102 protein-coding genes, 7 tRNA genes, 6 rRNA genes, 1 other RNA gene, 1 riboswitch and 1 other annotated feature (1 of these 118 only partly in view) are annotated in these 115,343 nt (G+C 40.9%); of the genes, 59 read left to right on the forward strand and 57 right to left on the reverse strand.

All coding sequences use genetic code 11. The annotated features are described in order from the left end of the window. The 13 genes from glmU to metG form a co-directional block, all read right to left on the reverse strand. A protein-coding gene (glmU, locus tag RCG22_RS15340) for a bifunctional UDP-N-acetylglucosamine diphosphorylase/glucosamine-1-phosphate N-acetyltransferase GlmU (protein WP_308103646.1) crosses the window boundary here: on the reverse strand, positions 1-450 show its start. Its footprint begins 924 nt before the window's first position; the window shows 450 of its 1,374 coding nt (coding positions 1-450); it begins with the start codon at positions 448-450; its stop codon lies beyond the left edge, outside the window. 207 nt (positions 451-657) lie between these two features. Further along, positions 658-948, reverse strand: a complete 291-nt coding sequence (gene spoVG, locus RCG22_RS15345; RefSeq protein ID WP_003347151.1) for a septation regulator SpoVG — start codon at positions 946-948, stop codon at positions 658-660. Between the two features lie 151 nt (positions 949-1,099). Then, positions 1,100-1,474, reverse strand: coding sequence for a RidA family protein (locus tag RCG22_RS15350; RefSeq protein ID WP_308103647.1), 375 nt, complete (start codon positions 1,472-1,474; stop codon positions 1,100-1,102). A gap of 15 nt (positions 1,475-1,489) precedes the next feature. Beyond that, positions 1,490-2,308 (reverse strand): pur operon repressor, encoded by an 819-nt coding sequence (gene purR / locus RCG22_RS15355; RefSeq protein WP_098262731.1) that lies wholly within the window; start codon positions 2,306-2,308, stop codon positions 1,490-1,492. A 56-nt stretch (positions 2,309-2,364) separates the two neighbouring features. Further along, positions 2,365-3,234 carry a 4-(cytidine 5'-diphospho)-2-C-methyl-D-erythritol kinase gene (gene ispE / locus RCG22_RS15360; protein WP_308103648.1) on the reverse strand — a complete coding sequence of 290 codons (870 nt, stop codon included), beginning with the start codon at positions 3,232-3,234 and terminating at the stop codon, positions 2,365-2,367. A 239-nt stretch (positions 3,235-3,473) separates the two neighbouring features. Next, the gene (locus tag RCG22_RS15365; protein WP_098262749.1) at positions 3,474-3,638 is read right to left on the reverse strand and encodes a small, acid-soluble spore protein, alpha/beta type; all 165 of its coding nucleotides are present in this window, start codon (positions 3,636-3,638) and stop codon (positions 3,474-3,476) included. A 200-nt stretch (positions 3,639-3,838) separates the two neighbouring features. Further along, complete coding sequence (veg, locus tag RCG22_RS15370; RefSeq protein WP_066249244.1) at positions 3,839-4,102, reverse strand: biofilm formation stimulator Veg; 264 nt, start codon at positions 4,100-4,102, stop codon at positions 3,839-3,841. A 208-nt stretch (positions 4,103-4,310) separates the two neighbouring features. After that, positions 4,311-5,195 carry a sporulation peptidase YabG gene (gene yabG / locus RCG22_RS15375; RefSeq protein ID WP_308107171.1) on the reverse strand — a complete coding sequence of 295 codons (885 nt, stop codon included), beginning with the start codon at positions 5,193-5,195 and terminating at the stop codon, positions 4,311-4,313. 110 nt (positions 5,196-5,305) lie between these two features. Next, positions 5,306-6,184 carry a 16S rRNA (adenine(1518)-N(6)/adenine(1519)-N(6))-dimethyltransferase RsmA gene (rsmA, locus tag RCG22_RS15380; RefSeq protein WP_308103649.1) on the reverse strand — a complete coding sequence of 293 codons (879 nt, stop codon included), beginning with the start codon at positions 6,182-6,184 and terminating at the stop codon, positions 5,306-5,308. Beyond that, entirely contained in the window at positions 6,177-6,737 is a 561-nt protein-coding gene (gene rnmV / locus RCG22_RS15385) for a ribonuclease M5 (RefSeq protein WP_098262735.1), read from the reverse strand. The genes rsmA and rnmV overlap by 8 nt, the downstream gene beginning before the upstream one ends. Positions 6,738-7,131: 394 nt before the next feature. Beyond that, the gene (locus RCG22_RS15390) at positions 7,132-8,313 is read right to left on the reverse strand and encodes a ubiquitin-like domain-containing protein (RefSeq protein WP_308103650.1); all 1,182 of its coding nucleotides are present in this window, start codon (positions 8,311-8,313) and stop codon (positions 7,132-7,134) included. A gap of 235 nt (positions 8,314-8,548) precedes the next feature. Beyond that, positions 8,549-9,316, reverse strand: coding sequence for a TatD family hydrolase (locus RCG22_RS15395; RefSeq protein ID WP_098262737.1), 768 nt, complete (start codon positions 9,314-9,316; stop codon positions 8,549-8,551). Between the two features lie 185 nt (positions 9,317-9,501). Beyond that, the gene (gene metG, locus RCG22_RS15400) at positions 9,502-11,469 is read right to left on the reverse strand and encodes a methionine--tRNA ligase (RefSeq protein ID WP_308103651.1); all 1,968 of its coding nucleotides are present in this window, start codon (positions 11,467-11,469) and stop codon (positions 9,502-9,504) included. Between the two features lie 479 nt (positions 11,470-11,948). On the opposite strand from metG, the gene abrB reads away from it, so the two are divergent. Beyond that, a complete protein-coding gene (gene abrB / locus RCG22_RS15405; protein WP_176525588.1) occupies positions 11,949-12,239 on the forward strand; it encodes a transition state genes transcriptional regulator AbrB in 291 nt (96 codons plus the stop codon). 224 nt (positions 12,240-12,463) lie between these two features. Here abrB and rsmI read toward each other — a convergent pair whose 3' ends face one another. The 22 genes from rsmI to tadA form a co-directional block, all read right to left on the reverse strand. Beyond that, a complete protein-coding gene (rsmI, locus tag RCG22_RS15410; RefSeq protein WP_098262739.1) occupies positions 12,464-13,342 on the reverse strand; it encodes a 16S rRNA (cytidine(1402)-2'-O)-methyltransferase in 879 nt (292 codons plus the stop codon). Further along, a complete protein-coding gene (locus tag RCG22_RS15415; protein WP_308103653.1) occupies positions 13,320-13,607 on the reverse strand; it encodes a GIY-YIG nuclease family protein in 288 nt (95 codons plus the stop codon). Before RCG22_RS15415 ends, rsmI begins: the two co-directional genes overlap by 23 nt. Then, positions 13,594-14,337, reverse strand: coding sequence for a tRNA1(Val) (adenine(37)-N6)-methyltransferase (locus tag RCG22_RS15420; protein ID WP_308103654.1), 744 nt, complete (start codon positions 14,335-14,337; stop codon positions 13,594-13,596). The genes RCG22_RS15415 and RCG22_RS15420 overlap by 14 nt, the downstream gene beginning before the upstream one ends. Positions 14,338-14,396: 59 nt before the next feature. Then, the gene (yabA, locus tag RCG22_RS15425) at positions 14,397-14,768 is read right to left on the reverse strand and encodes a DNA replication initiation control protein YabA (RefSeq protein ID WP_166261377.1); all 372 of its coding nucleotides are present in this window, start codon (positions 14,766-14,768) and stop codon (positions 14,397-14,399) included. Between the two features lie 13 nt (positions 14,769-14,781). After that, entirely contained in the window at positions 14,782-15,609 is an 828-nt protein-coding gene (locus RCG22_RS15430) for a PSP1 domain-containing protein (RefSeq protein ID WP_098262743.1), read from the reverse strand. Continuing rightward, the gene (gene holB / locus RCG22_RS15435) at positions 15,602-16,609 is read right to left on the reverse strand and encodes a DNA polymerase III subunit delta' (protein WP_308107172.1); all 1,008 of its coding nucleotides are present in this window, start codon (positions 16,607-16,609) and stop codon (positions 15,602-15,604) included. The genes RCG22_RS15430 and holB overlap by 8 nt, the downstream gene beginning before the upstream one ends. Before the next feature lie 46 nt (positions 16,610-16,655). Continuing rightward, positions 16,656-16,985: a cyclic di-AMP receptor DarA gene (locus tag RCG22_RS15440; protein WP_066249205.1), complete on the reverse strand. Its 330-nt coding sequence runs from the start codon at positions 16,983-16,985 to the stop codon at positions 16,656-16,658. 125 nt (positions 16,986-17,110) lie between these two features. Next, positions 17,111-17,746, reverse strand: coding sequence for a dTMP kinase (gene tmk, locus RCG22_RS15445; RefSeq protein ID WP_308103656.1), 636 nt, complete (start codon positions 17,744-17,746; stop codon positions 17,111-17,113). A gap of 31 nt (positions 17,747-17,777) precedes the next feature. Then, a complete protein-coding gene (locus tag RCG22_RS15450; RefSeq protein ID WP_308103657.1) occupies positions 17,778-19,217 on the reverse strand; it encodes an aminotransferase class I/II-fold pyridoxal phosphate-dependent enzyme in 1,440 nt (479 codons plus the stop codon). A 149-nt stretch (positions 19,218-19,366) separates the two neighbouring features. Then, the gene (locus tag RCG22_RS15455) at positions 19,367-19,585 is read right to left on the reverse strand and encodes a sigma factor G inhibitor Gin (RefSeq protein ID WP_308103658.1); all 219 of its coding nucleotides are present in this window, start codon (positions 19,583-19,585) and stop codon (positions 19,367-19,369) included. 699 nt (positions 19,586-20,284) lie between these two features. Then, a 5S ribosomal RNA gene (gene rrf / locus RCG22_RS15460) occupies positions 20,285-20,401 on the reverse strand. 75 nt (positions 20,402-20,476) lie between these two features. Further along, positions 20,477-23,414: ribosomal RNA gene (locus RCG22_RS15465) — 23S ribosomal RNA — on the reverse strand. A gap of 141 nt (positions 23,415-23,555) precedes the next feature. Next, positions 23,556-23,631, reverse strand: a tRNA-Ala gene (locus RCG22_RS15470). Between the two features lie 10 nt (positions 23,632-23,641). Beyond that, a tRNA-Ile gene (locus RCG22_RS15475) sits at positions 23,642-23,718 on the reverse strand. Positions 23,719-23,826: 108 nt separating this feature from the next. Next, positions 23,827-25,364 (reverse strand): 16S ribosomal RNA (locus tag RCG22_RS15480). Together the 16S, 23S and 5S rRNA genes with 2 tRNA genes alongside form the textbook arrangement of a ribosomal RNA operon. Before the next feature lie 294 nt (positions 25,365-25,658). Then, entirely contained in the window at positions 25,659-25,922 is a 264-nt protein-coding gene (locus tag RCG22_RS15485; protein ID WP_098263266.1) for a pro-sigmaK processing inhibitor BofA family protein, read from the reverse strand. Between the two features lie 85 nt (positions 25,923-26,007). Continuing rightward, a complete protein-coding gene (locus tag RCG22_RS15490) occupies positions 26,008-26,229 on the reverse strand; it encodes a YaaL family protein (protein WP_088084903.1) in 222 nt (73 codons plus the stop codon). Between the two features lie 21 nt (positions 26,230-26,250). Then, on the reverse strand, positions 26,251-26,847 hold the full coding sequence (recR, locus tag RCG22_RS15495) for a recombination mediator RecR (RefSeq protein ID WP_098263265.1): 597 nt from the start codon (positions 26,845-26,847) through the stop codon (positions 26,251-26,253). 17 nt (positions 26,848-26,864) lie between these two features. After that, positions 26,865-27,185 carry a YbaB/EbfC family nucleoid-associated protein gene (locus RCG22_RS15500; protein ID WP_098263267.1) on the reverse strand — a complete coding sequence of 107 codons (321 nt, stop codon included), beginning with the start codon at positions 27,183-27,185 and terminating at the stop codon, positions 26,865-26,867. 30 nt (positions 27,186-27,215) lie between these two features. Further along, positions 27,216-28,904: a DNA polymerase III subunit gamma/tau gene (gene dnaX / locus RCG22_RS15505; RefSeq protein ID WP_308103660.1), complete on the reverse strand. Its 1,689-nt coding sequence runs from the start codon at positions 28,902-28,904 to the stop codon at positions 27,216-27,218. Between the two features lie 145 nt (positions 28,905-29,049). Next, positions 29,050-29,314, reverse strand: an RNA gene (gene ffs, locus RCG22_RS15510) — signal recognition particle sRNA large type. A gap of 76 nt (positions 29,315-29,390) precedes the next feature. Beyond that, positions 29,391-29,912: a tRNA adenosine(34) deaminase TadA gene (gene tadA / locus RCG22_RS15515; RefSeq protein ID WP_098263263.1), complete on the reverse strand. Its 522-nt coding sequence runs from the start codon at positions 29,910-29,912 to the stop codon at positions 29,391-29,393. Positions 29,913-29,993: 81 nt separating this feature from the next. On the opposite strand from tadA, the gene RCG22_RS15520 reads away from it, so the two are divergent. The 4 genes from RCG22_RS15520 (at position 29,994) to RCG22_RS15535 (ending at position 33,452) form a co-directional block, all read left to right on the forward strand. Further along, positions 29,994-30,569 (forward strand): cysteine hydrolase family protein, encoded by a 576-nt coding sequence (locus RCG22_RS15520; protein WP_098263262.1) that lies wholly within the window; start codon positions 29,994-29,996, stop codon positions 30,567-30,569. A 37-nt stretch (positions 30,570-30,606) separates the two neighbouring features. Then, positions 30,607-31,893 carry a glycosyl hydrolase family 18 protein gene (locus tag RCG22_RS15525; RefSeq protein WP_308103661.1) on the forward strand — a complete coding sequence of 429 codons (1,287 nt, stop codon included), beginning with the start codon at positions 30,607-30,609 and terminating at the stop codon, positions 31,891-31,893. 197 nt (positions 31,894-32,090) lie between these two features. Further along, a complete protein-coding gene (locus RCG22_RS15530) occupies positions 32,091-32,741 on the forward strand; it encodes a deoxynucleoside kinase (protein ID WP_308103662.1) in 651 nt (216 codons plus the stop codon). Between the two features lie 15 nt (positions 32,742-32,756). Then, positions 32,757-33,452 carry a deoxynucleoside kinase gene (locus RCG22_RS15535; RefSeq protein ID WP_374049366.1) on the forward strand — a complete coding sequence of 232 codons (696 nt, stop codon included), beginning with the start codon at positions 32,757-32,759 and terminating at the stop codon, positions 33,450-33,452. 97 nt (positions 33,453-33,549) lie between these two features. On the opposite strand, the gene RCG22_RS15540 is transcribed toward RCG22_RS15535, so the two are convergent. The 4 genes from RCG22_RS15540 to guaB form a co-directional block, all read right to left on the reverse strand. After that, positions 33,550-33,642 (reverse strand) — tRNA-Ser (locus tag RCG22_RS15540). 272 nt (positions 33,643-33,914) lie between these two features. Beyond that, positions 33,915-35,195, reverse strand: a complete 1,281-nt coding sequence (gene serS, locus RCG22_RS15545) for a serine--tRNA ligase (RefSeq protein ID WP_308103664.1) — start codon at positions 35,193-35,195, stop codon at positions 33,915-33,917. 77 nt (positions 35,196-35,272) lie between these two features. Next, positions 35,273-35,495: a binding site (T-box leader), on the reverse strand. A 73-nt stretch (positions 35,496-35,568) separates the two neighbouring features. Beyond that, on the reverse strand, positions 35,569-36,879 hold the full coding sequence (locus tag RCG22_RS15550; RefSeq protein WP_308107174.1) for a serine hydrolase: 1,311 nt from the start codon (positions 36,877-36,879) through the stop codon (positions 35,569-35,571). 220 nt (positions 36,880-37,099) lie between these two features. Then, positions 37,100-38,563, reverse strand: a complete 1,464-nt coding sequence (guaB, locus tag RCG22_RS15555; protein WP_308103666.1) for an IMP dehydrogenase — start codon at positions 38,561-38,563, stop codon at positions 37,100-37,102. A gap of 106 nt (positions 38,564-38,669) precedes the next feature. Between guaB and RCG22_RS15560 the strand changes: the two genes are divergently transcribed. Beyond that, positions 38,670-39,608, forward strand: coding sequence for a YaaC family protein (locus RCG22_RS15560; protein WP_098263255.1), 939 nt, complete (start codon positions 38,670-38,672; stop codon positions 39,606-39,608). A 317-nt stretch (positions 39,609-39,925) separates the two neighbouring features. Here RCG22_RS15560 and rrf (RCG22_RS15565) read toward each other — a convergent pair. The 10 genes from rrf (RCG22_RS15565) to dnaA form a co-directional block, all read right to left on the reverse strand. After that, positions 39,926-40,042: ribosomal RNA gene (gene rrf, locus RCG22_RS15565) — 5S ribosomal RNA — on the reverse strand. Between the two features lie 76 nt (positions 40,043-40,118). Beyond that, positions 40,119-43,054, reverse strand: a 23S ribosomal RNA gene (locus tag RCG22_RS15570). A 208-nt stretch (positions 43,055-43,262) separates the two neighbouring features. Beyond that, positions 43,263-44,800, reverse strand: a 16S ribosomal RNA gene (locus RCG22_RS15575). A gap of 281 nt (positions 44,801-45,081) precedes the next feature. Beyond that, positions 45,082-47,649, reverse strand: coding sequence for a DNA gyrase subunit A (gene gyrA / locus RCG22_RS15580; RefSeq protein WP_308103667.1), 2,568 nt, complete (start codon positions 47,647-47,649; stop codon positions 45,082-45,084). A 27-nt stretch (positions 47,650-47,676) separates the two neighbouring features. Then, the gene (gene gyrB / locus RCG22_RS15585; protein ID WP_098260347.1) at positions 47,677-49,596 is read right to left on the reverse strand and encodes a DNA topoisomerase (ATP-hydrolyzing) subunit B; all 1,920 of its coding nucleotides are present in this window, start codon (positions 49,594-49,596) and stop codon (positions 47,677-47,679) included. A gap of 69 nt (positions 49,597-49,665) precedes the next feature. Next, the gene (remB, locus tag RCG22_RS15590) at positions 49,666-49,914 is read right to left on the reverse strand and encodes an extracellular matrix regulator RemB (RefSeq protein WP_166251191.1); all 249 of its coding nucleotides are present in this window, start codon (positions 49,912-49,914) and stop codon (positions 49,666-49,668) included. Between the two features lie 8 nt (positions 49,915-49,922). Next, positions 49,923-51,041, reverse strand: a complete 1,119-nt coding sequence (gene recF / locus RCG22_RS15595) for a DNA replication/repair protein RecF (protein ID WP_098260334.1) — start codon at positions 51,039-51,041, stop codon at positions 49,923-49,925. Between the two features lie 43 nt (positions 51,042-51,084). After that, positions 51,085-51,300: a S4 domain-containing protein YaaA gene (gene yaaA / locus RCG22_RS15600; RefSeq protein ID WP_066249155.1), complete on the reverse strand. Its 216-nt coding sequence runs from the start codon at positions 51,298-51,300 to the stop codon at positions 51,085-51,087. A 122-nt stretch (positions 51,301-51,422) separates the two neighbouring features. Next, positions 51,423-52,559 (reverse strand): DNA polymerase III subunit beta, encoded by a 1,137-nt coding sequence (gene dnaN, locus RCG22_RS15605; RefSeq protein WP_308103668.1) that lies wholly within the window; start codon positions 52,557-52,559, stop codon positions 51,423-51,425. A 210-nt stretch (positions 52,560-52,769) separates the two neighbouring features. Then, complete coding sequence (gene dnaA / locus RCG22_RS15610) at positions 52,770-54,116, reverse strand: chromosomal replication initiator protein DnaA (RefSeq protein WP_098260332.1); 1,347 nt, start codon at positions 54,114-54,116, stop codon at positions 52,770-52,772. Positions 54,117-54,785: 669 nt separating this feature from the next. Between dnaA and rpmH the strand changes: the two genes are divergently transcribed. From rpmH to RCG22_RS15665, 11 genes are all read left to right on the forward strand, one after another. Continuing rightward, the gene (rpmH, locus tag RCG22_RS15615) at positions 54,786-54,920 is read left to right on the forward strand and encodes a 50S ribosomal protein L34 (protein ID WP_035446353.1); all 135 of its coding nucleotides are present in this window, start codon (positions 54,786-54,788) and stop codon (positions 54,918-54,920) included. A 51-nt stretch (positions 54,921-54,971) separates the two neighbouring features. Then, complete coding sequence (rnpA, locus tag RCG22_RS15620) at positions 54,972-55,313, forward strand: ribonuclease P protein component (protein ID WP_308103669.1); 342 nt, start codon at positions 54,972-54,974, stop codon at positions 55,311-55,313. Between the two features lie 161 nt (positions 55,314-55,474). Beyond that, complete coding sequence (gene spoIIIJ / locus RCG22_RS15625) at positions 55,475-56,251, forward strand: YidC family membrane integrase SpoIIIJ (RefSeq protein ID WP_308103670.1); 777 nt, start codon at positions 55,475-55,477, stop codon at positions 56,249-56,251. Next, positions 56,248-56,874: an RNA-binding cell elongation regulator Jag/EloR gene (gene jag / locus RCG22_RS15630; RefSeq protein ID WP_066249137.1), complete on the forward strand. Its 627-nt coding sequence runs from the start codon at positions 56,248-56,250 to the stop codon at positions 56,872-56,874. The genes spoIIIJ and jag overlap by 4 nt, the downstream gene beginning before the upstream one ends. Before the next feature lie 295 nt (positions 56,875-57,169). Next, a complete protein-coding gene (gene mnmE / locus RCG22_RS15635; RefSeq protein ID WP_308103672.1) occupies positions 57,170-58,555 on the forward strand; it encodes a tRNA uridine-5-carboxymethylaminomethyl(34) synthesis GTPase MnmE in 1,386 nt (461 codons plus the stop codon). Between the two features lie 16 nt (positions 58,556-58,571). Then, on the forward strand, positions 58,572-60,461 hold the full coding sequence (mnmG, locus tag RCG22_RS15640; protein ID WP_308103674.1) for a tRNA uridine-5-carboxymethylaminomethyl(34) synthesis enzyme MnmG: 1,890 nt from the start codon (positions 58,572-58,574) through the stop codon (positions 60,459-60,461). Between the two features lie 21 nt (positions 60,462-60,482). Beyond that, positions 60,483-61,199: a 16S rRNA (guanine(527)-N(7))-methyltransferase RsmG gene (rsmG, locus tag RCG22_RS15645; protein ID WP_308103675.1), complete on the forward strand. Its 717-nt coding sequence runs from the start codon at positions 60,483-60,485 to the stop codon at positions 61,197-61,199. Positions 61,200-61,346: 147 nt separating this feature from the next. Next, positions 61,347-62,210, forward strand: a complete 864-nt coding sequence (gene noc / locus RCG22_RS15650) for a nucleoid occlusion protein (protein WP_308103676.1) — start codon at positions 61,347-61,349, stop codon at positions 62,208-62,210. 306 nt (positions 62,211-62,516) lie between these two features. Continuing rightward, positions 62,517-63,278, forward strand: a complete 762-nt coding sequence (locus tag RCG22_RS15655; protein WP_098260325.1) for a ParA family protein — start codon at positions 62,517-62,519, stop codon at positions 63,276-63,278. After that, positions 63,271-64,122 (forward strand): ParB/RepB/Spo0J family partition protein, encoded by an 852-nt coding sequence (locus RCG22_RS15660; protein WP_308103678.1) that lies wholly within the window; start codon positions 63,271-63,273, stop codon positions 64,120-64,122. Before RCG22_RS15655 ends, RCG22_RS15660 begins: the two co-directional genes overlap by 8 nt. A gap of 85 nt (positions 64,123-64,207) precedes the next feature. Further along, positions 64,208-64,924: a DUF554 domain-containing protein gene (locus RCG22_RS15665; RefSeq protein WP_308103680.1), complete on the forward strand. Its 717-nt coding sequence runs from the start codon at positions 64,208-64,210 to the stop codon at positions 64,922-64,924. A gap of 41 nt (positions 64,925-64,965) precedes the next feature. Here RCG22_RS15665 and yyaC read toward each other — a convergent pair whose 3' ends face one another. Continuing rightward, positions 64,966-65,592, reverse strand: coding sequence for a spore protease YyaC (yyaC, locus tag RCG22_RS15670; protein ID WP_308103681.1), 627 nt, complete (start codon positions 65,590-65,592; stop codon positions 64,966-64,968). 161 nt (positions 65,593-65,753) lie between these two features. Between yyaC and RCG22_RS15675 the strand changes: the two genes are divergently transcribed. From RCG22_RS15675 to dnaB, 11 genes are all read left to right on the forward strand, one after another. After that, positions 65,754-66,620: a mechanosensitive ion channel family protein gene (locus RCG22_RS15675; RefSeq protein ID WP_308103682.1), complete on the forward strand. Its 867-nt coding sequence runs from the start codon at positions 65,754-65,756 to the stop codon at positions 66,618-66,620. Positions 66,621-66,634: 14 nt separating this feature from the next. Continuing rightward, positions 66,635-66,832, forward strand: coding sequence for a DUF951 domain-containing protein (locus tag RCG22_RS15680; protein WP_026568062.1), 198 nt, complete (start codon positions 66,635-66,637; stop codon positions 66,830-66,832). A gap of 82 nt (positions 66,833-66,914) precedes the next feature. Next, on the forward strand, positions 66,915-68,906 hold the full coding sequence (locus RCG22_RS15685; protein WP_308103683.1) for a molybdopterin-dependent oxidoreductase: 1,992 nt from the start codon (positions 66,915-66,917) through the stop codon (positions 68,904-68,906). 127 nt (positions 68,907-69,033) lie between these two features. Beyond that, positions 69,034-70,134 (forward strand): redox-regulated ATPase YchF, encoded by a 1,101-nt coding sequence (ychF, locus tag RCG22_RS15690; protein ID WP_308103685.1) that lies wholly within the window; start codon positions 69,034-69,036, stop codon positions 70,132-70,134. 171 nt (positions 70,135-70,305) lie between these two features. Next, positions 70,306-70,593, forward strand: coding sequence for a 30S ribosomal protein S6 (rpsF, locus tag RCG22_RS15695; RefSeq protein WP_066249104.1), 288 nt, complete (start codon positions 70,306-70,308; stop codon positions 70,591-70,593). 72 nt (positions 70,594-70,665) lie between these two features. Then, a complete protein-coding gene (gene ssb / locus RCG22_RS15700; protein ID WP_098260318.1) occupies positions 70,666-71,190 on the forward strand; it encodes a single-stranded DNA-binding protein in 525 nt (174 codons plus the stop codon). A 54-nt stretch (positions 71,191-71,244) separates the two neighbouring features. Beyond that, positions 71,245-71,484: a 30S ribosomal protein S18 gene (rpsR, locus tag RCG22_RS15705; RefSeq protein WP_066249100.1), complete on the forward strand. Its 240-nt coding sequence runs from the start codon at positions 71,245-71,247 to the stop codon at positions 71,482-71,484. A 121-nt stretch (positions 71,485-71,605) separates the two neighbouring features. Beyond that, positions 71,606-72,550 carry a YybS family protein gene (locus RCG22_RS15710; RefSeq protein ID WP_308103687.1) on the forward strand — a complete coding sequence of 315 codons (945 nt, stop codon included), beginning with the start codon at positions 71,606-71,608 and terminating at the stop codon, positions 72,548-72,550. Between the two features lie 25 nt (positions 72,551-72,575). Continuing rightward, positions 72,576-74,549, forward strand: a complete 1,974-nt coding sequence (locus RCG22_RS15715) for a DHH family phosphoesterase (protein WP_308103689.1) — start codon at positions 72,576-72,578, stop codon at positions 74,547-74,549. Further along, entirely contained in the window at positions 74,546-74,995 is a 450-nt protein-coding gene (gene rplI, locus RCG22_RS15720) for a 50S ribosomal protein L9 (RefSeq protein WP_308103691.1), read from the forward strand. Before RCG22_RS15715 ends, rplI begins: the two co-directional genes overlap by 4 nt. Positions 74,996-75,184: 189 nt before the next feature. Next, positions 75,185-76,540, forward strand: coding sequence for a replicative DNA helicase (gene dnaB, locus RCG22_RS15725; protein ID WP_308103692.1), 1,356 nt, complete (start codon positions 75,185-75,187; stop codon positions 76,538-76,540). Positions 76,541-76,904: 364 nt separating this feature from the next. On the opposite strand, the gene RCG22_RS15730 is transcribed toward dnaB, so the two are convergent. Beyond that, a complete protein-coding gene (locus tag RCG22_RS15730; RefSeq protein WP_308103693.1) occupies positions 76,905-77,828 on the reverse strand; it encodes a nuclease-related domain-containing protein in 924 nt (307 codons plus the stop codon). Positions 77,829-78,052: 224 nt separating this feature from the next. Here RCG22_RS15730 and RCG22_RS15735 point away from each other — a divergent pair, with 224 nt between their 5' ends. From RCG22_RS15735 to RCG22_RS15840, 22 genes are all read left to right on the forward strand, one after another. Continuing rightward, positions 78,053-79,345: an adenylosuccinate synthase gene (locus RCG22_RS15735; RefSeq protein WP_308103694.1), complete on the forward strand. Its 1,293-nt coding sequence runs from the start codon at positions 78,053-78,055 to the stop codon at positions 79,343-79,345. 274 nt (positions 79,346-79,619) lie between these two features. Then, positions 79,620-79,695, forward strand: a tRNA-Lys gene (locus RCG22_RS15740). A gap of 36 nt (positions 79,696-79,731) precedes the next feature. Continuing rightward, positions 79,732-79,803: transfer RNA gene (locus tag RCG22_RS15745), tRNA-Glu, on the forward strand. Between the two features lie 65 nt (positions 79,804-79,868). Further along, positions 79,869-79,945, forward strand: a tRNA-Asp gene (locus RCG22_RS15750). Positions 79,946-79,952: 7 nt separating this feature from the next. Further along, positions 79,953-80,025: transfer RNA gene (locus tag RCG22_RS15755), tRNA-Phe, on the forward strand. Between the two features lie 232 nt (positions 80,026-80,257). Continuing rightward, positions 80,258-81,679, forward strand: coding sequence for a peptidoglycan DD-metalloendopeptidase family protein (locus RCG22_RS15760; protein ID WP_308103695.1), 1,422 nt, complete (start codon positions 80,258-80,260; stop codon positions 81,677-81,679). A 384-nt stretch (positions 81,680-82,063) separates the two neighbouring features. Then, positions 82,064-82,774 carry a response regulator YycF gene (gene yycF / locus RCG22_RS15765; RefSeq protein WP_098260310.1) on the forward strand — a complete coding sequence of 237 codons (711 nt, stop codon included), beginning with the start codon at positions 82,064-82,066 and terminating at the stop codon, positions 82,772-82,774. Between the two features lie 5 nt (positions 82,775-82,779). Then, complete coding sequence (gene walK, locus RCG22_RS15770; protein ID WP_308103696.1) at positions 82,780-84,606, forward strand: cell wall metabolism sensor histidine kinase WalK; 1,827 nt, start codon at positions 82,780-82,782, stop codon at positions 84,604-84,606. Then, positions 84,603-85,925, forward strand: coding sequence for a YycH family regulatory protein (locus RCG22_RS15775; RefSeq protein WP_308103697.1), 1,323 nt, complete (start codon positions 84,603-84,605; stop codon positions 85,923-85,925). Before walK ends, RCG22_RS15775 begins: the two co-directional genes overlap by 4 nt. After that, positions 85,912-86,712, forward strand: coding sequence for a two-component system regulatory protein YycI (locus RCG22_RS15780; protein ID WP_308103699.1), 801 nt, complete (start codon positions 85,912-85,914; stop codon positions 86,710-86,712). Before RCG22_RS15775 ends, RCG22_RS15780 begins: the two co-directional genes overlap by 14 nt. Positions 86,713-86,718: 6 nt before the next feature. Then, positions 86,719-87,513 (forward strand): MBL fold metallo-hydrolase, encoded by a 795-nt coding sequence (locus RCG22_RS15785; RefSeq protein WP_308103700.1) that lies wholly within the window; start codon positions 86,719-86,721, stop codon positions 87,511-87,513. Between the two features lie 200 nt (positions 87,514-87,713). Beyond that, positions 87,714-88,955, forward strand: a complete 1,242-nt coding sequence (locus tag RCG22_RS15790) for a S1C family serine protease (RefSeq protein ID WP_308103701.1) — start codon at positions 87,714-87,716, stop codon at positions 88,953-88,955. A 149-nt stretch (positions 88,956-89,104) separates the two neighbouring features. Then, a complete protein-coding gene (locus tag RCG22_RS15795; protein WP_308103704.1) occupies positions 89,105-89,263 on the forward strand; it encodes a CxxH/CxxC protein in 159 nt (52 codons plus the stop codon). A 101-nt stretch (positions 89,264-89,364) separates the two neighbouring features. Next, positions 89,365-89,844 (forward strand): 23S rRNA (pseudouridine(1915)-N(3))-methyltransferase RlmH, encoded by a 480-nt coding sequence (gene rlmH, locus RCG22_RS15800; protein ID WP_308103705.1) that lies wholly within the window; start codon positions 89,365-89,367, stop codon positions 89,842-89,844. A gap of 136 nt (positions 89,845-89,980) precedes the next feature. After that, positions 89,981-90,085: riboswitch (SAM riboswitch) on the forward strand. 83 nt (positions 90,086-90,168) lie between these two features. Then, positions 90,169-91,578 (forward strand): S-methylmethionine permease, encoded by a 1,410-nt coding sequence (mmuP, locus tag RCG22_RS15805; protein WP_308107175.1) that lies wholly within the window; start codon positions 90,169-90,171, stop codon positions 91,576-91,578. Next, complete coding sequence (gene mmuM, locus RCG22_RS15810; RefSeq protein WP_308103706.1) at positions 91,553-92,500, forward strand: homocysteine S-methyltransferase; 948 nt, start codon at positions 91,553-91,555, stop codon at positions 92,498-92,500. The genes mmuP and mmuM overlap by 26 nt, the downstream gene beginning before the upstream one ends. A 94-nt stretch (positions 92,501-92,594) precedes the next feature. Then, positions 92,595-93,143 carry a biotin transporter BioY gene (locus RCG22_RS15815; protein WP_489685535.1) on the forward strand — a complete coding sequence of 183 codons (549 nt, stop codon included), beginning with the start codon at positions 92,595-92,597 and terminating at the stop codon, positions 93,141-93,143. 47 nt (positions 93,144-93,190) lie between these two features. Then, positions 93,191-94,657, forward strand: a complete 1,467-nt coding sequence (locus RCG22_RS15820) for an AMP-binding protein (protein ID WP_308103708.1) — start codon at positions 93,191-93,193, stop codon at positions 94,655-94,657. After that, positions 94,653-95,747, forward strand: a complete 1,095-nt coding sequence (locus RCG22_RS15825; protein WP_308107176.1) for an acetyl-CoA C-acyltransferase — start codon at positions 94,653-94,655, stop codon at positions 95,745-95,747. The genes RCG22_RS15820 and RCG22_RS15825 overlap by 5 nt, the downstream gene beginning before the upstream one ends. Then, complete coding sequence (locus RCG22_RS15830; protein ID WP_166251286.1) at positions 95,744-96,139, forward strand: MaoC family dehydratase; 396 nt, start codon at positions 95,744-95,746, stop codon at positions 96,137-96,139. Before RCG22_RS15825 ends, RCG22_RS15830 begins: the two co-directional genes overlap by 4 nt. After that, positions 96,136-96,495 carry a MaoC/PaaZ C-terminal domain-containing protein gene (locus tag RCG22_RS15835; RefSeq protein ID WP_051633558.1) on the forward strand — a complete coding sequence of 120 codons (360 nt, stop codon included), beginning with the start codon at positions 96,136-96,138 and terminating at the stop codon, positions 96,493-96,495. Before RCG22_RS15830 ends, RCG22_RS15835 begins: the two co-directional genes overlap by 4 nt. 180 nt (positions 96,496-96,675) lie before the next feature. Beyond that, positions 96,676-97,098 (forward strand): P-loop domain-containing protein, encoded by a 423-nt coding sequence (locus RCG22_RS15840; protein ID WP_308103709.1) that lies wholly within the window; start codon positions 96,676-96,678, stop codon positions 97,096-97,098. 64 nt (positions 97,099-97,162) lie between these two features. Here the strand turns inward: RCG22_RS15840 and RCG22_RS15845 are convergent, their stop codons facing one another. Next, the gene (locus RCG22_RS15845) at positions 97,163-98,206 is read right to left on the reverse strand and encodes a CdaR family transcriptional regulator (RefSeq protein WP_308103710.1); all 1,044 of its coding nucleotides are present in this window, start codon (positions 98,204-98,206) and stop codon (positions 97,163-97,165) included. Positions 98,207-98,781: 575 nt separating this feature from the next. On the opposite strand from RCG22_RS15845, the gene dapA reads away from it, so the two are divergent. From dapA to RCG22_RS15890, 9 genes are all read left to right on the forward strand, one after another. After that, the gene (gene dapA / locus RCG22_RS15850) at positions 98,782-99,678 is read left to right on the forward strand and encodes a 4-hydroxy-tetrahydrodipicolinate synthase (RefSeq protein ID WP_308103711.1); all 897 of its coding nucleotides are present in this window, start codon (positions 98,782-98,784) and stop codon (positions 99,676-99,678) included. Positions 99,679-99,703: 25 nt separating this feature from the next. Further along, positions 99,704-101,029 carry a gluconate:H+ symporter gene (locus RCG22_RS15855; RefSeq protein ID WP_098260292.1) on the forward strand — a complete coding sequence of 442 codons (1,326 nt, stop codon included), beginning with the start codon at positions 99,704-99,706 and terminating at the stop codon, positions 101,027-101,029. A gap of 125 nt (positions 101,030-101,154) precedes the next feature. Beyond that, positions 101,155-102,063, forward strand: coding sequence for a 2-hydroxy-3-oxopropionate reductase (gene garR, locus RCG22_RS15860; RefSeq protein WP_308107177.1), 909 nt, complete (start codon positions 101,155-101,157; stop codon positions 102,061-102,063). A gap of 162 nt (positions 102,064-102,225) precedes the next feature. After that, positions 102,226-103,578, forward strand: a complete 1,353-nt coding sequence (gene gudD / locus RCG22_RS15865) for a glucarate dehydratase (protein ID WP_308103712.1) — start codon at positions 102,226-102,228, stop codon at positions 103,576-103,578. A 78-nt stretch (positions 103,579-103,656) separates the two neighbouring features. Beyond that, positions 103,657-104,784, forward strand: a complete 1,128-nt coding sequence (locus tag RCG22_RS15870; protein WP_308103713.1) for a glycerate kinase — start codon at positions 103,657-103,659, stop codon at positions 104,782-104,784. A 109-nt stretch (positions 104,785-104,893) separates the two neighbouring features. After that, on the forward strand, positions 104,894-105,595 hold the full coding sequence (locus RCG22_RS15875) for a FadR/GntR family transcriptional regulator (RefSeq protein ID WP_308103714.1): 702 nt from the start codon (positions 104,894-104,896) through the stop codon (positions 105,593-105,595). Between the two features lie 348 nt (positions 105,596-105,943). Then, positions 105,944-107,470: a glutamate/gamma-aminobutyrate family transporter YjeM gene (gene yjeM, locus RCG22_RS15880; protein ID WP_308103715.1), complete on the forward strand. Its 1,527-nt coding sequence runs from the start codon at positions 105,944-105,946 to the stop codon at positions 107,468-107,470. Positions 107,471-107,593: 123 nt separating this feature from the next. Further along, positions 107,594-108,781 carry an amidohydrolase gene (locus tag RCG22_RS15885; RefSeq protein ID WP_308107178.1) on the forward strand — a complete coding sequence of 396 codons (1,188 nt, stop codon included), beginning with the start codon at positions 107,594-107,596 and terminating at the stop codon, positions 108,779-108,781. A 194-nt stretch (positions 108,782-108,975) separates the two neighbouring features. Then, complete coding sequence (locus RCG22_RS15890) at positions 108,976-110,577, forward strand: glucose PTS transporter subunit IIA (RefSeq protein ID WP_308103716.1); 1,602 nt, start codon at positions 108,976-108,978, stop codon at positions 110,575-110,577. A 146-nt stretch (positions 110,578-110,723) separates the two neighbouring features. On the opposite strand, the gene RCG22_RS15895 is transcribed toward RCG22_RS15890, so the two are convergent. From RCG22_RS15895 to RCG22_RS15915, 5 genes are all read right to left on the reverse strand, one after another. Continuing rightward, on the reverse strand, positions 110,724-112,172 hold the full coding sequence (locus RCG22_RS15895; RefSeq protein ID WP_308103717.1) for a L,D-transpeptidase family protein: 1,449 nt from the start codon (positions 112,170-112,172) through the stop codon (positions 110,724-110,726). Positions 112,173-112,485: 313 nt separating this feature from the next. Beyond that, a complete protein-coding gene (locus RCG22_RS15900) occupies positions 112,486-113,241 on the reverse strand; it encodes a LysM peptidoglycan-binding and 3D domain-containing protein (protein ID WP_308103718.1) in 756 nt (251 codons plus the stop codon). Positions 113,242-113,496: 255 nt separating this feature from the next. Next, a complete protein-coding gene (locus RCG22_RS15905; protein ID WP_308107179.1) occupies positions 113,497-113,679 on the reverse strand; it encodes a 3D domain-containing protein in 183 nt (60 codons plus the stop codon). Then, positions 113,631-114,119 (reverse strand): hypothetical protein, encoded by a 489-nt coding sequence (locus tag RCG22_RS15910; protein WP_308103719.1) that lies wholly within the window; start codon positions 114,117-114,119, stop codon positions 113,631-113,633. The genes RCG22_RS15905 and RCG22_RS15910 overlap by 49 nt, the downstream gene beginning before the upstream one ends. A 299-nt stretch (positions 114,120-114,418) precedes the next feature. Continuing rightward, positions 114,419-115,336: an aldo/keto reductase gene (locus tag RCG22_RS15915; RefSeq protein ID WP_308103720.1), complete on the reverse strand. Its 918-nt coding sequence runs from the start codon at positions 115,334-115,336 to the stop codon at positions 114,419-114,421. Between the last annotated feature and the right edge of the window lie 7 nt (positions 115,337-115,343).

Consider the following 115,343-nt stretch of genomic DNA (forward strand, 5'->3'; position numbering starts at 1 on the left):
TACTAAGCCGGCTGAGTTACGAACGATTCGGCCGTATCCCGTTGGGTCTGAAATTCTGGCTGTAAGAATGGTAGCCTTTGCATTCAACTCTTCATGATGTTTAAAAAGAGCTTCCATTGTTTCAGCTTTAATTAAAGGAGTATCCCCACAAACGACAATCGTCACTCCTGCTTTCCCATCTAGCATGCTTTGTGCCTGGTTAACAGCATGTGCAGTACCTAACTGCTGATCCTGAAGAGCATATTTACTGCTGTCACCTAATTGTGCTTGCACCATTTCTGCACCATGTCCAATAATTGTGACAATTTCCTGTATATTTAGCTTCATTACTTGGTTGACCACATGTTGAACCATCGGTTTTCCGCATACTGGGTGTAATACTTTATATAGCTTAGATTTCATCCGCGTTCCTTGCCCAGCGGCTAATATCACAGCATAACGATTATGCATGTTTAAGTCCTCCAATTAACCTTTTTATCCACTAAAAATATTAACGTAAATGGGCGCTCTTTTCAAGGCATGTTAGGGAAGTGTCTAATTTTGTAATAATGAGTTAATTTTCAGGGGATTGGGGCTCAAAAGGGGTTCGAGGAATGGTAACGTTTTCAAACAATAAAAAAGAGCCTTCTAGAAGAAAGGCCCTAGTTGTAAAAATCCTTAGGAAGCTCCGGCTTCTTCAAATTCTACTTCCAATTCACCTAAACGGTGGTACTCAGCCAGAACAGCCTCCTGAATTTTACCGCGTGTTCCAGAATTGATTGGATGCGCAATGTCACGAAACTCTCCATCCGGAGTACGCTTGCTTGGCATAGCTACAAATAAACCGTTGTTTCCGTCGATCACACGAATGTCATGAACAACAAATTCATTGTCCAATGTGATAGATGCGATTGCTCTCATCCGTCCATCCGTATTAACTCGGCGTAATCTTACGTCTGTTACTTCCATGTGCTCACACCCTTTTTTGATTGTTAAAAAGCTAAGTAATTAAATTCAACAACTTTTTCTGAAATCCTTCTTTATATTCAAAATATTTTAGAAAAATTAGGGCAAAATAGTGAACAGTAATAAATCTGGAAGTGAATTAAAATTTATTTAATTATTTAACGAGTGCAACCACTTCAATTTCAACTAAAACATCTTTTGGCAAGCGGGCAACCTCGATACATGAACGAGCAGGTTTATGAATCGAGAAGTATTCACCATAAACTTCGTTTAATGCAGCGAAGTCATCCATACTTTTAATAAATACGGTTGTCTTTACGACCGTTTCAAAAGATGCACCTGCAGCCGTTAAGACAGCCTGTAAGTTTTGAAAAACTTGATGAGCTTGTTCATTAATATCGCCGGTTACCAAGGACCCATCCGCAGTTAATGGAATTTGTCCTGAGCTATAGAACATATTATTTACAATAATTCCTTGTGAATAGGGGCCAATTGCAGCCGGTGCTTGACTTGTTTGAACTGTTTTCATCGTAATTCCCTCCATCTATTTATTAAAATAATTCCCAGCTTGAACATTAATCATTTTTCCTTTTACGTCCACATCAGATAACTGGACGAGTGAGATATATTCATCGACGAGCCGCTCTTGAATTTTTTCCGCCTCAACTAATACAGCAATCCCAGCCAAATGCCCATTAAATTCTTCGAGCATACTAATCATTCCCATGACCGTTCCGCCAGCTTTCATAAAATCATCGACAATCAAGACGCGTGAATCTTGTTTCATGCTGCGTTTTGAAAGGACCATCGTTTGGATTCGCTTAGCAGAACCGGACACATAATTAATACTAACTGTCGGCCCCTCCGTTACTTTACTATCCCTTCGGACGATAACAACGGGGACATTCAACTGACTTGCTACAGCGTAGGCAAGCGGAATTCCTTTAGTCGCAACTGTCATCACCACATCTATTTTCGCATCAGTATAGGCAGAGGCAATAATCCGCCCAGCCTGTTGCACGATGTTAGGATCACCTAAAATATCAGTTAAATATAAATATCCTCCCGGTAAAAGTCGATCAGGATTGGCAATCAGCTCACACAATTCATTGATAAAGGGTTCTGCTGCTTCTTGGCTTACCTTTACAAAGAATTTCACTCCGCCTGATGCCCCTGGCACTGTTTGGATGGTGCCAATTCCTCTTTTTTCAAATGTTTCTTTAATAATCGCCAAATCTTCGCTGATCGATGATTTCGCCGAGGAATAACGTTCAGCAAAAAAGGTAAGCGGTACGAGCTGTCGCGGGTGATCTAGTAAATAATTTGTCATATCAATCAAGCGTTCACTGCGCCGAAATTTCATAATACGCCCCCAAAAACACGAATATTCTAGTTATAGAATACCATTTTCGTACGTTTTTAATCAAGTGAGTGTCGTTCCCCTAACATCCGGACCGCAAATACTTGATCACAGAATCCTCTTAATCCATTATAAATTCGGTGCATTCTTGAATCATGCTGAACAATACCAAAAACCGTTGGACCACTGCCACTCATTAATACTGCATCTGCACCAAAACGTTTCATTTGTTCTTTTATTAGCGCAACTTCAGGGTGAAGGTTTAAGGTAACATCCTCTAAAACGTTCCCCACATTATTGCACACCTTTTTGTAATCATGTTCATTAATCGCATCAATCATGCCGGGAATGTTCGCATGGGTCATTTCATTGATATCCAGTCTTCGATATACTTCCGCAGTTGATACCCCTATAAATGGCTTTGCAAGGATGACCCAGCATGTCGGCGGAGCAGGCAATTCGGTAATCATTTCGCCTCGGCCCCTTGCCAAAGCCGTCCCGCCATAGACACAGAATGAAACATCCGATCCAATTTCACTTCCCAGCACAGCCAATTGATCCAATGTTAACCCAAGATCCCAGAGCTTATTTAAGCCTCTTAAAGTGGCGGCTGCATCACTGCTTCCCCCCGCAAGCCCCGCGGCAACAGGAATGGTTTTTTCAATTGAAATCAACACACCTTTTTTGACATGGAAGCGATCTTTCAAAAGCTGGGCTGCTTGAAAGGCTAAATTCCGCTGGTCATCAGGAACATAGCGATTGTGAGAATGAATATGTATTTTATCTTCGTTTAATAATGATAGTTCAACCCGGTCAGCCAAATCAATCGTTGTCATAATCATTTCCACTTCATGAAAGCCATCAGGGCGTTTGTGTAAAACATCTAAAGCTAAATTTATTTTGGCCGGTGCTTTTACTAAAAGCCTCACTACGTCCACCTACTTCTATATTGTCCGGTTCCGAAAATCCACATTTTGTCCTATTTTACCACAAAACGATAAAAGTAAGACGTGTGATATGAGAAATCCTATCAAATTTCATAATTTTTTATAAGTTTTATAAGAAATAAGTCATATTTTGAAAAAAGAAAGCCAGAGGAGCTTGTCCTCTGGCCTTGCTGTGGTATGTGATTGATTAATCTCATAAGCGGAAGTGCTTTATTCAGAAGTTAACCCATTGGACCCCGGCTAGCTAACTGCTCTTGTGCTAGTTCAACGGCACGCTTGACCATATTCCCTGCATCCTTTGCCTTTATGCCGCCCCATCCTTCTCTTTGGACGACATCATAAAAGCCAAGCTCTTTAGCAAGCTCTTCTTTAAAGTGACGGGACATAATCCCTCTTCTTCTTCTGCCCACCTAAACAACCCCTTTCATACCACGGCATTTTTAGTATGGGAGAAAAGTTAGGATTTCATGAAAGATTAATTGGTTCTCTGAATCCAGCTCCAGTCCATACGCAGCTAAACGGGCGCTTCCGCTTTATATAGCAAAAAGCAGTAAACGATTGTTTACTGCTGCGTATTGCTTATATACTAATTTAAGGCTAAGTGTCCTGATGCATCTTCGTAGAAAGTAATTTGAACAGTTTCTGTTAAAACATCGGCATAACTGTAAGAAACACGTTCAAATGAGTTTTCATCCTGATCTAATTCAATAACAAAAACAGATGGATAAGTTTCAGCTAAAACACCGGAACGTTCGATTGTTTTTCGACGACCTCCGTTGGCTTTAAGCAGTAATCTTTTCCCTAAATTTGTGTCTAGAGCCTTTTTGATATCGGCTAAGGTTTTTGGCATTCGGTCCACCTCACTGTGTAAAGTATAACACACTGACATAGTTATGTCAAACAAAAACATAAATTATATCAGTCAAACAAAAAGATTGTCAATATTTTTTATTCTTCTTTTTCTACTAAATTTCAACATTATTAGAGTTACCTTATATAAGTGGGAATATGTATCGGCTAAGAAAATAAAAAAATAAGCCTTATCGGACAGCAAAGGCTTATTCATCCTCTTCTTGGATCGGCCGAAAAGGCATTCCCGTTCGTAACACTCCCCTTGTATCAATACCTCCAAGTCCCTTTTCACCTGTTAATGTATTCCTTAATACGTCCCAGACATTAATTCTTTCCATAAAAGGTGTAAAGCTAATTTTGGCAACGATATAAACGGGGTCGAGGGCATGAATGTTAATCCGGTCAGGTGAGCTGGCAAAGTTTGCCCCCGCATGGATTAAAGATTCAAAGTGCGATTGGCAAGCACCAGCAAAGATCACCAACTGATCTAAGTGAGGGATCTTTTTGCGTGCTTCCTTAACCGTTTGGACAAAATGTTTAGAATGGCGATATGCATTAATATCCGTCATTTTTCCTTTTGCCTTTGAATACGCATCATGTCCGGTTATAACGAGAATATCGGGACGATACAGATCAATCAATCCCCCGATTCTTTCTGGCATTTCTTTTTCATTACAGTGTATACCTAAAACAGGGATTCCCACTTTTTCATACAGTGTCATACATTTCTTCAAGTAGGATGGATCCCCATCCATATGAAGAACCTTCCCCGGCATTTGAAAATAATTACTTGGTTTTACATATCCGCCAGTCGCTTCATATTCCTGACGATTCTTAATTAAGTCAACATCCTGTTTAAACAGCCTAAAAGACTGTTCCTCAAGCGTTCGGTACTCTTTCTCCAGCTTAACTCTTTGTAGATGGTCGACGACGACCAAATCCTCGTATGGTGCGTCAGCTACAAGGCGAAAATCTTCTCCGTAAAGAACTGCAAATTTTTGGCTATTTACTTTTCGAATATCAATTATGCGAAATAGAATATCACAGTTATACGAACGCCTGCCGACAATATCCATTAATTTTATATCCACTGCCGTCACTCCAATAAGACCAGCACAAGGGCCTTTAAATAAAGTTTCTCTCATAGGCTATGCAAACCCAGGCATCTATGTGAAAAAAATAGACCCTATAATAATAGGGTCTAATGGAAAAACGGATATAATGCTTCGCTTAAGCGGCCAAACTCCTCTAAGGAAAGTGTCTCCCCTCTTCTAGTTGGGTCAATTCCGCTCGCACTTAAGGCTTGCAGGATTTCTTCCTTCTTTTGCTTCCCTTCCGGCAGCTGGCTGGTAAGGTTATTCAGCAGGGTTTTCCTTCGTTGAGCAAAGCTCGCCCTCGTAACTTGGAAAAAGAACGATTCATCAGTAACTGTAACTGCGGGCTGCTCCCTCCGCGTTAACCTAATGACCGCGGAGTCCACATTCGGCTGCGGTACAAACACAGTTTTTGGGACAATCATGACGGTTTCTGCTTCCGTGTAGTATTGGACGGCGATAGAAAGTGAGCCATAGTCCTTCGTTCCTGGCTTAGCTGAAATTCGGTCTGCCACTTCCTTTTGAAGCATGCAAACAATCCCGCGAATCGGCAAATGCTCTTCAAGAAGCTTCATGATGATTGGCGTTGTCACATAATAGGGTAAATTCGCAACCACCATGACATTGGCCATATCATTAAATTCTTCTTTCATAACTTCGGCCACATCTGCCTCTAACACATCGTTATGAATAATCTTAACATTGGGATAGGGTGATAAGGTATCATTTAAGATAGGCAGTAACCGTTGATCAATCTCAAAAGCAACGACTTTTTTGCTTGTCCGGGCCAACTGCTCTGTAAGTGCACCAATACCCGGTCCAATTTCAATCGCTCCTGATTCTTGTGTTAAATCTGCAAAGCTGACAATCTTTTTTAAGATATTAGTATCAATTAAAAAGTTTTGACCTAGACTCTTTTTAAATGAAAAACCATATTTTTTTAAAATGTCTTTTGTCCTTACCGGGGTAGCAATATCTTTATTCATGTAGTTCCTCCTGACGTACAACCCTTAGTGCTTCTGAAAATTCTTTTCTTCCAATTTGGAACATCATTAAGCGCTTATGCAGTTGTTTTCCATTGGTATATCCAATTTTTAATATCTTACCAAGCATAATTCTTCTCTCTTTAGCCCCTTCGCCGCCGATCAGACCGGCTGTGATCAGGTCTTCTTGGGTTATTTCCTCTGCAAACGTTTCATGCATGATTTGGGCATCCTTAAGCGCTTCTTGGATGGCTTCAGGACTGGCATGTTCCACACCAAGGCTTTCCCCTACCTTGCCCATCGCCGCTTCCTTCGTCAAAAATGCGTGTTTACAACCTGGAACGGCCTCAGCGATCGTCTTGCGGATCTTTTCACCGGGAAAATCCGGATCCGTAAAAATAATAACGCCCCGGGACTGTTGAGCACGTCTTACCTTTTCAATCGTTGCCTCATTCACAGCTGAACCATTTGTTTCAATTGTATCTGCATCAAGTGCCCGTTTAATCGCTGTCGTATCGTCTTTTCCTTCTACAACAATAATTTCTTTAATCTTCATTTACTAATATTAGCCTCCGTAATAAAAATTAGAAAAGCGCAAGCGCCCGTTTAGCGGCGTATGGACTGGAGCGCTCCAACCGAGATAAAGGAAACACGAAGAGCGTTAGCGATTCGATGTTGACTTATCGTAGGGCGGAGAGCGAAGTCTACTAGCCGTTGGGCGCTGGAGCTAGACAGTAATCTAAGTTCAAACTTATAAACTTATTATTTTTAAACAAATTGCAAAAAAATTGAAACATTTTTGTAATGTCCATCGTCTATATTATTGAACACATTCATACAATAAAATAAGAAAAAGATGAAGTATATTACCGATATGTATTCGATGTTAGTATAAAGAAATTTATGAAAAAAGCAAAATGCAGAGGATAGGACCCTCTGCAAAATGGTAATTAATTTAAAATCTTAATTTTAACTTTTTTACGTCCCCAACGATAGCAATCTTGATTAGACGGCATAAATAAATCAATGATATATCCTTTAATTGCCCCACCTGTGTCAGCGGCTACAGCATAGCCGTAACCTTCAACATACACCTTCGTCCCCAGCGGGATAACCCTTGGGTCAACAGCAATAACCTTCATGTTCGGATTGGCACGGAGATTAAGTCCCGTTGCTGTTCTACCTGAACAGCCGTTACAATACGCTGTATAAGCAGTTGCAGTAACGTAAAACTCTTTTCCCGACTCGTCTGCACCGCGGGAAACTTGTAACGCTATATCCTTCGTTCCGACAGCCACAACTTTATCTTGCTTTTCTGCAATCTTCTGCTCACTTATTAATTTTCTAGAAACTTCTTTGCCATTTTCAAGCAGGACTTCATATTGTTTAGAAACACGACCCTTTTTTCCATTGGTAAGCGTCTTTTCTTTCCCTTTTTCTAAACGACCATCCTTTTTGGTTACTACAGCAAATTGAATAGGTTCTTCCACTACATCGGTGACTTTTTCTACTCGAATGACGTTAACAGCACCATACTTTGGGATGGCTTCTGTTAATGATGGTTCAACTCGGTCTAATGTATTTAACTTAATCCCCTGTTGTGATAAAAAGTCAGCGACCGTAGCCGAAGTGGACCAAACTTGTTGCTTTTTACCGCCATCAACATATGTAAGATGAAATGCTTTTTTTAATCCTATTTCCATCTTATCTTTTATAGCTGCTTGCGGTCTAGGTGAGATTTGATCATGTTTGCTCAAAACAATGTTCTGCTCTTTTAGGAGTTCAGCAACTGTTCCTGCTGTCGTCCAGATCGTTTTTTTCTCGTCGTCCTTGACAATGTGAACCATGTTCGCTTGCTTCCAAATGACTTTCAGGTGGTCCTTCACCTTTGTACTCGCTTTCGGTTGCAAATAATCTTGTGAGCGGGTAGATACATCGATTTCATCTAATAATTCCTGGATGGTATCTGCATGTGTTTTTACGACCTCTTGCTGATCGTTAAGAGTAATGGCAACAGTTTTCTTTGACCCTTCATAATAAAGAATTCCAAGAGTTGTCAGCAAAACTACGAAACTAGCAAAAGCAATGGTCAATGTCTTCCGGCTCAAAGACTTGGAAAACAGGTTTTTCATGTGTTTGAATACGATGAAAAACGCCTCCTTTTCTTAGAGAGATTAATGAACCATGCTGTCGGCTGTTAATCTTTGCGTACTGTTCGAAGGTATTTCTAATTATGCACAAAGTTCAAAAAATTGCAAAGAGAAACTTATCGACACGGTTATCCTATGTAGAAAAGGAGGCATGTAGAACTTTTTGTTTTCATTAAATTAAAAGACAAGCTTCCGCTAGCTTCGACAAATTACCCTATCATTTTATGGCGAATAATTTTTTAGCATTTCGTGTCGTTGCCTCTGCCACTTCTTCCATTGTCAACCCTTTTATTTCGGCAATTTGTTCAGCTACTAATTTTACATAACTCGGTTCATTTCTTTTCCCACGGTAAGGATGAGGTGCTAAATAGGGACAATCAGTTTCAATTAAAAGTTTGTCTAGTGGGACTTCCGCCGCTACTTCTTTTGGCTTTTTAGCATTTTTAAAGGTTACTGGCCCCCCTAGCGAAATATAAAAGTTCATCTTTACACATTCCTTCGCTACTTCAGGGCTGCCGCTAAAGCAGTGCATAATTCCACCCACTTCCTCTGCTCCTTCTTCCTTTAATATCTCCACTATATCAGCAGTCGCTTCGCGGTTATGGATCACTATTGGCAAGTTAACCTTTTTAGCCAGCCTGATTTGCTTCCGAAAAACTTCCTTCTGAATATCCTTTGGGGATTTATCCCAGTGATAATCCAAACCCATTTCACCGATCGCTACCACTTTTGGATGGGCAGCTAATTCCTCTATCCAGCGTAAATCCTCTTCGGTCATATCGATGGCATCAACCGGATGCCAGCCCACACAGGCAAAGATAAACTCATAGTTTTCGGCCAATTCCATTGCCCTTTGAATCGTCTTCCGATCGAATCCGACAACAACCATATTCGTGACTCCTTCACTTTGAGCCCTGGTAATCACTTCTTCTAAATCATCGTCATATTGGTCATCATTTAAATGTGCATGGGTATCAAATAGCATCGTTTTGCTCCTTCACCATTTTTTTCAAAAAGAATTTTATATTTCGCTAACATTTTTTAATTTGCTGTAAAAATGCCAAGATTCTACAATATCCAAGTCATAACTAGAAATATCACGAAAAATGTTCCACGTGTAACATTGAAAAGCGCCTTATGCAGGCGCTTTTCTTGTAAAGTTATGAAACTTTATTTTACCTTGGAACCATTCGGTAACGTTTGATCGACCGTCGCCAGTGATAATTGACCATCTTTTGAACCTGCCAGGATCATTCCCTGTGAAAGTTCACCGCGAAGTTTAACGGGCTTCAGATTGGTTATACAAATCACCTTTCGACCCACTAATTCTTCCGGCTTATAATATGGAGCAATTCCTGAAACTACTTGACGCTTTTCATAGCCTAGATCCAGTTGAAGCTTAAGTAATTTATCTGCCTTTTTAATTGGCTCTGCTTGAACCACTTCAGCTACACGTAAATCAATTTTCATAAAGTCATCGATAGCAATCTCGTCGATTTCTTCCGGCTTTTCTTCTATCTTTGTTTCTTCCTTTACTTCAACAACTGGAGCAGAACCCTGCATTTTCGTCTTAATAAACTCTACTTCCTCAGCAATATCAAGCCGAGGGAATATCGGAGCCGCTTTTTCAACCTTCGTTCCGCTTGGAATACAGCCAAAATCAGCCAGGCTTTCCCATACTGTAAGAGTCTCCTCGTGAATGCCTAACTGTGAAAAGATGGCATTTGGAGTACGTGTTAAGAAGGGTTGCAGTAATATGCCAATTCTTCGTAATGATTCAGCGAGATGAACCATTACGCTTGCAAGTTCCCCTTTATTCTCTTCAATCTTGGCCAATGCCCAAGGTTTGGTTTCATCAATATATTTATTAGTGCGGCTGACTAATTGCCAAATAGACGTTAAAGCAACAGAGAACTCCATTTTTTCCATGGCTTCCTCATATTTATTTACTGTATCCAGATTCACCTGTAAAAGCGATGCATCAAATTCACCAACAGACCCGGAATAATCAGGGATCACACCGTTAAAATACTTTTCGATCATGGCAACGGTACGATTTAAAAGATTTCCTAAGTCATTGGCTAAGTCAAAGTTGATTCTTTCAACAAATCCTTCAGGCGTAAAGACGCCATCTGCCCCAAACGGTACTTCTCTTAACAAATAATAACGTAGTGAATCGAGTCCGTACCGATCAATTAAAGTGACTGGGTCAACGACATTCCCTTTCGATTTGGACATTTTTCCATCCTTCATCAACAACCAGCCATGAGCAAATACCTTTTTAGGCAGCGGCAGGTCTAAGGCCATTAGCATGATTGGCCAATAAATCGTATGGAAACGGACAATCTCCTTTCCAACAAGATGAACATCTGCTGGCCAATAATTTAAGTATTTAGCATCATTTTCAGTTCCATACCCGAGTGCTGTGATATAGTTAGACAGTGCATCAATCCATACATAGATAACGTGTTTTGGATCTCCGGGCACTTTAACGCCCCAATCAAATGTTGTCCTTGATACAGCTAAATCCTCTAGGCCGGGTTTGATGAAGTTATTAATCATTTCATTTTTACGAGATTCAGGTTGGATGAAATCTGGATTTTCCTCGTAGTATTGCAATAAGCGGTCAACATATTTACTCATCTTAAAAAAGTACGATTCCTCTTTCACTTTTTCAACTGGACGACCACAATCCGGACAATTCCCCTCCACTAGCTGACGGTCAGTAAAGAAGGATTCACACGGTGTGCAATACCAACCTTCATACTGATCGAGATAAATATCTCCTTGCTTAAGAAGTCTTGCAAAGATTTTTTCAACAACTTGTTTATGCCGTTCCTGAGTTGTACGAATAAAATCATCATAGGAAATATCAAGTTTATTCCATAACTCTTGAATCCCATCAACAATTCCATCGACATACTGCTGCGGAGTAATCCCTGCCTCTTCCGCCTTCCGCTGGATCTTCTGCCCATGTTCATCCGTACCTGTTAAGTACATAACATCATAGCCGCGCATCCGCTTATAACGTGCCATTGCATCGCCGGCAACTGTTGTATAAGCATGTCCAATATGTAAATTACCGCTAGGATAGTAAATCGGTGTCGTTAGGTAAAAAGTCTTCAATTTTTTCTCCATCTAAATCCCTCCGCTAGTTTGCGAGTCCAAAGCTCTATTTATCCATTATTGCCTATTTTTTCTCGCTTCTATCCTCAAAATATACCGAAAAACCAACTTTTGTGCAAGAAGGCGCACTTTTACGTATTTCCTTTATTTTTAATTTTTTTCCTATTACACCCATAATGCCCCCTCCCCCTTCGAAAGATATATAGTTCATTGGAACCGGATTATGTTGAAATATGTCGAAAAAAGACCGAGTTGATTAAACGTAATATTAAAAATACAATAATATTTATGAGTGATAAATAATGATGATTTTTTATAAAAACATTGATAAATCAACAATCATCATAATAGAAAAAATTAACAAATATTTTTCAAAATAAAGTAATTGACGAATATGGGAATTTCTTGTATTATTAAGTTATGAAAATTTTGTCGAATAATGACGAATAAATAGATAGAAAAAAAAATAAGTGCAAATGTGAGAGGAGAAAATAAAAATGAAATCTACTGGTATTGTTCGTAAAGTTGATGAGTTAGGCCGTGTAGTTATTCCAATCGAATTAAGACGTACTCTTGGTATCGCTGAAAAGGATGCTCTAGAAATTTACGTTGATGATGAGCGTATTATCTTAAAGAAATACAAGCCAAATATGACTTGCCAAGTAACTGGAGAAGTATCTGATGATAATTTAACTCTTGCTGGCGGTAAATTAATTCTTAGCCGTGAAGGTGCAGAACAGTTATTACAAGAAATCCAAAACAACTTTGAATTAGTAAAATAATAAAATGCTCCAGCACTTAAAAAAAGTGCTGGAGCATTTTTTATTAGAAAAGCGGAAGCGCCCGTTTAGCGGCGTATGGACTGGAGCACTTTGACCAAGATAAAGGAAACACGAAGAGAGTTAGCGATTCGATGTTGACTTATCGTAGGGAAAAGGGCGAAGTACACTAGCCGCTGGGCGCTGGAGCTAGACAGTTTTCTAAGTTAAATTATTATACTATTTACTCAGCCCTTTTCAACATGGTAGGCCTGATACACGTCTCGTTTATTCATGTCACGGTCTTTTGCTGTAAGTTTGATTGCTTCCTTCGATGGGATGTTCTTTTCCGAAATGTAGTGATTGACATGTTCCTCAAGTGTTAAAGTGTGCCACCAGCTTGGAGTTTCCTCTTGCTCTTGGTCTGTCCCCTCAACAATCAAGCAAAACTCACCGCGGATTTCATCTTGATTGGTCCAAGCAATGACTTCTTCAATCGTTCCACGAATAAATTCCTCATATTTTTTTGTTAACTCCCGGCAAATAGCAATTTTCCGGTTACCGAGGACATCCAGCATAATCGCTAATGTTTCCTTTAGACGATGCGGTGATTCATAAAAGATTAACGTTGCCGACTGCCACTTGATTTCTTCCAGCTCCATCCGCTTCTCTTTCTTATTCCGATTTAAGAATCCAAAAAAGTAAAAAGGCTGACATGGCAACCCTGAAGCGATTAATGAGGTCAACGCAGCGTTTGCACCCGGCAAGGGAACAACTGTTACCTTTTCCCGCGTAGCGGCTAACACTAACTCATATCCAGGATCAGAAATTGCTGGCATTCCCGCATCACTTACAAGGGCAATTTTTAACCCTTCCTTTACTTTTTGAATCAATTTATCACCGCTTGTTTCTTTATTGTGTTCATGATAACTGACCACTGGCGTTCCAATTTCAAAGTAATTGCATAGTTTCTTTGTATTTCTTGTATCTTCAGCAGCAATTAGGTCTGCTTCCTTTAATAATCGAATGGCTCGGAAACTCATATCTTCCAAATTTCCTATGGGGGTAGGGATTAGATATAAAATCCCTTTTGTTGCTTCATTCTCAAAGCTCTTTTGCTGCCACATGGCTATCACCTGTTTCTCTTATTAAAAATTCATCTTTTTTCTTTCTAGTTAATTGTTTGAAATTGTATTCTGCCCTTAGTGCATCCCCTTTATTTTCATAACAACGATAGTATGTAAGCTTGACCGGGCCTCGGCCCCGTGTATACTTCGCCCCTTTTCCGTCATTATGCATCTTGATCCGCTTTTCTAGATTATTCGTGTATCCACCATACAAACTCCTGTCCTTACAGGTAAGCACATAAAAGAAGTGTTCATTTTTCTCCATATAGAATCTCTTTTATTTCTGAAGTATATTCATTCGTTTCATTATAAACAAATAACGGCGGGAGAATTTTTAAATCTGGGCTGCCATCCTTAATCGCCTCAATCAAAAGAGTATTTGCCTCTTTTCCCTTCTTCGGATAAACAAATTGAATCCGTTTCGGTTCCAACCGGTATTGCCTCATCAGCGTAATAATATCTAACAGTCGTCCAGGGCGGTGCACAAAAGCTACTTTACCACCTTGTTTAGCCAATTGGCTTGACGCTTTAACCGTATCCTCTAAGGTACAAAGGATTTCATGACGGGCAATCGCTAGATGTTCATTCGGATTTATTTCTTCCTTGGATGCCGTAGTAAAATATGGTGGGTTGCATGTGACGACATCAAATTTTCCATGTCCCAGCTGTTTTGGCATATCTTTGATATCGCCGTGAATCATTTGCAGTTGTTGTTCCAGTCGATTATATTCAATGCTTCTTACCGCCATATCGTAAAGCCGTGTTTGTATTTCAACACCGGTTATTTGTCCCTTCGTTCGCGCACTTAGAAATAAAGGAATCACACCATTCCCGCTGCAAAGGTCAATCAAGTTTCCCTTTTGAATCGGAACATAGACAAATCTTGCGAGTAATACGGCATCAAGCGAAAAGGCAAAAACAGATGGACTTTGAATGATCCGTAAGTTTTCTGCTAACAAATAATCCAATCGTTCATCTTCCTTTAAGTGGACCAAAGTATCACCTCCAGCTATATGTATGAAAATAGAGGCTGATCTTTGTCAGCCTCTTAAGGTTATTTCTTATTAAGAAATGAAAGACAGAATAAACAATCGCCTTCCTTACGTAAACTTCCAAAATGCAGGTTACAGATATGAAACCCTTCCTGATAGAGACGGGCGAGATTATCATAGCCTTCCCCTACATCAAATGGTTTTACACCGGGAGACTCAGACTGAATGGTCCCTTTTTTATTCTCTGTTATCTTTTTTTCCGCTTCAGTTGTTACATCTAAACGGCGTCTCAGATGTTCATTTTCAAGCTTTAAATAATGATTCTCTTCTAGTATTTCGGCTAAATGCTGCTTTAATTCCCCCAGCTGTTGGTAAAGATGGCCAATTTGTGTTTCCATATTACTTACTGATTCAAATATTTCTTTTTTATCCACGGCTTCCACCTCGTTAATCTGTGGATTGTATAGAAAAGGCACCTTCTTTATTGATTTCCTCCAAGGTATACTCCAGAACTCGATCCTGTTCCTTCAGTTCAACCTGCAGTACCCGCTCTAATATATTTAATCCTACTACTTTTCCTCTGCCTTGTGGTGTTTCAATAACTTCACCTAAATCAGGCAGCAATGCTTTAGCAGCTTCATATTCATCATTTTCATATTTTAAACAACACATCAGCCTGCCGCATAAACCGGATATTTTTGTAGGATTCAATGAGAGATTTTGATCCTTTGCCATTTTTATTGAAACCGGATCGAAATCCCCTAAAAAGGTAGAACAGCATAACATTCGTCCACAGGGGCCAATCCCGCCAAGCATCTTCGCTTCATCACGGACACCGATCTGGCGTAATTCAATTCTCGTCCGAAAAATAGCTGCTAAGTCCTTTACAAGCTCACGGAAATCAACTCTTCCATCCGCTGTAAAGTAGAAGATAACTTTATTGCGATCAAATGTATATTCAACATCGACTAGTTTCATATCTAACTGATGCTCATTCACTTTTTCATTACAAACTTCATAAGCTTCTTTTGCAGCCTGCTTATTTTCTTCCACAATCATTTTATCCTTCGGGTCAGCGATTCTAACCACTTTTTTTAACGGAAGGACAACATCGTGTTCCTCAACCTGTTTACGAGCGATGACTGCTTTCCCATACTCCACTCCACGAACTGTTTCAACAATCACAAACTCATCTTTTTCTATGGAGAGGTCCCCTGGATCAAAATAATAGATTTTCCCCGCTTTTTTAAAGCGTACTCCTACAACATCATACAAATGAAGATCCCTCCTGCAATTTTAACACAAGCTGTTCCATCATCAGCTGAGGGTTCATATTCCTCTCAAGCCTTCTTTTCGCATCAAGAATAGCTGACATTTGATCCGATATGCGCCGTCCAGATGTTTGCAATGCAAATTGCTGCAGCCGCCCGTTTTCCTCTCGAAAAACAATTTGCTCCTGCTTATCTAATTGTATATATAGTAAATCCTTAAAAATAAGAAGTAAAAGTTCTAATCCACGGTGAATCTGTTCTTTTTCTTTAAAGTGTGGAAACCATTCAGTCTGAAGCGTTACCATAGCCTCTAATGGATTTTTTTTCAACACCTCATATAATTTTACCACTATTTTTTGGGCTTGTGCAAACCATTCATCGACATTTAATTTAAGAGCTTCATCTAAACTATTGGTCAATTGAGCAAGTAACGGAGCCTTATGCGGTTCTACGCCGTTTTCCACCAATTGTTTAATCATAACTCGAGGCGATAATGGATGAAATGTTAGGATTTGGCATCTCGATAGAATGGTTGGGAGAATTTTCTGCGGTTGTTCCGTTAATAGAAAGGCAACGGTCCCGGGATTTGGCTCCTCTAAAAATTTCAGCAAACTATTAGATGCACTGACACTCATCTTATCAGAATGAACAAGTAAATATACTTTTTTTAAAGATTCTAATCCCTTTTTGGCAAACTCAACCTGCAGGCTTCTGATTTGCTCAACCTTAATCGATAACCCGTCAGGCTCAATCATATGAACATCAGGATGGTTGCCGTGATTGATTCGACGGCAATTATTACATTCTTCACAGGGTTTATATTGATCAATGATGGAATCGCAAAATAGGGACTTTGTCAACAGCAGTGCAATTTCCCTCTTACCTGTCCCTCTAATTCCTTCCAGAAGGTACGCATGGGCCACTCGATTTTTCACTAAACTGTTTTTTAGCATGTTTAACACAGTTGGCTGAAGCTCTTCTAGCTGTTCCCATGATTTGACCAAGCTCATCACTCACTTACTTTATAAAATTTACCCTTAGACACGATGCTTAAAAATGCATGTATTGCTCAATTGGAAGGACAAATACTGTAGCCCCGCCAACTTCGACTTCCACGGGATATGGGACATACGAATCTGCATTCCCGCCCATTGGTGAAACAGGGGCAACTAACTGTTCCCTGGACCTGCAGTTTTCCTTAATAATCTGGAGGGCTCGGTCAATTCGAATATCCTCAGTACCGATCATAAAGGTTGTGTTGCCTGACTTCAGAAATCCACCTGTACTGGCTAGTTTGGTTGCTCTAAAATTGTTATCTACGAGTGCTTTTGATAAGCGATTGCTATCCTGGTCCTGTACAACAGCTATGATAAGTTTCATCCGAACCACCCTCTCTTTTTTCCCAATTCTAGTTTTGTTATTTTCTATATTATAACAGGTAACCGGATTCCTTACATTCGTAATGGGTTAGGCAGGCTGATATTTCTTTTTTTGAAAAAAAAGCCTTACAGCGAAGGCTTCTTTTGGGATAATTTTTCTTCTATTATCTTTAGTGTTTCCTGAAAAACCTCTTCCACTGTACCAGAGGCATTAATACTCCGAATTCTATCCGGAAAGCGCTCGATTAATAATTGGTATCCTTCACTAACCTTTTGATGGAATTCAAGATTTTCTAAATCTAACCGATTGATCTCTCTGCCTTTATTTTTGTTAATTCGCTCTAAGCCCAACTCCGGCTCAATCTCAAAATAGATGGTTAATTCCGGCATCAAGTTCTCAATCGCAAATTGATTGATTGCAAACACTTCTTCAATTCCTAACCCGCGGGCATAACCTTGATACGCTAATGAACTATCAACAAACCGGTCACATAGGACTATTTTTCCTTCATCCAATGCTGGTCTCACCTTTTCAATCAAATGCTGTCTTCGTGCCGCAGCATAGAGCAGTGCTTCTGTTCGGGGGTCCATGGCAGTATTTTCTTTATTTAATATAACAGCTCGAATTTGCTCCGCGATATCAATCCCACCGGGTTCACGCGTTAACAGTACATTTTCAAACTGCTTAGCGACCATATCAATGATCGTTGATTTTCCAGCACCATCCGGGCCCTCAAATGTTATAAATATTCCTCTAGTCATCTACAAAAACCTCCAGAACTGTATCTCTCACTCATCTTGTGTAAAAAGTCTTTATCCTGCCATCCTTTAATAAGGAGCCGCCTTGAAATCTTGCTCCTGAATTTAGGAGCCTGCTAAGTTGACTGAGCTTATCTTTTGTTATCCTCTCGCCCTTTATTAACAATGGGATACCCGGGGGATAGGGAATAATAGTTTCAGCGCATATCTCATCAAGTGCAGCTGTTATTTCTATTACTTTTACCGTTAAATTGACCATGTCTTTAAATGGGATCGCTAACGTTGATATGCTTTGACTTGTAAACTCCGGTATCTCTTGAGAATCCTTGAATGATAAACCAGCCAGTGCCTGTTTAATCTTCAGGACAGCCTCATCTACTGGAAAGGTTTGTCCTTTTTTTAATAAAGGAAAAATAAACAGGACATTATTTGGGTCTGCTAATTCTGTATAAATAGAGACCTCTTCGAATCTGCTTTGGAGTTCAAAACCATTTAATCCAGAGCGGGATTGAATGGTAATTTTCAGTGGATCTCCGTTCGTGTTTGGATACTCTAACACCTTGATTGCCGGGATGTCCGCTAGCTCCTGTTTAAAGCGTTGGATTTCATTTAATAGAAAGCTCAAGTCGATTGGAGTATATGTAGCTAAATAATTTCGTGCCAGGTCCAGTGATGCCATGATCGGATAGGAGGGGCTGCTTGATTGGAACATGGCTAAGTATTCCGTTACCTTATTATGATTAATTCGTGAGCTATTTACATGTAAATACGATCCCATCGTCATCGCGGGGAGCGTCTTATGCGCGGATTGGACCGCCATATCGGCACCTAATTGAAGGGCCGAGGGCGGGAACGGAGCTCCCAGGATCAAATGAGGTCCGTGGGCTTCATCTACTAATACAGGGATATCATACCGATGTGCTTCTTTGATTATCTCTTGTAATTGACATCCCATTCCATAGTAATTCGGATACGTCAGAACGAGCGCCTTGGCATCGGGGTATAAGCTTATAGCTTCTTTGACCGTTTCTACTTTAAGACCCGACGAAACTTTCCACTCCCGGTTATATTCAGGCTCGAGAAACACGGGATCGGCTTTTGCTATGCTTAATCCATTTAAAACAGATTTATGGCAATTTCGTTGGACAAGAACTTTTGAACCTTCAACACAGGCAGCCATAATCATGGCCAGATTCCCTACAGTCGAACCATTGACAAGAAAATAGCTCCTTTTGGTTTGATAAAGACTGGCTAATAATGATTCAGCCTCTAATATCGCCCCTTCCGGCGAATGCAGATCGTCTAAACCCGATAACTCCGTCGCATCTATTTGAAAAATTTGTTTAAAATAACGAGTTGCTTGAGGCTGATTTATTTGACCATATTTATGCCCGGGGACATGAAAAGAAATAGGATTCTTATTTGCATGGTCGACTAAAACATCATACAAGGGTGTTTTTAATTGGTTGCTCATTTGTTTACTTCCTTATAAAGAGTTTCATCGGTTTTCCCGTCCTAATTGCCTGCGTGTAACACCGCAACTTTGAAAGGATTACTTCATTCTAACAAAAAATAACTATTCATTCTCGTTTGATTGCAAAAAAAATAAGCCCTTAAGGACTTTTATGAAAAAATTTCCGGTGTAGTTATCTTTTTCAGTTGTTTGAGAAAATATTTATATTTCGGATCATTTGTATCTGTTTGTATTAAATCATTTTCGCATTCTGTACAAATAAATGAAGTGTATAGATGTATGCCTTTTGGTTTCTGATTTTCACAAATAACGCACGTTTCCTCATGATAATTTTGTGCTAATAATGAACTCAATCCCTCCACCTCCATACATCCATTCTGCCCTCATGTGTTTATTTGTATACAATTTTTTGAATAATCTTTTCATCGTTATCTTAATTAATATATTATGTAACAGTTTGCGATTGGGTGTATGTCTATTCGTAAATTCTTTACAAACACTTCGTACTTTTTTACTGTTGTTAATGTTTATTGAATTGGACAACAAAAAGAAACCATTTTAGACTAACGGGTTTCGTTATCAATCGCAAACATTAAAAATGTAATACAAAAAGACCTTCAAATTGTATATTAAAATGGGGGTACAATAACCAGTATACCTTAGCAAAATCCACTACATTTTTACTTACCAATTGATATACAGAAAATATTGGTCAGTCTCTGTTATAATTGAATGTTGATTTCACTGTGTTTGAAAAATAAACGGAGAAATTCCGGCTAAATTGGGAAATACCCATATTTCCTTAAGAATAAGGGGAGTTTTTCCGCTTATATTATCCATATCTTTAGATTTTGTCTTATTTAGAGGAGATAACCGGAATATCTCCGCTTATATCTGCTTCTTTAGCTTCCTCTATAAACATTAGACGGAAATTTTCCGCCTATGAATTCTCATACCTACGCAAAAATCAATTCGAAAGACACTTTCCCTGCTTTCCGATGGTGTTTTGTCCTTCGGAATCCCCTATAACAAAAAAAACAACCATTTCTGGTTGTTTTTTTAAATGTGCCTGGCAACGTCCTACTCTCACAGGGACGCGTGTCCCAACTACCATCGGCGCTGAGAAGCTTAACTTCCGTGTTCGGTATGGGAACGGGTGTGACCTTCTCGCCATTGCTGCCAGACTATTTTGTTGAGGTATCATTCCCTCAAAACTAGATAATGCAGAAGAAGTTGTAAAAACGAGTTCGCTTTAAAATTTGGTTAAGTCCTCGAACGATTAGTATCAGTCAGCTCCACATGTTACCACGCTTCCACCTCTGACCTATCAACCTGATCATCTTTCAGGGTTCTTACTAGCTTGCGCTATGGGAAATCTCATCTTGAGGGGGGCTTCATGCTTAGATGCTTTCAGCACTTATCCCGTCCGCACATAGCTACCCAGCGATGCCCTTGGCAGAACAACTGGTACACCAGCGGTGCGTCCATCCCGGTCCTCTCGTACTAAGGACAGCTCCTCTCAAATTTCCTGCGCCCACGACGGATAGGGACCGAACTGTCTCACGACGTTCTGAACCCAGCTCGCGTACCGCTTTAATGGGCGAACAGCCCAACCCTTGGGACCGACTACAGCCCCAGGATGCGATGAGCCGACATCGAGGTGCCAAACCTCCCCGTCGATGTGGACTCTTGGGGGAGATAAGCCTGTTATCCCCGGGGTAGCTTTTATCCGTTGAGCGATGGCCCTTCCATGCGGAACCACCGGATCACTAAGCCCGACTTTCGTCCCTGCTCGACTTGTAGGTCTCGCAGTCAAGCTCCCTTGTGCCTTTACACTCTGCGAATGATTTCCAACCATTCTGAGGGAACCTTTGGGCGCCTCCGTTACTCTTTAGGAGGCGACCGCCCCAGTCAAACTGCCCACCTGACACTGTCTCCCACCCCGATCAGGGGTGCGGGTTAGAATTTCAATACAGCCAGGGTAGTATCCCACCGACGCCTCCACCGAAGCTAGCGCTCCGGTTTCTCAGGCTCCTACCTATCCTGTACAAGCTGTACCAAAATTCAATATCAGGCTACAGTAAAGCTCCACGGGGTCTTTCCGTCCTGTCGCGGGTAACCTGCATCTTCACAGGTACTATAATTTCACCGAGTCTCTCGTTGAGACAGTGCCCAGATCGTTACGCCTTTCGTGCGGGTCGGAACTTACCCGACAAGGAATTTCGCTACCTTAGGACCGTTATAGTTACGGCCGCCGTTTACTGGGGCTTCGATTCAGAGCTTCGCTTAGCAGCTAACCCCTCCTCTTAACCTTCCAGCACCGGGCAGGCGTCAGCCCCTATACTTCGCCTTGCGGCTTCGCAGAGACCTGTGTTTTTGCTAAACAGTCGCCTGGGCCTATTCACTGCGGCTCTTCGAGGCTATTCACCTCAAAAAGCACCCCTTCTCCCGAAGTTACGGGGTCATTTTGCCGAGTTCCTTAACGAGAGTTCTCTCGCTCACCTTAGGATTCTCTCCTCGCCTACCTGTGTCGGTTTGCGGTACGGGCACCATTTATCTCGCTAGAGGCTTTTCTTGGCAGTGTGGAATCAGGAACTTCGGTACTAAATTTCCCTCGCTATCACAGCTCAGCCTTATGTGAGAAGCGGATTTGCCTACTTCTCAGCCTAACTGCTTAGACGCGCATATCCAACAGCGCGCTTACCCTATCCTCCTGCGTCCCCCCATTGCTCAAACGATAAAGAGGTGGTACAGGAATATCAACCTGTTGTCCATCGCCTACGCCTTTCGGCCTCGGCTTAGGTCCCGACTAACCCTGAGCGGACGAGCCTTCCTCAGGAAACCTTAGGCATTCGGTGGATGAGATTCTCACTCATCTTTCGCTACTCATACCGGCATTCTCACTTCTAAGCGCTCCACCAGTCCTTACGGTCTAGCTTCAACGCCCTTAGAACGCTCTCCTACCACTGACATCTAAGATGTCAATCCACAGCTTCGGTGATACGTTTAGCCCCGGTACATTTTCGGCGCAGAGTCATTCGACCAGTGAGCTATTACGCACTCTTTAAATGGTGGCTGCTTCTAAGCCAACATCCTGGTTGTCTAAACAACTCCACATCCTTTTCCACTTAACGTATACTTTGGGACCTTAGCTGGTGGTCTGGGCTGTTTCCCTTTTGACTACGGATCTTATCACTCGCAGTCTGACTCCCACGGATAAGTCTTTGGCATTCGGAGTTTGTCTGAATTCGGTAACCCGATGAGGGCCCCTAGTCCAAACAGTGCTCTACCTCCAAGACTCTTACTACGTGAGGCTAGCCCTAAAGCTATTTCGGAGAGAACCAGCTATCTCCAAGTTCGATTGGAATTTCTCCGCTACCCACACCTCATCCCCGCACTTTTCAACGTGCGTGGGTTCGGGCCTCCATCCAGTGTTACCTGGACTTCACCCTGGACATGGGTAGATCACCTGGTTTCGGGTCTACGACCACATACTCATACGCCCTATTCAGACTCGCTTTCGCTGCGGCTCCGTCTTTTCAACTTAACCTTGCATGGGATCGTAACTCGCCGGTTCATTCTACAAAAGGCACGCTATTACCCATTAACGGGCTCTAACTACTTGTAGGCACACGGTTTCAGGAACTATTTCACTCCCCTTCCGGGGTGCTTTTCACCTTTCCCTCACGGTACTGGTTCACTATCGGTCACTAGGGAGTATTTAGCCTTGGGAGATGGTCCTCCCTGCTTCCGACCGGATTTCTCGTGTCCGGCCGTACTCAGGATCCACTCAGGAGGGAACGAAGTTTCGACTACAGGGTTTTTACCTTCTATGACGGACCTTTCCAGGTCGCTTCATCTACCCCGTTCCTTTGTAACTCCATGTTGAGTGTCCTACAACCCCAAGAGGCAAGCCTCTTGGTTTGGGCTATGTCCCGTTTCGCTCGCCGCTACTCAGGGAATCGCGTTTGCTTTCTCTTCCTCCGGGTACTTAGATGTTTCAGTTCCCCGGGTATGCCTTCCATACCCTATGTATTCAGGTAAAGATACTGTTCCATTACGAACAGTGGGTTCCCCCATTCGGAAATCTCCGGATCAAAGCTTACTTACAGCTCCCCGAAGCATATCGGTGTTAGTCCCGTCCTTCATCGGCTCCTAGTGCCAAGGCATTCACCGTGCGCCCTTTCTAACTTAACCTAAAAGGTTTATAACTCTTACTTACATAAGAGAGAAAAACTAAAATGGCGATTACTCGATGTTTACTTTGCTTCTTCTTACGATTATCTAGTTTTCAAGGAACAATTAAATTGAAAGTTATTTTGCTATTGCAAAAAACTTTGGTGGAGCCTAGCGGGATCGAACCGCTGACCTCCTGCGTGCAAAGCAGGCGCTCTCCCAGCTGAGCTAAGGCCCCGTTATAAAGATGGTGGGCCTAAATGGACTCGAACCATCGACCTCACGCTTATCAGGCGTGCGCTCTAACCAGCTGAGCTATAGGCCCCCACAACGGAAATATAATAGAGAGATTATACTCTCAAAACTAAACAAACAAAGATCGCATTACAAACAAACTGTTTTGTCTGGCTCACAGGTCCAGCTTTATCCTTAGAAAGGAGGTGATCCAGCCGCACCTTCCGATACGGCTACCTTGTTACGACTTCACCCCAATCATCTGTCCCACCTTAGGCGGCTGGCTCCTTACGGTTACCCCACCGACTTCGGGTGTTACAAACTCTCGTGGTGTGACGGGCGGTGTGTACAAGGCCCGGGAACGTATTCACCGCGGCATGCTGATCCGCGATTACTAGCGATTCCGGCTTCATGCAGGCGAGTTGCAGCCTGCAATCCGAACTGAGAATGGTTTTATGGGATTGGCTAAACCTCGCGGTCTTGCAGCCCTTTGTACCATCCATTGTAGCACGTGTGTAGCCCAGGTCATAAGGGGCATGATGATTTGACGTCATCCCCACCTTCCTCCGGTTTGTCACCGGCAGTCACCTTAGAGTGCCCAACTGAATGCTGGCAACTAAGATCAAGGGTTGCGCTCGTTGCGGGACTTAACCCAACATCTCACGACACGAGCTGACGACAACCATGCACCACCTGTCACTCTGTCCCCCGAAGGGGAACGTCCTATCTCTAGGAGTGTCAGAGGATGTCAAGACCTGGTAAGGTTCTTCGCGTTGCTTCGAATTAAACCACATGCTCCACCGCTTGTGCGGGCCCCCGTCAATTCCTTTGAGTTTCAGCCTTGCGGCCGTACTCCCCAGGCGGAGTGCTTAATGCGTTAGCTGCAGCACTAAGGGGCGGAAACCCCCTAACACTTAGCACTCATCGTTTACGGCGTGGACTACCAGGGTATCTAATCCTGTTTGCTCCCCACGCTTTCGCGCCTCAGCGTCAGTTACAGACCAGAAAGCCGCCTTCGCCACTGGTGTTCCTCCACATCTCTACGCATTTCACCGCTACACGTGGAATTCCGCTTTCCTCTTCTGCACTCAAGTCCCCCAGTTTCCAATGACCCTCCACGGTTGAGCCGTGGGCTTTCACATCAGACTTAAAGGGCCGCCTGCGCGCGCTTTACGCCCAATAATTCCGGACAACGCTTGCCACCTACGTATTACCGCGGCTGCTGGCACGTAGTTAGCCGTGGCTTTCTGGTTAGGTACCGTCAAGGTACCGGCAGTTACTCCGGTACTTGTTCTTCCCTAACAACAGAGCTTTACGACCCGAAGGCCTTCATCGCTCACGCGGCGTTGCTCCATCAGACTTTCGTCCATTGTGGAAGATTCCCTACTGCTGCCTCCCGTAGGAGTCTGGGCCGTGTCTCAGTCCCAGTGTGGCCGATCACCCTCTCAGGTCGGCTACGCATCGTCGCCTTGGTGAGCCGTTACCTCACCAACTAGCTAATGCGCCGCGGGCCCATCTGTAAGTGACAGCCGAAACCGTCTTTCAGCTTTTCCTCATGAGAGGAAAAGGATTATCCGGTATTAGCACCGGTTTCCCGGTGTTATCCCAGTCTTACAGGCAGGTTGCCCACGTGTTACTCACCCGTCCGCCGCTAACCACCGAAGTGATTCGCTCGACTTGCATGTATTAGGCACGCCGCCAGCGTTCGTCCTGAGCCAGGATCAAACTCTCCAAGAAAGTTGATTAGCTCATTTGTTACGTTGGCTTAGTTTCGTTAAAGAAACTAAAATTTATTGTTTGTTTGCACGATTTTGTTTGTTTAGTTTTCAAAGAACAATTTCTCAATCGCCAAATGCGACTTTATCATCTTACCAAGTTACCACTCGAAAGTCAATAACTTTTTTCGTTTGTTTCACATCGTCTCTGTGACGACTTTTCATATATTACAGCATATCTGCACAATGGTCAACACCTTTTTTACAAATAGTTTTATAAATAGAAAAAACCGCTTTTCCCAGCGGTTTCAGTGACTTAAATAACCCATTGTTGAATGGCAACCAAGGCGAATAGTCCCGGAATTCCCAGAAAGCCCGAGATAGCGGAGGTAGCAAAATTAATGGGCACATGAATGCCATAGCGGTTACCTGCCGCGTTTAAGAAAAATAAAAAGAGTGCTCCAATCACTAATTTAATGGCAGCCTGTCCAACGTATCTGGCAGGCTTAAAGGGTGCACCAGTAAATAATAGGATAAGTATTAATCCTCCGAGGATGGAAATTACAATAATTGGTTCCAAAAAAGCTATCCCCCTTCATAAGTCACTTTGTTTCAACTTATGTACAAGTTGAGAAAAATAGACCTAAAAAGGGCAATAGCTTGTTTTATGATCTCATTAAGGTAACATTCCGCTGCTTCGCTTCTCTTAATAGAAAGATATATTTTGCCTCAGCGATCTTTGTTTGGCAAATCACTTCTTCGGAAGGATCGAAACTTTTTTCCAACAGTAGCTTTTCCTGCTGCCAATGTTCTTTATATCGATTCAACTGCATTAGCAGCTTTTCATTATACTCTTTACGAAGCCGCCCTTTACGTTGAAAAAACATGAGTGATTCCTCCGCGTCTTCTTAAAATTCCCTTCGCCCTTCAATCGCCTTCGATAAGGTGACCTCATCCGCATATTCTAGGTCACCGCCAACTGGAAGACCATGGGCAATTCTCGTCGTTTTGATCCCTGAAGGCCTTAACAACCGAGAAATGTACATAGCAGTAGCTTCCCCTTCAATATTAGGGTTAGTCGCAAGGATTACTTCCGTTACCGTTTCATCCTGAAGACGTTTTAAGAGGTCAGGGATATTTATATCCTCAGGACCGATTCCGTCCATTGGGGATATTGCCCCGTGGAGTACATGGTACAATCCGTTGAATTCTTTCATTTTTTCCATCGCTATCACGTCTTTAGGATCTTGGACAACACAGATAATACTCTTATCCCGCCGCCCATCCTCACAAATATAACATGGGTCTTGATCCGTGATATGACCACAGACAGAACAATAAGTTAAATTTCGTTTAGCATTCACTAGTGCTTTGGCAAAATCAAGCACCGTATCCTCTTTCATACTTAGGACAAAAAAAGCCAGACGACCGGCCGTTTTCGGACCGATCCCCGGCAGCTTCATAAAGCTGTCAATCAGCTTAGAGATTGGTTCAGGATAATGCATGTTTTTCTATTCCTCTCTTAAAAAGGAAGATTCATTCCTTTTGTGAATTGCCCCATCGTGCTATTGGTTAACTCTTCTACCTTTTTAAGAGCATCATTTGTTGCTGCTAAAACAAGGTCTTGAAGCATTTCGATATCATCAGGGTCAACTGCTTCTGGTTTGATAATTACATCCACGACTTCCTTATGGCCTGTTACCATCACTGTAACCATCCCGCCGCCTGCAGAACCTTCAATCTTTTTTTCACCTAATTCTTCTTGTGCCTCCGCCATTTTCTTTTGCATTTTTTGCATTTGTTTCATCATATTTTGCATATTTCCCATTCCGCCACCACGCATCATTACCATCTACCTCCAAATAATTAGTTGTTAATCAATAATCTCTACAAATTCAGCGCCAAATAATTTCTTGGCTTCTGCAATATGAGGTTCTTCTTCCTTCGTTGCTTCACTGGTTTCACCTTCAGCCCCATCATGGCTATTCAAAAAGCTTTCGCGAATTGGCAGCCACTGGTCTTCCGGGACACCTAAGATTGTAAATCTAATTCCTGTTAATTTATGTAAAGCTGCGACAACTGCATCCAGAAAGTCAGTTCGACTCATCGCCATTTGGCAAATCATTTCATGCTTGAATTTTATTATAAAAGCAGTAGAGGACGCCGCAATAGGCTCTGCATCATTTAACAGGGCGGCTTGTGATTTCAATAGACTTGCCCGCAATTCGCCCCAATTGGTCTTAATGGCATTTAAATCGCTTTTTGTTGCCTGCTTTAACACTTCATTTATTCTTCCAACCGCTGGCTGAAAGGTCTTTTTAGATGTTCTCGGCGCAGACTTCTGTGCTTGCGGTGCCGTCTCTTGCGTGACAACCGCCACACCGTTTGCCTTTAAGTGTTGCAGTTCTGACTCCAGCTGACCGACTCTTGCGATTAACTCTTCCATTTGAGCCGGTTGTGCCTGTACGGTTTGTTTTGCTTCCATCTGGCACAACTTTACGATCGCTACTTCTAGGAAAATCCTTGGATGGTTCGTCCAACGCATTTCTTGTTGTGTTTTATTTAAGAGATCGATGAGCTGGTAGATTTGATCCATCGAAATCGTTTCTGCCATGACTCGAAAATCCTCATCAAGCATCACTCTTTCCAAGGATTCTTCCAAGTTAGGTGCCGTTTTATACAACAGCATATCACGATAAAATAGGATTAAATCCTCAATAAAACGCATCGGGTCTTTTCCATGAAATAAAAGTTCATCCAATGCCTCCAGCCCGCTCGCCACATCCTTTTCTCGGAAGGCTAAAGCTAGCTTATTCAAAAATCCCTGTGATACGGAACCAGTTACCGTTAACGCATCCTCGATAGATACTTGGTCCTCGCTATACGAGATGGCCTGATCCAAAAGACTAAGTGCATCACGCATCCCGCCATCAGCTGCCCTCGCAATCAGTTGCAGTGCTCGCTCATCACAATGAATCCCAGATTCCTCAACGATTAATTTCATCCTTTTGACGATTGCCCCAGCGGTAATCCTCCTAAAGTCAAAGCGCTGACATCTAGAAATAATCGTTAATGGGATTTTATGTGGTTCTGTCGTTGCTAAAATAAAGATAACATGCTTAGGCGGTTCTTCTAATGTTTTTAACAAAGCATTAAATGCGCTGATGGAAAGCATATGTACTTCATCAATTATATAGACCTTGTATTGAACTGAAGTAGGTGCAAATTTGACCTTATCAAGAACATCACGCATTTCTTCCACACGTGAGTTGGAAGCAGCATCAAATTCCAGTACATCCGAGATGGTCCCATTGGTAATACCGAGACAGGCTGCACACTCATTACATGGCTCTGAAACAGGCGATCGTTCACAATTGATGGCCTTTGCTAATATTTTAGCCGCACTTGTTTTCCCCGTTCCTCTCGGTCCTGAAAAAAGATAAGCGTGTGAGATCTTTTGCTGAAGCAGGGCGTTTTGTAATGTCTTGGTTACATGTTCTTGTCCTACTACATCTATAAATGTTTGAGGCCGCCAAACACGGTATAAAGCCTGATAAGCCAATTGACAATCGCCCCCTTCAAAATTTTCAACTTTCCACTTTTCCTATTATACCTTAACCATTTTGCATTTTACAAAATGAATCTAGTTGATTAGACAAAAAAACTCATCCCAAGTCTGAGATGAGTTAATTTATGTAATATAACTGCCGTGCACCTTCCGTCGACTAACGCCCATAAGCGTTACTTAAGCAGTTAGCTCGGCCCAGGCCACCCTGCGGCACATGGGAGCGTCCACTTAATGCTGCTTCCTTCCGGACCTGACATGGTTCATGGATTCCCATTGCGCAGGACCCGGGCGTCAACACCACTTACTTAAGGCAGACCCTACAGGTCGTTAGCCTCGGGAAGGGATTCAGTCCCGCTAGAGCGGATTGCGGGTACAGGGCACCGCTGCCTCCCCACCTAGCACGGCAAAGTTGATACCAAAGTTTAGTGCGTCTCTATGACGCTTTCTTAGTATACAAATATTCTTGTAAAAAAGCAATTACTATTCACTGTCAATTTCTGTAATACTGTTCTTTTGCATTATTTTCTCAAGCCTTTTTCGTTCCCTTATTCCTCGAAAAAAATCTGAGAGCATTTGCCCGCACTCTTTTTCTAATACACCGCTCGTAACCTCACTCTGATGGTTGAAACGTTCATCACCCAATAGATTCATGAGCGTTCCACAACAACCGCCCTTAGGGTCCGCCGCGCCATAAACCACCTTTTTCACTCTAGCTAAAATGATGGCACCCGCACACATCGGACAGGGCTCTAAAGTTACATATAAGGTAGACTCTTCTAAACGCCACGAACCTATGTCCTTGCAGGCTTGATCAATAGCTAATAGTTCGGCGTGCGCGATGGCATTTTGCTCGTTCTCACGTAAATTATATGCACGGGCAACAATCTTTCCTTCCATAACAATGACCGCACCAATCGGCACCTCGCCCCGCTCTTCCGCCTTCTTCGCTTCTTTGATTGCTTCTCTCATAAAGTCTTCATCTTGCAAATGCTCGATTTCCATGTTATTTCCCCTTTTCTTATCTGAGCAGCAGGATAAAACGGACTCTCTCACAGCAAAATAGGAGGTGAAGGAGAGAGACAAATGACCCAGATTCGTCCCGCGCTTATTATTATCGATATGATAAATAACTTTGATTTTACCCATGGCCCCATTCTTGCCAAAAAGGCTGCCCGTATTGCCGGTTCTATCAAAAATATAAAAAATCAATTTAACGAAAGAAATTTACCCGTTATCTTCATTAACGACCATTATAATTTATGGCAGGCCGATTTACATAAAATTATTGACCTATGCACAAACGAACGTAGCTCGCCTGTTTTTGAAGTACTGCTTCCCGAGGAGAAGGATTTATTTTTAATCAAACCAAAGCATTCGGCTTTTTATGGAACAGCACTAAATACCTTGCTGCACCAACTGAAAGTAACGACACTTATTCTTACAGGGATTGCCGGAAATATTTGTGTACTTTTCACAGCAAATGATGCTTATATGCGTGAATATGAATTACTTGTTCCTAGAGATTGTATTGCCTCTGCTGACGACAACGATAATCAGTACGCCTTAACGATGATGGAGAATGTCTTAAAAGCAAGGATTCACCCTTGTACAGATGAAATTTACCAGCATTATATCATTTATCCGTATCCTCCCTCATAAAATAGTTGCAACGCATATTTACCAGGGAGGGATTAGGATGCAAATCCATGTGGTGAAACCGAATGAATCGTTAACTACGATCGCGAGAACTTATCATTCAACCGTCCAAGATATTGTTGAAGCCAATGATTTACCCAATCCAAACAATCTTGTCATTGGTCAGTCACTTGTCATTCCGATTATCGGTCACTTTTACTTCGTCCAGCCGGGTGATTCCCTATTCTCAATCTCGAGAAAGGTGGGCGTCTCCGCTCAGGAGCTTGCCACCATCAATCGCTTGAATGTAAATCAGCATCTTAATGTGGGTTTTCGTCTTTACATTCCCCAAGGTAAAAAAAGAAACGCTGAATTTAATGCGTACGTTGAACCGCGCGGCACCACTGTAGCCCCAGTCTTGGAAACCAGTGCTCGTGAGGCCGCACCTTATCTAACATATTTGGCCCCATTTAGCTTTCAAGTCCGCCGTGACGGCACATTAAAAGCACCGTTACTAAATAACTTTCCTGCTATTGCTAAAGCCAACCGTAACGTCTTAATGATGGTCATAAACAATCAAGAAAATGACCAGTTCAGTGATGAACTCGGCCGAATATTATTAAATAACATGGCCATTCAAGATAAGTTCCTTCATAACATTGTCTCAACTGCCAATAAGTATGGCTTCCGTGACATACACTTTGACTTTGAGTTTTTACGCCCCGCCGACCGCGAGGCCTATAATCGCTTCTTACGAAAGGCAAAACAAAGATTCAAAAGTCAGGGCTGGCTTATGTCAACAGCCCTTGCACCTAAGACCAGTGCCACGCAAAAAGGGAAATGGTATGAGGGGCATGACTATAAGGCACACGGGGAAATCGCCGACTTTGTCGTGATTATGACCTATGAATGGGGCTATAGTGGCGGCCCTGCGATGGCGGTATCGCCTATTGATCAAGTGAGAAGAGTTTTGGAATACGCCGTCACTGAGATCCCCTCGAATAAAATTATGATGGGCCAAAATCTTTATGGCTATGATTGGACCTTACCTTTCGTGCAGGGATCTGTGGCCAAGGCTGTAAGCCCGCAGCAAGCGATACAGCTCGCCGCAAGCCACCATGTTCCCATTCAATATGACACCAAGGCACAGGCACCTTTTTTTAGATACTCAGATGCCGGGAAGCAACATGAGGTTTGGTTTGAAGATGCCCGCTCGATCCAGGCAAAGTTTAATTTAATTAAAGAGTTAAATATTAGGGGCATGAGCTATTGGAAACTAGGTCTAGCCTTCCCGCAAAACTGGCTATTAATCGTGGACAATTTCACTGTCACCAAGCGTGGGTCGTAAATATTTTTTCTACAAAAACTGCCTTAATTCGGCAGTTTTTTCATATTTTTGATATAAACCTTATGACTTCTAAATATTCCTTATCCCTTCCTGAGTGAGATTATGATAAAATAAAAACTGCATGTTTTTAATAGACTTAAAATCCGGTTTATCCGGTGAAACATAGAGTGAAGGCAGCTTTCGAAGGAGGACTTGCAATGGGGGATACACCCTTTATTACCGTTGAAGGGCCGATTGGTGTAGGAAAAACATCACTCGCAAAAGCCATTTCAGCGCAATTTGAATTTGCATTACTAAAAGAGATTGTTGATGAAAATCCATTTTTAGGGAAATTCTATGAAAATATTGAGGAGTGGAGTTTTCAAACGGAAATGTTTTTCCTCTGCAATCGCTTTAAGCAATTAGGGGATATCAATACCCATTTCTTAAGTCAAAATCAGTCCGTAGTAGCCGATTATCATATCTTCAAGAATTTAATTTTTGCAAAGCGGTCATTAAGCACTGACGAATACCAAAAATATTATAAAATTTACCAAATTCTAACCGAAGATATGCCTAGGCCTAACGTGATCATTTATTTGAATGCAAGCCTAGACACGCTGTTAAAACGGATTAAAGTAAGAGGGCGTGAAGTAGAAAAAAATATCAGCCCCTTATATTTAGAGCAATTATCGCTTGATTATGAAGAAACAATGACCATTTTTGAAAAGGAACATCCGGAAATTCCAGTCCTTCGCTTTAGCGGGGATGAATTGGATTTTGTAAAAAATGAACAGGATTTAACCCATATTATTGGTCAGTTATCATTAGCATTAAAAAAAAACAGCTGGACTACTAAAACACTATAGAACAGGGGAATGTTAGTGAGTATCGTTATTGGTGGTATGATTGGTCTTGGAAAAACAAGTGTAGCTGACACATTGAATGCACACTTTCAAAATAGAGGAATTGAGAGCAAGGTGTTTTATGAATCGGTGGATGATAATCCAATTTTGCCTCTCTATTATGAACTAACACCTGAAGAATTAGATACCAAAAGAATACCTTTCCTGCTTCAATTATTTTTCTTAAATAAACGCTTTAAAACCGTTAAGGAATGTGTCAGTTGGGAAGAGCCTGTTTACACCATTCAGGACCGGTCCATTTATGAAGATTGGTATTTTGCCTATGTAAATAAATCGTTAGGCAGAATATCAGATTTGGAATTTAAAATTTACGAAGACCTAGTTGAAAATATGCTTGAAGAACTTAATGAACTCCCAAGGAAAGCACCAGATTTAATGGTGTACTTAAAAGGTTCGTTTGATACAGTCATTGATCGAATTATGGCGCGCGGAAGAAGCTTTGAAATTAACCCTGAGCTGAAGGAGTATTACTTTGAAGTGTGGAAGGGTTATGATGAGTGGGTTATGAATCAGTATGCGGCAAGCGAAGTATTAGTGATTGATATGGATTCGACTGACGTTGTAAAAAGCGAGGAAGATGCCACTAGAGTCTGCCGTGCGGTCGAAGATAAGTTACAAGAAATTTTAAATATGAGAACAGCACATATTGGATAATCCGATATGTGTTTTCTTTTTAGATATAAAAAAAAAGCCGTTACATGTAATGTAACGAACCTTTATCTCCAGTTTTTATGCGCGATTTTAAAATTAATGGAGGAGGAAGAGGGATTCGAACCCCCGCGCGGTGTTACCCGCCTGTCGGTTTTCAAGACCGATCCCTTCAGCCAAACTTGGGTATTCCTCCGTATCAACAAAAACTAATTTACCATATAGTTTTCACTGTGTCAACAATAATAAAGCGGAAGCGCCCGTTTAGCGGCATATGGACTGGAGCACTTTGACTGAGATAAAGGAAACACGGAGAGCGATAGCGATTCGATGTTGACTTATCGTAGGGAAAAGGGCGAAGTCCACTAGCCGCTGGGCGCTGGAGCTAGACAGTTATCTAAGTTCAAAACTTATACTTTCTTATCTATAAAAAAACTGGACAAGTTTAATCTGTCCAGTTTTTGTTATTTACTTCAATGTAATGACATCCCGGTTGCCCATATAAGGACGTAAAACAGCAGGAATCACGACGCTGCCGTCAGCTTGTTGGTAATTTTCTAAAATGGCAGCTACCGTGCGGCCAATCGCGAGGCCAGATCCATTTAAGGTATGAACATGCTCTGGTTTTGCCTTAGGTTCACGGCGGAAGCGAATGTTTGCCCGCCTTGCCTGGAAGGCCTCAAAGTTACTGCAAGAAGATATTTCCCGGTATGTTCCATAGCTTGGAATCCAAACTTCAATGTCGTACTTTTTCGCTGCGGTAAAACCAAGGTCACCTGTACACATGCTTAGCACACGGTAGGGTAGTTCTAGTAATTGTAATACCCGTTCCGCGTCGTTGGTTAGCTTTTCAAGCTCCTGATAAGAGTCTTCAGGCTTAACAAACTTTACAAGCTCTACCTTGTTAAATTGATGCTGACGAATCAAACCTCGTGTATCACGGCCCGCAGAGCCCGCCTCAGAGCGGAAACACGCACTATAGGCAGCAAAGCGGATTGGCAAATCCTCGCCGCTTAAAATTTCATCGCGGTGAAAATTGGTTACAGGAACCTCAGCGGTTGGAATCAAGAAGTAATCTTCATTTCCAATCAAAAAGGCATCTTCTTCAAACTTTGGAAGCTGTCCCGTTCCAGTCATACTTGCCCGATTAACTAAATAAGGCGGCAATATTTCTGTATAACCATGCTCATCGACATGGAGGTCTAACATGAAGCTAATTAACGCCCGTTCTAAACGAGCTCCTAACCCTTTATAAAAGACAAAACGACTTCCGGTTACTTTTCCGGCCCGATCAAAGTCAAGAATGCCTAAGTGATCGGCAACATCCCAGTGGGGCTTTGCTTCAAACTCAAAATCACGTACCGTGCCCCATTGTCTAATTTCAATATTATCTTCTTCAGTTTCACCCACGGGAACACTTTCATGAGGGATATTCGGAATACTCAGCATCAGCAGTTCTAATGATTCTTCCACCACTCGTAATTCATCATCAAACGTTTTGATTTGGTCACCCACTTCACGCATTTCCGTAATCAAATGATCCGCATTCTGTTTTTCACGTTTTAAAGTGGCCACCTGCTGAGAAACCTCATTACGTCGGCTCTTTAATTGTTCTGTCTCCACAATCAATTCGCGCCTTCTTTGGTCGAGTTCCTCAAACTGATCGAGAGCAGATAAATCTTCCCCACGATTTTGAAGCCTTTCTTTCACATCTTCAAAATTAGCTCGTAACACTTTAATATCTAACATAATTGTCGCACTCCTTTTTATAGAAAATTATCAAGTGGAAGGTTTCCGCTTGAAAAACAAAAAACTCCCGCCCCTAAAACAGGGACGAGAGTTACTCGCGATACCACCCTGGTTGACAGAAAAAGCTGTCCACCTCGAAAAACGTTAACGGTTTCTACCGAAAGTACTTACTTACCTCTTCGTGAGGCGTTCCATACCTTGCTCGAGGAGGGATTCACAAGCTTCATCCACCGGTTCGCACCACCCACCGGCTCTCTAGAGAATGAGTTCCCTGTTACTAGTTCCTCTCATTGCTTTAATCACTATTAGGATTTTGTATTTCTTAATTTACTATAATTTTTAACCAAATGCAACCAGTTTATACTAAATGAGTTTAAAACCAACCTTTAACAGCGGTAGAAATCCCATGCCAGACATCGCCAAAGAAATTACCGATGCCCCTCATCATTAATACAAACCAATTTGATTTTTCGACTCCATTTACTGCAATTACATCAACTTTAACCTTCTGCCCGCCCTCAGATGTTAAGAAGCTTACCTTCTCGCCATTTTTCGGTGCAACGGTTAAGTAGCCGATCTTTTCACCTTTTTTAATAGGTGCAGTTAACTCGCCGTTTTTATTAAGCTTATTTTTATCCAGAACAAGGACTGGTTTGTAATCCTGTTTTCCACCATTTTGAATAATCATGTTAATGGCTGATTTCGTATAGATTTTTACTAGGTCCTCTTTTCCTTTAATCACAGGAACTGTCTTCTGTCCCTTTACTTGATAGTGTTTAGGAACAAGTGTCTCTTTTGTGAAATTGCTGAAAGCATAATCCAGCATTTTTTTTGTTTCACCAAAGCGTGCTTTATAACCATCGTTTTTGCCGCTCACATCTTTAGCATTTTGGACAACCGTTATAAATCGTTTTCCATCGCGGCTGGCTGTTCCAGTAAAACAATAACCCGCAAAATCAGTTGTCCCTGTTTTTAGCCCGTCCATGCCTTGATAACCATAAACCAATGATGGGAGCATCCAGTTCCAGTTTTGCATGACGATTCTATCATCTGTACCCTCTCGAAAAACCTTTTTTGGCGTACTAGCCGTTTTTAGTACATCTGGATAATCATTAATGAGATGATAAGCTAACGTCGCCACGTCACGCGGAGACATAACATTTTCTTCCTCCGCACCCGTTCCCTGCGGCTGCTCCCCATTATAATCTTTATTATTCAAACCCGTTGAGTTCACAAATTTACTATTTTTCAAGCCTAGCTTTTTGGCCTTGTCATTCATCATCTTCACAAAATTCGTTTCCGAACCGCCAATCACTTCTGCAAGTGCAATGGTTGTCCCATTTGCAGAATAAATAGCCATTGCCTCATATAATTCTCGCACATTATATTTTTCACCAAGACGTAAAGGGACATTCGATAATCCGGTAGGCTGCGAAATCTTATAAACAAGATCACTTACCGTATATTCCTGATCCCATTTCACCTTTCCATGTTTCACTGAATCAAGTAAAAGATATTCCGTCATCATCTTCGTCATACTGGCAATTCCTAATGGACTGTCCGCATTTTTCTGATATAAAACCCTGCCTGTTTCTCCATCAACCATAATTGCACCATCTGCGTTTACATTGAGCCCTGCTTCGGCCTTAACTGGATCGACCCCGGCAAAAATCCCCAAAAACATAATAAGTGCCAGCGCACTGGCAACAAATTTCTGATAAAAATATTTGTTCACTTTAACGCCCTCCATGAATTTATACACTTTGGTTATTTTAACATAAGTCATTAGCAAATCATAGACGGAGCTATGAACCATCTTATGGCTAATTTTAGAAGTTTCTCTAATCTTTTTTAGGCCTATTTACACAAAAAACAGAGAAGACATTGCTTCTCTGCTTGAAAGATTATAATGAGTAGTTTGGAGCCTCTTTTGTGATTTGCACATCATGTGGATGACTCTCTCTTAACCCCGCACCTGTCATTTTAATAAATTGTGCTTTGGTTCTTAATTCCTCTAGATCTTTAGTTCCGCAATAACCCATTCCTGATCTGAGTCCGCCGATAAGTTGATAAACAGTCTCTGCTAATGGCCCCTTATAAGGAATCCGTCCTTCAATTCCTTCTGGAACGAACTTCTTATTATCTTCTTGGAAATAACGGTCTTTTGATCCTTTTTCCATCGCGGCCACTGAACCCATCCCCCGGTACACTTTAAAGCGGCGTCCTTGGAAAATTTCTGTCTCTCCTGGGCTCTCTGTTACCCCTGCCAATAAGCTGCCCAGCATAACGGCATGTCCGCCAGCTGCAAGAGCCTTTACGATATCTCCAGAGTATTTGATGCCGCCATCGGCAATAATCGTCTTGCCATGCTTCATCGCTTCTCCTGCACAATCATAAACGGCAGTAATTTGTGGAACACCGACACCCGCTACAACTCGTGTTGTACAAATTGAACCAGGTCCAATTCCTACTTTAACAACATCGGCTCCTGCTTCAATTAAGGCTTTGGTTCCTTCAGCTGTTGCCACGTTCCCAGCAATGATGGTGAGATTTGGATGAGTAGTTCTAATTTCCTTTACCATATCGAGGACACCTTTGGAATGTCCATGGGCTGTATCAAGGACAATTACATCGACATTGGCTTTTACAAGTGCTTCTACTCGTTTCATCGTATCGCTCGTTACTCCAACCGCTGCTCCGGCTAATAGACGCCCTTGACTGTCTTTTGCAGAGTTTGGAAATTCAATCACCTTTTCGATATCCTTAATTGTAATTAACCCTTTTAACACACCCTGCTCATTGACAAGAGGCAATTTTTCAATTTTGTAATGCTGTAGAATTTTCTCTGCTTCTTTTAAAGTCGTACCAACTGGAGCAGTCACAAGATTTTCCTTAGTCATAACATCGGAGATTTTAAATGAATAATCTTGGATAAAACGAAGATCCCTATTGGTAATAATTCCAATAAGCTTTTGTTCCTCCAAGTTATTAACAATCGGTACACCGGAAATTCGATATTTTCCCATTAAATGCTCAGCATCATACACTTGATGCTCTGGAGTCAGGAAAAATGGATCGGTAATGACCCCGCTCTCTGATCTCTTTACCTTTTCCACCAGCTCTGCTTGCTGCTCAATGGTCATATTCTTATGAATGATCCCTAAACCGCCTTGACGAGCCATTGAAATAGCCATCTCGGACTCGGTTACAGTGTCCATCCCAGCACTAATGATGGGAATATTTAGCTTTACAGTTGGTGATAATTCAACTTGCAGGTTTACATCTCTAGGCAGTACCTCAGATTTACCAGGAATTAATAGTACATCATCAAACGTTAAACCTTCTTTTACAAACTTACTTTCCCACATTTTTATAGCCCCCAGGAAAAAAATATTATTTGTAGGTTATCAATTGGATAAAATACTGTCAAGGAATAAACATTAGTCTGATTCTTCTGAAAAAGGTGATATTGATTTGAATACTGAATATAAGGACTGGAAAAGCTACGCTTGCTTCTTTTCAGCAGAATACTGTCAGCGCTTTTTGAAAAATTGTTACCAAAAGCGTAATATCGAAAATCCCGAACAAAAAAGCTATGAAAACTGTTATGCCTTTCTTTATTATCTTGAACACGGTCAAGTTTATTATCAACAAGCAGCAAGCTCCCCACTTATTATCAAACCAATTATGCTTTTTTATGGCCTTGTCCATTTAATTAAAGCATGTATATTAACGATTGATCCCGCGTACCCAGAAACTACAGCTGTTTTAGCCCACGGGGTTTCGACCAGAAAAAGAAAGAAGCAGAATTATCATTTCTTTCAAGACGAAGTTAAATTTCAAAAAAATGGACTTTTCCCCTTCATCTCTGAAAAATTGTTTCACATGAAACAATTGGAAGGGGAGAAAGTCATTATGGAGGAATTACTACAGCTTATACCAGAACTAGATGATTTATTCTTACTACTTGAAGGGAAAAGGACATTTATCAAATTACAAACGGATCATAAACAATTTGTGGTGCCTGACACCATATTAGACCATTTTCATATGACAGAAAACCGCTTTAAGGAGTTTCTGGCATCAAAGTTTGAGAAGGGAGTGGAGTTTTCAGAGGGGGGATTATCTTTCATGTTGAATACAACCTCGTTTGGTAGATCACCATTAAGGTTTCATTTGGAGGCAAATTATTACGCGCTGCCCCTTAATAAAGGCAATTATTTTAATTTCCCTGAGCTGCTAATTCATTACCTATTGCTTTACAATTTAAGTATGATTGCCCGCTATGAAACGGAATGGTGGAGTGAGTTGACGAAGATGATGCCCAACCAGGATTACCCCTTCATTTGTTCTTTCCTTGATGTCACCATGCAAAAGGGGCCGTATTTGGTTTATCAGTATTTGATGGGATGACGATGGAACACTCTTTAGTTACCGTTGAAGGATTTTCCTTAATCGAGTAACCAGCAAAAGTAAAATAAGCGGATATTTTCCGGTTAGATGCAGAATGGAGCTCGTTTCGGGGTAAATAAGGGGAGGTTTTCCGCTTAATCAAAGAAAAATCCCCCGTTTTTGAATTTTTCGAATCAATAGGCGGAATCTCTCCGTCTATTTAAGCCTTTTTTAATACTAATCACTAATTAAGCGGAATTTTTCCGCCTATTTATCAGCTCAGGTGCTTGACCTGAAACACAAAAAAGAACAACCTTTTCAGGTTGTCTTTTAAATGTGCCTGGCAACGTCCTACTCTCACAGGGACGCGTGTCCCAACTACCATCGGCGCTGAGAAGCTTAACTTCCGTGTTCGGTATGGGAACGGGTGTGACCTTCTCGCCATAATTGCCAGACTTATTTTGTTGAGGTATCATTCCCTCAAAACTAGATAATGCAGAAGAAGTTGTAAAAACGAGTTCGCTTTAAAATTTGGTTAAGTCCTCGAACGATTAGTATCAGTCAGCTCCACATGTTACCACGCTTCCACCTCTGACCTATCAACCTGATCATCTTTCAGGGTTCTTACTAGCTTGCGCTATGGGAAATCTCATCTTGAGGGGGGCTTCATGCTTAGATGCTTTCAGCACTTATCCCGTCCGCACATAGCTACCCAGCGATGCCCTTGGCAGAACAACTGGTACACCAGCGGTGCGTCCATCCCGGTCCTCTCGTACTAAGGACAGCTCCTCTCAAATTTCCTGCGCCCACGACGGATAGGGACCGAACTGTCTCACGACGTTCTGAACCCAGCTCGCGTACCGCTTTAATGGGCGAACAGCCCAACCCTTGGGACCGACTACAGCCCCAGGATGCGATGAGCCGACATCGAGGTGCCAAACCTCCCCGTCGATGTGGACTCTTGGGGGAGATAAGCCTGTTATCCCCGGGGTAGCTTTTATCCGTTGAGCGATGGCCCTTCCATGCGGAACCACCGGATCACTAAGCCCGACTTTCGTCCCTGCTCGACTTGTAGGTCTCGCAGTCAAGCTCCCTTGTGCCTTTACACTCTGCGAATGATTTCCAACCATTCTGAGGGAACCTTTGGGCGCCTCCGTTACTCTTTAGGAGGCGACCGCCCCAGTCAAACTGCCCACCTGACACTGTCTCCCACCCCGATCAGGGGTGCGGGTTAGAATTTCAATACAGCCAGGGTAGTATCCCACCGACGCCTCCACCGAAGCTAGCGCTCCGGCTTCTCAGGCTCCTACCTATCCTGTACAAGCTGTACCAAAATTCAATATCAGGCTACAGTAAAGCTCCACGGGGTCTTTCCGTCCTGTCGCGGGTAACCTGCATCTTCACAGGTACTATAATTTCACCGAGTCTCTCGTTGAGACAGTGCCCAGATCGTTACGCCTTTCGTGCGGGTCGGAACTTACCCGACAAGGAATTTCGCTACCTTAGGACCGTTATAGTTACGGCCGCCGTTTACTGGGGCTTCGATTCAGAGCTTCGCTTGCGCTAACCCCTCCTCTTAACCTTCCAGCACCGGGCAGGCGTCAGCCCCTATACTTCGCCTTGCGGCTTCGCAGAGACCTGTGTTTTTGCTAAACAGTCGCCTGGGCCTATTCACTGCGGCTCTTCGAGGCTATTCACCTCAAAAAGCACCCCTTCTCCCGAAGTTACGGGGTCATTTTGCCGAGTTCCTTAACGAGAGTTCTCTCGCTCACCTTAGGATTCTCTCCTCGCCTACCTGTGTCGGTTTGCGGTACGGGCACCATTTATCTCGCTAGAGGCTTTTCTTGGCAGTGTGGAATCAGGAACTTCGGTACTAAATTTCCCTCGCTATCACAGCTCAGCCTTATGTGAGAAGCGGATTTGCCTACTTCTCAGCCTAACTGCTTAGACGCGCATATCCAACAGCGCGCTTACCCTATCCTCCTGCGTCCCCCCATTGCTCAAACGATAAAGAGGTGGTACAGGAATATCAACCTGTTGTCCATCGCCTACGCCTTTCGGCCTCGGCTTAGGTCCCGACTAACCCTGAGCGGACGAGCCTTTCTCAGGAAACCTTAGGCATTCGGTGGATGAGATTCTCACTCATCTTTCGCTACTCATACCGGCATTCTCACTTCTAAGCGCTCCACCAGTCCTTACGGTCTAGCTTCAACGCCCTTAGAACGCTCTCCTACCACTGACATCTAAGATGTCAATCCACAGCTTCGGTGATACGTTTAGCCCCGGTACATTTTCGGCGCAGAGTCATTCGACCAGTGAGCTATTACGCACTCTTTAAATGGTGGCTGCTTCTAAGCCAACATCCTGGTTGTCTAAACAACTCCACATCCTTTTCCACTTAACGTATACTTTGGGACCTTAGCTGGTGGTCTGGGCTGTTTCCCTTTTGACTACGGATCTTATCACTCGCAGTCTGACTCCCACGGATAAGTCTTTGGCATTCGGAGTTTGTCTGAATTCGGTAACCCGATGAGGGCCCCTAGTCCAAACAGTGCTCTACCTCCAAGACTCTTACTACGTGAGGCTAGCCCTAAAGCTATTTCGGAGAGAACCAGCTATCTCCAAGTTCGATTGGAATTTCTCCGCTACCCACACCTCATCCCCGCACTTTTCAACGTGCGTGGGTTCGGGCCTCCATCCAGTGTTACCTGGACTTCACCCTGGACATGGGTAGATCACCTGGTTTCGGGTCTACGACCACATACTTATACGCCCTATTCAGACTCGCTTTCGCTGCGGCTCCGTCTTTTCAACTTAACCTTGCATGGGATCGTAACTCGCCGGTTCATTCTACAAAAGGCACGCTATTACCCATTAACGGGCTCTAACTACTTGTAGGCACACGGTTTCAGGAACTATTTCACTCCCCTTCCGGGGTGCTTTTCACCTTTCCCTCACGGTACTGGTTCACTATCGGTCACTAGGGAGTATTTAGCCTTGGGAGATGGTCCTCCCTGCTTCCGACCGGATTTCTCGTGTCCGGCCGTACTCAGGATCCACTCAGGAGGGAACGAAGTTTCGACTACAGGGTTTTTACCTTCTATGACGGACCTTTCCAGATCGCTTCATCTACCCCGTTCCTTTGTAACTCCATGTTGAGTGTCCTACAACCCCAAGAGGCAAGCCTCTTGGTTTGGGCTATGTCCCGTTTCGCTCGCCGCTACTCAGGGAATCGCGTTTGCTTTCTCTTCCTCCGGGTACTTAGATGTTTCAGTTCCCCGGGTATGCCTTCCATACCCTATGTATTCAGGTAAAGATACTGTTCCATTACGAACAGTGGGTTCCCCCATTCGGAAATCTCCGGATCAAAGCTTACTTACAGCTCCCCGAAGCATATCGGTGTTAGTCCCGTCCTTCATCGGCTCCTAGTGCCAAGGCATTCACCGTGCGCCCTTTCTAACTTAACCTAAAAGGTTTATAACTCTTATTTACATAAGAGAGAAAAACTAAAATGGCGATTACTCGATGTTTACTTTGCTTCTTCTTACGATTATCTAGTTTTCAAAGAACGATTAAAAAAAGCTTTGAGAGATTGTACTCTCAAAACTAAACAAACAAAGATCGCGTTACAAACAAACTGTTTTGTCTGGCTCACAGGTCCAGCTTTATCCTTAGAAAGGAGGTGATCCAGCCGCACCTTCCGATACGGCTACCTTGTTACGACTTCACCCCAATCATCTGTCCCACCTTAGGCGGCTGGCTCCTTACGGTTACCCCACCGACTTCGGGTGTTACAAACTCTCGTGGTGTGACGGGCGGTGTGTACAAGGCCCGGGAACGTATTCACCGCGGCATGCTGATCCGCGATTACTAGCGATTCCGGCTTCATGCAGGCGAGTTGCAGCCTGCAATCCGAACTGAGAATGGTTTTATGGGATTGGCTAAACCTCGCGGTCTTGCAGCCCTTTGTACCATCCATTGTAGCACGTGTGTAGCCCAGGTCATAAGGGGCATGATGATTTGACGTCATCCCCACCTTCCTCCGGTTTGTCACCGGCAGTCACCTTAGAGTGCCCAACTGAATGCTGGCAACTAAGATCAAGGGTTGCGCTCGTTGCGGGACTTAACCCAACATCTCACGACACGAGCTGACGACAACCATGCACCACCTGTCACTCTGTCCCCCGAAGGGGAACGTCCTATCTCTAGGAGTGTCAGAGGATGTCAAGACCTGGTAAGGTTCTTCGCGTTGCTTCGAATTAAACCACATGCTCCACCGCTTGTGCGGGCCCCCGTCAATTCCTTTGAGTTTCAGCCTTGCGGCCGTACTCCCCAGGCGGAGTGCTTAATGCGTTAGCTGCAGCACTAAGGGGCGGAAACCCCCTAACACTTAGCACTCATCGTTTACGGCGTGGACTACCAGGGTATCTAATCCTGTTTGCTCCCCACGCTTTCGCGCCTCAGCGTCAGTTACAGACCAGAAAGCCGCCTTCGCCACTGGTGTTCCTCCACATCTCTACGCATTTCACCGCTACACGTGGAATTCCGCTTTCCTCTTCTGCACTCAAGTCCCCCAGTTTCCAATGACCCTCCACGGTTGAGCCGTGGGCTTTCACATCAGACTTAAAGGACCGCCTGCGCGCGCTTTACGCCCAATAATTCCGGACAACGCTTGCCACCTACGTATTACCGCGGCTGCTGGCACGTAGTTAGCCGTGGCTTTCTGGTTAGGTACCGTCAAGGTACCGGCAGTTACTCCGGTACTTGTTCTTCCCTAACAACAGAGCTTTACGACCCGAAGGCCTTCATCGCTCACGCGGCGTTGCTCCATCAGACTTTCGTCCATTGTGGAAGATTCCCTACTGCTGCCTCCCGTAGGAGTCTGGGCCGTGTCTCAGTCCCAGTGTGGCCGATCACCCTCTCAGGTCGGCTACGCATCGTCGCCTTGGTGAGCCGTTACCTCACCAACTAGCTAATGCGCCGCGGGCCCATCTGTAAGTGACAGCCGAAACCGTCTTTCAGCTTTTCCTCATGAGAGGAAAAGGATTATCCGGTATTAGCACCGGTTTCCCGGTGTTATCCCAGTCTTACAGGCAGGTTGCCCACGTGTTACTCACCCGTCCGCCGCTAACCACCGAAGTGATTCGCTCGACTTGCATGTATTAGGCACGCCGCCAGCGTTCGTCCTGAGCCAGGATCAAACTCTCCAAGAAAGTTGATTAGCTCATTTTGTTACGTTGGCTTAGCTTCATTTCTGAAACTAATAATTTTTGTTTGTTTGCACGATTTTGTTTGTTTAGTTTTCAAAGGGCAATTTCCTTATCGCCCGTAAGCGACTTAATTAATATACCACCTGTGATATTTAAAGTCAACCGTTTTTCTATCTTTTTTACTACAAACATTGTAATAACTCTTTCTAATTATTTCTTTCTTTTATTAATGTTCATCAACATAAGAAAAGGAACACATTTTTCATGTGCTCCCTCCTCATTACTTATTCTATATCCTCATTGGCTTCAACCGCTTCAGGAGAGTCCTCTTTAGGAGAGTCCTCTTTAGGAGAAACCTCTTTAGCCTCGTTTAGACCATTTTCAAGTACTTCTGCTACTTCATCTACTACTTCTTCTTCTTCTTTCTCTACCTTTGCCACAGTAGCGACAAACTCATCTTCACTTTCCTTCATACTAATCAACTTCACACCTTGAGTATTCCGTCCCATTTTTGAAATACCTCCAACATCCATACGGATGAGGACACCACCTGTGGTGATTAGCATCAGATCCTCTTCACCTGTTACTGCCCGCATCGAAACAAGTTCACCATTTTTTTCAGTAACATGGCAGGTCTTTATTCCCTTACCGCCTCTACCTTGGATTCGGTACTCTTCTGCTTTTGTCCGTTTCCCATATCCATTTTTCGTTACAATTAACACATCATTTGTTTCCTCTAAAACTTCCATTCCAACAACTTCATCGTCATTATCGAGCGTTATGCCTTTTACGCCGGTAGCTGTTCGTCCCATTGATCGAACATCTGTTTCAGGGAAACGAATAAGCATACCTTTCTTCGTACCGATAATCATATGTTTAGTGCCATCGGTTAAACGAACAGAGATAAGTTCATCACCCTCACGCAAACTTAGGGCAATTAGGCCGTTGTTGCGGATATGAGCAAACGAGGTTAACGGAGATCGTTTGGAAACCCCTTCTTTGGTTGTAAAGAATAGGAACCAGTCATCCACAAATTCCTCCACCGGAATGATTGCATTGACCCATTCTCCCTTTTCGACACCTAAAAGATTAATAATTGGGATCCCTTTAGCCGTTCGGCTGTATTCAGGGATTTCATAACCTTTAGAACGGTATACCTTCCCTTTGTTCGTAAAGAAAAGGATCGTATCGTGAGTTGAAGTGGTAATCAATTGTTCTACAAAATCATCCTCGTTTGTACCCATTCCTTGAATTCCCCGTCCACCCCGTCTTTGGGCACGATAGGTTGAAACTGGAAGACGTTTAACATAACCATTATGAGTCAAAGAAATGACGATATTCTCACGAGGGATTAAATCTTCATCCTCAATATTTTCAATTCCGCCGGTTACGATTTCTGTACGGCGCTTATCATTGAATCGCTCTTTAATCTCAGTCAATTCTTCACGGATAATTTCAAAAACCTTTTCCTCATCAGCTAAAATAGCTTTTAATTCAGCAATAAGCTTCATAAGACTTTGAAATTCATCCTCAATCTTTTCTCGTTCTAAACCAGTTAAACGTTGCAGGCGCATATCAAGGATAGCCTGAGCTTGTTTTTCAGACAAGTTAAACTCTGTCATTAAACCTTCGCGGGCAATATCCGTTGTTTGTGAATTTCGAATTAGTGTAATAACTGCGTCTAAATTATCTAAGGCTATTCTTAATCCTTCTAAAATATGTGCACGTGCCTCTGCTTTACGCAATTCAAACTCTGTTCTTCTGCGAATAACTACTACTTGATGATCTAAGTAATGTACTAAGCATTGCTTCAGAGTCAACACCTTTGGATGTCCATTAACTAGGGCTAATGTGTTAATTCCAAAGCTAGTTTGTAGTGCAGTATGTTTGTATAAATTATTTAAAAGGACGTTGGCATTCGCATCTTTACGAACTTCAATAACAATTCGCATACCTTTACGGTCGGACTCATCTCTTAGGTCAGTAATGCCTTCAATTTTTTTATCGCGAGCTAATTCAGCGATTTTTTCAACTAATCTTGCTTTATTCACTTGGTATGGTAATTCATTGACAATGATAACTTCTTTACCATTTGATTTTTGTTCGATTACTACTTTAGCACGAACGGTTATTGATCCTCTGCCTGTTTCATAGGCTTTACGAATACCGCTCCGGCCCAAGATAATTCCGCCTGTCGGGAAGTCTGGACCAGGGATAATTTCCATAAGCTCTTGCGTAGTAATTTCAGGGTCATGACTAATTGCTAAGACTCCATCGATCACTTCTCCAAGTTGGTGTGGCGGGATGTTGGTTGCCATACCTACAGCGATCCCAGTTGTACCGTTTACTAAGAGGTTAGGGAATCGAGCTGGCAGAACAACTGGCTCTCTTTCCTCACCATCATAGTTATCTTGATAATCAATCGTATCTTTGTTGATATCTCGCAATAACTCCATTGAGATTTTCGACATTCTCGATTCTGTATAACGCATTGCAGCGGCAGAGTCTCCATCGACAGAACCAAAATTCCCATGACCATCTACAAGCATATAGCGATAGTTGAAATCCTGTGCCATCCGAACCATCGTTTCATATACTGCAGAGTCACCATGCGGGTGATACTTACCGATTACATCCCCAACGATACGAGCTGATTTTTTATATGGTTTATCTGAATGCATTCCAAGATCATGCATAGCATATAGAATACGGCGATGAACTGGTTTCAACCCATCCCGAACATCTGGAAGGGCACGAGAGACAATAACACTCATCGCATAGTCTAGGAAGGATGTTTTCATCTCATGACTAATATTTATATCTTTCACTCGAGGATTTGGTGTTTCAGCCATTACTTATTACCTCCTTTCACCTTTTCTTTAGATATCTAAATTCTTCACATATTGGGCATTTGACTCAATGAAATTACGACGTGGCTCTACTTTTTCACCCATTAACATATCAAACGTTTCATCTGCTTCAATTGCATCTTCAAGATTAACCAACAGCATACTTCTTTTACTAGGATCCATCGTTGTTTCCCATAATTGCTCAGGATTCATTTCTCCTAAACCTTTATAACGCTGGATATTAGGCTTTGGTGAATTTGGTAGTTCTGCGAATATCCGTTCAAGTTCATTGTCATTATATGCATACTCAATTCTTTTACCTTGTTGGACCTTATATAGAGGCGGTTGGGCAATATATATATATCCTGCTTCTAATAGTTGTCTCATATAACGATAAAAGAACGTTAGGATAAGTGTTCGTATATGAGCACCATCAACATCCGCATCCGTCATGATAACTACTTTATGATAACGAGCTTTAGAAATATCAAATTCTTCTCCAATTCCTGTTCCAATTGCAGTAATCAGTGCCCGCACTTCATTGTTAGAGAGAATCTTATCTAGACGAGCCTTTTCAACATTGAGAATTTTTCCTTTTAATGGCAAAATTGCCTGAAAATGACGGTCGCGTCCTTGTTTGGCCGAGCCACCAGCAGAATCACCCTCAACGATATATATTTCACTTTCAGAGGGATCCTTGGAAGAACAGTCAGCTAATTTCCCAGGTAAACTGGAAACCTCTAACGCACTTTTCCGGCGCGTTAATTCCCTTGCTTTCTTAGCAGCCAGTCTTGCACGTGCAGCCATTAAACCTTTATCAACAATTTTTCTAGCTACAGGTGGGTTTTCTAACAGAAACTTATCGAAAGTGCTGGCAAAAACAGTATCCGTAATCGCTCTGACTTCAGAGTTTCCGAGCTTTGTCTTTGTTTGCCCTTCAAATTGGGGATCAGGGTGTTTAATTGATACAATAGCTGTTATACCTTCACGAACATCTTCACCTGAAAGATTGGTATCATTTTCTTTAATCAAGCCATTTTTTCGTGCGTAATCATTGATAACCCTTGTTAACGCAGTCTTAAAACCGGATTCATGTGTTCCACCTTCATAGGTGTGGATATTATTTGCGAAAGAGTAAATGTTATCTGTATACCCCTCGTTATATTGGAGTGCGACTTCAACACTAATGCCGTCACGTTCTCCCTCCATGTAAATAGGTTCCTCATGAATCACTTCTTTTGTGCGGTTTAAATGCTCAACATACGATTTAATTCCGCCTTCATAGTAGTATTCATTACGTTTATTTTCAACACGCTTATCATCTATCGTAATTTTTATTCCTCTGTTAAGAAATGCAAGCTCACGAAGTCGAGTAGCTAGAATGTCATATTCATATACCAATGTTTCCGTGAAAATATCACCGTCTGGTTTAAAATGCGTAACTGTACCCGTAATATCAGTCGTTCCAATAACCTCTAATTCTTGAACAACCGCACCACGTTCAAATTTAATTGAATAAATTTGACCATCCCTGTGGACATATACCTCAAGTTCAGTGGAAAGAGCATTGACTACAGACGCACCAACACCATGAAGTCCCCCAGAAACCTTATATCCTCCGCCGCCGAATTTCCCACCGGCGTGTAGAACAGTCATAATTACTTCAACTGCTGGTCTACCCATTTTTTCTTGGATTCCAACCGGGATTCCACGGCCATTATCCTTTACCGTGATGCTGTTGTCTTCTTCAATAATGACATTAATTTCATTACAGAAACCAGCCAACGCCTCATCAATACTGTTATCAACAATTTCCCAAACAAGATGATGAAGCCCTTTGCCACTTGTTGAACCAATATACATACCTGGTCTTTTTCGAACCGCTTCAAGTCCTTCTAGAACCTGTATTTGCTCCGCACCATATGCTTCTTCAACTGCTTTTTGTTCCAAAGTCATGCTTGTTCACCTGCACCTTCTGACAAAAATATATCTATATCGTTATAAAAAAATAAATAAATATCAAAATTCATGTATATTCATCTGATTTGAACGTTTCTTTAAAGTTCCGGAAGAAATCGGGGATAAGTAAACATTATCAAAAGTAATAATGATTGATTTAAAGGGGTTTTTGGATAGATTAACTACTTTATCCTTACGATGACTGATGAATTCCTCAACAAGCGGCGAGTTGTTTGCACTCTCTTTATCCAAGATAGAAATAATATCTCTTGCTCGAATATTAATATCTTCCCCGATATGAATATACATGGTTCACCTCAATTAACTTTCTTAATAATCCCTGCTTCAACGACAAAAGTTGAGGCTTCCTTTAATGTCCGGTGGTCAATTCCTTCCACACTTGTGGTTGTCACAAAGGTTTGTACTTTCCCTTGGATGGTATTAAGTAAGTGAGACTGCCGGTAATCATCTAATTCAGATAAAACATCATCAAGCAGTAAAATAGGGTATTCACCAATTTCCGCGTGAATTAATTCAATTTCCGCAAGTTTAACTGATAATGCAGTCGTTCGCTGCTGACCTTGCGATCCAAATGTTTGAACATCTCTTCCATTTACAAAAAAAGTGAGATCATCACGATGGGGGCCGAACAATGTAGTGCCTCGCTCGATTTCCCTTGTTCTAACCTTACTGAATTTTTCCTCAAAGCATGCTATCATCTTCGACAAATCTAGCTCTTCTAATACCTCTACCGACGGTTTATAGGTAATTTCGAGCGATTCCAGTCCTCTGGAAATCCCTTGGTGAATTGGTTTTGCCCAATTCTGAAGTAATCGCAGGAATTCGAACCTTTTCGTCACAATTTTCACAGCCATCCCGATGAATTGTTCCGTCAAGATCTCCAACATGGTTTGATCTGTCTGTTTTTTTATCTGCAGCATTTTCAAAAAATGATTCCGCTGCTGAAGTATTTTTTGATATTGACTCATATCATGTAAATAAATGGGCGATACCTGCCCAATTTCCATATCAATAAATCGTCTGCGGACTTGCGGACTTCCTTTTACTAAATTAAGGTCCTCGGGGGCAAACATAACCACATTCATATTACCGACATATTGACTCAACCTTTGCTGCTCAATATGATTGCATTTTGCCTTTTTTCCCTTTTTAGAAATAAATAATTGCAGCGGTAATGAACTATGTTGTTTTTGAACCCTACCCTCTATTTTAGCATACTCTTGGTCCCAGCGAATAAGTTCTTTATCATTGGAGGTCCGGTGTGACTTCGCCATGGCTAAAACATAAATCGATTCCATCACGTTTGTTTTACCTTGGGCATTTTCGCCCAGGATGACATTTACTTTATTTTCAAATTCTACGAACAACTCTTCGTAATTCCGATAATTTGTTAGTGCTAATTTTTCAATATACATGCAAACGACATCCTTTTGCTTGCTGCTCGATAATTACATGTAATTACTCGGTAATCACAAATTCTCCGAAACCGGCAATTTGGATTTTATCACCTGAGCGAAGCTTTCTTCCTCTTCTTTGATCCTGTTCGCCATTGATAAATATGTCATGTTCACTCAAAAACCATTTTGCCATGCCTCCTGATTGAATTACTTCAGCCAATTTAAGAAATTGACCCAGTGTAATAAATTCAGTGTCTATGTTAATTTTTTCAGGCAAATCATCACCCTCATTTCTAAAATGGTCTCAATACTTTATTTTACTAAAAAAATCACCGAGATACAAAGAAAACTAAAAGAAAGCCACCTTTTTGGTGGCAAGTGAATGATGCTTCAAATTTTTTAGTATGTTCTTACCGGTAAAATTAATTGCAAAATCGTTTCATCATGAAGCGGACGGATAACGAAAGGACGCATGGCTCCTGTAAAACTCACCCTGATATCTGTCCCTTCAAGGGCTTTTAAAGCATCCATCATATATTTAGCGCTAAAAGAGATCTTTAAATCTTCTCCATCGATGGATTCGCTTTGAATTTCTTCAACAACTTTACCAACCTCAGGAGTATTCGAAGAAATTTCAATGATACCACCTTCAATTGTTGAAAGTTTGACAACATTATTTCTTCCTTCTCTTGCTAATAAAGAGGCTCGATCAATTGCGTGTAAAAATTCTTTTGTATTTACGGTAACATCCGTTTTACTCTCATTCGGAATTAAACGAGAAGTATCCGGATAATTACCTTCTAACAATCTTGAGAAAAATAATAAGTGCTTCGCTTTAAATAAAATTTGATTCTCTGTAATTACAATATCAATTAAGTCATGACTGTCATCAATAATTTTACTCAACTCATTTAAGCTTTTCCCTGGAATGACGACATTATAACCTTCGTTGTTCGCTATTTCGACCTTTGACTTTCGAAGGGCAAGTCGATGACTATCTGTTGCAATACAGTTTAGTTCCCCGTTTTCGACCTTCCAGTTTACACCTGTCAAGATGGGGCGTGTTTCTGAGGTGGACACTGCGAAATGGGTTTGTCTAATCATCGCCTTTAAAAGATCTGTGGCAATCTGAAATTTATTATTTTCTTCTATTTGCGGAAGGTGCGGATATTCTTCTGAATCCAGACCAATCAAGTTAAATTCAGATTTACCAGAACGTATGACTGTTTGAAGCGAACCTAAAACTTCAATTTCAACCGTATCTGTCGGCAGCTTTTTGACAATTTCACTAAAGACCTTTGCCTGGAGAACAATGGCTCCTGCTTGTCTCACTTCAATAATTTCATCCCCGGTTTCCTCTTTTGGAATAAAGGACTGTATTGAAATATCAGAATCACTTCCGGTTAAGGTAACACCTTCAGTTGTAGCTGTAATTTTGATTCCGGTTAAAATTGGGATGGTTGTTCTTGACGTAACAGCTTTCATAACATCTTGAACACTCTGGACTAACCGATCTCTTTGGATGATAAATTTCATCGCCTGTAAGCCTCCGATTTAATCATATTTTTAATAGCAAATAATAATATATTTTTTTTTAAAAAATAGTAGAAGTACTAGTAGGGCCTGTAGATATGTGGATAAGTGATTATTTCAACGGAAACACAGCCTATCCACCTGTGGACAGACTGTGTGTAAATACAGAGAAGTTATTCACATATTTGTTAAAGAAATTGGGCTGATATTTTATTAAACCTTCAAAAGTTCATGTAATTCTTTCATTTGCCGTTGCAGCTGGGCATCTGTTTGAAGAAGTTTAGATATTTTTTCATGTGCATGGATGACAGTCGTATGATCACGTCCGCCAAATTCTTCGCCGATTTTCGGCAAGGAATAATCGGTTAATTCCCGAGATAAATACATGGCAATTTGTCTAGGGAAGGCAAGCGATTTAGTCCGCTTTTTTGCCTTAAAATCTTCAAGTTTTATACTAAATAGTTCCCCAACCGTCTTTTGAATATCCAGAATCGTGATCACTTTAGGCTTGGAACTCGGAATAATATCTTTTAATGCCTCTGCTGCTAAATTGGCATTAATATCTTTATTGATTAAGGATGAATAGGCAACAACCCTGATGAGTGCGCCTTCTAGCTCCCTGATGTTTGTATCGATTTGATTGGCAATATAAAGCATGACCTCGTTTGGTATATCTAAGCCTTCTGCTCTCGCCTTTTTACGAAGAATCGCTATTCTCGTTTCCAAATCAGGCGGGGTAATATCTGTAATCAATCCCCATTCAAAACGGGACCTGAGCCGATCCTCCAGCGTCGGAATTTCCCGAGGCGGCCTGTCGCTGGAGATAATAATTTGTTTACTTTCCTCATGAAGCGCATTAAATGTATGAAAAAATTCTTCTTGCGTTGATTCTTTTCCGGCTAAAAATTGAATATCATCTATAAGTAAAATATCGACATTTCGATATTTATTGCGGAAACTCTCCGCTTTATTGTCACGAATTGAGTTAATAAATTCATTTGTAAATTTTTCAGATGATAAATATACGACTTTTGCAGCAGGGTTATGGTCTAAGACATAATGGCCAATCGCATGCATTAAGTGCGTTTTTCCTAAGCCAACTCCTCCATAGATAAAGAGGGGATTGTATGCCTTGGCCGGGGCTTCGGCTACTGCGAGTGATGCAGCGTGGGCAAAACGGTTGCCTGAGCCAATTACAAATGTATCAAACGTGTATTTCTGATTTAAGATACCTTGAGGAAATTCCCCATGGTCGTCGTCCTTTTTAACCTTTTTGGGAGGTAATTGCACATCATTTTCCGACTCACTTTGATTTTGCGGAATGATAAACTTAACAGAAAGCTCTTCTCCTGTGATTTCATAAAGAATCCCAGAGATTAGCTGCGAATAACGCTCTTCCAGCCAATCCCGAGCAAACTCATTGGGAGCAGTTATGATAAGTAAATCACCTTGAAGGGAATGGGCCTTTGTCGACTTAAGCCAGGTGTCAAAGCTTGGTTTGCTAATCTTTTTCTCTATATTGGCTAAGGCAGCATGCCAAAGATCCGCAATATTTTCCAAAAAACATCCCTCCTTTGTTTTGATTTTTTATAAAATAATACGCTTTTTCGCAATTATACCAGCAGTACAACCTATTAATTTATAAATATACGAAATAGTGAATGTGGATAATATATAATAAGGAAGTAAAATGGAGTTTCGACAATATCCACCTCTTGTGGACAACCTTCTACAGCACCCTTGAATAAACTATCCACATGATATCCACAATTTGTGGATAACGTATTCTTGTGGATAAAGTTATTAAGAGTGAAAACACAAATATAATATCAAATAATTGCTTGATGCGCAATGCCTTTTCGTAGTTTATCCACAACTGTAACAATATGTGCACAGTAATTGTCCACAAGTAGATGAATTGTGCAAAACCTGTCAATATCTTGTGTAAAGAGTGAAAAAAATGTCGAAAATTTATCCACAAGTCATTTGAATCTGCACTGGGGTAGTGCGGATTGTTTTTTTAGCATCAAAATTTACAATTCTTCAACTATGGTTAGGATCATTTCATCTTAGTTTTATAATTTCTGGAAATAAGCAATTTCATGTTCAATAAAATTTGGAAATGGAAACAATAGCGAAGAGTAGTTGACAATTTTATGGTGACGTCTTTATAATAAGTAAGACTGTCATTTAAACTTTGATAGCTATTCCTCAGGGAGGTGTCATATAATGAAAAGAACATATCAACCAAATAGCCGTAAACACAGTAAAGTTCATGGCTTCCGTAGTCGTATGAGCTCAGCTAATGGCCGCAAGGTTCTAGCTCGTCGTCGTCTTAAGGGAAGAAAAGTATTATCAGCATAGACCACTGCACAGTCAGTGGTCTTTTTTCTAATCCGACTGAAGGTGTTTTTTATGAAAAAAGAGCTGCGTATTAAAAAAAATAAAGAATTCCAAGCGGCATTTCAAAAGGGCCACTCATTTGCGAATAGGCAATTTGTTGTCTACTCTTTACCAAAAGAGGGACAAGATTACTTTCGTATCGGCCTATCTGTCAGTAAGAAGATAGGAAATGCGGTGACAAGGAACAGGATCAAAAGGTATGTAAGACAATCCATTTTTGAACTGAACGAACAGTTAGCTCCAGGGAATGATTACGTGATTATTGCGAGGAAACCTGCTGCTGAAATGGATTTCTTCGAAGTGAAAAAAAGTTTAACCCATGTGCTAAAAGTGGGGAAGGTTTTGAAAAAGTAACTTTAAGACATAAATTGCAAAGGAATTTGCCTGAAATTTGCATCTATTAAAGACAATTCCTTTGCTTAAATGATAAAATACCTTTGAAATCTTCCAAAATAAATAGTACATAAGTTAGGTGAAAATTTGCTTGTTATCTTTATGTAAGGAGGAAAACTTGGTTGAAAAAAAGAATATTACTAGGAATTGGTTTACTTTCTGTATTTATGTTCCTGACAGGATGCAGTGAAATTAAGAAGCCAATAACATCGGAGAGTTCAGGGTTTTGGAATGAATACATTGTCTATCCTTTATCGTGGGTGATTAAAGAAGGGGCGCACATTCTTGGGGGCAGCTTTGGGTTATCGATTATTGTTGTAACGATCCTCATTCGCCTTATTATTTTGCCACTAATGATCAAGCAGACAAGAAGTTCTAAGGCAATGCAGGCATTGCAGCCGGAAATGGCCGAGTTGAAGAAGAAGTATAGTTCTAAAGATCAAAAAACACAGCAGAAACTACAACAGGAAACGATGGCTCTGTTTTCAAAGCATGGAGTAAATCCAATGGCTGGCTGTTTTCCATTAATTGTACAAATGCCCATCTTAATTGGTTTTTACCATGCCATCTCTCGAACAAGGGAAATTGCTTCAGATAATTTCCTCTGGTTTGACCTAGGGGATAAAGATCCTTACTATATTTTGCCGATTGTGGCGGGAATAACTACGTTTATTCAACAAAAAATTATGATGGCTGGACAAGACCAGAATCCGCAAATGGCGATGATGCTTTGGATGATGCCGATCATGATTGTGGTATTTGCCTTTAGTTTCCCAGCTGCACTTTCGTTGTACTGGGTAGTCGGAAATATTTTTATGATTGTGCAAACTTATTTTATTAAAGGACCGGATTTAAAAACGGCAAAAGCATCCGGTAATGCGGGAGGAGCAAAAAAGTGAAACAGGTAACTGCTACAGGACAAACTGTCGAAGAAGCAGTAAAATCAGCTTTAGCTCAATTACAAATCAGCAAAGACCGCACAGATATAGATATTATTGATGAAGGTAAAAAAGGGCTTTTCGGAATTTTTGGAACGCGGCCAGCTGTTGTTAAAGTGACCGTTATTATTGACCCGATTGAAGAGGCCAAAAAATTTCTGACTCAGGTAAGTGAACAAATGGGCGCTCCTGCAGAAATAGAAATCAAACGAGACGGTAAACATGTTCATTTAATTATGACTGGCGAAAAGATTGCATTATTGATTGGGAAAAGAGGCCAAACCTTAAATTCGCTTCAATATTTGACGCAATTAGTGCTTAACCGTTTTTCCAATCAGTATTTAACCGTAATTCTGGACGCTGAGGATTACCGAAAAAGAAGAAATGAAACGCTGATTCAATTAGCGCATCGTCTTGCCCAAAAGGCAGTTAAGTCGGGAAAAGATGTAACCTTAGAACCCATGCCTTCCTATGAGCGAAAAGTGATTCATGCTGCTTTATCGGATAACAGACGGGTCAAAACATTTTCTGATGGGTCGGAACCGCATCGCTTTATTGTGATCTCTCCTGCACCCAGAAGATAAACCTTTAAAATGTATTACTAAATCACAAAGGCATCCTATTTAAGATAGGGTGTCTTTTTTGTGGTCTCCAAAAAAATAAACCTGTTGATAACAGCAATTATTTATCAATTTGCGTTTTATTGTTATTCACATGTGGATAAGTTAGAATAATAATGGGATAGAAGTGAATTGTGGATTAATTATTGTGAAGAAGGTTTACTTTTTCCACAGGTATGAATGTGGTATTCTATTGTTTTGGAGAAAAAAATTACTGTTTATATAGATGGACTGATTTTTTTAATGAGAGGTGTAGGAAATGGAAGTTGATACGATTGCGGCAATATCGACTCCGATGGGGGAGGGTGCGATTGCGATTGTTCGGTTGAGCGGAGATGAAGCAATCCTGATAGCAGACAAGCTATTTAGAAGTATTGGTGGAAAGAAGCTGTCTGAAGCAGCAACGCACACGATTCACTATGGACACTTGCTAGATCCAAAGTCCGGGCAAGTCGTCGAAGAGGTAATGGTATCGGTCATGAGAGGGCCGAAGACTTTTACCAAAGAGGATGTTGTTGAAATCAACTGCCATGGCGGGATTGTGTCTGTAAATCGAGTTCTCATGCAGGTGCTTACAAACGGAGCGAGACTTGCAGAACCAGGTGAGTTTACAAAAAGAGCATTTTTGAATGGACGGATCGATTTATCGCAAGCAGAAGCAGTAATGGATTTAATCCGCGCAAAAACGGATCGTGCCATGAATGTTGCCTTGGGACAAATGGAAGGGCGCCTGTCGAAATTAATTCAAAGACTACGGCAGGAGATTTTAGAGATACTTGCTCATGTCGAAGTGAATATTGATTATCCAGAATATGACGATGTCGAGGAAATGACTCATAAGATGTTAGCTGAGAAGGCTTATTTTGTTAGGGAAGAAATCAAAAAGCTCCTCCAGACGTCGGAACAGGGGAAAATTTTACGGGAAGGACTGTCCACTGCAATTGTAGGACGCCCAAATGTGGGGAAATCCTCGCTTTTAAATAGCTTAGTACATGAAAATAAAGCAATTGTGACAGATATTCCCGGAACTACACGGGATGTGATTGAGGAATATGTAAATGTCCGCGGTGTGCCGCTAAGACTTTTGGACACAGCCGGAATTCGAGAAACAGAGGATATTGTCGAACGAATTGGTGTGGAGCGCTCCCGCCAAGTTTTACAGGATGCAGATTTAATTTTGCTTGTTTTAAATTATGCTGACAAGTTAAGCCTGGTAGATGAACAGTTGTTTGAAGTGGTTAAAGGAATGGATGTTATCGTTATTATCAATAAGACGGATTTGGAGCAGCAAATTGACCTCGATAAAGTAAGAGAGTTAGCCAAAGAGCACAAGATTGTCACCACCTCCTTACTTGAGGATCGTGGCGTGGATGAATTAGAGGAAGCAATTGCCTCGTTATTCTTTGCTGGGACAATTGATGCCGGCGATATAACCTATGTCTCAAACAGTCGTCATATTGCACTATTGCACCAAAGCTTAACTACCATTGAAGAAGCAATCGATGGAGTAGAAATGGGGACTCCGATTGATATCGTTCAAATCGATTTAACGAGGACGTGGGAATTACTTGGCGAAATCATTGGCGAAAGTGTCCACGAAAGCCTAATTGATCAATTATTTTCACAGTTCTGTTTAGGGAAATAGAAAGAGGAGTGACAATATGCAATACGAAGCAGGAAATTTTGACGTCATTGTCGTTGGTGCAGGTCATGCCGGCTGTGAAGCAGGCCTTGCTGCTGCTCGACTTGGCGCAAAAACATTAATGATTACCATCAATCTTGATATGGTGGCCTTTATGCCATGTAACCCATCCGTTGGCGGACCAGCTAAAGGGATCGTCGTTCGTGAAATTGATGCCTTGGGCGGGGAAATGGGTAAAAATATTGATAAAACTTATATCCAAATGAGAATGCTGAACACAGGAAAAGGACCGGCTGTTCGTGCGTTAAGAGCACAAGCTGACAAATTTGCTTACCAGCATGAAATGAAAAAAACACTCGAAGAGGAATCGAATCTCACCTTACTCCAAGGGATGGTCGAGGAACTGATTGTCGAGGATGGAGTTGCTAAAGGGGTTATTACCAAGACAGGTGCGGTCTACCGCTCAAAAACAGTCGTGATTACTACCGGCACCTACTTACGCGGTGAAATTATCCTTGGGGAATTGAAATATTCAAGTGGCCCCAATAATCAACAGCCATCGATTAAGCTATCGGAGCATTTAGAGGAGCTTGGATTTGAACTCGTCCGCTTTAAGACAGGAACACCGCCACGCGTAAATAGTAATACGATTGATTATAGTAAAACAGAAATCCAACCCGGTGACGAAGTTCCAAGGTCCTTTTCCTATGAAACAACGAAATATATTACCGATCAGTTGCCATGCTGGTTGACTTATACAAATGATCGTACCCATCAGTTAATTGACGCCAATCTTCATCGTTCGCCGATGTTTTCTGGAATGATTAAAGGAACTGGCCCACGGTATTGTCCATCGATTGAGGATAAGGTGGTCCGCTTTAATGATAAACCTCGTCATCAAATTTTCCTTGAGCCTGAAGGAAGGCACACAAAGGAAGTCTATGTCCAGGGGCTATCAACGAGCCTACCAGAGGATGTACAGCAGGAAATTCTTAAAACAGTTCCGGGGCTCGAAAATGCACAAATGATGAGAGCAGGATATGCGATTGAATATGATGCAATTGTACCAACCCAATTATGGCCAACACTAGAAACCAAAGTGGTCAAGGGTCTCTATACAGCGGGTCAAATTAATGGGACGTCCGGCTATGAGGAAGCAGCCGGCCAGGGAATCATGGCTGGTATCAATGCAGGATTAAATGCACTTAGCCGTGAGCAGTTAGTGTTAAGCCGTTCGGATGCCTATATTGGTGTGTTAATTGATGATTTAATCACCAAAGGAACAAATGAACCCTATCGATTGCTAACGTCAAGAGCGGAATATCGCCTGCTATTACGCCATGATAATGCTGATTTACGATTAACAGACATCGGCCATCAAATTGGATTGATTCGTGACGATCGGTATGAAAAGTTTTTGGAGAAAAAAGAAGCAATTGAAGCGGAAAAACTGCGTTTAACGTCAACGTTCCTAAAGCCGACAGCTGAGGTTCAAGAAATGATTCGGGGCATTGGCGGAAGTGAATTAAAGGATGGAATCCGTGCCGCTGATTTATTAAAAAGACCAGAAATGTCTTATCATCAGCTCGATACAATTTTCCCAAGTGAAATGTCACTTGATGAAGATGTGAAGGAACAGGTGGAAATCCAATTAAAGTATGAGGGCTATATTAGCAAGTCCCTGCAACAAGTTGAACGATTAAAGAAAATGGAAGATAAGAAGATCCCTGAGAATATTGATTATGATTCTGTTTCAGGACTTGCGACCGAAGCCAGACAAAAACTTAAATTAGTCAAACCGCTATCGATTGCCCAGGCATCGCGGATATCTGGGGTAAATCCTGCCGATGTGTCAATTTTGCTTGTTTATTTAGAACAAGGCAAAATTGCAAGAGTTTCAAATGAATAATTATGTGAGGAAGATTACTGAATGATCATCGAACAATTGGAAGCAAACCTAAAGGAAAAAGGGATTTCCCTAACGCAGGATCAAATAGACCAGTTTGAGCTGTATTTTGAAACGTTGGTTGAATGGAATGAAAAAATGAATTTAACTGCGATTACGGATAAAGCTGAAGTCTATCTTAAGCATTTTTATGATTCAATTACCGCCTCGTTCTATTTTGACTTTACAAAGCCCTTTCATCTCTGTGATGTCGGGGCCGGGGCTGGGTTCCCTAGTATTCCCTTAAAAATTGTCTTCCCTCATATTGAAGTGACAATTGTTGATTCTTTAAACAAGCGGATCTCATTTTTAAATCATCTTGCGAAGGTATTGAAGTTAGAAAATGTTCACTTTATTCATGACCGTGCCGAAACCTTTGGGGTAAATCCGCTCTATCGGGAAAGCTTTGATGTGGTAACTGCAAGGGCCGTAGCAAGAATGTCTGTACTCTCTGAGCTTTGTTTACCATTGGTTAAAGCAGGCGGGTACTTTATTGCCATGAAAGCTGCCCATGCGAATGATGAATTAGAAGTGGGGCAAAAGGCGATTACGACCCTTGGCGGAAGGTTGGAAGCTATGCATACCTTTACGCTGCCAATGGAAGAAAGCGAGCGGAATATCTTAATTATAAAAAAGGAAAAGCAAACGCCAAAGAAATATCCACGCAAGCCTGGAACACCGGGAAAGACACCGATTGAATAAGAAAAGCGGAAGCGGCCGTTTCTTATCTTGTAATAAAAGCTAATTAGAAGACCTAACAATTTTTCAACAAACATGATATTCTTAGCAGGAAGAATGTCTGTGTGTAAAGAATAAGTAATAGGGAGTTTCGTAAAGGTGGTGTTGGGGATGAAGCAATCGTTTACACGCTTTTTTGGCCTCGGCGATAAGGGAGAACAAGAGGTTGCGCTTGAAAAAGAGCTAATTGTAGAAAAAAATGAGGAAATAAAAAAGATACCTATTGATCATATTGTTGCAAACCGATTTCAACCTCGAACGGTTTTTGATGAGGAGAAAATTGAAGAATTAGCACGGACGATTCACATACATGGTATTATTCAGCCGATTGTTGTTAGAGAGTATGCCATTGACCAATTTGAAATTATTGCCGGGGAACGCCGTTTTCGTGCAATGAAAAAGCTCGGCTGGTCCGAAGCACCAGCCATTATCAAAAATTTATCGGATACTGAAACGGCTTCTGTTGCTTTAATTGAGAATTTACAACGGGAAGAGCTGTCGCCGATTGAAGAAGCGATGGCGTATGGGAAGTTGCTTGAATTGCATAACCTAACACAAGAAGCGTTAGCACAACGCCTTGGAAAAGGGCAGTCAACCGTTGCCAACAAGCTCCGTCTTCTTAAATTACCGCAGCCCATTCAAGAGGCCTTGTTAAATAAAATTATTACAGAGCGCCATGCACGCGCACTCATTCCTCTGAAGGACCCGGAAAAACAAGTGGTGCTGTTAGCTGAAATTATAGAAAAGAATTTTAATGTCAAGCAGACAGAGGAACGTGTTGTCAAACTGCTGCAACAAAAAGATGAAAAGCCAAAGCCGAAACGAAAGGCTTTTAGTAAAGATATGAGAATCGCCGTCAATACGATTCGCCAATCCTTAACCATGGTAACGGACAGCGGGATTAACCTTGATGCTGAAGAAGAAGAATTTGACGAATTCTACCAATTTACCATTCGGATACCAAAGAAAAAATAGCAGATAAATAGACAAATAGAAGCTAGAACCAGACGAAATCACATGTTTGGTTCTTTTTTTTGAACATAAATGGTAATGTATGGATAAATAGTGTCCATTCCCCCGCTAAATCACAACTACAAGTTTCTTGAACATTTGAATATTTTTAGAAAAAATCCTACAAGCTATCTGTTTCATGCTAAAATAAAGGAATGGAATTTTTCCTTTTAATCATACAGGTTAGATTCGCCCAATCGACAGTATCTTAATAAAATTTAATAGAATACAAGAATAAAACTTTGAGAGAATAAAAGGGTAGGTGACATCGTGGGCAAAATTCTTGCAATCGCGAATCAAAAAGGCGGAGTCGGTAAAACGACTACCTCTGTCAACCTAGGTGCCTGCTTAGCATATATTGGAAAACGTGTCCTGCTTGTCGACACGGACCCACAGGGAAATGCAACAAGTGGGATTGGTATTGAAAAGGCAGAAGTTGACCAATGCATATATGATGTACTAGTAGATGATGTAGAAGCAAAGGATGTAATTAAACAGACATCGGTGGAAAATTTATATGCAATCCCAGCGACTATTCAACTGGCAGGGGCAGAAATTGAATTGGTACCGACGATCTCAAGAGAAGTGCGTTTGAAACGGGCACTTGAAGAAGTGCGAGATCAATTTGATTATATTATTATTGATTGTCCGCCATCGTTAGGCTTATTAACCCTTAATGCCTTAACGGCTTCTGACTCAGTCTTAATTCCCGTTCAATGTGAATATTATGCATTGGAAGGCTTAAGTCAATTGTTAAGTACAGTAAGACTTGTGCAAAAGCACTTGAACCAGGATTTGAAAATTGAAGGCGTTTTATTAACGATGCTTGATGCACGAACGAATTTAGGTATCCAAGTAATTGAAGAAGTGAAGAAATATTTTCAGGATAAAGTTTATAAAACCATTATTCCAAGAAATGTGCGTCTAAGTGAAGCACCAAGTCATGGGGAACCAATCATTACGTATGATTCAAAATCCCGTGGTGCAGAGGTGTATTTAGATTTAGCAAAGGAAGTGGTCTCAAATGGCTAAAGGTTTAGGGAAGGGCCTAAATGCATTCTTTTCGGATGAGGGTAATGAGGAGTCTGTTCAGGAAATTAAACTGACTGAACTGCGTCCCAATCCTTACCAGCCTCGGAAAACCTTCCAACAAGAGACAATCGATGAATTAAAAGAGTCTATTATCGAACATGGAATCCTGCAGCCAATTGTGGTTAGAAAAAGCATTCGCGGCTTTGAAATTGTAGTTGGTGAGCGCCGTTTCCGTGCTGCGAAAGAGGCAAAACTTGAAACCATCCCAGCTGTCGTCCGCGAGCTTTCTGAACAGCAAATGATGGAATTAGCTGTCCTTGAAAACCTGCAAAGGGAAGATTTAAATCCAATTGAAGAGGGATTAGCTTATCAAATGTTAATGGAAAAACTTAAGCTGACACAAGAAGAGGTGGCGAAGCGACTGGGTAAAAGCAGGCCGCATATAGCCAATCATGTTCGTTTGCTTTCGCTCCCTCCAAACATCCAAGAGTTCATTTCCACCGGGAAAATCTCAATGGGGCATGGCCGTGCCTTGTTAGGACTCCGGGAAAAAGCAAAAATCCCAGCCGTTGTTGAAAAGATAATCAAGGAAGCATTAAGTGTTCGTCAGTTGGAAAAATTGATTCAGCACTTAAATGAAAATGTTCCACGTGAAACAAAAAAACTAGAGAAGAAAAAAGATGTGTTTATCCAAGAGCGCGAACATGTCCTTCGGGAACGGTTTGGTACGAGTGTAAATATTAAGCAGAACAAGAATAAAGGGAAAATTGAAATCGAGTTCTTTTCTCAAGAGGATTTGGAACGGATATTAGAAATGCTTCATCATGAAGATTCATCCTTATAAGCCATCACAAGATGGTTTATTTTTTTTACATATATGATAGTTTAAAAGAAATATATTTCGAAGGTCGAAAAAAGGTGGATGTAAAATGTTTTTATTAGGGACGCTTGTCAATGGACTTTTAATTGTTATAGGAACACTTTTGGGAAAATTATTAAACCGCATCCCTGAAGGAATGAAGATTACAGTCATGTATGCGATCGGCCTGTCCGTCATGGTGCTGGGTTTACAAATGGGCTTAAAAAGTGAAAATTTCCTGATAGTGATCATTAGTTTAGTTGTCGGTGCGGTTGCCGGCGAGGCGCTAAAATTAGAGGATAAATTAAATGATTTAGGTTTATGGCTCGAGCAGAAAGTGGGCGCCAGCAATGGGAAAGGGAGCATTTCAGAAGGGTTTGTTACAGCTACGCTCATCTTTGTGATTGGGGCAATGGCGATTATTGGAGCACTGGATAGCGGCATTCGCGGTGACCATGCAGTCTTGTACACTAAATCGTTAATTGATGGTTTTACAGCGTTAATCTTAACCACAACTTTGGGAATTGGTGTTATTTTTTCAGCAATTCCAGTTGTCCTTTATGAAGGATTAATTGCATTGTTCGCTACTCAGATTGATCGGTTTGTCCCCCAAGCATTAATGGACCAGTTTATTGTTGAAATGACCGCAACGGGTGGAATTATGATTTTTGCAATTGGTTTAAATTTAACCGGGATGGTGAAAATCAGAGTAGCCAACCTGCTGCCTGGTATCGTCGTTACCGGATTGATTGTCACAGTTCTTTATAGCTATCATCAGTATTTATAATAAATATAAGAAAAAGAGCAATCGGGGAACCGTTTGCTCTTTTAATTCGTTTTCTCTTCTTCGAGCCAATTTAAGTTTAACTCCGTCCAGTTTTGTGCCTTCTTAGGATAAAGCAGGCTTGCTTGATAGATGCCATTGGCAATTGTTTTTGCCATTTTCATCACAAGATTTAAACGGGTGTTTTGTAACACAAAAAATTCCATAAATCCACTAACATTAACGATGCCGGTGATATGAATCTCTCCGACCGCAGGAAGTTCCTTGTTCACCCCTGCACCGGGCTTAACAGGTCCATTTCCTAATTGAATGACGCCAACATTTTTAATTCGGCCCAAACAGGCATCAATGCCAATCATATAAGGGTTGTCATGTATGGATTGTATTTCCTTCAGTTTTTCAGAAAGATTAACCGCATGAATCGGATCATCTAAGGTCCCGTACACATAAAAGGTCCTCAAGACCTTTTCTTCTAGCAATGTCCCAACCAGTGGTCCTAATGAATCTCCTGTGGAGCGGTCCGTACCAATACAAACAAAGACGATTGGGCGGCTTGTCATGCTTGGAATATTCACAAGCAATTCCTCAGCAAGGTTTTCAGCCGCATGTAAATCATCGTGGCTGATGCGTGTTTTAGCCCTCCTGTCAAAAAAACTGGTCTTTAGATTCATTAAGTCACTCCCTAACCGTAATAAGTCTTACTATTATACGGAATTTTCTGTATTTCTATACATACGGCGGGGAGAAAAAGGAAAATTCATTATGCTATTAACTGTGCAAAATAATTGCTAAAATAGAGATTGATTATGAAGGTATTGAGGATGGTGTCCGAATGAGTCTCACTCAAAAGGGAATGCAAAAGTTACTTGCTAAATTTCAAGATGAAGATACGTGGCTTAATCTTGGTGAAAACCTTTTAAAAATTATTGCAATTTTGGTGATTACAAATATCTTAATTCGCATTGGAAAATTAATGATCCATAATATTTTTAAAATTAGAAACCTGTCTCCGCTCAATACATCAGACAGGCGGGAAGAAACACTTTCAAAGTTACTTGATAGCGTCCTTTCCTACGTGGTTTATTTTATTGCCTTTATGATGATTCTTTCTGTGTTAGGAATTGATGTAAAAGCACTGATTGCCGGGGCTGGGGTTGTTGGTTTAGCCGTTGGTTTTGGGGCACAAAGCCTAGTGAAGGATGTTATTTCCGGTTTTTTTATTATTTTTGAGGATCAATTTTCTGTAGGTGATCATGTTCGCATAGGACAATATGAAGGAAATGTCGAAACTATAGGGTTAAGAACCACAAAAATTAAAAGCTGGACCGGTGAACTGCATATTTTACCCAATGGCAGTATCATCGAAGTAACCAACTTCTCCATTAATAATAGTATCGCCGTTGTTGATATTGCCATCGCCTATGGTGAAGACATTGCTAAGGCGGAAAATGTAATTGAGGAAACCATCAAGTTTATGCCGGCTCAATATGAGGAATTGGTTTCGGCCCCTGAGCTATTAGGGATTCAAACAATGGGCGCAACTGAGGTTGTGTTACGGGTGGTAGCAGAAACACAGCCAATGAAGCAAGCCGCCGTTTCACGGAATATTCGTAGGGATATAAAACTTCAGTTAGACGAGAATGGAATCAAGGCTCCAAATCCAAGAGTGATCATGTATGGGTCTGAACAACCTAAATAAGGGGAGATTTTGCGATGGAGGAAAAGGAATTTGCCTTAAATGATGTTGTCGAGATGAAGAAACAGCATCCATGTGGAACAAATCGTTGGAAAGTGATTCGCATGGGGATGGATGTTCGGATCAAATGTGAGGGGTGCGGTCATAGTGTCCTCATTCCAAGAAGAGAATTTTCAAGGAAAATGAAGAAAATTTTGGTGAAGCATGAAGAGTAGTCTTATGCTTCTTTTTTTTGAAAATCTATATTATTCTTATTAGAAAAGTAGAAATAAGTTTTGTGTATAGGGGGTGGAGAATTTGGTACAAATTCGTCAAGCCGCATGTCCGTTAAATTGCTGGGATAGCTGCGGTTTCAATGTAACTGTCGAAAATAATAGGGTAACTCAGGTTGAAGGAGATCCCTCCCATCCGATTACCCGGGGGAAAATTTGTGGGCGGGGTCGGATGCTTGAAGCTAGGACAAACTCCTCCGAACGTTTATTGCATCCACTAAAAAAGATAAACGGTACATTTGAACAAATCTCCTGGGAGCAGGCACTGGATGAGATTGCTGCTAAGTTACTTGAAATTAAAGAAACATGTGGATCTACTGCTGTTTTGCACAGTCATGACTATGCAAATAATGGTTTATTGAAAAGCCTAGATCAGCGATTTTTTAATTGCTATGGCGGTGTCACCGAGCTCTACGGTTCTCTTTGCTGGGGAGCAGGTATTGAAGCACAAAGGTGGGACTTTGGTGGTGCATACAGCCATGAACCTAATGATTTAATCAATAGTAAAAATATTATTGTTTGGGGACGAAATGTCGCCCGAACAAATATGCACCTTTATGAAAAGCTGGTAGAGGCGAAAAAGCGTGGGGTTAAACTCATTGTCATTGACCCGATCTTTAATGCAACCGCAAAAATTGCGGATAACTATATCTCCATTAAACCTGGTATGGACGGACTATTAGCAGCGGGGATTATCAAGGAAATGCTCCGCTTAGGGTTAGAAGACCATGCTTTTATTGAGCAATATACGCTTGGATTTGAAGACGTAGTCCAGCTTCTGGACAGCATTACAATTGAAAAACTTAGTGAAATGACTGAAGTACCTTGTGAAGTAATGACTAAATTAGCTCGTATTTATGCAGATAAACCAACTTCTACCTTTATGGGGCTTGGTCTGCAGCGCTATAAAAACGGCGGCAATACGATACGCTTCATTGATGCCCTTGTTGCCGTGAGCGGAAATATTGGTATGGCGGGCGGCGGCGCCAATTATGCCAACCTTCAAGTGGGGCAAAGTTTTGTATTTGAGGAGTTAACCCTTCCTAATCGCAGGCAGAGTTCCCGGCAATTCCCAATCATGAAGCAAGCAGAAGAAGTATTAAATGCAATCAATCCGGAAATTCAAATGATTGTTGTGACCTGCGGTAATCCATTGACCCAGGTGCCTGACACCAAGGTCGTTGAAGAGGCCTTTTCAAAAGTAGCATCACTGGTGGTAATCGAACAATTTATGACCGATACCGCCAAGCTTGCTGATTATGTGTTACCGACAACCACCGCTTTTGAGGAAGAGGATATCTATTATTCCTCGATGTACCACCATTATGTAAATTATGGTCCTCAACTTGTCCCGGCACCGGGTGAAGCGAAACCTGATTTATGGATCTGGACCGAACTGGCAAACAGACTTGGCTTCGGTGCAGATTTTGATTTTACAAGAAATCAATTTCTTAAAATGGCCTTTCAAGCATTGGAAACCAAGGGTCTATCCCTTGAAACCTTAATGGAAAAGCATACATTAGAATTGCCGGTAAAAATGATCCCTTGGCAAGACCGCAAGTTTAAAACTCCAACAGGTAAGGTTGAATTTACTGCCCGGATTGGTCAAAAACCGTTAACCTTAGCTGTACCCGAAGAGTCAAAGTGGGCAAATCCACAGCTTGCTGAAAAATATCCATATAGTCTGCTGACCATTCATCCCATGCGCTCCAATCACTCACAGAACTATCATCTATTCGCAACGGCACCAAAGGTGAAGGTGGAGGTTGCCCGAAATATTGCGGATCGTCTCGGTTTGCAAAAGGATGATTTGGTTAGGGTATGGAATGACCGCGGCGAAGTGAAGGGCTTTATTGTGATAGCAGCCTCAGCTCATCCGGACACGATTAATATCGATGAAGGCATCTGGAGGCAATATGGCGGGTCGGTTAATAACCTAACCTCAAGCCGTTCATCAGATAACGGTTTAGGCAGTACATTGTATGATTGTCTCGTTAATCTTGAAAGGATAAACTAACTGCCGCCCAATAAGCGGCAGTTGTCTTTTTCTATAAGAATGCCTATAATTGTGAAAGACTTGTCTTTTAATATTCAGAACTAATATTAATTTAAAATAGATTTTATTTTTTTGAGGAGTGAACTAAATGGCATTAACAGCTGGTATCGTAGGTTTACCGAATGTTGGTAAGTCTACTTTATTTAACGCAATTACCCAGGCAGGAGCAGAATCGGCCAATTACCCTTTCTGTACGATTGACCCGAACGTAGGAATCGTCGAAGTTCCTGACGCTCGCCTGCAAAAATTAACTGAACTTGTTCAACCGAAAAAGACGGTTCCGACCGCTTTTGAATTTACCGACATCGCCGGGATTGTTAAAGGCGCAAGTAAAGGTGAAGGACTTGGAAATAAGTTTCTTTCCCACATCCGTCAAGTAGATGCAATTTGCCAAGTCGTCCGCTGTTTTGCCGATGATAACATTACCCATGTATCCGGTAAAGTAGATCCAATCGATGATATCGAAGTCATCAATCTGGAGTTGATTTTGGCTGACATGGAATCTGTTGAAAAGCGGATCAACCGTGTTGAAAAATTGGCAAAGCAAAAAGATAAGGATGCAGCCGCTGAATTCGAGGTCCTCTCGATGCTCCGTGATGCGTTTGAGGCAGAGAAACCAGCCCGGACGGTTGATTTTACAGAAGAACAGATGAAATTGGTAAAAGGGCTTCATTTGTTAACGATCAAGCCTGTCCTTTATGTAGCTAACGTTAGTGAGGATGATATTGCCGATCCTACTGATAATGAATATGTGCAAAAGGTACGCGAATTTGCGGCTGCTGATAATGCAGAAGTCATCGTAATCTGTGCAAAGATTGAAGAGGAAATTGCTGAACTTGAAGGTGAAGAAAAGCAAATGTTCTTGTCAGAGTTAGGAATTGAAGAATCCGGCCTTGACCAATTAATCCGTGCGGCTTACCACTTACTAGGCTTAGCGACTTATTTTACAGCAGGTGTGCAAGAAGTTCGGGCCTGGACCTTTAGAAAGGGAATGAAAGCACCGCAATGTGCTGGAGTCATTCACTCTGACTTTGAACGTGGCTTCATTCGTGCAGAAACCGTTTCATATGCAGATTTATTAGCAGCCGGCAGTCATACTACAGCAAAAGAAGCTGGAAAAGTCCGTTTAGAGGGTAAAGAATACGAAGTAAAAGACGGCGACGTCATCCATTTCCGTTTTAACGTATAAATTACCCGCGGAATGGAAATCAACATCCTAATTAAAAGTGCTATTCAAAAATCTCATTCCTGTGAATGAGATTGCTTTTGTTAAATAACTATGCTATAATTTCAACTTGTGAGTAATGAATAATTGCTCCTTGCCCAATTGGGCCGTTTAGACCAAAAGGAGGTGACTGTGATGAATAAGTACGAAATCATGTACATCATCCGCCCAAATATTGAAGATGAAGCTAAAAAAGCTTTAGTAGAGCGTTTTAACACAATTCTTCTTGATAACGGTGCGGAAACTGCTGAAACAAAGGATTGGGGTAAGCGTCGTTTAGCGTATGAAATCAACGATTTCCGCGACGGATACTACGAAATCACTAAAACAACATCTTCAGCTGATGCAGTACAAGAATTTTCTCGTCTTGCAAAAATCAGCGAAGATATCATTCGCCATTTAGTAATTAGAGAAGAAGCTTAATAATAAATGATAAATTTCTTGGTAAAAAGTTCCACGTGGAACTTTTTACCAAATTAAAAGGAGTTGATTCTGATGATGAATCGTGTCGTGCTTGTTGGCCGCTTAACAAAAGATCCTGACTTACGGTATACACCAAATGGGGTTCCTGTTGCTACCTTTACATTAGCAGTTAACCGTCCATTTTCTAGTCAATCAGGTGAGCGTGAAGCAGACTTTATTAATTGTGTTGTTTGGCGTAAACCCGCTGAAAATGTGGCTAACTTCCTAAAGAAAGGAAGCCTCGCAGGTGTTGATGGCCGGATTCAAACCCGCCACTATGAAGGACAAGATGGCAAACGTGTCTATGTTACTGAGGTACAGGCAGAAAGTGTTCAGTTCTTAGAACCTAGAAATGCATCCGGTGGCGGCGGAAGAAGCGATAACGACCAATTCGGTACTCCCCCACGGGAACCACAGGGTTCCTCGTATGGCGGCGGTAATCAGAATCAACGACCGAACCAAAACAACAATAGGCAAGGTGGTTACACGCGAGTGGATGAAGATCCATTTGCAGGAAATGGTCAAATCGACATCTCAGATGACGATCTGCCATTTTAAACCTATCCTTACTGAACGGTAAATAAAAAAAAACATAAAAAGGAGGGAATTTTCATGGCAGGAGGACGTAAAGGCGGTCGCGCAAAACGCCGTAAAGTTTGTTATTTCACAGCTAACGGTATCACTCGCATCGACTATAAAGATGTAGATTTACTTAAGAAATTTATCTCTGAACGTGGAAAGATTTTACCACGTCGTGTAACTGGTACTAGCGCTAAATACCAACGTAAATTAACAGTTGCAATCAAACGTTCACGTCAAATGGCATTACTTCCATTTGTTGCAGGTGAATAAAAAAATAGGTGTAAAAAGGCAGTTAGGGTCTTCCCTGCTGCCTTTTTGTTATACTCAAGGTTGTATCGAACCGCATATCTCGCTAAAATAAGGAATAGCTTTAATATTTAGGGGTGAAGTAGTGAAAGATGTACGCAAGCTTACAGAGGGTGCAATTCTTTTGGCAGCCCTTGCAGCACTATTACTAGTAACCATTTTTGTTCCTCCCCTCGGGGTGATTACAAACTTGGTTTTGCCGCTGCCGTTTCTGATGTTTTCTACAAAAAATGATCTGAAAATGATTTCAGCCTTCTTTGTAGCTGCCATTATGATTTCGTTTATAGCAGGCTCTTTAATGGGAGTTGGCTTAACGTTTATTTACGGGTCAGCAGGTGTAGTTATTGGCTATCTGCTTCAAAAGGGCAAAAGCCGGACGTTTATATTAATAGCCAGCTCGCTTACCTTTATGGCTGGGATGGTGATTTCATATGTTATCATGGTTGCTTTTATGAAAATGGACATTATCCACGAACTGACCGTCGCGTTAAATGAATCGGTTAAAAGCTCGGAGGAAATGCTTAAAGCATTGGGCAAAGAAGACCAATTGAAAGTTGTAAAAGAGAGAAATGCCTTAATGCTTAAGCAAATGGTAACCCTTGCACCTAGTGCGTTAATCTTTGCTTCGATTATGTCTTCTTTTATCACCCAGTGGATTTGTTTCCCGATTGCCAAAAGGTTTGGTGTAAATGTTCAGCCATGGGGCAGTTTTCGTAATCTTGCCCTGCCAAAAAGCCTTTTATGGTATTATTTAATTGCCCTAGGGATGATGCTGTTATTCCACCCGCAAGAGGGAACTTACTTATATTCTGCTTTAATTAACGCTAGGTACATATTAGAAACATTTATTCTGCTTCAGGGTCTGGCGCTTTTATTTTTTATTTTCTACAAAAGGTCAGTTGCAAAGGGACTTGGTGTGTTAGTTGTAATTCTTGCTTTCATGATTCCGATAGTCCGTTATATAATAATGTTATTAGGCATTACAGATTTAGGCTTTGATTTTCGAAAGCAATTTGAAAAGAAAGAGTAAGAATCACAATTAGGAGCTGAAAACTTTGCCTGCATTTTTAGAAAAACGGTCGATTCGTTACCCTTTTTATGGGTTGATAGGCGTAACAGTGGTAGTGCTCATTGCCCTGTCCTTCTATAATTGGATCATAAGTGCAGCCGGGCTGTTTATCATGCTCTTCCCGACATACTACATGTTTGTGGTAGACCGTCGCCAAAGAAAAGAAATAGAAGAGTACATCGCGACCCTTTCTTACCGGGTTAAAAGAGTCGGCGAAGAAGCTCTGATGGAGATGCCAATCGGGATTATGCTCATTAATGATGAATATTACATCGAATGGACCAATCCGTTTCTTGCCTCTTGTTTTGATGAGGATACCTTGGTTGGAAGGTCACTTTATGATGTTGCGGATACACTGATTCCATTAATTAAACAAGAGGTGGAAACAGAGATTATCACGCTTCATGAACGAAAATTTCGTGTCATTCATAAGCGGGAGGAACGGCTTTTATACTTCTTCGACGTGACCGAACAAAAGGAAATCGAGAAAATGTACCAAAATGACCGGACTGTCATTTCGATTATCTTTTTAGATAATTATGATGATCTTACCCAGGGAATGGATGACCAGATGCGTGGCAGCATCAATAATCTGGTGACGTCTATCTTGAATAAATGGGCCCAGGTTAATGGCATTTTTCTAAAAAGAATCTCATCGGAACGATTTATGGCTGTATTCAGTGAGGAAATTCTACAGAAGCTGGAGAAAGGTAAATTTACTATTCTTGATGAGGTCAGAGAAATGACCTCCCAGCAAAATGTGTCGTTTACTTTAAGCATTGGCGTCGGAACCGGTGTTTCTTCCCTGCCGGAATTAGGAGTTTTAGCCCAATCGAGCCTGGATTTAGCCTTAGGCAGAGGCGGCGATCAAGTGGCGATTAAACTTTCAAATGGCAAGGTGAAGTTCTATGGCGGTAAAACCAATCCAATTGAAAAGCGTACAAGAGTGAGAGCACGGGTAATTTCACATGCCCTACGAGACTTAATTATGGCAAGCGATAAAGTGATCATCATGGGCCATAAAAATCCGGACATGGATTCGATTGGTGCTGGGATTGGCATTTATAAAGTGGCACAAATGAATCAGAAAGATGCCTACATCGTTGTCAATATTCAGGAAATCGACAATGGGGTCAAGCGATTAATGACGGAAATCCGCCAGCAAGAGCAATTATTCTCCCACTTTATTGGAGCAGAAGAGGCACTTGAAATCGCGACGGATAAAACCTTACTTGTTGTTGTTGATACTCATAAACCATCCATGGTCATTGAAGAACGACTCCTTAATAGAATTGACCATAAAGTTGTCATTGACCATCATCGCCGCGGTGAGGATTTTATTGCGAATCCATTACTTGTTTACATGGAACCTTATGCTTCTTCGACCTCGGAGCTAGTCACTGAGTTCCTCGAATACCAGCCGAAACGCGGGAAGATTGAAATGATTGAAGCAACTGCCCTGTTAGCGGGAATCATTGTCGATACCAAAAGTTTTACGCTACGAACAGGATCAAGGACGTTTGATGCGGCCTCCTATTTAAGAGCACATGGAGCAGATACCATCCTAGTCCAAAAGTTTTTAAAAGAAGATGTCGATACATATATCAGAAGGTCAAAGTTAATTGAGTCTGTAAACTTCTACCGCGATGGGATTGCCATTGCCAAAGGACCGGAAAATGAGTTTAATGATCAAGTAATTATTGCCCAAGCAGCTGATACCTTGTTAACGATGGACGGGGTCCTTGCTTCCTTTGTCATCTCTGCGCGCAGCGAAGGGGTCATAGGCATCAGTGCAAGGTCGCTTGGAAACATCAATGTTCAAGTCATTATGGAAGCCTTAAAAGGCGGAGGGCACCTGACGAACGCTGCAACACAGCTATCTGGTTTATCGGTTGCAGAGACGGAAAGTAAATTAAAGCTAGCCATTGATGAATATTTTGAAGGAGTGAAAAAAGAATGAAAGTAATTTTCTTAAAAGATGTTAAAGGTAAAGGCAAAAAGGGTGAAGTAAAGAATGTGGCTGATGGATATGCCCATAACTTTTTACTTAAACAAGGCTTAGCGAAGGAAGCGAATAACGCAAATATCAGTACGCTGGATGCACTTAAGAAGAAGGAAGAAAAGGTTGCTGCTGAAGAATTAGCCGAAGCAAAAAAACTAAAAGAAGTCTTGGACCAAATTACGGTTGAGTTAACTGCTAAAGCCGGTGAAGGCGGCCGCATTTTCGGATCGATTACAACCAAGCAGATTGCTGAAGAATTACAAAAGAAACATGGCATTAAAATTGATAAGCGTAAAATGGAATTAGCGGATGCCATTCGTACGCTTGGCCACACAAAGGTTCCAGTTAAGCTTCATCATGAAGTTGTCGCAACATTAACTGTTTCCGTTTCCGAAGTAAAATAATAAATTTTACCGAAGTAAAATAAAATTTTCCCAGTGCGAAGTCACTGTGGAACATGATAGAATATAAAATGTAATCAACGACATGTGATCGGTATTAGCTGGTCACTTTTTTCTTTTCCGGATATGATAGTTTATGACTTTGACTTTTTTATATAAATCATCCTCTTCATGATAGGAGGTTTTTGATAGATGAATGACTTATACGCGGATCGAATGCCGCCACAAAACATAGAGGCTGAACAGGCTGTTTTAGGGGCAATTTTTCTAGAGCCCTCCTCTTTAATTTTAGCTTCAGAAATATTAATTCCTGAGGATTTTTATCGTGCTTCCCACCAAAAGATATTTAATGTGATGCTTTCACTAAATGATCAAGGGAAAGCAGTTGACCTTGTAACGGTAACGGAGGAGCTGTCCGCTGCCAAACTGATCGAAGACACAGGCGGAGTTAGTTATTTAGGGGAACTAGCCGCTTCAGTTCCGACAGCTGCAAATATTGAGTATTATGCGAGAATAGTAGAAGAAAAATCATTACTTAGAAGATTAATTCGTACCGCAACGAGCATTGCATCCGACGGGTATTCCCGTGAAGATGAAGTTGAGGCGTTGTTAAGTGAAGCCGAGAAAAATATTATGGCCGTGGCACAGCGAAAGAATGCCGGTGCTTTCCATAATATCAAAGACGTGCTTGTGCGTACGTATGACAACATTGAAGAAATGCATAACCGCGTCGGTGATATTACTGGTATTTCAACAGGATTTGCGGAGTTGGACCGAATGACGGCTGGATTCCAGCGAAATGATTTAATCATTGTTGGTGCCCGTCCTTCCGTGGGTAAAACTGCTTTTGCTTTGAATATCGCAGCAAATGTTGCGACGAAAACAGGTGAAAATGTCGCGATTTTCAGTCTCGAGATGGGTGCTGAACAGCTGGTCATGCGTATGCTTTGTTCGGAAGGAAATATTGATGCGCAACGGCTTCGTACGGGTTCCCTTACGGATGACGACTGGGGCAAGTTAACGATGGCAATGGGGAGCCTGTCGAATTCGGGGATTTTTATCGATGATACTCCAGGAGTTCGAATCAGTGATATTCGTTCTAAATGCCGCCGTCTGCAGCAGGAGCATGGTTTAGGGATGATTTTGATTGATTATTTGCAGTTAATCTTAGGAAGTGGCCGCTCCGGCGAGAACCGTGAACAGGAAGTTTCTGAGATTTCACGTTCTTTAAAGCAATTAGCGCGTGAATTAAAGATCCCTGTTATTGCTCTTTCACAGCTTTCGCGTGGTGTGGAACAACGTCAGGATAAACGCCCGATGATGTCCGATATCCGTGAATCCGGTTCGATTGAGCAGGATGCCGATATCGTAGCCTTCTTATATCGTGATGATTACTATGACAAAGAATCTGAGAATAAGAATATTATTGAGATCATTATTGCCAAGCAGCGTAACGGCCCAACCGGAACGGTCTCATTAGCGTTTGTGAAGGAATATAACAAGTTCGTCAACCTCGAGACACGGTATAACGATTCTCCAGGTGCATAAATTAAGGCTAGCCGGTTTTTTTGCGGGCTAGCCCTTTTTGTTGTTTGGGTGGAGAAGTTCAGGGATAACTAGTAGAAGCGACTAGTGCCCGTGGCCGCAGAAAAAAGAGATCAACGGTAACTAGTGAAAGCGACTAATGCCCGTGGCCGCAGAAAAAAGAGATCAACGGTAACTAGTGAAAGCGACTAATGCCCGTGGCTGCAGAAAAAAGGGATCAACGGTAACTAGTGAAAGCGACTAGTGCCCGTGGTTTCAGAAAAAAGGGTACAACGGTAACTAGAGTCAAGGTACTAATAACTTTCAAGTAGAAAAACTGTTTCAACATGTATAACGGGTGACTTAAAAGGGTAATTTTGTTTCTAACCTAATCATTCCGAGGTACATAATTTGAAGATATACTAGATCCGATTCGTTTATAATTCTTACCAAGTATCCTCCTAATAGTCTTCTCGGACTTAATAATCCTACACCATTCATGAACTACCTTTGTAGTGATCTTTTGATCAGGAAAAAGCAGCTGCAATTCAGCTACACTTCGTAAAACTGCTGATTCTACCTCTTCCTTACAGCCACAACTATTACATACCAACAGCCCGCCTAAAAAGATAGTAAAAAAGGAGTAGCACTGTGGACAAAGAATTCCTTTTACCAAGTGACCATAGCCGTAAGCAGGTAAGCGCGGGTAAGGAGGCTCTACAAGATGCAGCGAAACAAGTTGTTCGGCTAACTTCAGATGACCTTTATTCAGTTTCCCATGTTTAGCATTAGCATTTAACTTTTTCAAAAATCGGTTCAGTTGGGTTGGGAATATCATGGAGGTATTTACAGTGGTTAGATATAAATGAAATTCGGGGTTATTGAAAATAAGGTATGATTCAAGCGGATAACGATAACCAAGGTCATCGAGTAGGGACCGAAGCATCATTTCAAAACGACTCAATTGGTGAAGAGGGTTCTTTATTTCTTTTTTAATACACGTATACCACTTATCACCTTCAACATAATAGTCGCCTTCAAAATACTTTATGTCCAAAGGGTAAATCTTATTTTGGGATATAAGTAACGTATCAATTTGAAATTTGTTATAGTTATATTCAAGTAATAAATCATGAATAACCAGCCATCCCTCTGAAAGTCCCTCTAGCCATACATCACTCTTTTGCTCCCCTTCAAACCCTTTTTTCAGAATTAAGTAGTTAGTAACTTCCTTATCAGATAAACCCATTCGTGCATTTAAGGACCTTAAAATTGTTATTTCCAATCGTTCTTGCCGAGTCTTAATAATCATATTCCACATCCTATTCATTATTTTAGGAAACTATAATTCTATTTTATGGAAACACGACCAAACATACAAGTTGGAATAGTGATAGATTTATATATTGATATTTTACGAACATATTAATATATTTTTATACAAAACGTTCGTGTTTTGTTTGCTATTTGCTATAAAAATTGATAAACTGGTCTATGGAAAACAGTAAAAGTGTATTTAATTTGGAGGTGCCTTATATGTCATCAGTAGTAGTTGTTGGGACGCAATGGGGAGATGAAGGAAAGGGTAAAATTACAGATTTCCTTTCAGAGAATGCTGAAGCAATTGCCCGTTATCAGGGAGGTAATAATGCAGGCCACACCATAAAATTCAACGGAGAAACGTACAAATTGCACCTTATTCCATCAGGAATTTTTTATAAAGAAAAGGTTTGTGTTATTGGCAACGGGATGGTTGTTGATCCAAAAGCGCTTGTAGCCGAGCTTGCTTATTTACATGAAAGGGGCGTTACAACTGATAATTTACGCATTAGTAACCGGGCCCATGTCATCCTTCCCTACCATTTAAAACTGGATGCAGTGGAAGAAGAAAGTAAGGGCGCAAATAAAATTGGCACGACTAAAAAAGGAATTGGACCTGCCTATATGGATAAGGCTGCTCGTATCGGGATTCGAATTGCTGACTTGCTAGAACGCGATGTCTTTGAAGAAAAGCTTGTTCGTAATTTAGAAGAGAAAAACCGTTTGTTTGAACGTATTTATGAAACAACCGGCTTTACGAAAGAAGAAATCCTTGACGAGTATTATGAATATGGCCAACAGTTTAAGAAGTATGTTTGTGATACATCAGTTGTCCTCAATGATGCATTGGATGAAGGAAAGCGGGTTTTATTCGAAGGCGCTCAAGGGGTTATGTTAGATATTGACCAAGGTACGTATCCATTTGTTACATCTTCCAATCCTGTGGCTGGTGGAGTAACGATTGGTTCAGGAGTCGGCCCATCTAAAATTACTCATGTGGTTGGGGTTTGCAAGGCTTACACCTCTCGTGTGGGTGATGGTCCTTTTCCTACCGAGCTGCACGATGAAATCGGCCATCAGATTCGTGAAGTTGGACGGGAATATGGTACGACAACAGGCCGCCCTCGCCGGATTGGTTGGTTTGACAGTGTTGTTGTGCGCCATGCACGTCGTGTGAGTGGCTTAACAGACCTTTCCCTCAATTCAATTGATGTATTATCGGGGATTGAAACCTTAAAGATCTGTACCGCTTATAGTTATAAAGGTGAACTTATTACTGAATATCCTGCTAGTTTGAAGGTTCTGGCACAGTGTGAGCCTGTTTATGAGGAACTGCCAGGCTGGACCGAGGATATTACAGGAGTAAAAACATTAGATGAATTACCTGAAAATGCACGCCATTATGTGGAACGTGTCACGCAACTGACAGGAATACCGTTAACTACGTTCTCTGTGGGACCAGATCGTAATCAAACAAATGTTGTCCGCAGCCCATGGAGACAAATTTAATTGATGAAATGAGGCCTTCAAATTTGAGGGCCTCACTCTTTTTAAAAAGTTTTTTTAAAAAAGTATTGCTATTAATGGATACTCCATGCTATTATAAAAAGCGTCGTCACAATACGACACGGAAGAAGTACGAGCCATTAGCTCAGTTGGTAGAGCACGATCGAATAAGCTTCCTTGAATCAGCATCAGGGCACACGCCGAACTGCTGCTTGAATAAGCTTACTGAGGCGTGGGCATCCGACGAAGTATTGGTTTAGGAAATCACTTTTTGTACGAGCCATTAGCTCAGTTGGTAGAGCATCTGACTTTTAATCAGAGGGTCGAAGGTTCGAGTCCTTCATGGCTCACCATAGTTTTTTGCCTTAGCAAAATAACTTTCAATATATGGCCCCTTGGTCAAGCGGTTAAGACACCTCCCTTTCACGGAGGTAACACGGGTTCGAGTCCCGTAGGGGTCATGGCTTTTGATTGTCAGGAAGAGGCTGGCAAGGACGGTTTCCTTGCTGACAATCAATTTAATATTGGTCTGGTAGTTCAGTTGGTTAGAATGCCTGCCTGTCACGCAGGAGGTCGCGGGTTCGAGTCCCGTCCAGACCGCCACTAAAATGGCTCAGTAGCTCAGTCGGTAGAGCAAAGGACTGAAAATCCTTGTGTCGGCGGTTCGATTCCGTCCTGAGCCATAAAAAAAGAAGCTTGCATATATGCAGGCTTCTTTTTTTATGGGAATTTTACTTAGAATATTTCATGAAATGTAGGTAAATGTCAGCAAGTATACAATTCTGTTACATTATGAAGACTACTAATCTATTTACAAAATATTATGGTAAAGTAAAGATGGTCTAAAATACTGGGAAATCTTTAGTAGTTTATACACTAGATTAAGAGGGTTTTACCGTGGTTTAGGGAGGAAAAATGTTATTTTTAAATAAGATATCACAAACGAAAAAATTATTAATCAAAACAACAATCGCAACGACAATGGCTTCATCGCTTATTGCCTTTAGTAACGGTCCGGTTGCATTTGCCGACACATTCAAATCAACCAAGGATTATGAAGTATATCTTGACGGTACATATATAGGAAATGTTGTTGATAAGGCTGTAGTCAATAAAATAATTGCTGAAAAGGTCGATAACACGAATACTATCAGTCAACAAGTGCAGTACATTCCATATCAAGTATTTCCATCTGCTGCAAACGACCAAGAAACAGGCCAAACAATGAAGAGTATATTTCAACTGCAAACAGAGGCAGCGGCGATCATCATCGATGGTAAGCCCATTGTTTACGTTGATAATCAAAAAACAGCAGAAGAAGTAATGAAGAAGTTGATCCATCAATATGTACCTGAGGAACAATTAGCAGAACTTAAGGCTAGAAAAGATTCATCTAATTCATCTCTGCCAGCATTAAAGGAAAATGAGTCTCGTTTATTGGATGTTCGATTATCAAAAGATGTTTCATTTTCTGTAGAAACGATTGTTCCAGAAAAGATTTTGACAGCTGAAGAAGCCGTATCCTTTTTACAAAAAGGTACAATAGAAGAAAAGGACTATGTGATTCAAAACGGTGATGTCCTAGAAACAATTGCCCAAAATCACAACTTAAAGATTGCGGAAATCTTAGCGATCAATCCGAGCCTAACCGAGGATACACTCTTAAAGATTGGTCAAAAAATTAATGTTACCGTTCCAAAACCGTTTATCGAAGTAATTGTTGATAAAGAAGTGCATAAAAAGGAAGAGATTCCTTATCAAAATAAAATTGTTGAGGACTCCTCAATCCTAAAAGGCAAGACAGAGGTAAAGCAAGAGGGGAAAACTGGTTCACGTGCTGTAACGTATAAAATTTCTGAGCAAAATGGTGTCACAGTGCAGAAAGCGGAGTCAAATGTAACGACCCTTGAACAGCCTGTTGATCAAATTGTCATTAAAGGAACAAAAGTAATACCATCCCGCGGTGAAGGAAGCTTTGCTTGGCCGACTGTTGGCGGATATATTTCTAGCAAGCAGGGTCCTAGATGGGGTAGAATGCACAAAGGAATTGATATTGCCAGACCAAGCAATAGAACGATCAAAGCAGCGGATAATGGTGTGGTTGTTTCTGCTGGCTGGGGCGGCGGATATGGTAATAAAATTGTCATTGACCATCGCAATGGGTACCGTACGCTATATGGGCATATGTCCTCACTGAAGGTAAAGGTTGGCCAGACGGTTTCCAAAGGTTCTGCCATTGGAATCATGGGTGCTACAGGAGATGCTACAGGAGTACACTTGCATTTTGAAGTATACAAAAACGGCAGCCTGGTAAACCCACTTTCATATTTAAGATAAAAGGCAAGTCTCTAGATGATCCTAGAGACTTTTCTTATTTTTAGGATTTGGAACCTTGGCCGTTGATTTCCACTCCAGGCGCTTCGCTTTCCGCGGGCGGTCCGGGAAGCCTCCTCGGCGCTAGCGCCTGCGGGGTCTCCCCAGCCCCGTCCTCCCGCAGGAGTCTTCGCGCCTTCCGCTCCAATCAACTTGGTTGTAATATCAACAATTACCTTCACACATTCTATTTTTTATAAATAGAAAATATTGTAATTACAATACTGCCAATTGCTGCTTTTAGGTGAATTTATACGAATAACATGATACAGTAAACTAGTACAGTTATGACTTCTAGTAGTATTTAATTAAATAGATGAGATTGACTTACTGATAAGGAGAGATGGTATGGAAAAGAAAATTCTTGTTGTGGATGATGAAAAGCCAATTGCGGATATTCTCCAGTTCAACTTAAAAAAAGAAGGATACATTGTCTATTGTGCTTATGATGGAAATGAAGCCATTCAGTTGGTAGATGAAATACAACCCGACTTAATCCTCCTAGATATTATGCTTCCCTTACGTGACGGAATGGAAGTATGCCGTGAAGTCCGTAAAAAGTATGAAATGCCGATTATTATGCTGACAGCAAAAGACTCTGAAATTGACAAGGTCCTTGGACTTGAACTCGGTGCCGATGATTATGTAACGAAGCCGTTTAGCACAAGAGAATTAATTGCACGCGTAAAAGCGAATTTACGGCGCCACCAGCAGATTCTATCGCAACCGGATGCAGAGAATGAAACCAATGAAATAGAAATTGGTTCACTGACCATCCATCCGGATGCATATGTCGTTTCAAAACGCGGTGAGACAATTGAGCTTACACATCGCGAATTTGAATTGCTTTTCTATTTAGCAAAGCATATTGGACAGGTTATGACGAGGGAACACCTCCTGCAAACCGTATGGGGTTATGATTACTACGGCGATGTAAGGACGGTTGATGTAACCGTGAGAAGATTGCGGGAAAAAATTGAGGATAGCCCAAGTCATCCAACGTGGATTGTCACACGCCGCGGGGTTGGATACTATTTGCGGAATCCTGAACAGGAGTAAGAGGAATGAGAAAGGTTGGTTTCTTTCGCTCTTTACACGTAAAATTCGTTATCATCTATGTCCTCCTTATTCTAGTGGCCATGCAAATTATCGGCGTTTATTTTGTCAAACAGCTCGAAGAAACACTGCGGACAAACTTCCAAACGTCGTTAAAACAACGGGTTGATTTGCTTGCCTATAATATTGTTGAGGAAATGGAGAAGGAGAGAACGCCTGAAGATCCAACACTCGAAGAAGATATTAAAGGAATCCTTAGAGACTTTGATGCAGGTGATATTTCTGAGGTTCAGGTGATTGAAAATAGATCTCTTAAAATACTTGGTACTTCTCATCCCAGCAATCAAGGGGTGGTCGGGCAACGGACAACCAAACTCCAGGTGAAGCAATCCATGGTTTTGGAAGAGGACCAAAGTTCTATTAATATTGATGAACAAACAGGACATCGGATTTGGGTCCTCTCTACCCCAATTAAATCGGGTAAGAAGGTCATTGGTGCCATTTATTTGGTGGCGAAAATTGAGAATGTTTTTGAACAAATGAAAACCATCAATGGAATTTTTGCAACAGGGACAGCGATTGCCTTATCGATTACAGCCATATTAGGGATATTATTGGCACAGACCATCACAAGGCCGATTGCCGATATGAAGAAGCAGGCCATTGCAATGACCAAAGGTAATTTTTCGAGAAAAGTAAAAGTATACGGCAATGATGAACTTGGGACACTGGCCGTTACATTTAATAATTTAACGAAAAAGCTCCAGGAAGCACAAGCGATGACTGAAGGGGAACGCAGAAAGCTATCCTCTGTTTTGTCTTATATGACGGATGGAGTCATTGCCACCGACCGAAAAGGCCGGGTTATTTTAATCAATGAACCGGCGGCAGAAATGCTGAATGTTTCACGTGAAACAGTGCTGACTCAGCCCATCGTATCCTTATTAGATTTGGATGATACCAATTCCTTTGAAGATTTACTAGAGGAAAAGGATTCGATCATTTTAGATTACAGTACCAAAACAGAGCGCTTTTTCCTGCGAGCTAACTTCTCTGTGATCCAAAAAGAGACGGGCTTTGTTAATGGGCTCATTGCCGTGTTGCATGATATCACGGATCAGGAAAAAATCGAGGCGGAACGCAGAGAGTTCGTCGCCAATGTATCCCATGAACTGAGGACGCCGCTAACGACGATGAGGAGTTACCTAGAAGCTTTAGCTGATGGAGCATGGCGCGATGAGGAGATTGCCCCGAATTTCTTAGAAGTGACGCGGACCGAAACGGAAAGAATGATCCGTCTTGTCAATGACCTGCTCCAGCTTTCAAAAATGGATAGTACGGATTACAGGTTAACGATCGAGTGGGTAAACTTTGTCGATTTCTATAATCGCATCATTGATCGGTTGGAAATGTCGAAGGAACAAAACGTTACCTTCAAACGAAAGCTTCCAAACCATGCAATATTTGTTGAAGTAGATGAAGATAAGATGACGCAGGTCCTATACAATATTATTTCCAATGCCTTAAAATATTCACCGGAAGGCGGACAGGTTACTTTTTCGATTAAAGAAAAGGACGATAAAATTATTGTCAGCGTAAGTGACCAAGGCGTGGGAATTCCGAAAGAAAATATTGGAAAAATCTTTGACCGTTTTTATCGGGTTGATAAAGCGAGAGCAAGGAAATTAGGCGGTACGGGACTAGGTCTAGCCATTGCAAAAGAAATGGTTAATGCTCATGGCGGAGCAATCTGGGCAACCAGTGAGGAAGGAAAAGGTACAAAGATTTCCTTTTCACTTCCCTATGAACGTTCTGAAGAGGATGAATGGTCATGAGATACGAAAATATTAAATCAGGGATTTTAACATTTTTAGTCTTAGTTAGTATTCTTTTAACATGGAGTCTTTGGACCTACCAGCCCAATTATAAAACGATGGAAAATGGCAGCTATGTAAAAGAAGTCACAGTCAGTGAAAAACAAGAGGTTCAAAAAATTATTCGACCTGATCAGGTATTTTATCATGTAAAAGGTCAGCATTACGGTACGAACAACACGGAAGAAATCGAAAAGATAAGTAAGGAATTAAGCAGTTGGGCCTTTTTTGATGTAAAAAGGTATACAAGTGAAGTGAAAAATATCAAGGATTTAACCCATAGGAGTGGCAATACTGAAATTATTTTCCCGGGAGAAGTACCGATCGAATTATACCGCAGTGTCTTAAATATTGAAGCGAAAAAAATACCTTCCTTCAACTTTAATCGAATCATTATTAATGTGGAGAATTCAGAAAAGGAAAACGGGAATGTTTATTTTGTGTCCACGGAAGACCAGCAAGTGTATATTAGCCACGTTTCCTCAGCGAATTTAACTGAATTTATACGTGATTATTATAAGAAGGCAGCGCATTACCCACGCTATTTTGCTTATGAAGCTTCAGAATGGCGGACGATTTTCCTGCCGGAAACTGAAACTGAAATGACGACCTATAAGTATTTGCCCGTTACTCTTGATTCAGAGGAATTCAAAGATGCCCTGTTCAGTGACCCTAGTTTTGTACAAAAAAGCTCGGTACCTCCAGTTGAGGAATATACGAGCGATTCTAGTAAAATGACGGTCAACTTTGATAGCAATGTCCTTCGCTATGTCAATCCAACGGTTGAGGAGAATTATGTCAACAGTTCTTATGATTTAGTCAAACGCAGCATTGACTTTGTGAATGAGCATGGCGGCTGGACCGACCCATATCGTTATGTTTATAAAAATGAATTCACGCACTCCGTTACCTTTCGTTTATATAACACGGAGGGCTATCCCGTCTTTAACGGGAATGGAATTTCTGAAATTAGTGAGGTGTGGGGTCGAGATGAAATCAATAAATATATTCGGCCAAACATTGCATTAGAGCTTCCGCTAACCACTGAAATGAAAAAGGTAACTCGCCCATCAGGACATGATGCACTGAAATTTATCCAGAACAAAAAGAACTTTAAGCCGAGCCTTCTTGAGGAAATGGTCCTGGGCTATTCTCTGGAAAGGGATACCGACGAGAATAAGCTAATCGTTTTAGAACCTGCCTGGTTCTATCGCTATGGCAAAACCTGGGGACAGATTACGATGGAAGACTTAGGAGGTTTGCAGCATGGATTGGAGTAAGATAAAAACGATTTTTATCATCACGTTTTTAATTTTAGATGTTTATCTCTTATTTCAATTTATGAAAATCCGTGATGCCAATAAATATGAGGTCATTACGGAAGCCTCGTTTGAAGAAAAACTGAAGGCGGATGAGATCACGTATAAGGATCTTCCTAAGGATCCCATTCAAGCTCAGTATCTTAGTGCCAAGCCCAAGGTGTTTACTAAGGTGGATATTGAGAAGCTGAAGGACGAGCCTGTGGTGATTAGAGGAGCAGGGACAACCACTCTTCATGCCATTTTAGAAAAGCCTTTGCAGTTAACGGCTAAGTTTGAACCAGCCGAGCTGTCCGCCTTTTTAAATAAAAATGTTCTTAATGGTGAGGATTACCAATTTGGTGAGAAAAGTGATAAGGATGAAACGATCACTTACTATCAACAATCAGAGAATTACCCTTTATATAAAAATATTAATGGGATGATTACCTTTAAATTAGATGAAAAGAATGAAATTGTGTCATATGAACAGACCCTTCTAGAGGAAATGGAAAAGTTAACAGCTAAGGAAGAAATCCTTCAGCCGTTAAAGGCGATTGAAACTTTGCACCAGAAAGGGATGTTGAAGTCCAAGAGCCACATTACGAGGATAGAACTGGGCTACTCCACGCTTATTCAGTTGGCTGCTTCCCAAGTTTTGGCGCCAACGTGGCGTTTTGAGGTCGATGGCAAGGAGAGCCTGTTTGTGAACGCATTTGAAGGGCAGATTATCCAATTTAACAGCGACGAAAATAGTAAAGTGGAGTGAAATAGTATGTCTTTAAGTTATAGCATTCTTGCAAGCGGGAGTACAGGGAACGCCCTTTATGTGGAGTCAGATGAACATTCGTTTCTAGTGGATGCCGGGTTTAGCGGGAAGCAAATGGAGGCGCTGTTCGGTCAAATTGATCGTGATATTAGCAAGCTTTCCGGGATATTTGTTACCCATGAACACAGTGACCATATTAAAGGAATAGGGATTCTCGCTCGTAAGTATCACTTGCCAGTCTATGCGAATGAAAAAACTTGGCGGGCGATGGAACACAACGTCGGCGCCATTCCAACAGAGCAAAAGTTTGTTTTCAATATGGAAACCGTGAAGAGCTTTGGTGCCGTTGATATTGAATCCTTCGGGGTATCACATGATGCAGCGGAACCGATGTTTTACGTTTTCCATCATGGAGGGAAGAAACTTGTCCTAATTACTGATACAGGTTATGTAAGTGACAGGATGAAAGGAACCATCTCCAATGCCGACGTGTATATTTTTGAATCCAACCATGATGTTCAAATGCTGCGGATGGGCAGATATCCATGGAACATTAAACGAAGGATTTTAAGTGATGTTGGCCATGTTTCTAATGAGGACGCAGCCTTCGCCATGAGCGATGTAGTAGGCGACCAGACAAAGCGGATTTACCTTGCCCATTTAAGCATGGACAATAACATGAAGGACTTAGCCAAAATGGCCGTAACCCAGACGCTTCAGGAGCGAGGGCTAATTGTAGGCGAACAATTCGGGCTTTATGATACCGACCCGAAAATCCCAACTGCGTTAACTGCTGTGTAGCGTATTTTAAAAGAATGAAGAGCCTATTTTACAGGCACTTCATTCTTTTTTTATAAGATATGAAAAAACTATGAACAAAGTCGTAAGTTTTGATTAACGCAAGGTAATTATTTAGTAATTTCAAGTTGAATGAGTATAATTGTAAGTATAAGCCAAAATAAACGGTAGCAATCTTTTCGGAAAGTGAGGAATGGTGCAAAGTGGGTTATTATGATGATCATTCACAAAACCGCTTCAGGGAACAGAAAGGAAACAAAGCTGGAATTTTTTTCGCAAGTGTCGTTGGTGTGATACTTGGTGCAATTTTAGTTATCATAGCTATTCCGGCCCTATCCAATCGAGGTATTCTTCCCTACCAAATTGAAACAAACGAAAATACTGCAGTTGAATCAACTACCAATGATAATCAGAATGTTATCCAAAAGCAGATTACCTATGATGTGAATACCAATACAACAAAAGCAGTTGAAAAAGCTGCAGATGCAGTTGTCGGAATCAACAACATTCAGTCCGCGAGTTTTTGGTCAGACGAAGAAGCAGGTTCATCAGGGGAAGAGGCTGCTGGTACGGGGTCAGGTGTTGTCTATAAGAAGGCTGGAGGAAAGGCCTTTGTTGTCACCAACCATCATGTCGTGGAAGGGGCAACAAAGCTGGAAGTAAGCTTTAGTGACGGCACAAAGATCCCAGCAAAACTGCTCGGCAGTGATGTTTGGACCGATTTGGCCGTGCTTGAAGTCGATGCGGATAAGATTAAAAAGGTTGCTGAATTCGGTGATTCTGATAGGTTAAAAATGGGTGAACCTGTAATCGCGATCGGTAACCCGCTTGGTGCCACCTTTTCGGGGTCGGTCACACAAGGAATTATTTCTGGACTGAAGCGGACCATTCCTGTTGATATTAATCAGGATGGATTAATCGACTGGAATGCAGAAGTACTACAAACCGATGCAGCGATCAATCCTGGAAACAGCGGCGGTGCCTTAATTAATATTGCCGGCCAGCTAATTGGAATTAACTCGATGAAAATAGCTCAAAATGCGGTTGAAGGAATCGGTTTATCCATTCCAATTAACTCCGCACGCCCAATCATTGACGACCTTGAAAAGTTTGGTACAGTTAAACGCCCATACATGGGAGTCGATTTGAAATCAGTCTCTGAGATTCCAGCCTACTATCAAGAAGAGGCATTGAAACTGCCTCGAAATATTAATTATGGAGTTGCTTTACGACAAGTCATTCCGAATTCACCCGCAGCTCAAGCTGGAATGAAAGAGTTAGATGTTATTGTAGAGATGGACGGAGAAAAAATTAATGACGTCATCGACCTCCGAAAACACTTGTATCAGAAAAAGAAAATTGGCGAGCAAATGAAGATTAAATATTACCGTAGTGGTAAATTGAAACAAACCAGATTAACATTAACAGGAGATACAACTCAATGATGCTCTATCATTAGCAGGAAGGTGAAGATTTCACTTTCCTGTTTTTTTCTATGGTATTATGTATAAGTTACAGTATCCGCTCGTATGACAGGATACTTTAAAGCAAACAATAAAATTAACGAATATGTATAGAAAGGTTGAACTAAAAAATGATTTATAGCTGTGAAGAGCATGTGGATATTGCCTTAGATGACATTGTGGATGAATTTATGACATTTCCGGTATTATCAAAAATAGATGGGGATAACTTATCAACAAGCTGTGAATATTGTCAAAATCCAGCAACATATATGGTGGCGAACAAGTGATTCCATACAAGATGTGGATAAAAATTGTGAATATGTGGATAACTTCTGTGGATAACTTGTTTGTAAGCTGTTTGTAATCAAGTTGAAAAGGGTTGTGGATTGTGAATATCTCAATTATTACGGTTGGTAAATTGAAAGAGAAATATTTAAAACAGGGTATTGAGGAATATTTAAAGCGACTAACTGCGTATGCAAAGGTAGATGTCATCGAAGTATCTGATGAAAAAGCACCCGAAGAATTAAGTGGGTTAGAAATGATCCAGGTAAAGCAAAAAGAAGGGGAACGGATATTAGCAAAGATCAGCCAGGATACATATGTCATTGCCTTAGCGATTCAAGGAAAATTAGGATCGTCCGAAGAACTGGCTGATTCATTAGATAAACTGGCTACCTATGGAAAAAGTAAAATTGCCTTTGTAATTGGCGGGTCATTGGGCTTAAGTGAGGAAGTCATCAAACGATCGAATGAGCAGCTATCTTTTTCACGGATGACCTTCCCCCACCAGTTGATGAGACTAATACTCGTGGAACAGATTTACCGAGCGTTTCGGATTAATCGGGGGGAACCGTACCATAAGTAACGGCGAAATTTTTACTTGAATTTATATTAGATAAGCATAATTATAATATTTTTTGCTTATAAGGTTTTAAAATTCTTAAAAAACTCAGAAATATATTGACAATTATTTAATAGATTGATAAAGTTTAAAAAAATATTTCTTATCCAGAGAGGTGGAGGGACTGGCCCAATGAAACCTCAGCAGCAGGTCTAATAAGACACTGTGCTAATTCCATCGGGTGTGAAGCCTAGATAGATAAGAGCTACGTTATTATTTGTCAGTAACGCACTCATTTATCTGAGTGCGTTTTTTGTTTTTTCTGGATGTAGGAAAAAGGGGACTATGATGGAGAAGAAAAGCAAGCAAAAATTTCAAAGAAAAATGCAGACACGGCATTTAGTTATGCTATCGCTCGGCGGAGTGATTGGAACAGGATTATTCTTAAGTTCGGGTTACACGATTCAACAAGCTGGCCCGTTTGGGACTATTATGTCCTATCTGATTGGTGCACTTGTGGTTTATCTCGTCATGCTATGTTTAGGAGAGCTTTCCGTACATATGCCTGAAACTGGTGCCTTTCACAGTTATGCGACTAAATATATTGGACCAGGGACTGGGTATACAGTTGCTTGGTTGTACTGGCTAACTTGGACTGTTGCTTTAGGTTCTGAATTTACGGCTGCAGGATTATTAATGCAGCGATGGTTTCCATCCATTAATGTCTGGGTTTGGAGTTTGCTGTTTGCTATTTTGGTTTTTGTCTTAAATATACTGACGGTTAAGTTTTTCGCTGAATCTGAATTCTGGTTTGCGTCTATAAAGGTAATAGCGATTGTTCTGTTTATTGTTGTAGGAGTAGCGGCAATGGTAGGTTTCCTTCCGATGACTCATTCCCAATCGGCACCGTTCTTCTCTAATTTTACAAGTGCAGGTTTATTTCCTAATGGTGCTTTTGCGATTGTCATGACAATGCTTGCGGTTAACTTTGCCTTTTCAGGAACGGAATTAATAGGAATTGCAGCGGGGGAAACAGCAAATCCGGAAAAAACGATACCAAAGGCCATTCGTACTACATTGTGGAGATTGATTATCTTTTTTGTAGGAACGATTGTTGTATTATCTGCATTATTGCCTACTTCAGATGCAGGAGTATTAGAGAGCCCCTTTGTTACCGTTCTTGAACAAATTGGCGTACCATATGCAGCGGATATTATGAACTTTGTCATATTAACAGCCATTCTATCTGCGGCAAACTCAGGTCTTTATGCCTCTTCAAGAATGCTTTGGTCACTAGCAGATAAGAATACGATATCACCCATTTTTGCAAAATTAACAAAACAAGGTGTTCCAATATATGCAGTCATTTTTAGCATGTGTGGCGGTGGTTTAGCTTTGTTCTCAAGTATTATTGCACCAGATACAGTGTATATCGTACTTGTATCCATTTCGGGCCTAGCTGTGGTGGTAGTTTGGATGAGTATTAGTGCTTCACAGTTTTTCTTTCGCAGACAATATATTAAAGAAGGAAATTCCGTAAAGGACTTAGTTTATCGTACACCATTCTATCCTTTGGTACCAATCGCTTCCTTTATCCTTTGTCTTGCTTCTTGTATTGGAATCGCATTTGACCCTACCCAACGAATTGCCTTATATTGTGGCATTCCATTTATCTTGTTTTGCTATGCAAGTTATTATGTAACCCAGAGTTTAAAGAAAAGAGGAGCAGACTATGTCCAACAAAATCAACCCTATTAAGGCTATTTTATCAGAACATTCCATTATGCTACTGGACGGAGCGTTAGCCACAGAGCTTGAGTCGTATGGGTGTAATTTGGACGATCCCCTCTGGTCTGCACGTGTATTACTAGAAAATCCAGAATTGATTTATCAGGTTCATTCTGACTATTTTCGTGCTGGAGCGGACTGTGCCATAACGTCAAGCTATCAAGCAACCATTGACGGTTTTTCCAAGCGTGGTATCCAAGAGAAAGAAGCTTTAGAACTAATTAAGGAAACGGTATTACTTGCGAGAAAAGCAAGAGATGATTTTTGGCAGGAAAATTCACAGACCAATAGACCTAAGCCATTGGTTGCCGCATCCGTTGGTCCTTATGGGGCTTACCTAGCGGATGGTTCAGAGTATGTGGGAAACTACGGTGTTACAGATGAAACATTAATAGACTTTCATCGCACAAGAATGTCAGCGTTGATTGAAGCAGGTGCTGATCTATTAGCATTTGAAACGATTCCTTCCCTGCAGGAAGCGAAGGTATTAGCTTCATTGTTGAAGGAATTTCCAGATACATATGCCTGGCTATCCTTTTCTTTGAAAAATGAGAAAGCGATAAGTGACAATACGCCGCTGGCAGAGTGTGCGAGAGTGTTTGGCGACAACGAACAAATTGTTGCCATTGGTCTCAATTGTGCACCAGTGACAATCGTGACGGAAGCTATCAACGAGTTGCGAACAAACACCAAAAAACCGATTATTGTTTATCCGAACTCTGGTGAAACCTATAATCCAGAAACTAAAACATGGCATGGTCAAGAATTATGTAATGGGCTCGACTTTAAATCTGAAGAATGGTACCTTGCAGGGGCACGACTAATAGGGGGATGCTGCAGAACAGCACCGCATCATATTGAAGAGATTTCAAAAAAGTGGCGAACTTCTTAATTATTTAGATTGTTACGGAGAACCGTACCATGAATAGTGATGGTTTTTTATATATTAACTTTATTTATGGTGAAATTTGTGATAAGAGTATGAGATTAATCATCTAATCGACATATGGCTAGGCGTAGTTCCGCCTATTATGCTTTCTTTTACTCCTGTTCCTATTACATTACAAACTTTAGGTGTGCTTCTTACAGGAGGAGTATTGGGAGCAAGATTAGGGGCGATGAGCCAAATCATCTTTTTATTACTTGTCGCTGCTGGAATGCCTCTTCTATCTGGGGGACGTGGTGGACCAAGTGTTTTTGTCGGACCAAGTGTTGGTTATTTAATTTCATGGCCTATTACGGCTTTTTGTATTGGGTATTTACTATCACGTTTTCAAAATTTAAAATTAAAATATGTATTAATGATTAATTTGACAGTTGGAATTCTATTAATCTATTTAATTGGAATTCCTGCTCAAGCATTTATGATGGACATTCCTGTTTTAGAAGCTGCAAAATTAAGTTTAATTTATATACCAGGGGATGTGTTAAAAGCTATTTTAGCCTCTATTTTAGTTTACAGACTAAGAAAGCACCCGTTTTTTTCACGCTCATTAGCAACAAGTTATTCCAATAACTTAACTAAGAATATCTAAATCTTAAGAGACACCTTGATGTGTCTTTTTTTTAAAGGTGATATATCATGAGAAATATTACAGATTCATATAAGACTTTCGCAAAATTATCCCCAAACAAAATCGCTATCCATACGAATCATCAACAAATCAGTTATCAAGAATGGTATGAATTAATCAATCAAACAGCGAACTGGCTTCATTCTCTTCATTCAGAAAATAAAACAATAGGAATCCTTTTGCCAAACGGTATCCCTTTCCTACAATTCTTTGCAGGAGCATCTAAGGCTGGTTGGATTGCTGTTTCATATGATTTGAAATGGAATATATCCGAATTGGAAAAGAGGGTCATCCTTTCCCGCCCTTCTATCATTGTCACAACTAGAGAAATTTACTCTCAAATCAAGCAAAGCATTCCTAATATAACGATTTTGGATGATTGTTTACAGGAAATCTCTCAATTTGATCCTGCAACTGTAAGAAAAACGGAAGAAAATCTGCCTTTTTACATTGGATTTACTTCTGGTACGACAGGTAACCCAAAAGCTTTTGTTCGCTCTCAAGATTCATGGGTGGCTAGCTTTGATTGCAATCGTTTTGATTTCGGATTAGATGAATCCGATCAAGTTCTTATTCCTGGTGCCCTAATTCATTCTCATTTTCTGTATGGAGCTATTAGCACCTTGTATTTAGGTGGAACTGTATTTCTTTTAGAAAAGTTTTCTCCTATTGAAGCACTTACATGGATACAGTCCTTACCCATTACAACCATTTATGTAGTTCCGACTATGGTAGAAGCATTCCTGAAAAAAGGAATCCAAATCGATAAGACTATAAAAATTCTTTCATCTGGTGCAAAATGGTCTGAAAGATCAAAACTAGAAATCCGTCATATGTTTCCTAATAGGACCATGTACGAGTTTTATGGAGCTAGTGAATTGAGCTTCATTACGGTACTTTCTGATAGAGAAGGTATTCAGAAAGCAACATCTGTCGGAAAGCCTTGTTATGGAGTTGAGGTACAAATACGGCGTCCAGATAAGAAATTAGCAAAGCTAAATGAGACCGGAAAAATATATGTAAGAAGCAAATTTGTGATAAATGGGTACTTTGATTATGAGGGAAGTACCATTCATTCCATTCATGATGAAGAGGGGTGGGCCACGGTCCATGATATGGGCTATTTTGACGAGGATGGCTTTTTATATATTATCGGCCGTGAACAAAATATGATTTTATATGGGGGAATTAATATTTTTCCTGAAGAAATTGAAAAAGTAATTGCCTTGCATCAAGATGTCGAGGAAGTTGCTGTAATTGGCCTATCAGATTCATACTGGGGTCAAATTGTGGCTGCAGTAGTAAAAGGAAAGGCAAGCCCGTCAGATTTAAAAAGAGTTTGTAAGCTGCATTTATCTTCCTTTAAAATTCCTCGTAAGTGGCTTTTTCTATCTGAAATGCCATATACAACGAGTGGCAAGATAGCTCGTGCTGAGCTTATAAAACGAATGGAAAGCAAGGTGAGCAGTGATTAAAAGGGCAGTAATTGTCAAAGCGAAACGAACACCTATTGGAAAAATGGGTGGAATTTTACGAGATATTCAGCCGTATAAGCTTGCAGCTCCTCTCCTCCAACATTTAGCGAAAGGATTGGAAGATAGGATAGATGACATCATTTTGGGAAATGTAGTTGGACCAGGTGGAAACGTAGCTCGAGTTGCTACGTTAGAAGCAGGACTTCCTCTTTCGGTAACGGGAATCACCATTGATCGTCAATGTAGTGCAGGGTTAGAAGCAATACGGATGGCATGTTACTTTGTCCAAGGCGGAGCTGGCCGTTGTTACATTGCTGGTGGTGTAGAAAGCACGAGTACCTCTCCGTTTCCATCTAGAGCGAGATTTTCTCCTGAAAAAATTGGCGACCCAGATATGGGCGTTGCAGCAGAATATGTGGCAGAAAAATACGCCATTTCAAAGGAAATGCAGGATGAATATGCTCTATTAAGTTATAAACGTAGCTGGGAAGCTTATGATAAAGGATATTTTAATCAAGAGATCATTCAACTTGTGGATTTCCACCAAGATGAAGAACTTTTTAGGAAAAGAAAGATGGAAGTACTTTTAAATAGGGCGAAGCCTATATTTAAAAAGATCGGTACCGTTACCGCAGCCAACAGTTGTGGGATACATGACGGGGCATCGGCTGTACTTGTCATGGAAGAAAACATGGCATTAAATAATGGATTCCAGCCCATATTACGATTTTTGGATAGTGAAGTCACAGGTGTACATCCTAATTATCCAGGGGCTGCCCCTATTCCAGCGATTCAAGATTTATTAAAAAGAAACGAATTAACCATTGCGGACATAAACCTAATTGAAATAAACGAGGCTTTCTCTTCCAAAATTGTCGCCTGTACAAAAGAACTTTCCATTGCTTATGACAAGTTGAACGTTTGCGGTGGAGCTTTAACGCTAGGACATCCTTATGGAGCTTCAGGAAGTATCATAATCACGAGGCTTTTCTATGAAGTACAAAGACGAAAGGGTATCAAATATGTATTGGCTGCCATTGGAAGTGGTGGAGGAATTGGAGTAGCGGTCCTATTCGAGGTGGTAACATGAAAACGAAAGAACATGAGATTATTTTTAATAAAGATGATGTGCAACAATTTGTTCAATTGATAGGTGATCGAAATCCTATCTATCAGAGTTCGGAGAGGGCAAAAGACTACAGTTTCGAAACGATTCCTCTTCCTCCAACAATGCCTATGATCGCTTATAAATGGCTTGAAACCCCTTGGGAACTCAAACATCCTATTATTCATCGAAAACAGAAATGTATACAGCATCAAAGAATGTATATTGAAGAGATCTACAAAGCGGTAGTAGAAGTTACAGATCAATACCAACGTCACAACCTTACTTTTATGAAACAAACTTTATTTTTATTTAATAGGGATGGAAAACTCTGCTTTGAAGGAATATCTGATTTGACCTTGGGTGGTTTGTCATGAATGCGATTACCTATCAAATTACGGAAAAGGACGTTGAACAATATGCGGTTATCTCAGGTGATAGCAATCCCATTCATTTAGATAAAGAAGCGGCGAAACAACAAGGATTCATGAATAAAATTGCCCATGGGATGTTAACTGTGGCCAGAGTGTTAAGTGTGCTTTCAAATGAAATTCTCACACCTCATGAGTTTTTGAGTCAGTATGAATTTACCTTTATCGCCCCTGTTTATGTGGGGGATCTAGTAACTCTGACTATCAAACAAGCGGAGCATAACATAAGAGTAGAAGGAAAATGTAGAGAAAAAATAGTCGTAAAAGGATGTTTGATAGTTGATAGAGGAAATCCTAGATGATCAATTCCGGACATTTATGTCATTACAAGAGGAAATAGTATTAAAAACCGCCACTTAAGTTGTTACGGTGAACCTTATCATAAGTAAATGAGGTTTTGATAATAACATTTTGGATACAGTGTAAAAAGACCAGAGAGGTACCTTTTTTAAGATAAGTTTATTACTCTTGGTCTCCTTTGGGTGGGTATTATTGTAGGTAAAGCGGTAAAAGCTATGCGCATATTCTGCAGAATGCTTCCAAAAGAAGTGGAGGAGTTTATTGCCAAGTTTGATCTCATCAAATTAAATGCTGCTTATGAATTGGTAAAAAAACAAAATATGATTCGCGAATGGCTAAAATCCAGTGGTTATTGCACGTTTATTGGGAATGGCAGCATTTTGCCAAGAAATAAAGACAACAGCGGGCCACTAGAAGGTGCCTTGCCTTTAACATCCCCGGAAGATGTTGAAGTTGAAATTACCGATAATTTGGTTACTATGTTCTTTGAACTTATTGGTCAGCCGTTTTTCGGGAATTTCAGGTGTTCAAACAGGACTGCGTGCGAATGGACTCCATCTATCAATCTTTGCTCTTATTGGAATTGTCATTATTTCATATATTAGTTGAAATATAGATTCAAAAGAAATCAGCCTTCACATAGGCTGATTTTTTATGCAAAAACAACTTTTACTCTGAATCCCGCATTTTATAAATAACATAACCAGTATAGAGTTGAAATAAATCTGTGAATTTTTTTGGATTTTTGTTTGTCAAAATTTCAATCCTCTGTAAACGATAAGCTAAACTGTTCCGATGGATATGAAGTTCCTTAGAAATGGCATTCATATCCCCACTGTTTTTTATATAGCAAAGAAGTGTGTCAATAAGCTCTTGGCCTTTAGGGGTAATCTCAAGCTCCTGAAAAAAATGACTAATTTCGCTAAATGACTGATCTTTATTGGTCAAATAATCAATAAACTTTAGCTCCTGATAATAGCAGTAAGTGGATGGCATTCCTAGTCTTTCTGCTATATCGATTGCTCGCTTTGCTTCGTGTACTGATTTTGCTACATGCGTACTGCTATCACCGATTCCAATTTTGGTACTCTGCTGAGTAATCATCGGTTCTAATCGCTTTAAGAGATCACTATCAGTTGGCACAATGAATAAAACATTAGATTTATTCAGTTTGAATGTAAATTCCTGCTCTTTTAAATAGGGTTCTTTTATCGTTTCTCCCTTCACGATAATGGCCTTTCTCTCCAATTTAAGATTGATGCCAATAGCCTCCCCATTATTAATAAAAGCTGCATCATATTCATCTAGTCGAAATACCCACTGATATAAAAACTCTTCCTTCATTTGCTCTTGTATTCTGCGTTCTCTAAATAAAAATTCCTGGTTAATTAATAATTCCGCCGTAACGCGGACTAACTCTGCAAAAGGTTCAACAATTGTGGGTTCCCCGCTAATTCCAATTACCCCGATTATTTCCTGCTTGAAATGGAATGGGATATTTACACCTGGCTTTGAAGAGCCTTCTGAATCATAAATGGAGACAATCGTTCCACGTTCAACCGCTGAAATGGCCCCTTGATGAAAAGTGTCGATTCGATTGGCGTTCCCACTTCCAATAATCATCCCCACTTCATCCATGATGTTTACATTATAAGGAATAACCATCATTACTTTATCCGCAATCTCCTGAGCGAGTACTCTATTTATTTTCATTGGCAGTTCCCCCTTTAGGAATATAGGTTTTCTAAATGATTTGTAAGTTTGCCTAAAAAATAATAAGGTTTCTTAGTAATTTGAATGATTGATTTATTTGTAAGACAATTATACAATAAAAATGTAAACGGTTACTAGAAATGATATAAAGTTTAAAATATAGTTGATTTATTGTAATAAAGCGGTCACATAAGCTATCTTGACAATTTTAAACTCTTATAAAACCATAATCCTCTTGTTCATTTGCCTAAAAAATTATAGATATACTTTAGCAAACTGAATGAAGATATTTACACCGAAGCCGTTTACAATAGACATGTGAAGAAATTCACAAATAAACACAACGTCTATTAATCTTTAAATGTACTCCATTATCACATGTCTATTATTTGTAACAACTTTCGCATTAGTGTTCACTCCAAGTGGTTATTATTAGATTACTAAGTTAAAAAAAGTGCTAATCAAAATAATAACCTTTTCCAAAAGTAAACTATGTGAATCAGTTCACAAATTTGATGAACTTGTTGGAGTTTCAGGAATTTTTTAAAATTGAAGAGCAAGGAGGAGTTAAATCAATGTTTAAGCCAAAAGGGGTCATACCCGCATTAGTCACACCTTTAGATCAAAATGGTAACTTGATGGAAGATGCTTTAAGAAAAGTAATTGATTACACAATTGCAGGCGGTGTTCATGGTTTATTCATTCTAGGGAGCAGTGGTGAAATTTACGGGTTAACACCAGAGCAAAAGCGCCGGGTTGTAGAAGTCACAGTTGATCATACAGCTGGCAGAGTTCCCATTTATTGTGGAGCCAGTGAGATTACGACGAGAGACTGTATCCAAACTGCTCAAATGGTTGAAGAAATTGGCGGTGTATCAGCACTATCTGTCCTTACACCATACTTTATGTCACCAACTCAAACGGAGTTAGCTGAGCACTTTAAAGCCATTGCCAAGTCAACAAACCTTCCCGTTATTCTGTATGGGAATGAAGCACGTACCCAAGTGAAAATTGATGTGAAGACGTGTGAAGAACTTAGTAAGGTTGACAACATAATTGGAATTAAAGACTCGAGCGGTGATATGACGAAAACAGCTGAGTACTTACGAGTAACTCCTCGTGAATCTTTTTCCGTATTACTCGGACGCGACACGCTCATTTATGCAGGTTTATGTCATGGTGCCACTGGTGCGATTGCAAGTACAGGAAATATTGCTCCTAAACTAGTAGCAGATATTTACAATACATTTGTGGCTGGCGACTATCAAAAATCACTAGAATTGCAGTTTAAACTTGCTCCATTACGCTTAGCTGTGGACAAAGCAACATTCCCTGTCGTATTAAAAGAAGGTTTAAGAATGGTAGGAATTGATGTGGGTTATTCATTTGCGCCTGCAGCAGAGATGAATCCAGAAAGCAAAACAATCTTAGAAAATGTTTTAAAAGATTTAGAACTCTACCAAATTTATTAATTTCCTAAGGGAAGGAAGAAATAACATGCCATTATTGTATGTTGCCTTAGCAGTTGTCCTTTTACTAGTTTTAATGATTCCGCTAAAAATGAACGGGTTCATAGCCCTTCTCTTGACTTCTATATTTGTCGGTCTCCTCGTGGGAATGCCATTGGATCAAATTTGGGAAACCATTGGTGATGGCCTTGGAGGCCAACTGGGCGGCACGGCCCTTATTGTTGGTATCGGTGCTATGCTTGGAACCGTTATGGCTGATGCGGGAGCCGCACAACGTATTGCTACTAGTTTAGTAGATAAGATGGGAATTAAACGTATTCAAATTTCTATATTAATTGCTGCATTTGTTCTTGGTATAACAATGTTCTTTGAAGTAGCGTTTGTCTTATTAATTCCACTAGTATTTGTTATTGCACGTCAAACAAAATTAAATCTATTATGGGTTGCTATTCCAATGTCAGTTGGATTGTCAACCTGTCATAGTTTTCTTCCGCCACACCCTGGACCAGCAGCAGTTGCTGATGTCTTCCATGCTGACATGGGATTAACTCTTTTATACGGTTTAATTATTGCAATACCTGCGGCTACTTTTATCGCACTTACATGGACTAGATTGCCATTTATTAAAAAAATTAATCCAGCCATCCCTGAAGGGATTATTACAAACAAAACGTTTAAAGAGGAAGAAATGCCATCCTTTGGATCAAGTATTTTCGTTGCTCTTATTCCAGTAATCCTTATGGCAATTGATGCTTTCTCAACTATATTTTTACCAGAAGGTAACGGATTTAGGCACGCAATGGATTTCTTCGGTTCATCAGAAATGGCACTATTAATCGCTCTCTTAATCTCTATGTGGCTGCTTGGACCAAAAATTGGTCGTCCATTAAAAGATGTTATGCAGTCTTGTTCCAATGCAGTTAAGCCAATGGCCATGATCATTTTGGTTATTGGCGCAGGCGGCGCATTTAAGCAAGTACTTGTTGATGGTGGGATTGCCGATTATATCAAAGATATCACAGGTGGTTGGAACATGTCTCCAATCGTGCTTGCTTGGATCATTGCTGCTCTCTTACGTATTGCTCTTGGTTCAGCAACTGTTGCCGTTATGACTGCTTCTGGAGTAGTACTTCCTATTGCACAAGCTTCAGGAATTAGCATGGAATTAATGACACTTGCCGTTACATGCGGAAGTATTGCTTTCTCTCACGTAACTGACCCAGGCTTCTGGATGTTTAAGGAATACCTTAATTTATCCGTCCCTGAAGCAATAAAAATAAGAACAACTTATACAACTGCACTTGCCATCATTGGTTTGATTGGTGTCTTACTTCTTAATATGGTGATTGGATAATTACTTTCTTTTGAGTCAATCGGGCGGTAAACGATCAATCCCCCCACCCATTTAGATGGGGTTTGCTGCCTGGTTTTAAAATTTCTAAATAAGAAGTACAAACTTGTACCTCTTTTAATAAAAAAATTTGTAGGAGTGAAGTAGAAATGAAGAAAATTGGATTTATTGGACTAGGAATTATGGGGAAGCCTATGAGCAAAAACTTGATCAAAGCTGGTTACCAGTTAATCGTTAGTGACTTTAATAAAGAGGCTGTAAACGAACTTGAACAATTAGGTGCAGAAGTAGCAACAACTCCAAAAGCAATTGCTGAAAAAGCAGATATCGTGATTACTATGCTTCCAAACTCTCCAAACGTAAAAGCTGTTGCTTTAGGAGAAAACGGACTAATCGAAGGTGCACGTGAAGGATTAATCTATATTGACATGAGTTCCATCGCACCGGCTGCTTCTCAAGAAGTCTATCGAGCATTAATCGAAAAGGGCGTGGACATGTTAGACGCTCCTGTCAGCGGAGGCGAGCCAAAGGCAATTGATGGGACGATTTCTGTTATGGTTGGCGGTAAGAAAGAAGTTTTTGAAGAAGTGCAAGAGGTTTTAGCGGCCATGGCTGGATCGGTTGTCCATGTGGGTGAAATTGGTGCTGGTAACGTAACAAAGCTTGCAAACCAAGTCATCGTTGCTTTAAACATTGCAGCTGTCTCTGAAGCATTTGTACTAGCTCAAAAAGCTGGAGTAAATCCAGAAGCTGTCTATCAAGCCATCCGCGGCGGTCTAGCTGGAAGTACGGTACTAGATGCAAAAGCACCAATGATGTTAGACCGTAACTTCAACCCAGGTTTCCGTATCAATTTACACATTAAAGACTTATCAAATGCGATGGAAACTAGCCACGAGTTTGGCGCTCCAGCTCCATTAACTGCAGCTGTTTTAGAAATGATGTATGCCTTAAAGGTGGATGGTCATGAGTTCGATGACCACAGCAGTCTATTAAAATACTATGAAAAATTAGCGAATGTAGAAATTTCAAGATAATTCATATTAAAAAAATACTATAGAGAACGTGGCATGGACGAATTCTGCGTTCTCTCTTTTTAAAAACGAGGCTGTGTTAAATTTATTTGTTGATTTTAGCTGCAATCAACAGATAAGTTTAACACAGCCAAAAACTAAATCATTTGGATTGGAGATATCCCCATGAAAACAGTTGAGAAAGTGATAAATGCTACTCCGGTTGTTACAGAAATGGAAGTATATCCTGTTGCCGGCCGTGACAGTATGTTATTAAATCTTAGCGGCGCACACGGTGCCTATTTTACTAGAAACATTGTGATTTTAAAGGATAGCAATGGTAATGTCGGTGTTGGTGAAGTACCAGGCGGCGAAAGCATCCGTAAAACGCTTGAAGATGCAAGAGCCATTGTAGTCGGCTCATCAATCGGTAACTATAACAATATCTTAAATGAAGTAAGAAAAGAATTTGTTGGTCGTGATTCAGCTGGCCGCGGTCTACAAACATTTGACTTACGAATCACGATTCACGCCGTTACTGCGATTGAGGCTGCCCTGCTTGATCTATTAGGAAAGCATTTAAATGTTCCTGTTGCTGCTCTTCTGGGTGAAGGCCAGCAGCGTGATAAAGTAAAAACACTTGGATACTTGTTCTATATTGGCGACCGTAATCGGACGGATTTACCTTATTACGGCCATCCGGATTCTGAAGTGGAATGGTACCGAATCCGCCATGAAGAAGCGTTAACTCCTGAAGCAGTTGTACGTCTAGCAGAGGCATCCCAAGCACTTTATGGCTTTAAAGATTTTAAGCTAAAAGGCGGCGTTTTGGAAGGGAAAGAAGAAATCAAAGCGATTAAAGCACTAAAAGAAAGATTCCCTGATGCTAGAATCACCCTTGATCCAAATGGTGCTTGGTCATTAAAAGAAGCGGTTGAGCTTTGTAAGGATATGCATGGCATTCTAACCTATGCTGAGGATCCATGCGGTGCAGAAAATGGCTACTCAGGCCGTGAAGTCATGGCGGAGTTCAGGAGACAAACAGGTCTTCCAACAGCAACGAATATGATCGCGACAGACTGGCGTCAAATGGGCCACACGATTTCACTGCAATCAGTTGATATTCCGCTTGCTGACCCGCACTTCTGGACGATGCAAGGTTCTGTGCGTGTAGCACAAATGTGTAATGATTGGGGACTAACTTGGGGGTCTCACTCTAATAACCACTTTGATATCTCACTTGCGATGTTTACTCATGTGGCTGCGGCAGCTCCTGGTGAAATTACAGCAATCGATACACACTGGATTTGGCAGGAAGGAATTGAGCGTTTAACGAAGGATCCATTCCAAATCGTGGATGGGCACTTAGCGATTCCTGATAAGCCAGGTTTAGGTGTTGAAGTAGATATGGACCAAATCTTGAAGGCGCATGAAGTATACAATAATATGGGACTTAACTCTCGTGATGACTCAGTCGGTATGCAGTTCTACATCCCTGGCTGGAAATTTGATAACAAGCGTCCTTGCCTTGTTCGTTAAAAATTTAAGGGTGGCTTGAATAGTCACCCTTCTCTTTTCAAAAATATAAAACTTATAAAACGTAAAGGACAGATTGTTATGAAGTTTGTACTAGCTCCCGATTCATTTAAGGAAAGTATGACGGCAAAGAAAGCTGCCCTTGCAATGGAAAAAGGGATAAAAGCAGTATTTCCTCATTCGGAATGTGTGATCGTTCCCATGGCTGACGGCGGAGAAGGAACAGTAGATTCTCTCGTGAGTATGACGAACGGAGAAATCATAAAGACAGAAGTCATTGGTCCATTAGGAGAAAAAGTAATTGCGGAATATGGCCTTTTGGGCGAAGGGCAAACGGCTGTGATTGAGATGGCCAGTGCAAGTGGTCTTGAATTAATCAAACCAAAAGAAAGAAACCCGTTACTGACAACAACCTATGGAACGGGTCAATTAATCAAACATGCTTTAGACAAAGGTGTAAGGCGGTTCCTGATTGGAATTGGCGGAAGTGCCACCAATGATGGTGGAGCAGGAATGCTGCAGGCACTGGGAGTTTCATTTAAGGATCAAGATGGAAATGAACTGCCGTTTGGCGGTGGAACGTTACATCGATTACATTCCATTGACATGAGCGGATTAGATGAACGGATTAAAACCGTGCAAATGGATGTTGCCTGTGATGTCACCAATCCATTAATTGGCGACAATGGAGCATCAGCTATTTTTGGCCCCCAAAAAGGAGCAACCCCGGAAATGGTAAGAATTCTTGACCAAAATTTAGCACATTTTGCTGATGTGATTAAAAAACTATTAGGTGAAGATATTGCCCATTTGGATGGTGCTGGAGCCGCAGGCGGGCTTGGTGCGGGGCTATTGGCTTTTTTAAATGCCCAGCTTAAAAAAGGAATTGATCTAGTCATTGAGTATACCGGCCTCGAGGAGCAAGTCAAGGGAGCAGACTACGTTTTTACAGGAGAAGGCAGCATTGATGGCCAGACTTTGTTTGGTAAAACACCTTATGGCGTTGCTGCGATCGCTGAAAAATATTCTGTTCCAGTGATCGCGTTTGCTGGTCGAATTGGCAATGGAGTCGAGTCCCTGTATGACAACGGATTTACTGCCATTATTGGGATCTTAAAAGGAGTGACCACATTAGAGGAAGCACTCGAATGCGGGGAAGAAAATTTAGCTTTTGCGGCAGAAAATGTATGCCGTGTATTGAAAATATAGTAAACCGAACGCTGCTAATATATGGCAGCGTTTTTTGTAATCGCTGGTGAAAAGAGATATAAATAGATTATAATAGGCTTACAAAATTGGTTATACAAGGGGCCTAACGATGGACGAAACTCCTAAAAAAATAAAAGTTGATTCAGTACACCGCAATACTTTATCTAAGCAGGTAGTCGAAAATATTATCCAACTATTGGTTAGTGGTCAAATGAAGCCGGGCGAGAAACTTCCTACAGAAATGGAACTAATGGAAATACTTAATGTCAGCCGCCCTGTGTTACGGGAGGCACTTAGTTCTCTTGAATCATTGGGTGTTATTAACCGAAAAACACGGGAAGGTACATTTTTTAATAATAAAATTAGCAGTCATCCCTTCTCTATTATGCTATCCTTAGCGCATGATAATCTGCAGGCAATGTTAGAAGCCCGAATGGCCTTGGAATTGGGATTAATAACGATAGCTGCTGAAAAAATCAGCGACGATGAGCTTAAACGATTAAAAGGGACGATTGAAGCCATTGCCAACAACAAAGAGGGTAACTATGGGGAAGCAGACATTGAATTTCACCGGACTATTGCCTTAAGTGCGAATAATCCAATTGTGGAGGGAATGATTGATACATTAATTGTTACCCACGTCAAAACCAATAGTGAAATAAAAATTCGCGAACCAGAACGAACCATTCAACATCACCTGGCTATTTATCAAGCATTGGAAAAAAGAGATCCTTTTGAGGCTTTTCACCAAATGTTTTTACATCTTGACTATGTTCGTCATAAGTTGTTAAAAGACTCTGGAAGCAAATGACTCCCCATGAGTTAAAAGGGATGACTCCATACGGATACAAGAAAAAAATAGGTAACTGCACTAAGAAAAGCAGCATAAGAATGAAGTACAGAGGGGCGCATCAGCGTCCCTTTTTAAGTTACTACTTTTATAAATCAGTAATTAATATATAGGATGCTTTGTCCCCACTCTTCAAAGCGCTTATCCTCCCAAGTCAGGATTGGACCGCTGCCATAATTTGTATCAACCTTACCGGGATACAATAGGCTATTTATTTCCTCCATCTCTTCCAGCCCAAATATTTATATAGAATAAATATAAGGTCATACTAAGGAAGGACGATGATGACAAATTAAGGGGAGAAAATAGATGGCGTCAAACACAAAGATAACCAAAAATTTGACTTTAATATCCCTTGTATTAATGATTTTTACTTCTGTTTATGGATTTAACAACATTCCACGATCATTTTATAAGATGGGTTATGCTGCTATTCCTTGGTACATTTTTTCAGCGATCACCTTCTTTGTCCCTTTTGCATTAATGGTAGCTGAATTTGGTTCCGCCTTTAAAGACGAAAAAGGTGGCATCTATTCATGGATGGAGAAATCCATCGGCTCGAAATTTGCATTTATAGGAACGTTCATGTGGTATTTTTCTTATATAACTTGGATGGTTAATGTGGCATCTGGTATGTGGGTTCCGGTGTCAAATGCGATTTTTGGAGAAGATACAACGCAAAACTGGACTTTAGTTAATCTCCGAGGTCCTCAGGTACTAGGCGTTTTAGGAATTGTTTGGATTCTTGCTGTAACCTATACATCAACCAAGGGTCTGGATAAAATTAAGAAAGTCACTAATTTGGGTGGTTCTGCCGTCTTGTTATTGAATGTATTTCTTTGGGTTGGTGCAATCGCAGTTCTTATCGGTAATCAAGGACAATTAGCACAGCCGATTTCAGGGATACATTCATTTACTCAAACACCTAATCCAATATATGCAGGAGATATTATCGCTTCATTAGCATTTGTAGTCTATGCTTTATTCGCTTATGGTGGACTTGAAGCAGTAGGCGGGTTAGTGGACCAAACGGAAAATCCGGAAAAAACGTTTCCGAAAGGAATTCTTTTATCTGCCACTATCATCTCTGTAGGCTATTCATTAGGAATACTGTTAATTGGTGTATTCACAAACTGGGCAGATGTAATGGGGATTGAAAATGTTAACCTGGGGAATGCAAGTTATATCGTAATGGCCAATTTAGGCTATTCACTTGGAACAGCTTTTGGTGCTAGCCATGCTGCAGCTACGGCTCTGGGCTTTGGGGTTGCAAGATTTGTCGGACTTTCCATGTTCCTAGCATTGTCCGGTGCGTTCTTTACCTTAATGTTTGCACCGCTTAAGCAGCTAATTGAAGGAACACCTAAGGGATTATGGCCTGGAAAAGTCGGTGAAACAAAGAATGGAATACCTATTAATGCTATGTGGATTCAAGCTGCGATTGTTTGTTTAATGATTGCACTCATCGCTTTCGGAGGAAGCACAATGGCTGCATTTTTTAACATATTAGTGTCGATGACTAACGTGGCTATGACGATCCCCTATGTATTTATTGCACTTGCCTTCCCTTATTTTAAGAAAAAGGTGGAAATCAATAAGCCGTTTATCATATTTAAAACGCAAGGAAGTGCAAATTTCTGGTCAATAATCGTCGTTCTAACCGTTGGACTTGCAAATTTCTTTAGTATCATGCAGCCAGCTTTAGAAGGAGATATGCAAACAACCATTTGGAGCGTAGCAGGACCCGTTATTTTCTCAGTTGTTGCATGGCTAATGTATAGCAAATATGAAAAAGTGCATCAACTAGGAAAGCAGAAACAAAAACAAATAAGTTAGAAACAATTACTAGTGGATTTGGCTCTAATTCCTCATTTTGAGGAGGAATTAGGGCTCTTTTTTTAAAACTATCCCTTTTGTACTTATATTTCTAATTAGGAGGCTATTATGGAGCCGAAAATGATGAAAGGCAATTTAATAAGCATGTTAGAATCACGTAAAGAAGAAATCATCGAAATCCGCCGCCATTTACATGAAAATCCTGAGGTCTCTTTTAAAGAGGAGAAAACAGCTCAGTATATTATCGATTTCTATAAAGGTAAAGATGTTGACATCCAAACGAATGTTGGGAATGGGAATGGCATTATCGTAACGATTAAAGGAGGAAAACCGGGGAAAACCATTGGACTTCGCGCTGATTTTGATGCACTTCCTATTGTAGAAGAAGCGGATGTGCCGTTTAAGTCAAAGAATGAAGGTGTCATGCATGCGTGCGGACATGACGGACATACAGCTTACATGTTAGTTTTAGCTGATTGCTTAATTCAATTAAAGGACTCCATCCCGGGTACCATCAAAGTCATTCACCAACATGCAGAAGAAGTTCCACCGGGTGGAGCAAAAAGTATTGTCGAATCTGGCTTGATTGACGACTTGGATGCCATTTATGGGATTCATTTGTTACCGATGGGACCTGCGGGAACAGTCGGTTATCATGCTGGGTATTCCTTCAATGGACGGGCATACATGAAATTAAAAGTACAAGGAAAAGGTGGACATGGTTCCTCTCCACATTTAGCTAACGATGCCATTGTTGCTGCGGCATATTTTGTAACAGCAGCGCAAACCATAGTCAGCCGCAGATTAAGTCCATTCGATGTGGGTGTTATCACCATTGGATCCTTTGATGGAAAAGGGACATTCAATGTAATCAAGGACAGCGTAGAACTAGAAGGCGATATTCGCTATATGACTGTAGAAACAAAAGATACGATTGAGAAGGAAGTTAAACGGATTGTTAGAGGAATTGAAGAAGAATTTGGCGTAACCTGCAAGCTTACTTATGCTCCGGATTATCCGCCTTTATACAACAACCCCGAGATTACTGCACAGGTTGCAGAAAGTTTACGAAGCATGAATGATAAAGATATAAAGGAAGTGAAAGAATTTCCGGCGATGCCTCCTTCCGAAGACTTTGCTTATTACGCTGAAAAATTCCCTGCTTGCTTCTTTTACATCGCTTGTACACCAAAAGGGGTAGAAAGTCCTTACTTCAATCATCATCCAAAATTTGATATCGATGAAGACGCACTCCTAGTAGCTGCTAAAGCAGTTGGACAAGTTGTATGCAGCTATTATCAATTAGACTAATAGGTCTGTGTCTATCAGCACAAAATAAGAGCCTATCCTTTGGTCTAAAGGAAGGCTCCTTTTGTGCCTTCATTTTCCACGGTGAAAGAAATTTTTAAAATATCGTGATTAGAAAATGGAAAGCATAAGATAGTGTTCTTGCATATAGAAATTGTTTTATCTAATGGAAATTCGCTAACAAGGAGAACAGGTGAATGACAACGACAACTATTTCAAACGATGTCCCTAAAGAAGAAAAGGAAACGGTCATGAATAAGATCCTAGGAGTGGTTAGCGGCGGTTTTGCACCTATTTTGGGGGTCCTTGCTGGAGCTGGATTAATTTCAGCTTTATTGGCTATTTTAGTAACCTTAGGATGGTTATCTGATAAAAGCGGGACCTATGCTATTCTTTCTGCAGCCGGACATGCAATTTTTTACTTCTTCCCTGTTTTTCTTGGAATCACATTGGCCGCAAAGCTTGGAGCCAACGGCTTTGTTGGAGGTGCGATTGGTGCTGCGCTTTTGGAACCACATTATACGGGATTAGTTGCATCAAAAGCTCAAAATGTAGATTTTTTAGGAATTCCAGTTATATTAGCGAATTATTCATCAACTGTTTTTCCCATCTTAATTGCTGTTTCCATGTATTCCGTCTTAGACAAGCTTTTGAAAAGAGTAATCTATAAGGACTTACAAATGTTTGTGAATCCACTAATTTCATTAATTATTATTGTCCCATTGACCGTGCTTGTTTTTGGTCCCTTCGGTACTTATGTCGGAGGGGCTTTAGCAGTGGTGATCAAATTTTTAAGTTCAAAAAGCGGGATGCTTACAGGTGCTGTGATGGGAGCAGCATGGTCATTCCTCACCATATTAGGACTCCACTGGGCCATTATTCCAATATTTATCGCAAACCTTGCGACGGGCGGTGATCCGCTCAGCCCAATGATTGCCGCAGCACCTTTTGCTCAAATCGGAATGGGCTTTGGAGTACTGTTAAAAACAAGAGACAAGGATCTGAAAACACTTGCTGGATCCGGGCTTGTTCCCGGTGCCTTAGCAGGGACAACAGAAATCATCACTTATGGTATCCTCGTCCGGTACAAACGAACGATGGTGATTGTTGCACTAGCCGGAGCAATTGGCGGAGCGATTAATGGGGCACTGGGGGTGAAAGGGACGGCATTTGCTCTCCCAAGTTTCTTGTCTATTCCTGTATTTGTACCAATCGGATTCTATTTAATTGGTACATTAACATCTTTAGTTATCGCATTGGTGCTGACACTTTTAGTTGGATATGAAGGGAAAAGTGACATAGAGCTTGCCAAAACCGTGAAAGAATTTAGACTAGCGAATGTAAAGAGAGAAACGATTCTAAGTCCGTTAAGCGGAGAAATTATTCCATTAAGTGAAATTAGCGATCCGCTTTTTTCAACAGAGATGGTCGGTAAAGGAATTGCAATTGAACCCACGAAGGGCGAGGTGATTTCACCCGTTAACGGAACAATCACCACTCTTTTCCCAACTGAACATGCCATTGGTATTACGTCCGAGGATGGAGCTGAAATCTTAATTTGTATTGGGGTAGATACGATTAATTTAAAAGGTCAATTTTTCACTTCTCAAGTAAAACAATGGGATACTGTGGCGAAGGGCGATTTATTGATTCAATTTGAAATGGATAAAATTAAAGCTAAAGGCTTTGATGTAAAAACACCTGTAGTGATTACGAATACCAATCAATATTTAGATGTGGTCCCCGCTAAAGCTGGGAAAGTTCAAGCAAATGATGAGTTAATTAAGCTACTTGTCTAATAAAGGTAAAAAGAGCATTCTCCTTCTCAGAAATGCTCTTTTTCCTATACTGCTGAAACCTCTAACTGACATATTTCAATCATCAGATTTGAATAAAATAAAAAAACCAGGAAATCATTAACGATTTCCTGATTCGAATCGATTGTTTAATAGATGACAACTGGGTCGTAAGTGCTGAGTGTATTATAAACAGTTCCCATTACACTAGGTGGTGTATTGACGCAGCCATGTGATCCAGCATTTAAGTAGGCATTACTTGCCCAGTTAGACCGAAAGCCTGCATCGTGAAATCCTTGTCCATCATTTGTAAATGGTGCCCAATAATCAACTTTTACTTGATAACTAGGTTTTCCTCCAAGTTCTCTGCCCGTTAGCATGGAAGGTGATCGTTTATAAAGGATATACCATACTCCTTTGGAGGTATCATTACCGGTGCTGTGTTTACCGGTCACAACATTCGTAGTAACAACCAATTTCCCATTTTTATAAACCCAAATACGCTGCTGTGCAATCGAAACTTCAGCATAGGTACTACCGATTCCATGGTTTGATGTCGTTTCAAAACCATAACCTTCACCACTCCAGCCATGTCCGGTTGTATGAGAAGCAGTAATAGAGTTTTCTCCTTTTTCAAAAGCGGACTTCACTTGTTTTGCTTCTTTGTCGACATCTAATGCCCAACCATAGCCTTTTCCTTTAACTGTGACGACTGAACCTGAATGGGTCTTAAACTTAAAATTTTTATCCAATGTCGATTGAGAACTATTAATATCAGCGATTTTCTCCTTTATATCGCTAGGGTCAATCTTAACCTTTAAGTCTTTTGTCACCGAGGCATTTTGGATTAATTCGCTGCCTTTTAAAGAATATACTTTATCCTGGACCTTATAATTAACGGTTTGCAGAAGAAGCTCTTCTAGCCTTTTCTGTTCATCTTTTACAATCGAACTATCTTCTTTGATTGGCTGGATGTATACAGGCTTCAAACGGATTTCGCTCGTATATCCTTGCTTTTCATAGTCTTTTAATAGACTGGCAATATCAAGCTGCTGTCCATCGTTACTTTTTGAGATGACAACTTTACCTTCTTCCAAACTGGCCTTCGCATCTAAAGGAGCCGTTAAACTCTCATTCATTGATAGGAGCTTTTCTTTGACTTGTTTCTTCATCTCTTCGCTGCGATACGGATCGGGTTGGCTAGGTATGAATGAAAATTCTTTCGCCTTTGAAGAAGGAAAGTACGTTCGCTGGCTTTTTAATAATTCTTTGACACCTGGCAGATCTTTATCCGTAAAGCCCATCTTCGTATCATTTCCATCAATTATTTGTTGGTTTTCGACATAAACTTCGTTTTTTAATACGGTTGTTTTTAATTTGTTCAGTGCCTGTTCGGCCGTCAGTCCACCAACATTTGTGTCATTAATTTTGATATGAGCATTAAAGTAGTTTGCCTGATAATAGCTGATTGCCGCAATAATAACTGCAATGATGACGATAATACCTATCAAAATAGGCTTCCATTTTGCCGGTCGTTTGGGTGATTTAGACCGTTGTTTGTCCATTCCTTCGACCGATTCGTTAACAGCATTTTCCATTAAAGTTCCCTCCGATATCTAAAAAAAACCAGCGCTTGATGTCTTTCGACTTAAAGCCTATGGTTCCACATTCAAAACATATAGTACATAGTATTATATTATACTTTAATTTTAATACTATTCTACTAGATTGAAAAGTGTGAACTTTGTCATATTTTGTCTATCGGTGAAATTTCTTTTGTTCTGTTGTAATATTTGAATTTAACTTCTTTTTGGAGTTAGTTGTTTACAATAAAAAACACTGCAATCCCTTTGTCGATAGAGGTTCTGCAGTGTTTTTGTTTATAGGGATAATTCTGGATAGTTTGGGAGTTTAATTCAAAATGGTGACTTTTAATTTTTTTACGCCAAAATCGATTGCATCTTGTTCAGATGGAATAAAGACATCAATTCGCTTGCCTTTAATCGCTCCGCCTATATCTGCGGCGATGGCTTCACCAAAGCCCTCTACATGAACTTTACTGCCAAGCGGGATCACAGATGGATCGACGGCGATGACCTTTTTATTGGGGTTTGCTTTAAGGTTAATTCCAGTTTTGGTAATGCCGGAACATCCCTCACAGGAAGCCGTATAGGCAGTAGCTTTCACTGTTATTTCTCTTGAATCTGCTGTATTACTAGCGCCTGCAGCTTTTGTCACAGGATTACTATTCTTTGATATTTGTGTGGCAGGTTTCATTGATTTTTCTGATACAAATTTATTAGTACTATGTAAACCCTCATAGATTAATAGACTTAATCCTGGATGGATGAGATCGGAATCTAACTTGTTCCATTCTTTAATTTGCGAAACAGTTACGGAATGCGCTTCGGCAATGTCCCATAAAGTGTCACCTTGTTTAACGTTATAATGTTTTTCGGGGGCAATCGTTAGCACGTCCCCAGGGTGAATGAGGTCGGTTGCAAGATGATTCATCTTATGTATATTTTCTAAAGATGTATTATTTTCACGTGATAATTCCCAAAGGGTGTCTCCTTTTTGTACAGTAACAGTTGCAGCTTGTACATTAGCACTTACAGTTCCTGAGAGTACAGCAACTGCTATAAGCATAATCATTTTTTTAAGCATTCTTTTACCCTCCATGTTCTTTGGTTGCTAAGTTTTTATCATCGTAACATAGAATTTTCTGAAACAAAGAACAGGCAGATGTTAAATCGTTTACGACCATGGCATTTATATTGCAATAATATTTCTAAAATAAATTAATGATCAGAAAATGGTGTCGTTTATATTTATGTAAAAAACACTGCAACCCCTTTGTGCATAAAGGTGTTGCAGTGTTTTTAGGTAATGAAGATCATTCGAATCAGCTGGTTTGTCATCTTAGTTTAAAATGGTGACTTTTAATTTTTTTACGCCAAAATCAAGTGCATCTTGTTCAGATGGGATAAAGATATCGATGCGCTTTCCCTTAATCGCGCCTCCGGTATCAGCCGCGATTGCCTCACCAAAGCCTTCTACATAGACTTTACTTCCGAGTGGAATAACAGAGGGATCAACGGCGATGACCTTTTTTGGGGGTTATCCTTAATATTAATACCAGTTTTGGTTATTCCTGAACATCCTTCACATGAAGCGGTGTAGGCAGTAGCTTTCACTGTTATTTCTTTTGTTTCTTTTACTTTTTCTGTTTCTTTTACTTTTTTTGTTTCTTTTGACGTAATGCTGCTCGTTAATTTGATTGGAGATGCACTCTTCTTTTTTGCATGTGCAATAAGCGGCTTGGCGGAAACCGGAAATGGTTCCGAAACAGTTGGTGCTGCTGGATTTACGGGGATGTCTGTTTCAAGCGAATCCGCATCTTTTTGGATTTTTTCTAAGGTTAGATTATATTGGTCCCAACGGGTATCGTCTTGTTTTACATTTATTGTTGCAGCTTGTACATTAGCACTCATAGTTCCTGAGAGTACAGCAACTGCTATGAATGTTTTAATTTTTTTTAGCAATTTTTTATCCTCCCTGTTTTTTGTCAGCTAATTTAACCTAATCCTAACATGGATTTTTCACTAACAAATAACAGGCGTATGTTAAAACCTTTACAGCTGTGGCAATTATATTGCAATAGTATATCTATATTCATTTAATAGTCTGAAAATGGGACTTTTCCAATACAATATAATGTAAAAAGCCCAGTAGTGATAGCTACTGAGCTAAATCTCAATTTATTACAATTATGTTGCAAAGTTCGTCTTAACTTTTTTGATATTACCGGTGTTTACCATTAATACCAATAGTTTTTGCGTATTTAAGGGAGGATATTTCCTGCAGCACGGTAGATTTGATACCATTCTTCACGTGTTAAATGAATCTCGCTTGCTTTCACACAGTCCGTTAACCGGTCAATATTCATCGTACCAATCACTGGCTGCATATTCGCGGGATGACGTAACAGCCACGCAGTCGCAATTGTCGTGTTGCTAACTTCATATTTGGCTGCAATTTCATCAATCTGCTGATTCAATTCTGGAAATTTCTCGTTTCCAAGGAAGACACCTTCAAAGAATCCATATTGGAATGGAGACCAAGGTTGGATTGTCATGTCATGCAGTCTGCAAAAATCAAGAACACTTCCGTCACGGGTGATTGCTGAATCATTCTCCATGTTTACATTGATTCCATTCGAAATCATATTGGCGTTGGTGATACTTAATTGTAATTGATTCGCGACAAGTGGCTGCTTCACAAATTTCTTGAGCAATTGAATCTGCATCGGATTCTGATTCGATACGCCAAAGTGCCGCACCTTTCCTGAGTTTTCCAGGATATCAAAGGCCTCTGCGACTTCTTCAGGTTCGACCAGCGCATCGGGACGGTGCAGAAGTAGGACATCGAGATATTCCGTGTTTAGGCGCTTCAAGATGCCATCAACCGATTCTAATATATGTTCTTTTGAAAAATCAAACATGCCTTTACGAATCCCGCATTTGGATTGCAGGATAATTTTTTCACGAACTTCCGCGTTCATATGGATTGCATCCGCGAAAATTTCCTCGCATGTTCCGCTGCCATATATGTCCGCATGGTCGAAGAAGTTAGCTCCTGCTTCTAAAGCCGTTTGTACAAAACGCTCTGCCTCAGGCTTCTCAAGCGAGTTAATCCGCATGCAGCCAATTGCAACAACTGGCACCTCTAGTGGACTGGATCCTAAGTTAATGGTTCTCACAGGTTAT

Source organism: Neobacillus nitrireducens (genome assembly GCF_030915405.1).
GTDB lineage: Bacteria > Bacillota > Bacilli > Bacillales > Cytobacillaceae > Neobacillus.

Coding starts and splice junctions, on each gene's coding strand:
- spoVG (WP_003347151.1), bottom strand. CDS start 948: ATGGAAGTAACAGACGTAAGATTACGCCGAGTTAATACGGATGGACGG.
- RCG22_RS15350 (WP_308103647.1), bottom strand. CDS start 1,474: ATGAAAACAGTTCAAACAAGTCAAGCACCGGCTGCAATTGGCCCCTAT.
- purR (WP_098262731.1), bottom strand. CDS start 2,308: ATGAAATTTCGGCGCAGTGAACGCTTGATTGATATGACAAATTATTTA.
- RCG22_RS15365 (WP_098262749.1), bottom strand. CDS start 3,638: ATGTCCCGTCACTTTAAAGAAGAGCTTGCTAAAGAGCTTGGCTTTTAT.
- veg (WP_066249244.1), bottom strand. CDS start 4,102: ATGCCAAAAACCTTAGCCGATATCAAAAAGGCTCTAGACACAAATTTA.
- rsmA (WP_308103649.1), bottom strand. CDS start 6,184: ATGAATAAAGATATTGCTACCCCGGTAAGGACAAAAGACATTTTAAAA.
- rnmV (WP_098262735.1), bottom strand. CDS start 6,737: ATGAAGATTAAAGAAATTATTGTTGTAGAAGGAAAAGACGATACGACA.
- RCG22_RS15390 (WP_308103650.1), bottom strand. CDS start 8,313: ATGAAAAACCTGTTTTCCAAGTCTTTGAGCCGGAAGACATTGACCATT.
- RCG22_RS15395 (WP_098262737.1), bottom strand. CDS start 9,316: ATGCTATTTGATACCCATGCACATTTAAATGATGACCAATATGACGAT.
- metG (WP_308103651.1), bottom strand. CDS start 11,469: ATGGAGAAAAAATTGAAGACTTTTTACCTAACGACACCGATTTACTAT.
- rsmI (WP_098262739.1), bottom strand. CDS start 13,342: ATGTGGCAGCAAAAGAGCTTTGAGAATGAAGCAACAAAAGGGATTTTA.
- RCG22_RS15415 (WP_308103653.1), bottom strand. CDS start 13,607: ATGGAGAAAAATGAACACTTCTTTTATGTGCTTACCTGTAAGGACAGG.
- RCG22_RS15440 (WP_066249205.1), bottom strand. CDS start 16,985: ATGAAACTTATCATAGCTGTTGTACAGGACCAGGATAGCAATCGCTTA.
- tmk (WP_308103656.1), bottom strand. CDS start 17,746: ATGACTAGAGGAATATTTATAACATTTGAGGGCCCGGATGGTGCTGGA.
- RCG22_RS15450 (WP_308103657.1), bottom strand. CDS start 19,217: ATGAGCAACCAATTAAAAACACCCTTGTATGATGTTTTAGTCGACCAT.
- RCG22_RS15455 (WP_308103658.1), bottom strand. CDS start 19,585: ATGGAGGTGGAGGGATTGAGTTCATTATTAGCACAAAATTATCATGAG.
- RCG22_RS15490 (WP_088084903.1), bottom strand. CDS start 26,229: ATGTTTTTTCAACGTAAAGGGCGGCTTCGTAAAGAGTATAATGAAAAG.
- recR (WP_098263265.1), bottom strand. CDS start 26,847: ATGCATTATCCTGAACCAATCTCTAAGCTGATTGACAGCTTTATGAAG.
- RCG22_RS15500 (WP_098263267.1), bottom strand. CDS start 27,185: ATGCGTGGTGGCGGAATGGGAAATATGCAAAATATGATGAAACAAATG.
- tadA (WP_098263263.1), bottom strand. CDS start 29,912: ATGGAAATCGAGCATTTGCAAGATGAAGACTTTATGAGAGAAGCAATC.
- RCG22_RS15520 (WP_098263262.1), top strand. CDS start 29,994: ATGACCCAGATTCGTCCCGCGCTTATTATTATCGATATGATAAATAAC.
- RCG22_RS15525 (WP_308103661.1), top strand. CDS start 30,607: ATGCAAATCCATGTGGTGAAACCGAATGAATCGTTAACTACGATCGCG.
- RCG22_RS15530 (WP_308103662.1), top strand. CDS start 32,091: ATGGGGGATACACCCTTTATTACCGTTGAAGGGCCGATTGGTGTAGGA.
- serS (WP_308103664.1), bottom strand. CDS start 35,195: ATGTTAGATATTAAAGTGTTACGAGCTAATTTTGAAGATGTGAAAGAA.
- RCG22_RS15550 (WP_308107174.1), bottom strand. CDS start 36,879: ATGTTTTTGGGGATTTTTGCCGGGGTCGATCCAGTTAAGGCCGAAGCA.
- guaB (WP_308103666.1), bottom strand. CDS start 38,563: ATGTGGGAAAGTAAGTTTGTAAAAGAAGGTTTAACGTTTGATGATGTA.
- gyrA (WP_308103667.1), bottom strand. CDS start 47,649: ATGGCTGAAACACCAAATCCTCGAGTGAAAGATATAAATATTAGTCAT.
- remB (WP_166251191.1), bottom strand. CDS start 49,914: ATGTATATTCATATCGGGGAAGATATTAATATTCGAGCAAGAGATATT.
- recF (WP_098260334.1), bottom strand. CDS start 51,041: ATGTATATTGAAAAATTAGCACTAACAAATTATCGGAATTACGAAGAG.
- dnaN (WP_308103668.1), bottom strand. CDS start 52,559: ATGAAATTTATCATCCAAAGAGATCGGTTAGTCCAGAGTGTTCAAGAT.
- rpmH (WP_035446353.1), top strand. CDS start 54,786: ATGAAAAGAACATATCAACCAAATAGCCGTAAACACAGTAAAGTTCAT.
- rnpA (WP_308103669.1), top strand. CDS start 54,972: ATGAAAAAAGAGCTGCGTATTAAAAAAAATAAAGAATTCCAAGCGGCA.
- mnmE (WP_308103672.1), top strand. CDS start 57,170: ATGGAAGTTGATACGATTGCGGCAATATCGACTCCGATGGGGGAGGGT.
- mnmG (WP_308103674.1), top strand. CDS start 58,572: ATGCAATACGAAGCAGGAAATTTTGACGTCATTGTCGTTGGTGCAGGT.
- rsmG (WP_308103675.1), top strand. CDS start 60,483: ATGATCATCGAACAATTGGAAGCAAACCTAAAGGAAAAAGGGATTTCC.
- noc (WP_308103676.1), top strand. CDS start 61,347: ATGAAGCAATCGTTTACACGCTTTTTTGGCCTCGGCGATAAGGGAGAA.
- RCG22_RS15660 (WP_308103678.1), top strand. CDS start 63,271: ATGGCTAAAGGTTTAGGGAAGGGCCTAAATGCATTCTTTTCGGATGAG.
- RCG22_RS15665 (WP_308103680.1), top strand. CDS start 64,208: ATGTTTTTATTAGGGACGCTTGTCAATGGACTTTTAATTGTTATAGGA.
- yyaC (WP_308103681.1), bottom strand. CDS start 65,592: ATGAATCTAAAGACCAGTTTTTTTGACAGGAGGGCTAAAACACGCATC.
- RCG22_RS15675 (WP_308103682.1), top strand. CDS start 65,754: ATGAGTCTCACTCAAAAGGGAATGCAAAAGTTACTTGCTAAATTTCAA.
- RCG22_RS15680 (WP_026568062.1), top strand. CDS start 66,635: ATGGAGGAAAAGGAATTTGCCTTAAATGATGTTGTCGAGATGAAGAAA.
- ychF (WP_308103685.1), top strand. CDS start 69,034: ATGGCATTAACAGCTGGTATCGTAGGTTTACCGAATGTTGGTAAGTCT.
- rpsF (WP_066249104.1), top strand. CDS start 70,306: ATGAATAAGTACGAAATCATGTACATCATCCGCCCAAATATTGAAGAT.
- ssb (WP_098260318.1), top strand. CDS start 70,666: ATGATGAATCGTGTCGTGCTTGTTGGCCGCTTAACAAAAGATCCTGAC.
- rpsR (WP_066249100.1), top strand. CDS start 71,245: ATGGCAGGAGGACGTAAAGGCGGTCGCGCAAAACGCCGTAAAGTTTGT.
- rplI (WP_308103691.1), top strand. CDS start 74,546: ATGAAAGTAATTTTCTTAAAAGATGTTAAAGGTAAAGGCAAAAAGGGT.
- dnaB (WP_308103692.1), top strand. CDS start 75,185: ATGAATGACTTATACGCGGATCGAATGCCGCCACAAAACATAGAGGCT.
- RCG22_RS15730 (WP_308103693.1), bottom strand. CDS start 77,828: ATGATTATTAAGACTCGGCAAGAACGATTGGAAATAACAATTTTAAGG.
- RCG22_RS15735 (WP_308103694.1), top strand. CDS start 78,053: ATGTCATCAGTAGTAGTTGTTGGGACGCAATGGGGAGATGAAGGAAAG.
- RCG22_RS15760 (WP_308103695.1), top strand. CDS start 80,258: ATGTTATTTTTAAATAAGATATCACAAACGAAAAAATTATTAATCAAA.
- yycF (WP_098260310.1), top strand. CDS start 82,064: ATGGAAAAGAAAATTCTTGTTGTGGATGATGAAAAGCCAATTGCGGAT.
- walK (WP_308103696.1), top strand. CDS start 82,780: ATGAGAAAGGTTGGTTTCTTTCGCTCTTTACACGTAAAATTCGTTATC.
- RCG22_RS15775 (WP_308103697.1), top strand. CDS start 84,603: ATGAGATACGAAAATATTAAATCAGGGATTTTAACATTTTTAGTCTTA.
- RCG22_RS15780 (WP_308103699.1), top strand. CDS start 85,912: ATGGATTGGAGTAAGATAAAAACGATTTTTATCATCACGTTTTTAATT.
- RCG22_RS15785 (WP_308103700.1), top strand. CDS start 86,719: ATGTCTTTAAGTTATAGCATTCTTGCAAGCGGGAGTACAGGGAACGCC.
- RCG22_RS15795 (WP_308103704.1), top strand. CDS start 89,105: ATGATTTATAGCTGTGAAGAGCATGTGGATATTGCCTTAGATGACATT.
- mmuP (WP_308107175.1), top strand. CDS start 90,169: ATGGAGAAGAAAAGCAAGCAAAAATTTCAAAGAAAAATGCAGACACGG.
- mmuM (WP_308103706.1), top strand. CDS start 91,553: ATGTCCAACAAAATCAACCCTATTAAGGCTATTTTATCAGAACATTCC.
- RCG22_RS15820 (WP_308103708.1), top strand. CDS start 93,191: ATGAGAAATATTACAGATTCATATAAGACTTTCGCAAAATTATCCCCA.
- RCG22_RS15830 (WP_166251286.1), top strand. CDS start 95,744: ATGAAAACGAAAGAACATGAGATTATTTTTAATAAAGATGATGTGCAA.
- RCG22_RS15835 (WP_051633558.1), top strand. CDS start 96,136: ATGAATGCGATTACCTATCAAATTACGGAAAAGGACGTTGAACAATAT.
- RCG22_RS15845 (WP_308103710.1), bottom strand. CDS start 98,206: ATGAAAATAAATAGAGTACTCGCTCAGGAGATTGCGGATAAAGTAATG.
- dapA (WP_308103711.1), top strand. CDS start 98,782: ATGTTTAAGCCAAAAGGGGTCATACCCGCATTAGTCACACCTTTAGAT.
- RCG22_RS15855 (WP_098260292.1), top strand. CDS start 99,704: ATGCCATTATTGTATGTTGCCTTAGCAGTTGTCCTTTTACTAGTTTTA.
- gudD (WP_308103712.1), top strand. CDS start 102,226: ATGAAAACAGTTGAGAAAGTGATAAATGCTACTCCGGTTGTTACAGAA.
- RCG22_RS15870 (WP_308103713.1), top strand. CDS start 103,657: ATGAAGTTTGTACTAGCTCCCGATTCATTTAAGGAAAGTATGACGGCA.
- RCG22_RS15875 (WP_308103714.1), top strand. CDS start 104,894: ATGGACGAAACTCCTAAAAAAATAAAAGTTGATTCAGTACACCGCAAT.
- yjeM (WP_308103715.1), top strand. CDS start 105,944: ATGGCGTCAAACACAAAGATAACCAAAAATTTGACTTTAATATCCCTT.
- RCG22_RS15885 (WP_308107178.1), top strand. CDS start 107,594: ATGAAAGGCAATTTAATAAGCATGTTAGAATCACGTAAAGAAGAAATC.
- RCG22_RS15890 (WP_308103716.1), top strand. CDS start 108,976: ATGACAACGACAACTATTTCAAACGATGTCCCTAAAGAAGAAAAGGAA.
- RCG22_RS15895 (WP_308103717.1), bottom strand. CDS start 112,172: ATGGAAAATGCTGTTAACGAATCGGTCGAAGGAATGGACAAACAACGG.
- RCG22_RS15900 (WP_308103718.1), bottom strand. CDS start 113,241: ATGCTTAAAAAAATGATTATGCTTATAGCAGTTGCTGTACTCTCAGGA.